Source organism: Kitasatospora sp. P5_F3, assembly GCF_054049135.1.
Genome location: NZ_JBFUMY010000028.1, coordinates 1 through 106,752, shown reverse-complemented (window position 1 = coordinate 106,752; position 106,752 = coordinate 1). Strand labels below are relative to the sequence as shown.

At 70.9% G+C, this 106,752-nt stretch carries 96 protein-coding genes, 1 tRNA gene and 1 pseudogene; 46 read left to right on the top strand and 52 right to left on the bottom strand.

The features are described from left to right. A partial coding sequence (locus ACXJMZ_RS18235; RefSeq protein WP_457031104.1) for a hypothetical protein occupies positions 1–270 on the bottom strand: 270 nt, incomplete at its 3' end. A 60-nt stretch (positions 271–330) separates the two neighbouring features. On the opposite strand from ACXJMZ_RS18235, the gene ACXJMZ_RS18230 reads away from it, so the two are divergent. The 4 genes from ACXJMZ_RS18230 (at position 331) to ACXJMZ_RS18215 (ending at position 4,659) form a co-directional block, all read left to right on the top strand. Then, positions 331–1,113, top strand: a complete 783-nt coding sequence (locus ACXJMZ_RS18230; RefSeq protein ID WP_457031103.1) for an IclR family transcriptional regulator — start codon at positions 331–333, stop codon at positions 1,111–1,113. A gap of 205 nt (positions 1,114–1,318) precedes the next feature. After that, positions 1,319–2,629: a pectate lyase family protein gene (locus ACXJMZ_RS18225; protein WP_457031102.1), complete on the top strand. Its 1,311-nt coding sequence runs from the start codon at positions 1,319–1,321 to the stop codon at positions 2,627–2,629. 66 nt (positions 2,630–2,695) lie between these two features. Then, a complete protein-coding gene (locus ACXJMZ_RS18220; RefSeq protein ID WP_457031101.1) occupies positions 2,696–3,799 on the top strand; it encodes a pectinesterase family protein in 1,104 nt (367 codons plus the stop codon). Beyond that, complete coding sequence (locus ACXJMZ_RS18215; protein ID WP_457031100.1) at positions 3,796–4,659, top strand: rhamnogalacturonan acetylesterase; 864 nt, start codon at positions 3,796–3,798, stop codon at positions 4,657–4,659. The genes ACXJMZ_RS18220 and ACXJMZ_RS18215 overlap by 4 nt, the downstream gene beginning before the upstream one ends. Here ACXJMZ_RS18215 and ACXJMZ_RS18210 read toward each other — a convergent pair. Beyond that, positions 4,634–5,485, bottom strand: a complete 852-nt coding sequence (locus ACXJMZ_RS18210; protein WP_457031099.1) for an aldo/keto reductase — start codon at positions 5,483–5,485, stop codon at positions 4,634–4,636. The genes ACXJMZ_RS18215 and ACXJMZ_RS18210 overlap by 26 nt on opposite strands. Before the next feature lie 142 nt (positions 5,486–5,627). On the opposite strand from ACXJMZ_RS18210, the gene ACXJMZ_RS18205 reads away from it, so the two are divergent. Both ACXJMZ_RS18205 and ACXJMZ_RS18200 read left to right on the top strand, forming a co-directional pair. After that, positions 5,628–6,512, top strand: a complete 885-nt coding sequence (locus tag ACXJMZ_RS18205; protein WP_457031098.1) for a helix-turn-helix domain-containing protein — start codon at positions 5,628–5,630, stop codon at positions 6,510–6,512. A 60-nt stretch (positions 6,513–6,572) separates the two neighbouring features. Continuing rightward, positions 6,573–7,511, top strand: coding sequence for a threonine/serine dehydratase (locus ACXJMZ_RS18200; RefSeq protein ID WP_457031097.1), 939 nt, complete (start codon positions 6,573–6,575; stop codon positions 7,509–7,511). Here the strand turns inward: ACXJMZ_RS18200 and ACXJMZ_RS18195 are convergent. Together ACXJMZ_RS18195 and ACXJMZ_RS18190 are read right to left on the bottom strand one after the other, a co-directional pair. Next, the gene (locus tag ACXJMZ_RS18195; RefSeq protein ID WP_457031096.1) at positions 7,501–8,592 is read right to left on the bottom strand and encodes a hypothetical protein; all 1,092 of its coding nucleotides are present in this window, start codon (positions 8,590–8,592) and stop codon (positions 7,501–7,503) included. The two genes, ACXJMZ_RS18200 and ACXJMZ_RS18195, sit on opposite strands and share 11 nt — an antisense overlap. A gap of 59 nt (positions 8,593–8,651) precedes the next feature. Beyond that, complete coding sequence (locus ACXJMZ_RS18190) at positions 8,652–9,569, bottom strand: 5-dehydro-4-deoxyglucarate dehydratase (protein WP_457031095.1); 918 nt, start codon at positions 9,567–9,569, stop codon at positions 8,652–8,654. A 216-nt stretch (positions 9,570–9,785) separates the two neighbouring features. Between ACXJMZ_RS18190 and ACXJMZ_RS18185 the strand changes: the two genes are divergently transcribed. The 6 genes from ACXJMZ_RS18185 (at position 9,786) to ACXJMZ_RS18160 (ending at position 15,385) form a co-directional block, all read left to right on the top strand. Further along, on the top strand, positions 9,786–10,694 hold the full coding sequence (locus tag ACXJMZ_RS18185) for a carbohydrate ABC transporter permease (protein ID WP_457031094.1): 909 nt from the start codon (positions 9,786–9,788) through the stop codon (positions 10,692–10,694). Continuing rightward, positions 10,691–11,494, top strand: a complete 804-nt coding sequence (locus ACXJMZ_RS18180) for a carbohydrate ABC transporter permease (RefSeq protein ID WP_457031093.1) — start codon at positions 10,691–10,693, stop codon at positions 11,492–11,494. Before ACXJMZ_RS18185 ends, ACXJMZ_RS18180 begins: the two co-directional genes overlap by 4 nt. A gap of 35 nt (positions 11,495–11,529) precedes the next feature. Next, positions 11,530–12,831: an ABC transporter substrate-binding protein gene (locus ACXJMZ_RS18175; RefSeq protein WP_457031092.1), complete on the top strand. Its 1,302-nt coding sequence runs from the start codon at positions 11,530–11,532 to the stop codon at positions 12,829–12,831. Further along, the gene (locus ACXJMZ_RS18170) at positions 12,828–13,988 is read left to right on the top strand and encodes an enolase C-terminal domain-like protein (protein ID WP_457031091.1); all 1,161 of its coding nucleotides are present in this window, start codon (positions 12,828–12,830) and stop codon (positions 13,986–13,988) included. Before ACXJMZ_RS18175 ends, ACXJMZ_RS18170 begins: the two co-directional genes overlap by 4 nt. Before the next feature lie 2 nt (positions 13,989–13,990). Next, positions 13,991–14,740 carry an NAD-dependent epimerase/dehydratase family protein gene (locus ACXJMZ_RS18165; RefSeq protein ID WP_457031090.1) on the top strand — a complete coding sequence of 250 codons (750 nt, stop codon included), beginning with the start codon at positions 13,991–13,993 and terminating at the stop codon, positions 14,738–14,740. Positions 14,741–15,004: 264 nt separating this feature from the next. Further along, the gene (locus ACXJMZ_RS18160; RefSeq protein WP_457031089.1) at positions 15,005–15,385 is read left to right on the top strand and encodes an SUKH-3 domain-containing protein; all 381 of its coding nucleotides are present in this window, start codon (positions 15,005–15,007) and stop codon (positions 15,383–15,385) included. Between the two features lie 22 nt (positions 15,386–15,407). On the opposite strand, the gene ACXJMZ_RS18155 is transcribed toward ACXJMZ_RS18160, so the two are convergent. From ACXJMZ_RS18155 to ACXJMZ_RS18080, 16 genes and pseudogenes are all read right to left on the bottom strand, one after another. Next, complete coding sequence (locus tag ACXJMZ_RS18155) at positions 15,408–16,796, bottom strand: aspartate aminotransferase family protein (protein WP_457031088.1); 1,389 nt, start codon at positions 16,794–16,796, stop codon at positions 15,408–15,410. After that, complete coding sequence (gene dxs / locus ACXJMZ_RS18150; protein WP_457031087.1) at positions 16,786–18,696, bottom strand: 1-deoxy-D-xylulose-5-phosphate synthase; 1,911 nt, start codon at positions 18,694–18,696, stop codon at positions 16,786–16,788. The genes ACXJMZ_RS18155 and dxs overlap by 11 nt, the downstream gene beginning before the upstream one ends. Before the next feature lie 123 nt (positions 18,697–18,819). After that, the gene (hpnH, locus tag ACXJMZ_RS18145; protein ID WP_184921785.1) at positions 18,820–19,842 is read right to left on the bottom strand and encodes an adenosyl-hopene transferase HpnH; all 1,023 of its coding nucleotides are present in this window, start codon (positions 19,840–19,842) and stop codon (positions 18,820–18,822) included. 2 nt (positions 19,843–19,844) lie between these two features. Continuing rightward, positions 19,845–20,597: a phosphorylase family protein gene (locus tag ACXJMZ_RS18140; RefSeq protein ID WP_457031086.1), complete on the bottom strand. Its 753-nt coding sequence runs from the start codon at positions 20,595–20,597 to the stop codon at positions 19,845–19,847. Then, entirely contained in the window at positions 20,594–22,558 is a 1,965-nt protein-coding gene (gene shc, locus ACXJMZ_RS18135) for a squalene--hopene cyclase (RefSeq protein ID WP_457031108.1), read from the bottom strand. Before shc ends, ACXJMZ_RS18140 begins: the two co-directional genes overlap by 4 nt. 136 nt (positions 22,559–22,694) lie before the next feature. Then, positions 22,695–23,789 (bottom strand): polyprenyl synthetase family protein, encoded by a 1,095-nt coding sequence (locus tag ACXJMZ_RS18130; protein WP_457031085.1) that lies wholly within the window; start codon positions 23,787–23,789, stop codon positions 22,695–22,697. A 101-nt stretch (positions 23,790–23,890) separates the two neighbouring features. Beyond that, a complete protein-coding gene (gene hpnE, locus ACXJMZ_RS18125; RefSeq protein WP_457031084.1) occupies positions 23,891–25,300 on the bottom strand; it encodes a hydroxysqualene dehydroxylase HpnE in 1,410 nt (469 codons plus the stop codon). A 106-nt stretch (positions 25,301–25,406) separates the two neighbouring features. Beyond that, positions 25,407–26,264 carry a presqualene diphosphate synthase HpnD gene (gene hpnD, locus ACXJMZ_RS18120; RefSeq protein WP_457031107.1) on the bottom strand — a complete coding sequence of 286 codons (858 nt, stop codon included), beginning with the start codon at positions 26,262–26,264 and terminating at the stop codon, positions 25,407–25,409. 41 nt (positions 26,265–26,305) lie between these two features. Further along, complete coding sequence (gene hpnC, locus ACXJMZ_RS18115; protein ID WP_457031083.1) at positions 26,306–27,232, bottom strand: squalene synthase HpnC; 927 nt, start codon at positions 27,230–27,232, stop codon at positions 26,306–26,308. A gap of 115 nt (positions 27,233–27,347) precedes the next feature. Next, positions 27,348–28,121, bottom strand: coding sequence for an ABC transporter ATP-binding protein (locus tag ACXJMZ_RS18110; protein ID WP_457031106.1), 774 nt, complete (start codon positions 28,119–28,121; stop codon positions 27,348–27,350). 31 nt (positions 28,122–28,152) lie between these two features. After that, entirely contained in the window at positions 28,153–29,070 is a 918-nt protein-coding gene (locus ACXJMZ_RS18105) for an ABC transporter permease (protein WP_457031082.1), read from the bottom strand. 130 nt (positions 29,071–29,200) lie between these two features. Then, positions 29,201–30,085, bottom strand: a complete 885-nt coding sequence (locus ACXJMZ_RS18100; RefSeq protein WP_457031081.1) for a glycosyltransferase family 2 protein — start codon at positions 30,083–30,085, stop codon at positions 29,201–29,203. Then, complete coding sequence (locus ACXJMZ_RS18095; protein WP_200948435.1) at positions 30,082–30,819, bottom strand: CDP-alcohol phosphatidyltransferase family protein; 738 nt, start codon at positions 30,817–30,819, stop codon at positions 30,082–30,084. Before ACXJMZ_RS18095 ends, ACXJMZ_RS18100 begins: the two co-directional genes overlap by 4 nt. 70 nt (positions 30,820–30,889) lie before the next feature. After that, positions 30,890–31,951, bottom strand: a complete 1,062-nt coding sequence (locus tag ACXJMZ_RS18090) for an iron-containing alcohol dehydrogenase family protein (protein ID WP_457031080.1) — start codon at positions 31,949–31,951, stop codon at positions 30,890–30,892. Next, positions 31,939–32,694: a phosphocholine cytidylyltransferase family protein gene (locus ACXJMZ_RS18085; RefSeq protein WP_457031079.1), complete on the bottom strand. Its 756-nt coding sequence runs from the start codon at positions 32,692–32,694 to the stop codon at positions 31,939–31,941. The genes ACXJMZ_RS18090 and ACXJMZ_RS18085 overlap by 13 nt, the downstream gene beginning before the upstream one ends. A 52-nt stretch (positions 32,695–32,746) precedes the next feature. Continuing rightward, positions 32,747–32,887 (bottom strand): annotated as a pseudogene (locus ACXJMZ_RS18080) (DUF5941 domain-containing protein); the annotation flags it as partial. Between the two features lie 337 nt (positions 32,888–33,224). Between ACXJMZ_RS18080 and idi the strand changes: the two are divergent. Beyond that, the gene (gene idi / locus ACXJMZ_RS18075) at positions 33,225–33,827 is read left to right on the top strand and encodes an isopentenyl-diphosphate Delta-isomerase (protein ID WP_457031078.1); all 603 of its coding nucleotides are present in this window, start codon (positions 33,225–33,227) and stop codon (positions 33,825–33,827) included. Between the two features lie 31 nt (positions 33,828–33,858). Here the strand turns inward: idi and ACXJMZ_RS18070 are convergent, their stop codons facing one another. Next, positions 33,859–34,377, bottom strand: a complete 519-nt coding sequence (locus ACXJMZ_RS18070) for an ATP-binding protein (RefSeq protein WP_457031077.1) — start codon at positions 34,375–34,377, stop codon at positions 33,859–33,861. Between the two features lie 427 nt (positions 34,378–34,804). Here ACXJMZ_RS18070 and ACXJMZ_RS18065 point away from each other — a divergent pair. After that, positions 34,805–34,892, top strand: a tRNA-Leu gene (locus ACXJMZ_RS18065). Between the two features lie 344 nt (positions 34,893–35,236). On the opposite strand, the gene ACXJMZ_RS18060 is transcribed toward ACXJMZ_RS18065, so the two are convergent. Then, the gene (locus ACXJMZ_RS18060; RefSeq protein ID WP_457031076.1) at positions 35,237–35,437 is read right to left on the bottom strand and encodes a hypothetical protein; all 201 of its coding nucleotides are present in this window, start codon (positions 35,435–35,437) and stop codon (positions 35,237–35,239) included. A gap of 1,738 nt (positions 35,438–37,175) precedes the next feature. Between ACXJMZ_RS18060 and ACXJMZ_RS18055 the strand changes: the two genes are divergently transcribed. Continuing rightward, positions 37,176–37,484 carry a hypothetical protein gene (locus tag ACXJMZ_RS18055; protein ID WP_457031075.1) on the top strand — a complete coding sequence of 103 codons (309 nt, stop codon included), beginning with the start codon at positions 37,176–37,178 and terminating at the stop codon, positions 37,482–37,484. Positions 37,485–37,680: 196 nt separating this feature from the next. Here ACXJMZ_RS18055 and ACXJMZ_RS18050 read toward each other — a convergent pair whose 3' ends face one another. The 8 genes from ACXJMZ_RS18050 to ACXJMZ_RS18015 form a co-directional block, all read right to left on the bottom strand. Then, positions 37,681–38,070: a hypothetical protein gene (locus ACXJMZ_RS18050; protein ID WP_457031074.1), complete on the bottom strand. Its 390-nt coding sequence runs from the start codon at positions 38,068–38,070 to the stop codon at positions 37,681–37,683. Between the two features lie 29 nt (positions 38,071–38,099). After that, a complete protein-coding gene (locus ACXJMZ_RS18045) occupies positions 38,100–38,978 on the bottom strand; it encodes a GNAT family N-acetyltransferase (RefSeq protein WP_457031073.1) in 879 nt (292 codons plus the stop codon). Between the two features lie 67 nt (positions 38,979–39,045). Then, positions 39,046–39,180 (bottom strand): hypothetical protein, encoded by a 135-nt coding sequence (locus tag ACXJMZ_RS18040; protein WP_457031072.1) that lies wholly within the window; start codon positions 39,178–39,180, stop codon positions 39,046–39,048. Beyond that, positions 39,177–40,307 carry a radical SAM protein gene (locus ACXJMZ_RS18035; protein WP_457031071.1) on the bottom strand — a complete coding sequence of 377 codons (1,131 nt, stop codon included), beginning with the start codon at positions 40,305–40,307 and terminating at the stop codon, positions 39,177–39,179. The genes ACXJMZ_RS18040 and ACXJMZ_RS18035 overlap by 4 nt, the downstream gene beginning before the upstream one ends. 96 nt (positions 40,308–40,403) lie before the next feature. Continuing rightward, entirely contained in the window at positions 40,404–40,907 is a 504-nt protein-coding gene (locus ACXJMZ_RS18030) for an NUDIX domain-containing protein (protein WP_457031070.1), read from the bottom strand. 119 nt (positions 40,908–41,026) lie between these two features. Then, entirely contained in the window at positions 41,027–41,173 is a 147-nt protein-coding gene (locus tag ACXJMZ_RS18025; RefSeq protein ID WP_457031069.1) for a hypothetical protein, read from the bottom strand. Between the two features lie 382 nt (positions 41,174–41,555). Beyond that, positions 41,556–41,915, bottom strand: coding sequence for a hypothetical protein (locus tag ACXJMZ_RS18020; RefSeq protein WP_457031068.1), 360 nt, complete (start codon positions 41,913–41,915; stop codon positions 41,556–41,558). Positions 41,916–42,697: 782 nt separating this feature from the next. Next, a complete protein-coding gene (locus ACXJMZ_RS18015) occupies positions 42,698–42,904 on the bottom strand; it encodes a hypothetical protein (protein ID WP_457031067.1) in 207 nt (68 codons plus the stop codon). Between the two features lie 405 nt (positions 42,905–43,309). On the opposite strand from ACXJMZ_RS18015, the gene ACXJMZ_RS18010 reads away from it, so the two are divergent. Both ACXJMZ_RS18010 and ACXJMZ_RS18005 read left to right on the top strand, forming a co-directional pair. Beyond that, complete coding sequence (locus ACXJMZ_RS18010; protein ID WP_457031066.1) at positions 43,310–43,780, top strand: hypothetical protein; 471 nt, start codon at positions 43,310–43,312, stop codon at positions 43,778–43,780. Positions 43,781–43,935: 155 nt separating this feature from the next. Further along, positions 43,936–45,054 (top strand): IS630 family transposase, encoded by a 1,119-nt coding sequence (locus tag ACXJMZ_RS18005; RefSeq protein WP_457031065.1) that lies wholly within the window; start codon positions 43,936–43,938, stop codon positions 45,052–45,054. A gap of 537 nt (positions 45,055–45,591) precedes the next feature. Here ACXJMZ_RS18005 and ACXJMZ_RS18000 read toward each other — a convergent pair. Both ACXJMZ_RS18000 and ACXJMZ_RS17995 read right to left on the bottom strand, forming a co-directional pair. Then, a complete protein-coding gene (locus ACXJMZ_RS18000; RefSeq protein ID WP_457031064.1) occupies positions 45,592–47,124 on the bottom strand; it encodes an amidohydrolase in 1,533 nt (510 codons plus the stop codon). A gap of 54 nt (positions 47,125–47,178) precedes the next feature. Continuing rightward, positions 47,179–47,613: a RidA family protein gene (locus tag ACXJMZ_RS17995; protein WP_457031063.1), complete on the bottom strand. Its 435-nt coding sequence runs from the start codon at positions 47,611–47,613 to the stop codon at positions 47,179–47,181. 120 nt (positions 47,614–47,733) lie between these two features. Between ACXJMZ_RS17995 and ACXJMZ_RS17990 the strand changes: the two genes are divergently transcribed. The 8 genes from ACXJMZ_RS17990 to ACXJMZ_RS17955 all read left to right on the top strand — a co-directional run bounded on the left by ACXJMZ_RS17990 (position 47,734) and on the right by ACXJMZ_RS17955 (position 56,547). Further along, a complete protein-coding gene (locus ACXJMZ_RS17990; RefSeq protein ID WP_457031062.1) occupies positions 47,734–48,549 on the top strand; it encodes a fumarylacetoacetate hydrolase family protein in 816 nt (271 codons plus the stop codon). A 70-nt stretch (positions 48,550–48,619) separates the two neighbouring features. Continuing rightward, the gene (locus ACXJMZ_RS17985) at positions 48,620–49,105 is read left to right on the top strand and encodes a cupin domain-containing protein (protein WP_457031061.1); all 486 of its coding nucleotides are present in this window, start codon (positions 48,620–48,622) and stop codon (positions 49,103–49,105) included. Then, on the top strand, positions 49,105–50,031 hold the full coding sequence (locus ACXJMZ_RS17980; protein WP_457031060.1) for an acyl-CoA thioesterase: 927 nt from the start codon (positions 49,105–49,107) through the stop codon (positions 50,029–50,031). Before ACXJMZ_RS17985 ends, ACXJMZ_RS17980 begins: the two co-directional genes overlap by 1 nt. After that, positions 50,028–51,692, top strand: a complete 1,665-nt coding sequence (locus ACXJMZ_RS17975) for an AMP-binding protein (protein WP_457031059.1) — start codon at positions 50,028–50,030, stop codon at positions 51,690–51,692. The genes ACXJMZ_RS17980 and ACXJMZ_RS17975 overlap by 4 nt, the downstream gene beginning before the upstream one ends. Next, entirely contained in the window at positions 51,689–54,064 is a 2,376-nt protein-coding gene (locus ACXJMZ_RS17970; RefSeq protein WP_457031058.1) for a bifunctional salicylyl-CoA 5-hydroxylase/oxidoreductase, read from the top strand. The genes ACXJMZ_RS17975 and ACXJMZ_RS17970 overlap by 4 nt, the downstream gene beginning before the upstream one ends. After that, the gene (locus tag ACXJMZ_RS17965) at positions 54,031–54,519 is read left to right on the top strand and encodes an acyl-CoA thioesterase (RefSeq protein ID WP_457031057.1); all 489 of its coding nucleotides are present in this window, start codon (positions 54,031–54,033) and stop codon (positions 54,517–54,519) included. Before ACXJMZ_RS17970 ends, ACXJMZ_RS17965 begins: the two co-directional genes overlap by 34 nt. Positions 54,520–54,546: 27 nt before the next feature. Beyond that, entirely contained in the window at positions 54,547–55,437 is an 891-nt protein-coding gene (locus ACXJMZ_RS17960) for a PaaX family transcriptional regulator (RefSeq protein WP_457031056.1), read from the top strand. Positions 55,438–55,872: 435 nt separating this feature from the next. Next, on the top strand, positions 55,873–56,547 hold the full coding sequence (locus ACXJMZ_RS17955; RefSeq protein WP_457031105.1) for an SMI1/KNR4 family protein: 675 nt from the start codon (positions 55,873–55,875) through the stop codon (positions 56,545–56,547). Here ACXJMZ_RS17955 and ACXJMZ_RS17950 read toward each other — a convergent pair. The 7 genes from ACXJMZ_RS17950 to ACXJMZ_RS17920 all read right to left on the bottom strand — a co-directional run bounded on the left by ACXJMZ_RS17950 (position 56,516) and on the right by ACXJMZ_RS17920 (position 64,794). Further along, complete coding sequence (locus ACXJMZ_RS17950; protein WP_457031055.1) at positions 56,516–57,202, bottom strand: hypothetical protein; 687 nt, start codon at positions 57,200–57,202, stop codon at positions 56,516–56,518. The genes ACXJMZ_RS17955 and ACXJMZ_RS17950 overlap by 32 nt on opposite strands. 693 nt (positions 57,203–57,895) lie before the next feature. Continuing rightward, positions 57,896–58,555: a TetR/AcrR family transcriptional regulator gene (locus ACXJMZ_RS17945; protein WP_457031054.1), complete on the bottom strand. Its 660-nt coding sequence runs from the start codon at positions 58,553–58,555 to the stop codon at positions 57,896–57,898. Further along, the gene (locus ACXJMZ_RS17940) at positions 58,552–60,006 is read right to left on the bottom strand and encodes an MFS transporter (protein ID WP_457031053.1); all 1,455 of its coding nucleotides are present in this window, start codon (positions 60,004–60,006) and stop codon (positions 58,552–58,554) included. Before ACXJMZ_RS17940 ends, ACXJMZ_RS17945 begins: the two co-directional genes overlap by 4 nt. A 176-nt stretch (positions 60,007–60,182) precedes the next feature. Beyond that, positions 60,183–61,226 carry an agmatine deiminase family protein gene (locus tag ACXJMZ_RS17935; protein ID WP_457031052.1) on the bottom strand — a complete coding sequence of 348 codons (1,044 nt, stop codon included), beginning with the start codon at positions 61,224–61,226 and terminating at the stop codon, positions 60,183–60,185. A 44-nt stretch (positions 61,227–61,270) separates the two neighbouring features. Next, positions 61,271–62,983, bottom strand: coding sequence for an urease subunit alpha (locus ACXJMZ_RS17930; RefSeq protein WP_457031051.1), 1,713 nt, complete (start codon positions 62,981–62,983; stop codon positions 61,271–61,273). Next, positions 62,983–63,822 carry an urease subunit gamma gene (gene ureA, locus ACXJMZ_RS17925; protein ID WP_457031050.1) on the bottom strand — a complete coding sequence of 280 codons (840 nt, stop codon included), beginning with the start codon at positions 63,820–63,822 and terminating at the stop codon, positions 62,983–62,985. Before ureA ends, ACXJMZ_RS17930 begins: the two co-directional genes overlap by 1 nt. 225 nt (positions 63,823–64,047) lie before the next feature. Next, positions 64,048–64,794 carry a TetR/AcrR family transcriptional regulator gene (locus tag ACXJMZ_RS17920; protein ID WP_457031049.1) on the bottom strand — a complete coding sequence of 249 codons (747 nt, stop codon included), beginning with the start codon at positions 64,792–64,794 and terminating at the stop codon, positions 64,048–64,050. A gap of 269 nt (positions 64,795–65,063) precedes the next feature. Here ACXJMZ_RS17920 and ACXJMZ_RS17915 point away from each other — a divergent pair, with 269 nt between their 5' ends. The 3 genes from ACXJMZ_RS17915 (at position 65,064) to ACXJMZ_RS17905 (ending at position 68,259) form a co-directional block, all read left to right on the top strand. After that, positions 65,064–66,452, top strand: a complete 1,389-nt coding sequence (locus ACXJMZ_RS17915) for a purine-cytosine permease family protein (RefSeq protein WP_457031048.1) — start codon at positions 65,064–65,066, stop codon at positions 66,450–66,452. 89 nt (positions 66,453–66,541) lie between these two features. Then, positions 66,542–67,600 (top strand): agmatine deiminase family protein, encoded by a 1,059-nt coding sequence (locus tag ACXJMZ_RS17910; protein ID WP_457031047.1) that lies wholly within the window; start codon positions 66,542–66,544, stop codon positions 67,598–67,600. 479 nt (positions 67,601–68,079) lie between these two features. Further along, positions 68,080–68,259, top strand: coding sequence for a hypothetical protein (locus tag ACXJMZ_RS17905; protein ID WP_457031046.1), 180 nt, complete (start codon positions 68,080–68,082; stop codon positions 68,257–68,259). A 79-nt stretch (positions 68,260–68,338) separates the two neighbouring features. Here ACXJMZ_RS17905 and ACXJMZ_RS17900 read toward each other — a convergent pair whose 3' ends face one another. Further along, the gene (locus ACXJMZ_RS17900) at positions 68,339–68,701 is read right to left on the bottom strand and encodes a hypothetical protein (RefSeq protein WP_457031045.1); all 363 of its coding nucleotides are present in this window, start codon (positions 68,699–68,701) and stop codon (positions 68,339–68,341) included. Positions 68,702–69,100: 399 nt separating this feature from the next. Here ACXJMZ_RS17900 and ACXJMZ_RS17895 point away from each other — a divergent pair, with 399 nt between their 5' ends. The 10 genes from ACXJMZ_RS17895 to ACXJMZ_RS17850 all read left to right on the top strand — a co-directional run bounded on the left by ACXJMZ_RS17895 (position 69,101) and on the right by ACXJMZ_RS17850 (position 80,036). Further along, on the top strand, positions 69,101–69,592 hold the full coding sequence (locus ACXJMZ_RS17895) for a DUF5994 family protein (protein ID WP_457031044.1): 492 nt from the start codon (positions 69,101–69,103) through the stop codon (positions 69,590–69,592). 55 nt (positions 69,593–69,647) lie between these two features. Then, entirely contained in the window at positions 69,648–69,893 is a 246-nt protein-coding gene (locus ACXJMZ_RS17890; protein ID WP_457031043.1) for a hypothetical protein, read from the top strand. A 480-nt stretch (positions 69,894–70,373) separates the two neighbouring features. Continuing rightward, positions 70,374–71,294, top strand: a complete 921-nt coding sequence (locus tag ACXJMZ_RS17885; protein ID WP_457031042.1) for a universal stress protein — start codon at positions 70,374–70,376, stop codon at positions 71,292–71,294. 311 nt (positions 71,295–71,605) lie between these two features. Next, on the top strand, positions 71,606–72,625 hold the full coding sequence (locus ACXJMZ_RS17880) for a LacI family DNA-binding transcriptional regulator (protein WP_457031041.1): 1,020 nt from the start codon (positions 71,606–71,608) through the stop codon (positions 72,623–72,625). A gap of 212 nt (positions 72,626–72,837) precedes the next feature. Further along, positions 72,838–74,010 (top strand): sugar ABC transporter substrate-binding protein, encoded by a 1,173-nt coding sequence (locus ACXJMZ_RS17875; protein WP_457031040.1) that lies wholly within the window; start codon positions 72,838–72,840, stop codon positions 74,008–74,010. A 63-nt stretch (positions 74,011–74,073) separates the two neighbouring features. Beyond that, positions 74,074–75,036, top strand: coding sequence for a carbohydrate ABC transporter permease (locus tag ACXJMZ_RS17870; RefSeq protein ID WP_457031039.1), 963 nt, complete (start codon positions 74,074–74,076; stop codon positions 75,034–75,036). 21 nt (positions 75,037–75,057) lie between these two features. Next, positions 75,058–75,957: a carbohydrate ABC transporter permease gene (locus ACXJMZ_RS17865; RefSeq protein ID WP_457031038.1), complete on the top strand. Its 900-nt coding sequence runs from the start codon at positions 75,058–75,060 to the stop codon at positions 75,955–75,957. A gap of 72 nt (positions 75,958–76,029) precedes the next feature. Beyond that, positions 76,030–77,031 carry a glycosyl hydrolase family 32 gene (locus ACXJMZ_RS17860; RefSeq protein ID WP_457031037.1) on the top strand — a complete coding sequence of 334 codons (1,002 nt, stop codon included), beginning with the start codon at positions 76,030–76,032 and terminating at the stop codon, positions 77,029–77,031. Positions 77,032–77,077: 46 nt separating this feature from the next. After that, a complete protein-coding gene (locus ACXJMZ_RS17855; protein WP_457031036.1) occupies positions 77,078–79,069 on the top strand; it encodes a glycoside hydrolase family 32 protein in 1,992 nt (663 codons plus the stop codon). A gap of 61 nt (positions 79,070–79,130) precedes the next feature. Then, entirely contained in the window at positions 79,131–80,036 is a 906-nt protein-coding gene (locus tag ACXJMZ_RS17850; RefSeq protein WP_457031035.1) for a carbohydrate kinase family protein, read from the top strand. A 64-nt stretch (positions 80,037–80,100) separates the two neighbouring features. Here the strand turns inward: ACXJMZ_RS17850 and ACXJMZ_RS17845 are convergent, their stop codons facing one another. The 11 genes from ACXJMZ_RS17845 to ACXJMZ_RS17795 form a co-directional block, all read right to left on the bottom strand. After that, positions 80,101–82,761: a TIM-barrel domain-containing protein gene (locus tag ACXJMZ_RS17845; protein WP_457031034.1), complete on the bottom strand. Its 2,661-nt coding sequence runs from the start codon at positions 82,759–82,761 to the stop codon at positions 80,101–80,103. 159 nt (positions 82,762–82,920) lie between these two features. Next, entirely contained in the window at positions 82,921–83,691 is a 771-nt protein-coding gene (locus ACXJMZ_RS17840) for an ABC transporter permease (protein WP_457031033.1), read from the bottom strand. Next, the gene (locus ACXJMZ_RS17835; protein WP_457031032.1) at positions 83,688–84,608 is read right to left on the bottom strand and encodes an ABC transporter ATP-binding protein; all 921 of its coding nucleotides are present in this window, start codon (positions 84,606–84,608) and stop codon (positions 83,688–83,690) included. Before ACXJMZ_RS17835 ends, ACXJMZ_RS17840 begins: the two co-directional genes overlap by 4 nt. 11 nt (positions 84,609–84,619) lie before the next feature. After that, a complete protein-coding gene (locus ACXJMZ_RS17830; protein WP_457031031.1) occupies positions 84,620–85,570 on the bottom strand; it encodes a thiopeptide-type bacteriocin biosynthesis protein in 951 nt (316 codons plus the stop codon). Beyond that, complete coding sequence (locus tag ACXJMZ_RS17825; RefSeq protein ID WP_457031030.1) at positions 85,567–87,093, bottom strand: hypothetical protein; 1,527 nt, start codon at positions 87,091–87,093, stop codon at positions 85,567–85,569. Before ACXJMZ_RS17825 ends, ACXJMZ_RS17830 begins: the two co-directional genes overlap by 4 nt. Before the next feature lie 14 nt (positions 87,094–87,107). Next, positions 87,108–89,057 carry a YcaO-like family protein gene (locus tag ACXJMZ_RS17820; protein ID WP_457031029.1) on the bottom strand — a complete coding sequence of 650 codons (1,950 nt, stop codon included), beginning with the start codon at positions 89,055–89,057 and terminating at the stop codon, positions 87,108–87,110. Positions 89,058–89,071: 14 nt separating this feature from the next. After that, a complete protein-coding gene (locus ACXJMZ_RS17815; protein ID WP_457031028.1) occupies positions 89,072–90,763 on the bottom strand; it encodes a hypothetical protein in 1,692 nt (563 codons plus the stop codon). Continuing rightward, entirely contained in the window at positions 90,760–93,351 is a 2,592-nt protein-coding gene (locus ACXJMZ_RS17810; RefSeq protein WP_457031027.1) for a hypothetical protein, read from the bottom strand. Before ACXJMZ_RS17810 ends, ACXJMZ_RS17815 begins: the two co-directional genes overlap by 4 nt. After that, on the bottom strand, positions 93,348–94,280 hold the full coding sequence (locus ACXJMZ_RS17805; protein WP_457031026.1) for a hypothetical protein: 933 nt from the start codon (positions 94,278–94,280) through the stop codon (positions 93,348–93,350). Before ACXJMZ_RS17805 ends, ACXJMZ_RS17810 begins: the two co-directional genes overlap by 4 nt. A gap of 256 nt (positions 94,281–94,536) precedes the next feature. After that, a complete protein-coding gene (locus ACXJMZ_RS17800; RefSeq protein ID WP_457031025.1) occupies positions 94,537–94,740 on the bottom strand; it encodes a hypothetical protein in 204 nt (67 codons plus the stop codon). A 32-nt stretch (positions 94,741–94,772) separates the two neighbouring features. Next, entirely contained in the window at positions 94,773–94,976 is a 204-nt protein-coding gene (locus ACXJMZ_RS17795; protein WP_457031024.1) for a hypothetical protein, read from the bottom strand. A gap of 386 nt (positions 94,977–95,362) precedes the next feature. Between ACXJMZ_RS17795 and ACXJMZ_RS17790 the strand changes: the two genes are divergently transcribed. The 8 genes from ACXJMZ_RS17790 to ACXJMZ_RS17755 are packed head-to-tail and all read left to right on the top strand — an operon-like array spanning position 95,363 to position 106,454. Then, positions 95,363–96,406 (top strand): ATP-binding cassette domain-containing protein, encoded by a 1,044-nt coding sequence (locus ACXJMZ_RS17790; protein ID WP_457031023.1) that lies wholly within the window; start codon positions 95,363–95,365, stop codon positions 96,404–96,406. Then, positions 96,403–97,161: an ABC transporter permease gene (locus ACXJMZ_RS17785; RefSeq protein WP_457031022.1), complete on the top strand. Its 759-nt coding sequence runs from the start codon at positions 96,403–96,405 to the stop codon at positions 97,159–97,161. The genes ACXJMZ_RS17790 and ACXJMZ_RS17785 overlap by 4 nt, the downstream gene beginning before the upstream one ends. Continuing rightward, positions 97,158–98,459, top strand: coding sequence for a M16 family metallopeptidase (locus tag ACXJMZ_RS17780; RefSeq protein ID WP_457031021.1), 1,302 nt, complete (start codon positions 97,158–97,160; stop codon positions 98,457–98,459). Before ACXJMZ_RS17785 ends, ACXJMZ_RS17780 begins: the two co-directional genes overlap by 4 nt. Next, entirely contained in the window at positions 98,456–99,769 is a 1,314-nt protein-coding gene (locus tag ACXJMZ_RS17775; RefSeq protein ID WP_457031020.1) for a M16 family metallopeptidase, read from the top strand. Before ACXJMZ_RS17780 ends, ACXJMZ_RS17775 begins: the two co-directional genes overlap by 4 nt. 22 nt (positions 99,770–99,791) lie before the next feature. After that, positions 99,792–100,889, top strand: a complete 1,098-nt coding sequence (locus ACXJMZ_RS17770; protein ID WP_457031019.1) for an LLM class flavin-dependent oxidoreductase — start codon at positions 99,792–99,794, stop codon at positions 100,887–100,889. Further along, positions 100,886–103,246 (top strand): hypothetical protein, encoded by a 2,361-nt coding sequence (locus tag ACXJMZ_RS17765; RefSeq protein ID WP_457031018.1) that lies wholly within the window; start codon positions 100,886–100,888, stop codon positions 103,244–103,246. The genes ACXJMZ_RS17770 and ACXJMZ_RS17765 overlap by 4 nt, the downstream gene beginning before the upstream one ends. A gap of 2 nt (positions 103,247–103,248) precedes the next feature. Next, positions 103,249–104,943: a hypothetical protein gene (locus ACXJMZ_RS17760; RefSeq protein ID WP_457031017.1), complete on the top strand. Its 1,695-nt coding sequence runs from the start codon at positions 103,249–103,251 to the stop codon at positions 104,941–104,943. Continuing rightward, positions 104,940–106,454, top strand: a complete 1,515-nt coding sequence (locus tag ACXJMZ_RS17755) for a hypothetical protein (protein ID WP_457031016.1) — start codon at positions 104,940–104,942, stop codon at positions 106,452–106,454. Before ACXJMZ_RS17760 ends, ACXJMZ_RS17755 begins: the two co-directional genes overlap by 4 nt. Positions 106,455–106,464: 10 nt before the next feature. Here ACXJMZ_RS17755 and ACXJMZ_RS17750 read toward each other — a convergent pair. Further along, a partial coding sequence (locus tag ACXJMZ_RS17750) for a response regulator transcription factor (RefSeq protein WP_457031015.1) occupies positions 106,465–106,752 on the bottom strand: 288 nt, incomplete at its 5' end.

The following is a 106,752-nucleotide window of genomic DNA, read 5'->3' as shown; positions in this document are numbered from 1 at the left end:
GCGCAGCAGGGCGGCCCGGACGGCGCGGTCGGCCAGCGCGGGGGCGGCAGCAGCGGCAGCGCGTACCGCCCGGTCGACCTGCTCGGGGCCCGACTCGACGGCCACCGCTGCTCCGGGCTCGCCGGTCCTGGGGTCGGAGGTGTGGACGGGGCGACGGGTATCTGACAGCACTGCGCGGGCCTCCTCGGCCGGGCCACCGGTCGGGCGGCGTCCGCCGGAACTGCGGCGCCCGGCCTCCCACAGCCCGGGTCTGTTCAGTATGCTGAACACCGTACGAATGGTTGAACCTCGCGGAACGCTACGCCGCGCGACAGAAGGGGTCAAGCACGCATGGATTCGACGGCCAACTCCGGCCCCGGCGGCGGCGCACAGGTCAAGTCGGCGGTCCGCACCGTCGAGCTGCTGGAGTACTTCGCCGGCCGCCCCGGCATGCACAGCCTGGCCGAGGTGCAGGAGCAGACCGGCTACCCGAAGAGCAGCCTGTACATGCTGCTGCGGACCCTGGTCGAGCTCGGCTGGGTGGAGACCGACGGCACCGGCACCCGGTACGGGATCGGGGTGCGGGCCCTGCTGGTGGGCAGCTCCTACATCGACGGCGACGAGGTGGTGGCGCTGGCCAGGCCGGCCCTGGACCGACTGGCCGAGGACACCGGGGAGACCATCCACCTGGCCCGCCTGGACGGCGCCAGCGTGGTCTACCTGGCGACCCGTCAGTCCCAGCACAGCCTGCGGCCGTTCACCCGGATCGGGCGGCGGCTGCCCGCCTACTGCACCTCGCACGGCAAGGCGCTGCTGGCCACCCACCCGGACGAGCGGATCAGGCAGCTGCTGCCCGCCGAGCTGGAGCCGATCACCGAGCACACCCACACCGACCGGGAGCAGCTGATCGCCGAGCTGCACGAGATCCGCGAGCGCGGCTACGCGGTGGACCGCGAGGAGAACACCCTCGGGCTGCGCTGCTTCGGCGTCGCGGTGCCGTACCGGACCCCGGCCCGGGACGCGGTGAGCGTGTCGGTGCCGGTGGCACGGCTGACGCCGGGCCGGGAGGAGCAGATCCGGGAGGCCCTGTTCGACGCCCGGGACCGGCTGACGCTGGCCACCCGGCACCTCTGACTCGCCGTCAATTTCCGTCCGGGCCCCGCACTTCGGTGCGGGGCTCTGCCGTTTCCGGCCCCGCCCGGCCTCTTGACCGCGGGCGTCCGGGCTGCCTATCGTCCCGGCCATGGATGCGACCGTGGTTCATGTCCTTGAACCCAGTCGGAGCGTATCGCCCTCGCATTCTCCTCCCCACCCGACGTCACGTCCGAGGAGTTTCGCCATGCGCGTTCCCCGCCGCACCGCCCTGCTCGCCTGCACCGCCGCCCTGCTCGGCGCCACCTGTGCCACCGTCACTCCGGCCGCCGCAGCCGATGTCGCGCACACCGTCCTGACCGCGAAGGACGGTTGGGGCTCGGCCACCACCGGGACCACCGGCGGCAGCAAGGCCGACGCCGCCCACACCGTCACGGTCACCACCCGGGCCCAGCTGGTCGCCGCGCTCGGCGGCAGCAACTCGAGCAACGGCTCCAACGCCACCGCGAAGATCATCCAGATCTCCGGCACCATCGACCTGAACGTGAACGACTCCAACTCCCACCTGGCCTGCTCCGCCTACCAGACCGGCGGCTACACCCTGGCCAAGTACCTGGCCGCGTACGACCCGGCGGTCTGGGGCACCTCCAAGGTGCCGTCCGGCACCCAGGAGGACGCCCGGGTCGCCTCGCAGAAGGCCCAGGCCGCCAGGGTGCAGATCAACGTCGGCGCCAACACCACCGTCGTCGGGATCAACGGCGGCAAGCTGCTCGGTGGCGGGCTGGTGGTGAAGAACGTGGACAACGTGATCATCCGGAACGTCACCTTCGAGGACGCCGCCGACTGCTTCCCGCAGTGGGACCCGACCGACGGCTCCACCGGCAACTGGAACTCGATGTACGACAGCCTGGTCGCCTACAACGCCACCCACGTCTGGGTCGACCACAACACCTTCACCGACGGTGCCAACGTCGACGCCAACCAGCCGAAGTACTTCGGCCGGTCCTACCAGGTGCACGACGGCCAGCTCGACGTGGTGAAGGGCGCCGACTACGTCACCGCCTCCTGGAACATCTTCAAGGACCACGACAAGACCATCCTGGTGGGCAACAGCGACAGCTCCACGGTGGACACCGGCAAGCTCCGGGTCACCTTCCACCACAACCTCTGGCAGAACACCGTGGAGCGCGCGCCCCGGGTGCGGTTCGGCCAGGTCGACGTCTACAACAACTACTTCGTGCCCACCGCGGGCAACTACGGGTACAGCCTCGGCGTCGGCAAGAGCTCGGCCGTCGTGGCCCAGTACAACTACTTCAAGCTGCCCTCCGGCGTCGCGGCCTCCTCGGTGCTGAGCAAGCTCAGCGGCACCGCACTGACCGCGAACAACAACTCGGTGAACGGCACCACCACCGACCTGATCGCCGCCTACAACGCCGCCCACTCCAGCAGCACGCTGGGCACCTCGGCGGGCTGGACGCCGTCGCTGCGGCTCACCGTGCACACCGCCTCGGCCGTGCCCGCCGCCGTGACCGCCGCCGCCGGCGTCGGCAGGATCTGACCCTCCCTCCCGCACGGCCCCGGCGCGCGCCCCCACCGCGCCGGCGCCCTCTTCCAGGAGAGCCGCATGCCCACCCGTCGTTCCTTCCTGCTCACTTCGGCCGCCCTGCTGGTCGGCAGCAGCGCCGGCCCGGCCCGTGCCGCCGGGAAGTGGGGCAGCTACGGCAGCCCCACCGCCCGGCTCAACTCCCGTACCCTGTACGTCGATCCGGCCGGCACCGGCGACCATCGCACGGTCCAGGCCGCCGTCTCCGCCACTCCCACCGGCACCGCCTCCGCCACCGGCTGGACCGTCGTGCTGGCCGCCGGGACGTACCGGGAGACCGTGCTGGTCACCGCCGACCGCCGGTACCTCACCCTGCTCGGCGGCACCGCCAGGGCCACCGACGTGGTGATCGTCTACAACAACGCCGCCGGCACCGCCAAACCCGGCGGCGGCACCTACGGCACTTCCGGCAGTGCCACCGTCACCCTGCTCGCGGACGGGTTCACCGCCCGGGACGTCACCTTCGCCAACGACTGGCTGCGCGCCGACCACCCGGAGTTCACCGGCACCCAGGCCGTCGCGGTCAAGGCGGTCGGCGACCGGTCGGCGTTCCACCGCTGCCGCTTCCTCGGCCACCAGGACACCCTGTACGCGGACTCCGCCGGCCTTGGCGTCTTCGCCCGGCAGTACTACCGGCAGTGCTATGTCGAGGGAGACGTCGACTTCGTCTTCGGCCGGGCCACCGCCGTCCTCGACGGCTGCGAACTGCGCACCCTGGCCCGGGCGGTGGCCTTCACCCCGCAGGGCTTCGTGTTCGCCCCCAGCACCGCCGTGGCCAACCCGCGCGGCTTCCTGGCCACCGGGTGCACCTTCACCAGCACCGCCCCCACGGCCGCCTACTGCGTGGCCCGTCCATGGGTGCCGAGCAGTGACACCACCGCCCGACCGATGCTGACGGTCCGCCGGAGCACCATCGGCGCGGGCATCAACGCCGGTGCCCCGTACGCCAACATGTCCGCCTCCTACCCGTGGCAGAACCAGCGCTTCGCCGAGTACGCCAACACCGGCCCGGGCGCGGTCGTCACCGTCCCCGCCAACCGCCCGCAGCTGACCGCCACCCAGGCCGCCGCGCACACCCGCGAGACGTACCTGACCGGTTCCGACGCCTGGCAGCCCTGGAAATGACGATGCCCCGACTCACCCGCCGCGCGGCCCTGGCCGCCCCGCTGGTCGCCGCCCTCGGCGCGCCCTCGGCCTCCGCCGCCACTCGGACCACGCTGTACGTGGCCGGGGACTCCACCGCCTCGGTGTACCGCACCACCGAGGCGCCCCGGGCCGGTTGGGGCCAGGCCCTGCCGGTCTTCGCCAACTCCCGGCTCCGGGTGGACGACCGGGCGCTGTCCGGGGCCAGCTCGAAGAGCTTCGCCGATCTCGGCCTGCTGGACGGCATCCTGACGGACCTTCGGCCCGGCGACCGGCTGCTGGTCTCCTTCGGCCACAACGACCAGAAGATCACCGACCCGGCCCGCGGAACGGACCCGTTCACCACCTACCAGGAGTACCTGCTGCGCTACCTGGACGGCGCCCGCCGACGCGGCGCCCTGCCGATCCTGGTCACCTCGGTCGAACGGCGCCGCTTCGACGCCGACGGCCACGCGTACGCCTCGCTCGGCCAGTACCCGCAGGCGATGCGGGAGTTGGCCGCCCGTGAGCACGTACCGCTGATCGACCTGACCGCCCTCAGCCTGGCGCGCTGGGAGCAGCTCGGCGCAGAGGCCACCAAGCAGCACTTCCTCTGGCTCCCGCCCGGTACCCACCCCAACTACCCGGCCGGAGTCAGCGACAACACCCACTTCCAGGCGCACGGCGCCATCGAGGTGGCCCGCCTGGTCGCCACCGAACTGCACCGCCGACGGCTGCTCCCGCCCGGCAGCCTCCGCCGCCCGGACGATCCGGTGGCCGACGACCGGCTCGACTGGCCCGCCGTCCGGCGCGAGGCTGGTGTTCCCTTGTCCGTGCTCAGTTGTCCAGGCGGCGCTTGCTGAGCCAGGCGACCATCTCGGGGTCGCGGTGGTCGAAGAAGAGGGTCGCACCGGTGTCGAGGGCGGCGATGTCGGACATCTGGTCGGGGTCGAGCTCGAAGTCGAAGACGTCGATGTTCTGCGCCATCCGGTCGGGGCTGACCGACTTGGGGATGGTGACGATGTCGCGCTGGATCAGCCAGCGGAGCACGACCTGGGCCACGGACTTGCCATGGGCGTCACCGATCTTGCTGAGGACGGGGTGGGTGAACAGGTTGTTCTTGCCTTCGGCGAAGCCGCCCCAGGCCTGGTGCTGGACGCCGTGCTCGCGCATCAGGGTGTGGTCGGGGACGCGCTGGAAGAAGGGGTGGGTCTCGATCTGGTTGACCGCCGGGGTGATCTCGTTGTTGATGATCAGGTCGAGAAGGCGGTCGGGATAGAAGTTGGCGACGCCGATCGCCTTGGCCAGGCCCTCGCGGTTGGCGGTCTCCACGGCGCGCCACTGGCCGTAGACGTCGCCGTAGGGCTGGTGCATCAGGTACAGGTCGACGTGGTCCAGGCCGAGCTTGGTCAGGGACGTCTCGAGGGCGCGGCGGGTGTTGTCCTGGGCGGGGGCGTCCTGGACCCACAGCTTGGTGGTGACGAACAGGTCCGCACGGGGGATGCCGCTGTTCTTGACGGCCCGGCCGACGGCTTCCTCGTTGCCGTACGCGGCGGCGGTGTCGAGGAGGCGGTAGCCGGCGGCCAGGGCGTCGGTCACGGCCCGCTCGGTGTCGTCGGCGGGGATCTGGTAGACGCCGAAGCCGAGGACGGGCATCCGGACGCCGTTGTCGAGGGTGATGTGCTGCACGGGGGGCTCCTACGAGAGAACGGGCTGGTGTGGCATGTCCTCCAGCCAACACCGCCCAGCGTGTCACCGGGACCGTCAAGCAGACCCTGACGAGGTCCCCCACGCCGGTGTTCCACGAGGTGACCGGCCGTAGGGTCGGAGCATGGACCGACGCAGCGAGATCCGCGACTTCCTCACCACCCGCCGCACCCGCGTCACCCCCGAGCAGGCCGGCCTCACCCTCTCCCCGCTCTCCGGCGCGCGCCGCGTGCCCGGCCTGCGCCGCGAGGAGGTCGCCCAGCTCGCCGGCGTCAGCGTCCCCTACTACACCCGCCTGGAGCGCGGTGACGCCCGCGGCGCCACCGACGCGGTTCTCGACGCCATCGCCCGCGCCCTGCTGCTCGACGACGCCGAACGTGCCCACCTCTTCGACCTCGTGCGCGCCGCCAACGCCGCCGGCACCGTGCTCCGCCCCACCCGGCAGCCTGTCCGCCCCGGCCTGCGGAACCTGGTGGAGACCATCGGCGGTGTTCCCGCCTACATCCGCAATGCCCGTCTGGACCTGCTGACCGGCAACACCCTCGCCCGCGCCCTGTTCGCCCCGGTCTTCGACAGCCCCGCCCGCCCGGCCAACGCCGCCCGCTTCACCTTCCTCGATCCCGCCGCCCCCGCGTTCTACCCCGACTGGGACGCCGTCGCCGACCAGAACGTCGCCACCCTGCGCGCCGAAGTCGGCCGCAACCCCTACGACAAGGCCCTGTCCGACCTGATCGGCGAACTCTCCACCCGCGGCGACACCTTCCGCCAACGCTGGGCCCGCCACGACGTGAGGCAGCACCGCGCCGGCGCGAAACGCATCAACCACCCTCTCGTCGGCGAACTCACCTTCACCTACGAGACCACCCAGCTCACCGCCGACGACGGTCTCTACCTCATCCTGTGCAGCGTCCCGCCCGGCAGCCGCGACGCCGACGCCCTCAACCTCCTCGCCAGCTGGAGCACCCCGCACAGCCGACCCTCGACGCCTGACGCCGACATCCCCCGCTGATCCAGGCGCAGCTGTGCTGCCGCCGAACCCGTTCGTGCCCCAGTTCAGTAGGCTCGCCGAGTGGATCTCCTCAGCTACGACGACGTCAAGGCCGCCGCCCACCGGATCGAAGGCCGGGTCCGCCCTGTCCCGGTCGCTCCCGCCGGGGACCGGCTCTGGTTCGCCCTCGAGCAGCTCCAGCACACCGGCTCCTTCAAGGCCCGAGGCGCGCAGAACTTCCTCGCCGCCCACCGCGAGGCCGGCACCCTCCCGCCCGCCGGCGTCACCATCGCCTCCGGCGGCAACGCGGGCCTCGCCTGCGCCTGGGCCGCCCGGCAGCAGGGTGTGCCCGCCACCGTCTTCCTCCCCGAGACCGCTCCGCCGGTCAAGGTCGCCAAGCTCCGCTCGTACGACGCGGACGTCCGCCTGGTCGGCACCGAGTACGCCGAAGCCCTGGCCGCCTGCGCCTCCTTCGCCGCCGATTCCGGCGCCCTCGCCTCACACGCCTACGACCACCCCCTGATCGCGGCCGGCGCGGGCACCCTGCTCGACGAGATCCACCGTCAGATCCCAGCCCTCGACACCGTCGTCCTCTCGGTCGGCGGCGGCGGCCTGTTCGCGGGTGTGGCCACCGCCGCCCGCCACCACGGCCTCCGCGTGGTCGCCGTCGAACCCGAGAACTGCCGCGCCCTCAACGCCGCCCTCGCCGCAGGCCACCCGGTGGACGTCCCGGTCGACTCCGTCGCCGCCGACTCCCTCGGCGCCCGCCGCGTCTCCCGCACCGCCCTGGCCGCCGCCCAGCACCCGGACGTCCACTCCGTCCTGGTCCCCGACCTCGCCATCACCACCGCCCGCCAGACCCTCTGGGCCGACCACCGCCTCGCGACCGAACACGCGGCAGCCACCGCCCTGGCGGCCCTCACCACCTCGGCCTACGTCCCGGACCCGGACGAGACGGTCGCCGTCATCCTCTGCGGCGCCAACACGGACCCCCGCGACCTCGGGCCGGTCAGGGGTTGAGCAGCCGCCCCAGCGCGGCCAGGTCCGCATCCGAGGCCAACCCGGCGTGGTAGAGGCGGAGTTCGTCTGCTTCGGGCACAGCGACTGGTGAGGCGCCGCCCATGCCCGCCACGATGCCGAGGTTGGCGGCGAGGACGGTGCCAGGACGGCGGTGCGGGGTGGCGGCGGCGGGTAGCAGCGGGGCGGGGATCACCAGACCGTCGGCGTGACCGAGCAGCCAGTCCACGTCGACGCCCGGGTTGGGGCCGTAGTGGTGCGGGGTGGGGTCGGCGTGCAGGAGGATACGGAAGCCAGGTGGGGCAGCGGCGCGGACGGCGGTGATCGCGGCGAGCTGGAACTGCCGGGCGGCGGTGGAGCGGTGGGTCAGGGTGACAGCCGCCAGGTCGGGGCCGAGAGCCGCTGAGAGCGAGGCCGGGTCCGGTGCGCCCCGCCAGAGCGGAGCCAGGGCGGCCAGCACTGCTGGGCGGAGCTCGGGCGGGCAGACAGCCGAGCAGGACGGGCAGAAGCAGAGCGACATCAGCAACTGCCCGACCGGGCCCAGCAGTACGCCGCCGATCTTGTCGTGGGCGTGCAGGTGCGCCAATCCGTACCAGCCGCAGGACTCCAGCTCGACGCCGCTCGCCCCGGGCCGGACGGCGGCTTCGGCAGCGAGCGCCGCGCCGTACTCGACCACCTCGGGCTGCGCGATGCAGAGCGCCCAGGCGTAGCGCTCGCCGTAGGCGTTCAGCACGGAGCACCGCGGATTCTCCTCCCCCAGCCGGGAGTTGTGGGCGAGCACCACCCAGGAGTGCACGTCCAGGCCGGCGGCGAGCAGCGCGACGCAGGCCTCGCCGAACGGGTCCGGTGAGTCGAGCCAGCTCTGCGGGTACGGGCTGAGCCCGTGCCAATGGCCGGGCGGGTAGTAGACGGCGGAGTGCCGGGCGGTGACGATCCGCCGGCTGGGGTGACGCGGGGTCAGCGCCCGGGTGGAGTGATAGGCCGAGGCCAGCGTGATCTGGTCCAGGCCCAGATCGGCGAGACGGGGCGCGGCGTCCGGGTCGCCGACGACATCCCAGGGGTAGAGGAAGGCGGAGGTCCGCACGGCAGTGCTCCAGGGTGAGGGGGCGCCCSGCGGGCGGGCCGGCGCCGACGGGGAGTCGGTCAGAGCAGCGAGCGGCCGTGCTTGATCAGTTCGGCCAGCTGGGAGACGTGCTCGGCGGCGGGCTCGGTGAGCGGGGAGCGGACCTGGCCGACGTCCAGGCCGTCCAGTCGGACCCCGGCCTTGACCAGCGAGACCGCGTAGCCGGAGCCCAGGTTGCGGAGCTCGACCAGCGGACCGAAGAAGCCGTCCAGCAGGCGGTTGGCGGTCTCGTCGTCGCCGCTGTTCAGCGCGGCGTGGAAGGCGAGCGCGAGGTCGGGCGCGAAGCAGAACACGGCGGAGGAGTACAGGGTGACGCCGATGCCCCGGTACGCGAGGCCGGTGAGCTCGGCGGTGGGCAGGCCGTTGAAGTAGCGGAACGGCATGTCCGGGTGCGCGGTGCGAACGGCGCTGACGATCCGTTGCATCCGGTCCAGGTCGCCGATGCCGTCCTTGTAGCCCACCACGTTGGGGAGTTCGGCGAGCCGGACCACGGTCTCCGGGTCGAGCACGGCGTTGTCCCGGGCATAGACGATGAGCTCCAGCCGGGTCGCCTCGGCCAGTTCGGTGTAGTGCCGCAGCAGTCCCGCCTGCGAGGGCTTGACCAGGTACGGCGGCAGCGCCAGCAGGCCGTCCGCGCCGGCCCGCTCGGCCCGCCGGACGAACTCCAGGGCCAGCGCGGTGCCGTGGCCGATACCGGCCACCACGGGCACGGCTCCGGCGGTTTCCTCGACGGCTGCGGCGATGACAGCCTCGTACTCGTCGAGGCCGAGCGCGTGGTACTCGCCGGTGCCGCAGGCGGCGAAGACGGCGGCGGCCCCGTCGTCGATCCGGGCCCTGACGTGCGCGCGGAAGGTGGTCAGGTCCAGAGCACCGTCGGGGGCGAAGGCGGTGACGGGGAAGAACAGCAGACCGTCGAGGCGGTCGACGAGAGCAGGCATGGCGGATCGCTCCTAGCGAGGCGCGGGGGTGGATGTTCCAGCGTTATACAGCATTCTGACCGCAGTCCACATCTGTGAACGCTGTATGGCCACACAGAGGGTTGACGACCCGTCAACGTCTCCCTAGGGTGTCCACGAATGTGAACAGCGTCCATGTGCGTGTCGCCGTGAGTCGCCATCGCTCCCCCACGTTTCCGAGAGGAGGCGAGCTAACCGATGGCTCTCGCCGCCCCACCCCCTGCCCGCGGCCACCGGCTGCGCCGGGCGCTGACGCCGTACGCGCTGATCTCCCCGACGCTGCTGCTGCTCTCCACCTTCCTGGTCTTCCCGGTCGGCAGCGTCCTCTACTACGCGCTCCAGCACCACGTGGTGAACGAGCCCTACGACGACGCCTTCGTCGGCCTGGCCAACTTCCAACGGATGTTCGGCGACGAGCAGTTCTGGAGCAGCCTGGCCTTCTCCGCCAAGTGGGTCTTCGCCGAGGTGCTGCTCCAACTCCTGCTCGGCCTGGCCCTCGCGCTGATCGTGAACGAGACCTTCGTCGGCCGGGCGGTCGCCCGCGCGCTGGTCTTCTCCCCCTGGGCCGTCTCCGGCGTGCTGACCACCAGCATCTGGATGCTGCTCTACAACCCGGCCACCGGCGTCTTCCACTACCTCGCCGAACTCGGCGTCGGCAGCGCGGGCACCTCGGTACTGGGCAACCCCGACACTGTCTTCGGCGCCGCCGTGGTGGCCGAACTCTGGCGCGGCGTACCGTTCTTCGCCATCCTCATCCTGGCCGATCTCCAGTCGGTGCCCAAGGAGCTGTACGAGGCGGCCTCGATGGACGGCGCCGGGCGGGTCCGCACCTTCTTCCACGTCACCCTGCCGCACCTGCGGGACGCGATCGTGCTGGCCACCCTGCTGCGCTCGGTCTGGGAGTTCAACAACGTCGACCTGCTGTACACCCTGACCAACGGCGGCCCGGCCGGCGCGACCACCAGCCTCCCGCTGTACGTGGCCCAACTAGCCCGCAAGTCCTACGACTTCGGCTACGGGTCGGCGCTCACCACGGCGGCCTTCGTGATCCTGCTGTTCTGCTCGATCCTCTATCTGCGGCTCAGCAAGTTCGGACGTGCGACGTGAACCGGGTGCTCCGACTCTTCCTGCCGCTCGCGCTGTACCTGGTCTTCACCGTGGTGCCGTTCTACTGGATGCTGCTCTTCGCGCTCCGCCCGGCCGGCTCCACCTCGCTGCTGCCCTGGCCGCTGACCTTCGAGCACTTCGAGACGGTCTGGAACGGCATGGGCTTCCGGGTCTACTTCCAGAACAGCGTCTGGATCGCCCTGCTCACCCTGGTGTTCGTCACCTTCTTCGCCCTGATGGGCGGCTACGCGCTGGCCCGGTTCAGGTTCCGGGGGCAGCGGGCCTTCCTGCTCGCGCTGCTCTGCACCCAGTTCGTACCGGGCGCGATGATGCTGATCCCGCTCTTCAACATCTTCCAGACCTTCGACCTGATCAACTCCCGCTGGAGTCTGATCATCGCCGAGACCACCTTCCAACTCCCGCTCGCGATGATCCTGATGAGCGGCTTCGTGCGGAACGTCCCGGTCGAGCTCGAGGAGTCCGCGATGGTGGACGGCTGCGGACGCATCCGCGCCTTCCTGGCCGTCGTCCTCCCGCTGCTGCGGCCCGGGATCGTCGCCGTCGGCTCGTTCGCCTTCATCGGCAGCTGGAACAACTTCCTCTTCGCACTGATGTTCCTCAACGACCCCGAGCTGCAGACCGTCCCGGTCGGCCTGCAGACCACCATCGGGGAGAACACCGTCGACTTCGGCGCCCTGGCCGCCGGTGGCGTGGTCGCCGCCGTGCCCGTCGTCCTGGTCTTCGCCTTCGTCCAGAAGTACCTGGTGCAGGGCATGAGCGCCGGCGCCGTAAAGGGCTGAACTGCCCTCCCCCACACGAGAACAGGACCCCACCCATGTCCCGCTCCCTGCGCACCACCGCCGCTGCGCTCGCCGCGCTCGGCCTGCTCACCGCCTGTGGCTCCTCCGGCAGTTCCTCCGACGCGGGTGGCAGGACCACCGTCACGTTCTGGGACAACAACGCCGGACCGGCCAGGACACCCCTGTACCAGAAGCTGATCGCCGACTTCGAGAAGGCCAACCCCACCATCACGGTCAAGTACGTCGGCGTCACCAGCGCCGAGGTGGCGGAGAAGTACAACACCGCGATCGCCTCCAACTCCACCCCGGACGTCGGCGGCGTCACCACCGCACTGCTCGCCTCGCTCACCGCGCAGAAGGCGCTCGCCCCGCTGGACGAGCTGTACGCCAAGAGCGCGCTGAACGGGAAGGTCTCGGCGAACTTCCTGGAGATATCCAAGAGCGCGAGCGGCGGCAAGGGGCTGTTCCAACTGCCCTCCTCCGGCAACCAGGACGTGATCTGGTACCGCGCGGACAAGTTCAAGGAGGCGGGCCTCGCCACGCCCACGACCTGGGACGAACTCTTCGCGACAGCAGCCAAGTTGACCGACAAGAGCAAGAACCAGTACGGCTTCACCATCCGCGGCGGCTCCGGCTCGGGCTTCCAGGTGCTGTCCGAGGCGTACGCCTACTCCGGGCTGACCACGATGTTCGACGCCGCCGGCAGGTCCACCGTCGACGACCCGAAGAACATCGCGCTGATCGAGAAGATCGCCGCCCAGTACAAGGCCACCACCCCCGAAGCGGACGTCTCCAACGCCTACCCGCAGATGCTCGCCCAGTTCCAGGCCAACCAGGTGATGATGGTCCATCACAACCTGGGCTCCACCCGGGATGTGAAGACCGCGCTGGGCGACAAGGTGGCCGGCTTCCTGCTCCCGGCCGGGCCGGACGGCACCTCGGTGCTGGCCAACCCCGTCGACGGGTTCTCGTTGTTCAAGAACAGCAAGAACAAGGACGCCGCCTGGAAGCTCATCGAGTTCCTCGACTCCCACGAGGCCAACAGCTACTGGAACCAGAACGTCGGCCAGATCCCCGCCAACACCGAGGCGTACGCCGACGAGTGGTACACCGGCTCCGGCATCACCAAGCAGGCCGGCGACTCGCTCAACTCGGCCGCCACCAAGCTGGTCCAGCCCCCGGTCTACCTGCCGCAGTACTCGAAGATCACCAAGACCGACGCCGAGCCGAACTTCCAGGAGGTCCTGCTCGGCAAGACCTCCGCCGCCGACTTCGCCAAGTCCGTCGCCGACGCCTTCACCAAGGCCCAGGCCGACTACCAGGCGAAGAACAAGTGACCGCCGTGATCGAGCGCGTCGAGGTCTCGGTCTTCACCACCGTCGCCAAGACCTCCGTCGACTCGCACGGACACCGCCATCCCTCGGAACCGCACGAGGTCCAGGAGGCGATGCTCACCGTCACCGACACCGACGGGGCGTCAGGCCGCGTGTTGGTCCAGCCGGACCACCTGCGTCCGCACATGCTGGACAAGTACGTCCGCCCCGCCCTGCTCGGCCAGGATCCGCTGGAGCGCGAACGGCTCTGGACCTCGCTCGCCCGCAAGCAGCGCGGCGCGCACGGCGGGCTGACCGACCGTGCGCTCGGCTTCGTGGACCTGGCGCTCTGGGACCTGGCCGGGCAGCGGCTCGGCCTACCGGTCTGGAAGCTGCTCGGCGGCGCCCGCCGGGAGATCCCCGCGTACGCCTCCACCATGTGCGGGGACCAGATCCCCGGTGGCCTGGCCACCCCGGCCGACTTCGCGGCGTTCGCCGTGCAGTTGGTCGACCGGGGCTACCGGGCGATCAAGCTGCACACCTGGATGCCGCCGGTCGCGGGCGCCCCCTCGGTGGAGCTGGACATCGCGGCCTGCACCGCCGTCCGGGACGCCGTCGGCCCGCACGTCGAACTGATGCTGGACGCCAACCACTGGTACTCCCGCACCGAAGCGCTCAAACTCGGCCGGGCGCTCCAGGAGTTGGACTACTACTGGTTCGAGGAGCCGATGGAGGAGGCTTCCGTCTCCTCCTACCGCTGGCTCGCCGACCAGCTGGACATCGCGGTGATCGGCCCCGAGACCGCCTGGGGCAAGAACTTCACCCGGGCCGAATGGATCACCTCCGGCGCCTGCGACATCCTGCGCACCGGCGCCACCGACGTCGGCGGCATCACCCCGGCCGTGCGCACCCTGCACCTGGCCGAGGCGTTCAATCTGGACTGCGAGGTGCACGGCAACGGCTCCGGCAACCTCGCCCTGCTCGGCGCCACCACCAACGGCCGCTGGTACGAACGCGGCCTGCTGCACCCGCACTTCGACTTCGACGAGGTGCCGCCGCACCTGCACTCGATCGTCGACGCCATCGACCACCAGGGCATCGTCACGTTCCCCGACCGCCCCGGCCTCGGCGACGACTTCGACCTCGACTACATCAAGGCCCACACCGTACAGAGGAGTTGACCATGCACGTCCTGCTCACCGGTGCGGCCGGCGGCGTCGGCACGCTGCTACGCGAGCTGCTGCCGCCGCACGGCCACGCCCTCCGTCTCGCCGACCTCCGCCCGGTCGAGGGCGGCCTGACCTTCGACCTCCAGAACACCGCCGCCGTCCGCGAGGCCGTCCGGGGCGTCGACGCTGTGGTCCACCTCGGCGGCATCTCGCTGGAGGACAGCTTCGCCAACATCCTCGGCGCCAACATCCAGGGCACGTACGAACTCTACGAAGCCGCCCGCCAGGAGGGCGTCAAGCGGATCGTCTTCGCCAGCAGCAACCACGCCGTCGGCTACACCCCCCTCACCGGCGAACCGATCGGCTCCGACACCCCCACCCGCCCCGACACCTACTACGGCCTCTCCAAGGTCTTCGGCGAGGGCCTGGCCTCCCTCTACGCCGACAAGCACGGCATCGAGACCGTCTCCATCCGCATCGGCTCCTGCTTCCCCAAGCCCCACTCCGCCCGCATGCTCGCCACCTGGCTCAGCCCCGCCGACTGCGCCCGCCTCGTCCACGCCGCCCTCACCGCCCCCGACGTCGGCCACACCATCGTCAACGGCATCAGCGCCAACACCCGCGCCTGGTGGGACCTTTCCACCGCCCGCGCCCTCGGCTACCAGCCGCAGGACAACGCCGAGGCGTACGCCGCCGAGGTCGGCGAACTCGACCCTGACAGCCCCGACGCCAGACTCCTCGGAGGCTTCTTCACCACCCTGTGACCAGGCGCTCCGCCCGCTGAGTGACCGTCAGTCCGCCTCACCCGCAGGGCCTGCCACCCGTACGGCGACTCCGCGTGCCGCCGTGGTGCAACCGTCCAGGAGAGGTGCACGTCCTTACTCTCGATCTGTACCGATCACGGGGGGCGAGATGGGCGTTGTTCTGCCCGACGAATTGGCGTAGGGATGAGCGAGGCGTCCGAACGACCGGAGGTCGAGCGGCTCCGGAGGGTTCTGCCGGAAGGCGTCCGTCTCGAGGTCGGCCAGGTGGATCTCGAGGATCTCTGCCGGCAGTACACCGAGGACGGTTACGAAATCACCTCCCGGCTCCGGGAGTTCCTCGCCGCCTACGGCGAGCTCTCCGTGGCGTGGCCGTTCCGGGATTCCGGCGTGGAGATCACCACGTCGACCGAACGGACCCTCGAGGGTACGCACGCCACCCCGAGGAACATCCGGATCTACGCACAGCGCCTCGGCCAGGGCGTGGCGCTGGTCGGGGTCGCGTTCTCCACCGAGGACTGCGTGTTGCTGGCCGAGAACGGCGACATCCTGCTCGCCGGGGACGCCGGACTCCAGCGGGTGGGCAACAGCTTCGAGTCGGCGGTGCAGGCTCTGGTGACGGGTAACTGGGACAAGACCTCCTTCTGACCATGACCAGGACCGTGATCGGTCAGCGACTGCCGACCGCCTGCTTGACCAGGGTGCGGCCGAAGTCCCACATCAGGCCGCTGCCCCGGTGGGCGTCGTCCATCACGTCGGTGAAGGCGTCGACGAAGCGGTCGACCTCGCGTTCGGTGATGATCAGCGGCGGAATCAGCTTGATCACCTCCAGGTGGTCGCCCGAGACCTGGGTCAGGATGCGGTGGCGCTGGAGCAGTGGCACCACCACCATCTGGGCGAACAGGCCCTTGCGTGCTGCCTGGAGGGCGGTCCAACCGGTGCGCAGTTTCAGAGACTTCGGCCGGCCGAACTCGATGCCGATCATCAGGCCCCGGCCCCGCACCTCGGCCAGCAGCTCGTACTTCTCCACCAGCCCGGCCAGCCGGGAGCGGAACAACTCCCCCACCCGGTGGGCGTTCTCGACCACCTTCTCCTCGCGCATCACGTGCAACGTGGCCAGCCCGGCCGCCATCGCCTGGGCGTTGGAGCCGAAGCTCGCGGAATGCACCAGCACCCGGTCCATCGAGGAGTACACCTTCTCGAAGATCCAGCCCTTGCCCAGGGTCGCCCCGATCGGGACGTACCCGCCGGAGAGGGCCTTGGCCGCGCAGACCAGGTCGGGCAGCACCCCCTCCTCCTGCTGGTAGGCGAAGAACGATCCGGTCCGGCCGATGCCGGTCTGCACCTCGTCGCAGATCAGCAACGCCTTGTGCTCGTGCAGCAGTTGCTGGGCCGCGAGCAGCCAGCCGGGCGGCGGGGCGAGCACACCCTTGCCCTGGATCGGCTCCACGATCAGCGCCGCCACGTCGCCCTTCCGCAGCTCCCTGGCCAGCGCGCCGAGGTCGCCGAGCGGGATGGCGGTGTCCGGCAGCAGCGGGTCGAAGCCCTTCCGGAACCCGCCCTCACCGTTGACCGAGAGCGAACCGGCCGTCAGGCCGTGGAAGGCGTGGTCGCAGTACAGGATCCGCTTCCGACCGGTGGCGTACCGGGCGAACTTCAGTGCCGTCTCGACCGCCTCGGTACCGCTGTTGCCGAAGAACACCCGGTCCAACCCCGGGGTGTACGACAGCAGTTGCTCGGCCAGCAGGCCGGGCAGCGGGGCGCAGTCGAACCGGGTCAGGTCCGGCAGGTCGAGGTCCATCACCTGCCGGACGGCGTCCCGGACCACCGGGTGGTGCCGGCCGAGCGCGAAGATCCCGAAGCCCGCGAGCATGTCGAGGTAGTCGTTGCCCTCGGCGTCGTAGAAGTAGGCCCCCTCCGCGCGCTCGTAGAACTTGTCGAACCCGATGGTGTGCAGCATCCGGGCCAGCTGTGGATTGAGGTACTTGGCCTGCAACTCGTAGCGCTCGGCGCCGCGTTCGGCGAGCAGTGCGGAGAGGTCGAGACGGTCAGCCGGCATGGCGCTGGTTCGCTCCTCGGTTCGGTAGCAGGTGCTTGGCGAAGACGGCGGTCTGGGCGGCCACGCCGGTGCCGGTGAGGCCGATCTCCTCCATCAGCTCTCCCCGCCCGGCGTGGTTGAGGAACTCCTGCGGGATGCCGAGATCGCGCAGCGGGACGTCCACCCCGGCGTCCCGCATCGCCTGGGCGATCGCCGAACCGACGCCGCCGGCCCGGCCGTTGTCCTCGACGGTGACCACCAGGCCGTGGGCGGCGGCGAGTTCGGGCAGCGCGGGGTCGACCGGCTTGACCCAGCGCGGGTCGACCACGGTGCAGGTGAAGCCCTCGGCGAGCAGCAGCGCCGCGGCGTCCAGGCAGGCGGGGGCCATCGCGCCGACGGCGACCAGCAGGATCTCGGGGGCGGGGCCGGTCCGTTGCAGCACGTCCACGCCGCCGATCCGCTCCAGCGCGGGGACGGCGGGGCCGAGGTCGCCCTTGGGGAAGCGCACCACGGTCGGCGCGTCGGCGACGTCCACCGCCTCCCGGAGCTGGGCCCGCAGCTGGTCGGCGTCGCGCGGGGCGGCCAGCCGCAGGCCGGGGACCACCTGGAGCAGCGACATGTCCCACATGCCGTTGTGCGACGCGCCGTCGTTGCCGGTGACGCCCGCGCGGTCGAGCACGAAGGTGACGCCGAGCCGGTGCAGCGCGACGTCCATCAGGACCTGGTCGAAGGCCCGGTTCAGGAAGGTCGCGTAGACCGCGACCACCGGGTGCAGCCCACCGGTGGCCAGACCCGCCGCGCTGGCCACCGCGTGCTGCTCGGCGATGCCGACGTCGAAGGTCCGCTCCGGGTACGCGGCGGCGAACTTGGCCAACCCGACCGGCTGGAGCATCGCGGCGGTGATCGCCACCACGTCGGGCCGCTCGGCGCCCAGCGCGAGCAGCTCGCTGCCGAAGGCCGAGGTCCAGGACACCCCGGCGGAGGGCGAGACCGGCAGGCACGTGTACGGGTCCATCGCGCCGACCGCGTGGAAGCGGTCCGCCTCGTCCTGCTCGGCCGGGCGGTAGCCGCGGCCCTTGACCGTCAGGCAGTGCACGATCACCGGGCCGCCGAAGCCCCGGGCCTGCCGGAGCGCCTGCTCCACCGCGCCGAGGTCGTGGCCGTCGATCGGGCCCAGGTACTTGAGGCCGAGGTCCTCGAACATCCCCTGCGGGGTGAACGCGTCCTTGAAGCCCTTCTTCGCCCCGTGCAGCGCGCCGAACAGCGGCTGGCCGACCAGCGGGGTGCGCTGCAGCGCCTCCTTGCCGAGCGCCAGGAAGCGTTCGTAGCCCTGGGTGGTGCGCAGCGTGGCCAGGTGGTGGGCCAGGCCGCCGATGGTCTTCGCGTACGAGCGCTCGTTGTCGTTCACCACGATCACCAGCGGGCGGTCGCTCGCCTCGGCGATGTTGTTCAGCGCCTCCCAGGCCATCCCGCCGGTGAGCGCCCCGTCGCCGATCACCGCGACGGTGTGCCGGCCGGGGGTGCCGAGCAGCTGGTGCGCCTTGGCCAGGCCGTCGGCGTAGCCGAGGGCGGTGGAGGCGTGCGAGTTCTCGATCACGTCGTGTTCGGACTCGGCGCGGGACGGGTAGCCGGACAGGCCGCCCTGCATCCGCAGCCGGGAGAAGTCCTGACGGCCCGTGAGCAGCTTGTGGACGTACGCCTGGTGCCCGGTGTCCCAGAGGATCCGGTCGTACGGGGAGTCGAAGACCCGGTGCAGCGCGATGGTCAGCTCGACCACCCCCAGGTTGGGGCCGAGGTGGCCACCGGTCCGGGTCACCGCATCCACCAGGAAGTCGCGGATCTCGTCGGCCAACTGCCCGAGCTCGGCCGGGGAGAGGCTGCGGAGATCGGCGGGCCCCTGGACGGTGGACAGAAGTGACATGGTTTCACCTCGCGGCTCGGGTCTGGCTGATGACGGTCCGGATGATGACTGTCTGTACTCAGCCTGCGGTCATCACCGGTGGCGCGCCTGTTGGGGGGCCCGCCGGCGGGGGCCCCACAGGGCTCAGGCCTTGCTGGTGAGGGTCTCCTTGACGGCCCGGATGGACTCCTTGAGCGAGCCCATGGTGGCCAGTACGGCGGTTGGTTCGTACCCGCAGTGCGCCATGCAGTTCTCGCAGCGCGGGTCCTTGCCGCGGCCGTACTTGGCCCAGTCGGTCTTCTCGATCAGCTCCTGGTAGGTCGGCACATAGCCGTCCGACATCAGGTAGCAGGGGCGCTGCCAGCCGAACAGCGAGTAGTTCGGGATGCCCCAGGCGGTGCACTCGAAGTCCACCTTGCCCTCCAGGAAGTCCAGGAAGAGCGGGCTGTGGTTGAGGCGCCAGCGGCGCCGGTTGCCGCCCGCGAAGGTCTTCCGGAACAGCTCCCTGGTCTGCTCGACACCGAGGAAGTGCTCCTGGTCGGGGGCCTTCTCGTAGGCGAACGCCGGGGAGATCATCATCTCGTCGACGTGCAGCTCGTCGTTCAGGTAGTCGAGCACCTCGATGATGGTCTGCGGGGTGTCGGTGTTGAAGAAGGTCGAGTTGGTGGTGACCCGGAAGCCCTGCCGCTTGGCCTCCTTGATCGCCTCCACCGCCTCGTCGAAGGTGCCCTCCTTGGCCACCGAGGCGTCGTGCCGCTCGCGCAGGCCGTCGATGTGCACGGTGAAGGTGAGGTACGGCGAGGGGGTGAACTTCTCCAGCTTCTTGCGCAGCAGCAGCGCGTTGGTGCAGAGGAAGACGTACTTGCGGCGGGCCACCAGCTGGCGGACGATCTCGTCGATCTGCGGGTGCATCAGCGGTTCGCCGCCTGCGATCGACACCATCGGGGCGCCTGACTCCAGGACCGCGCCGACCGCCTGGGCGACCGGCATCCGCTGCTTGAGCACCCCGGCCGGGTGCTGGATCTTCCCGCAGCCCTCGCAGGCGAGGTTGCAGGCGAACAGCGGTTCCAGCTCCACGATCAGCGGGAACTTGTCCCGCCGCTTGATCAATTTCTGCTGCATGAGGTAGGTGCTGACCCGCATGGTCTGGCGCAGCGGCATTGCCATGACTAGCTCGCCTCCTGAGGGAGCGTCGAGGACTGTGGAGCATGGATCGGGTCGGTGACGGCCTGTCGGTACCAGGCGGTGAGCGCCGGGACGGCGATCCGCAGGGTGCGCCAGGCGTGCAGTCCGGCCGGCAGGGTGCCGGGGCGGAGCAGTTCGCGGCTGGGGGTGTCGACCACCACCCGCAGTACGGCGGTGGGCAGGGCGGGCCGCAGCTCGGCCCGGGCCGCTAGGACGGCGGCCGCCTCCATGTCCACCGCCCGGGCTCCGGTGGCGTACAGGGCGCGGCGCTCCGCACCCCGCACCACGCGGTCGGCGGTGTGGTGCGGGCCGATGTGGGCGGTCAGGCCGCGGGCGGTGAGTTCGGCGGCCATCGCCTTGGCGGACTCCAGCGGCCACTCCTCGCCCTCGCCGTTGCGGACGGCGTCGGCCACGATGATGTCGCCGGGCTCGACGCCCGGCCCCACCGCCGCACCGAAGCCGGCCACCACCAGCGCCCCGTAGCCGTCCAGGGAGAGCAGGTTCCCGACGCAGCGCCGGGCCCTGACCCGCCCGACCCCGGTCCGGACCAGCACCGGCGGCTCGGCCCAGTCGCCACCGCGCAGCGCCCAGACCTCGGGGGCGAGCGCACAGACCACCAGCAGCGGAGCGTTGACGCCTGCAGCGGGCTCGGGGGCACGGAAGGAGAGTTCGCCTGCGGCGGGCTTCGGTGAGTGGCGAGGGGTGTCGCCTGCGGCGGGCTTCGGAGCGGCGCTCATGTCCGGCCTCCCGTCAGCGGGCTGCCGTGCAGGTAGCGGCCGAGGGCGGTGACCGGGAAGACCAGCCGGTACAGGTGGTAGTTGATCGAGAAGTCCCACGGGAAGCCCGTCCCGGTGAACTGCGGCTCGTCCCAGCTGCCGCTGGGCAGCTGGGTGCGGCAGAGCCACTGCACCCCGCGCTCGACCGACTCGCTGCGCGCCCCGTCCGGGCCCTCGCCGGCCGACAGCAGGGCCATCAGGGCCCAGGCGGTCTGCGAGGCGGTGGAGTCGCCACGTCCGGACCAGTGCTCCGGGTCCTCGTACGAACGCATGTCCTCGCCCCAGCCGCCGTCCGGGTTCTGCCGGTCCTCCAGCCAGCTGACGGCGCGTCGGATCGCCGGGTGCCCGATCGGCAGCCCGGCCGCGACCAGGGCGGGCAGCACCGAGCCGGTGCCGTAGATGTAGTTGGTGCCCCAGCGGCCGAACCAGGAGCCGTCCGCCTCCTGGTTCTTCAGCAGCCAGTCGACGCCGCGCCTGGTCCGCCGGTCGTCGGCCAGGCCGGTCTCGGCGAGCATCTCCACCACGTGCGCGGTGACGTCGGCGGAGGGCGGGTCGACCACCTCGCCGAAGTCGCAGAACGGCAGCTTGTTCGGCAGGGTGCTGGTGTTGTCGACGTCGAAGGCGCCCCAGGCACCGTTCTTGGACTGCATGCCGAGGTTCCACTCGACTCCGCGTTTCACCGCGCCCGAGAGCTTCTCCCGGTCGGGGTGGGCGACCCGCTGGAGGGCGAGCACCACCTCGGCGGTGTCGTCGATGTCGGGGTAGTTGTCGTTCTCGAACTCGAACGCCCAGCCGCCGGGCGCCAGCCGGGGCCGCTGGACGGCCCAGTCGCCGGGCCTGGTGATCTCCTCGGCGAGCATCCAGTCCACCGCCGAGACCAGCGCGGGGTGGTCGGCGGGCAGGCCCGCGTCCCGCAGCGCGATGGTGGCCAGGCAGGTGTCCCAGACCGGGGACTGACAGGCCTCCAGCCAGCGGGCGCCGTCCTCGGTGTGCACGGTGAACCGGTCGAAGGCGGCCAGACCGGCCCGCATCACCGGGTGTTCGAGGTCGTAGCCGAGCAGGTGCAGCGCGATCAGCGAGTAGACCGCGGGGGGCTGGATGCCGCCCCAGCAGCCGTCCGCCTCCTGGCGTTCGACGATCCACCGGCCGGCCTGGGCGAGCGCCACCCGGCGGAGTGGTTTGACGGCGTGCCGGTGGTAGACGTGCAGGGCCAGGTCGAGCCGCTCGAAAATGCCGTCCCAGCCGTTCAGCGGCGGGAGCGGCCTGGCCGGGTACGGGTCCGCCGGGTCGGCGTGCAGCTCGTCCAGGTCGAACGGCGCCGGGCGGACCGGGCGGTGGGCCGAGACCACGGTGAGCGGGACGATGGTCTGCCGGGCCCAGCAGCCGAACGCGTAGATGTTCAGCGGCACCCAACGGGGCAGGAAGATGATCTCCGGCGGCATCTCCGGCAGCCGGTCCCACGGCCACCAGCCGAACAGCGCCAGCCAGATCCGGGTGAACACCCGGCTGGCCGCGATGCCGCCGGCCGCCCGGACGTGCCGCGCGGCGGCCTGCATGTGCGGCGCGTTCGGGTCGTCGCCCGCGAGTTTGAGCGCGACGTATGCCTCGACAGTGGTGGAGAGCTCGGCGGGGCCGCCGTAGAAGGTGGACCAGGTGCCGTCCTCCCGCTGCTGGGAGCGGATCCAGGTGGCAGTGGCCTCGGTGTGCTCGGCGGTCCTGATGCCGAGGAACTGACGCAGTAACAGGTCCTCGGCGTCCATGGTGACGTTGGTCTCCAGGTCGCCCTTCCACCAGCCGTCGGGGCTCTGGCGTGACAACAGCTCGGCGGTGGCGCGGGTGAGCGCCTCGGCCGGAGTGGGATCGTCGGACGGTACTACCGCAGTCGGTCCGTCGGGTTCCCACCGTCTCGACCCGAGCGGCACCGCTGCTGCCGCCTGGGCCACCGTCACCTGACGGCCGTTCAACCGTTCTGGTACCGGCGGGCGTTCGCCCACCGCGGCCGGCTCGGGATCGTACTCAGGGTCGAGCCGGCCGTCCGCGGTTGCTGTCACCTCAACGTCACCTCTCTCGTACCACCACGAATTCGGCGAGTGCGACGAAGCGCTGGCGCACCTCGTCGGCCATCGGCACCTCGTCCAGAGCGGCGAGGGCGGTCCTGTGCTGGCGGCGGGCCTCGTCCTGGGTCCAGGACCGGCCGCCGGCCTGCTCGATCAGCGCGGCGCGGGCGGCGAGCTGCTGCTCGCTCTCCTCGCCCCGGCCGGCCGGGTCGGCCAGCTCGGCGGCCAGCCGACGGGAGGCGGCGCCGCCCTCGGCCAGCGCGGCGGCCACCGGCAGCGACTTCTTGCGCTGGCGCAGGTCGCCCCAGTGCGGCTTTCCGGTCACCTCGGTGGCGCCCCAGATGCCGAGCAGGTCGTCCACCGCCTGGAAGGCCAGGCCGAGGTGGTGACCGTAGCGCTGGAGCGCGTCGGAGGTGCGGTCGTCCGCGCCGGCCAGCACCGCGCCGATCGCGGAGGCGGCGGCCAGCAGCGCGCCGGTCTTGCCGCCCTCCATCTCCAGGCACTCCTCGACCGTCACCAGGTCGCGGTGCTCGAACGAGAGGTCCTGGGCCTGACCGTCGATCAGCTTGCGGGTCGCGGTGGTGATCAGCCGGACGGCCCGGGCCGCGTCGGCGGCGGAGGCGCCGCCGGTGACGGCGGCGTCCAGCAGGACCTCGGTGCCCAGGGCGGCCAGGCCGTCGCCGACCAGGATCGCCTGGGCCGGGCCGAAGACCGTCCAGGCCGTCGCCCGGTGCCGCCGCGTCTCGTCACCGTCCATCAGATCATCGTGCAACAGCGAGAAGTTGTGCACCAGTTCAACGGAGACCCCGCCGGGCACACCAACCGCGGCGGGCGCGCCGACCGCCTCGGCCGACAGCAGGGCCAGCGCCGGGCGGACGGCCTTGCCGCCGTCCCCCGCCACCGGGGTGCCGTCCCGGTCGATCCAGCCGAAGTGGTACGCGGCCACCGTGTCCATCGGCGCGGCCAGCCGGGCCACCGCCGAACGCAGCGGCGGGGTGCAGAGCTCGCGGCCACGGGCCAGCAGCTCCGGCACCGAGAGCGCGTCCGGCACAGGTGCCTCCTGGACGGAGGCGGCGGTTCCGGTGCGAGACTCCACGTACGTTCCCTCTCCCTGCTGGGGTGATGAGGCCGCGGCGAGCGGCCCGTCTGATGCGGCGTCGGTTCGAGTAGGTGCAGTGGTTCTGGCGGGGGCCGAGGTCATCGGGGCCACCTTCCGTCGCCCCGGTCCACCGGGCGGTGGCCGGTGGTGAGGGCCGCGTCGGCGGCCGCGTGGCCGCTGCGCACGGCGCTCTCCATGGTCGCGGGCCAGCCGGTGGCGGTCCACGACCCTGCCAGCAGCAGGCCTGGCACGTTCGTCCGGGCGGACGGCCGGAGCGGGGCGGTGCCCGGGGCGGGCGCGAAGGTCGCGGTCCGCTCCCGGGTGACGAAGAAGTCCAGCACTTCGGCGCCCTTGGCGGCCGGCAGCAGTCGCTCCAGCTCGGGCAGGTAACGCGCCCTCAGCTCGGCCACCGGCAGCTCGATCTCGTCCTGCACGGCGGACTGCGACAGCGCCAGGTACTGCGCGCCGGCCAACCCCGGACCAGAACGCGCCAGGCCGGAGTGCTGGGTACGGTCGAAGACCCACTGCACCGGCGAGCCGAGCGCGGCGAAGAACGGCCGGCGCAGCAGCTTGCGGTCGTAGACCACGTGCACGTTCAGGATCGGCGCGTGGCCGAGCTCGGCCAACCGTTCCTGCCGGTCGATCGCCCCGGCCGGGAGCAACGCGGCGGCGGACTCCTGAGCCCCCGCCAGCACCACGGTGTCGGCGGTCAGCAGCTCGTCGCCGTCGAGGCGGACCGCGTGCTGCTCGGCGCTCTTCAGCTCCACCGCGCGGGCCCGCAGCAGCACCCGCACCCCGGCCCGCTCCAACTCCGCGCGGGCCGCGTCGTGGTGGATCGCGCCGAGCGGGACGTTGGCCATCCCGATATCGGAGGCGCCGGGGTCGGAGAGCAGGCCGGTCTTGAAGACCATCGCAGCCAGCGCCAGCGAGGTCTGGTCGGCGGTGGCGTTCAGGGTGGCCACCCCGACCAGGTCCCACATCGCGGCCAGGGTGGCCGCGTTCTGGCCCTGGCGGCGCAGCCAGTCGCCGAACGAGATCTCGTCCAGCGCCGGGTCGTCCAGGTCGAGCAGCTTGAGCGCGAGCGCGGCCCGCACCACCCGCAGCCGGTCAGCGGCGGACAGGTGCGGGTAGGTGGCCAGGCTGCCGGCCAGGTGCAGCGGGACGGGCAGCCCGGCCCGGCGCAGCCGGCCCAGGGTGCGCCGGCCGTCGGCCGAGACGCCCAGCACCGGCACGTCGAGCCGGGGCTGAAGATCCACCAGACGGCCCGCACCCAGCCGGTCGATCAGGCCCCGGTAGGCGGTGCAGCAGCGCAGGAAGACGTGCTGGCCGTTGTCGACCGTCAGCTCCCCGCGCCGGAACGAGAAGGCCAGCCCGCCGAGCCGGGGCCGGGACTCCACCAGGGTGACCCGGTGGTCCGCCTCGGCCAGCCGCAGTGCAGCCGTGATCCCGGCCAGGCCGCCGCCGACCACCACCGCGGTGGGGCGCTTCGAGTCGTGCCGTACCGTCATCTGCCCCTCCCCCTGATGTGATCGTCCGTGCGGTCACCGCAGGCCGGTGCCGAACCGGGTCCAGGTGATTCCGCGCTGACACAGCGTGACATAAACGCCGAGAGAATCAAGAACGCCCTCCGGCGAGCCCGGAGAGAGCCACGTACGCCTTCTCCCAGCCCGGCAGCGAGACCCGGCCCTGCAGCACCGACTCCGGGTCGGCCGCGATCCGGCCGAGCAGCCGGTGGTAGATCCCCGCCATCGCGGCCGTACAGGCCCGGCTGCGGCGGTCCAGCAGCGGCAGCAGCCGCAGGCCGTCCGCGAAGGCCTCCTGGGCCCGCTCGGCCTGGAAGGCGACCAGCCCGGTGAAGTCCGCGCCGACCGGTGGCCGGTTCAGGGCGAACCCTTGTTCGCAGCCGAATCGCACCAGGTCCTCGGTCGGGAGGTAGATCCGGCCGTTCAGCGCGTCCTCGCGCAGGTCACGCAGGATGTTGGTGAGTTGGAGGGCCAGGCCGAGGGTGTCCGCGTACTCGGCGCCGAGCTTCGGGTTCTCGCAGCCGTACACCCCGAGCGAGAGCCGGCCGATCGATCCGGCCACGCAGCGGCAGTAGACCTTGAGGTCCTCGAAGGTCTTGTACTCGACGCCCTTGAGGTCCATCTCGACGCCGTCGATCAGCTCGTCGAAACCGCCCAGGTCGATCGGGAAACGCCGGGCGGTGTCCGCCAGCGCGACCTTGATCGGGTCGGTGTCCTCCTCACTGACGGTGCCGAGCCGGATCTCGTCCAGCAGCCCGCGGGTCTGCCCGAGCAGCTCGGCCTTGCGCTCGGCCGACAGCTCGCCGTCGCCGATGTCGTCCACCCGGCGGGCCAGGGCGTAGAGCGCGGACATGCCGAGCCGCTTGGGCTCGGGCAGCAGCCGGATGCCGTAGCTGAAGTTCCGGGCCTGCAGGGCGGTGACCGCCTCGCAGTACCGGTAGGCCGCCATGACCGGGGCCGAGGCCAGTGGTGATGCCGCCACGCGGGCGTTCACCTTCCCTTCGCGAAGATTGCCGCCGCCTTCACCGCGAGGCGGCGCTTGTCCGGCTTCGCCTGCACGGCGAGCACGTCGTACCCGGCGGCCTCGATGGCCGACAGGGCCGCGTACCCGCCCGCGGTGAATCCCGCGAGCAGCAGACGGAGCCTTCCCCGAACCGTACCCACCAACGGAGCGCCGCGGTCGAGCAGGGTGCGCGCCCGGTCCGCCTCGAAGGCGATCAGCTCCCGGACCCGGGCGTCGGCGCTGGGCGCGGCCAGGTCGGCCTCGGTCACGCCGAACCGGTCCAGGTCCTCGGTGGGGAGGTAGATCCGGCCCCTGGCGAGGTCCTCGGCCACGTCCTGGAGGTGCTCGGCGATCTGCAGGGCGGTGCAGATCGCGTCCGACAGGACGATCTGTTCGGGGGTGCCGTGACCGGCCACGGCCAGCACCAGCCGGCCGACCGGGTCGGCGGAGAGCGTGCAGTAGCCGAGCAGGTCCTGGTAGGTCGGGTAGCGGGTGGCGGTCTGGTCCACCCGGTTGGCCTCGATCAGCCGGCGGAACGGCTCCGGGGTGACCGGGTGACGGTCGATCAGCGGGACCAGGGCACGCATCAGCGGGTGCCGGGGGCCGGTCGACTTCGGGTCCAGCGCGGCGCCGAAGGCCCGGTCCAGGTCCGCTTCGAGACCGTTCAGCAGGGCGAGCCGGAAGCCCTGGTCCGCCGGGGTCCCCGCGACCCCCAGCAGCTCTGCCACCCGCTCGGGCTCGGCCAGGTCGCCGTCCCCGGCGTCGTCCACCAGCCGGGCGAACCCGTAGATCGCCATCAGGTCGGCCCGCCAGGCCGCGGGCAGGAACCCGGGGGCGACCGGGAAGTTCTCCAGGTCCGCCTTGCCGAGCGTGCCACCGTCCGTCGGACTGTCAGATTGCCTTGAAGTCACCACTGCCGTCACTCCCCCGTTCTACACCGCTGTCGGGCAGCCAGCCCACCCGGACACGGCCAAGGGGCCGGTTCCGGGTTCACCCCGGGCACCGGCCCCCCACCGTTCGGCCCACCACTCAGTGGTTGGCGTTCTCGTACTCCTTCATGACGTCCTCGGTCGAGCCGTCCATCACCAGCTCGCCCTTTTCAATCCAGATGGTCCGCTCGCAGGTATCCCGGATCGAGTTGTTGTTGTGGCTGACCAGGAAGACCGTGCCGGCCTCCTTGCGCAGCTCACGGATCCGGTCCTCGGAGCGGCGCTGGAACTTCTGGTCGCCGGTGGCCAGCGCCTCGTCGATCAGCAGCACGTCGTGGGTCTTGGCCGCCGCGATCGAGAACCGCAGACGGGCCGCCATGCCCGAGGAGTACGTGCGCATCGGGAGCGAGATGAAGTCGCCCTTCTCGTTGATGCCCGAGAAGTCCACGATGTCCTGGTAGCGGGCCTTCACCTCGGCCGGGGACATGCCCATCGCCAGGCAGCCCAGGATGACGTTGCGGTCACCGGTCAGGTCGTTCATCAGCGCGGCGTTCACGCCCAGCAGCGAGGGCTGGCCGTTGGTGTAGATGGCACCGCGCTCGGTCGGCAGCAGGCCGGCGATGGCCGCCAGCATGGTCGACTTGCCGGAGCCGTTCGAGCCGATCAGGCCGACCGCCTCGCCCCGGTACGAGGTGAAGCTGATCCCCCGGACGGCGTGCACCTCGCGGATCGCGGGCGAGCGCTTCCTGGAGATGATCCGGCTGAGCGCCGAGGTGGCGCTGCCCTTGCCCGAGCCGGCGCCGTGCACCTTGTAGACGATGTGCACGTCGTCCACCACCACGGTGGGGACGCGGGCGTCCTGGGTGTTCGTCATGCCGACCCCTCGGGTCTCGGTGATAGCGGTGTCAGCCACGGCCGTACTCCTCCTCTGCCTTCCAGAAGAAGACGAAGCCGGCCACGCCGGCGACGACCGCCCAGCCGAGCGCGATCAGCCAGACGTGCTGGGGCAGCGCGTGCTTGTTGTAATCGTTCGGCATGAACGCGTAGCGGATCAGGTCCATGTACACCGAGGCCGGGTTCATCCGGAACAGCACCTGGAAGAACGTGGGGAACTTGTCGACCGCGTTCTGCACGCTGTACATCACACCGGAGGTGTACATCCAGGTGCGCAGCAGGAACGGCATCAACTGGGCCATGTCACTGGTCTTGGCACCGATCCGGGCCATCGCCAGCGCCAGGCCGGTGTTGAAGACGCACTGCAGCAGCAGGGCCGGGATCACCAGCAGCCAGGTGATCGTGGGCAGCTGGAAGAACAGCACGATGAAGACCAGCACGACCATCGAGATCAGCAGCTGCTGGAGCTGGATGATCGTGAAGGCGATCGGCAGCGCGGCCCGGGGGAAGTGCAGGGCCCGGATCAGCCCGAGGTTGTCGGAGATCGACCGGGTGCCGGCGAGCACCGCGCTCTGGCTGAACTGGAAGACGAACACACCGATGCAGAGCCAGGCAATGTAGTCGGTGACGCCCTGATTGCCCTTCATCATCACGCCGAAGACCAGGTAGAACACCGCGCAGTTGAGCAGCGGCGTCAGTACCTGCCACACCTGGCCGAGTTTGGCCGTGGTGTACTGCGCGACCAGTCGCGCGGTGGCGAACGCGACGATGAAATGGCGCCGGGCCCACAGCTCTCGCACGTACTGGGAGAAACCGGGCCGCTTGCCGCTCACCGACAGGCCGTACTTGGCCGCGAGCTGCTTCGGGGTCAGACCCGCGTCAACGCCGCCGGGTGCGGAGAAGTTGACGGAGTCACTCACTGTCGACACATTCGTCCTTCACGGGATCGGATAACCAGGCTTCCGCCGAGGGGGAGCGGCGGAGGTCCGGGCAGACCCACCGAAATCACGGGTGGATGTTCCGGTCCGGCGGCGGGGGGCCACCGGAAGCTTTCTGCGATCAGATGATTGGTGGTCGGCCCATCCTGGTCAACCGCCATACCGTATGCCATCGCATCGGCTTGCGCGGACCGCACTGTTCGCGCCAGCCGGCCCGGAATCCGCCCAGCCAGGCCTTGATCGCCGCACCGGATGGGCGGCGGGCCAGGGTGAGCAGCATCCAGACTCCCAGGTAGAGAGGCACCAGAGGGGCCGGAAGGTTCCGTCGCGCCAACCACACCCGGTTCCGGGCCACGTTGTGGAAGTACGTGGCGTGCCGGGCCGGGGAGGTGGTGGGGTGGAACAGCACCACGTCCGCGCGGTAGTCGATCAGCCAGCCGGCGTCCTGTGCGCGCCAGGCGAGGTCGGTCTCCTCGTGCGCGTAGAAGAACTCACCGGGCAGCTGGCCGGCCTGCGTGAAGACCTTGCTCCGGACGGCGCTGGCGCCGCCCAGGAAGGTGGTCACCCGGGACGAGCGCAGCGGGTCGCTGGCCCGCAGCCGGGGGACGTGCCGACGGGCCGTCGCCCCGGTCACCGGGTCGGCGATCCGGAACGAGACGATGCCCAGCTGCGGGTCGTCCTCGAACGCCCGGCGGAGCAGCTCGGCCGAGTCGGTGTTCGGCAGCAGGCCGTCGTCGTCCAGGAAGAGCACCGCGTCGACGTCGCAGCCGTCCTGGCCGAACAGCTGGATGCCGACGTTGCGCCCGCCGGGGATGCCGAGGTTCTCCGGCAGCTCGACGGAGCGGACGTCCGCCGGGAGCGCGGGCAGCGGCGCGCCGTTGCCCACCACGGCCAGCTCGACGGCCGGGCCCTGCTGGTTGCGGACCGAGTCGATCAGCGCGTTCAGCTCGTCCGGGCGGTTGCCCATCGTGATGATGACGGCGCCGAGCCGGAAGCCGTCGCTCATCGCAGCCTGCTGGAGAGCACGATGCTGAGCAGGTGCAGCACGGTCTGCAGCATCGCGATCGCGGCCAGCACGACCACCGCGAGCCGGGTGAAGAACAGGTCTCCGGCAACCGCGTCGGCGATCCCGGCGGCCAGGATCAGCAGCGAGGCCTCGACCGCACCCACCAGGCGGTGGAACTTCAGGAAGGCGGCGGCCTTGCGGGCCTTGGCCACCCCGGCGGAGCGCGGCACGGCGGCGGCGTCCTCCACGGCGGTCAGCCCGCTGCGGGCCCGGGCCACGTCCACCAGGTCGGTCTCCGACTTGATCAGGATGGCGCCGAGCGCGGCGAGCGTGCCGAGGAAGGCCCACTCCCAGTGCGAGGCGCTGCCCTGACGGTGGAACAGGTCGGTGGCCCGCAGACCGAGGCCGGTGAGCAGCGCCGCCTCGGACATGTAGTGGCCGACCCGGTCCAGGTAGACCCCGGTCAGCGAGGTCTGCCGGCGCCAGCGGGCCACCTCGCCGTCGACACAGTCGAGCAGCAGGTACACCTGGATCAGCACGGCGCCGAGGACCGCACCGGCGAGGCCGGGGATCACCAGCGCGGCACCGGCCAGAATGCCGGTGAACATCATCAGGTAGGTCAGGCCGTTGGGCGTGATCGCCGTGACGGTGGAGAGCACCCGGGTGATCCGCAGCGAGATCCTGCGCATGTAGAGGCGCCCGGCCCAGTGCTCCGCGCTACGGCGCTGGAGCATGCCCTCGGGGTGGATGACGGCGCGCAGCTCCTCGATCGAGGGGCGGCGGGTCAGATCGACCTCGGGGCGGTCAGCTGTTGACGGCTTGGACATAGTCGGCGTACGAATCCCTGATGTCAGAGGGGGAGAGGTCCAGGTGTTCCAGGATGGTGAACCGTCCCGGACGGGTGTTCGGAGCGTAGTGCACCGCCTTGGTGAACTCCTCCTCGGTGAAGCCGATCTGATCCGCGGTCACCGGCAGTCCGTGGAACCGGAGTCGGTCCACGATCAGGCCGGTGAGCTCGCGCTCGCCCCGCAGGAAACTGGCGAAGGCCGCGCCGAGGCCGACCTGTTCGCCATGCTGGGCCGATCGCTTGGGGAAGAGCACGTCCAGGGCGTGCGAGATCTCGTGACAGGCACCCGAGGATGGACGGGTGCTGCCAGCGATGTTCATCGCGATGCCGGACAGTACCAGGGCCTCCGCGAGCGTGGTGAGGAGGTCCCGGTCCTCCAGCGAACCGGGGTGCCGGAGCAGGTTCTCCCCCGCCGACCTGGCCATCGCCACGGCCAGCCCGTCCACCGGCTCGCCGGTGACGGAGTGCGAGAGCTCCCAGTCCGCGCAGGCCGAGAGATTGGAGACCACGTCGCCGATCCCGGCCGCCACGAAGCGCGGCGGCGCCTGCCTGATCACGTCCAGGTCGACCACGATGCCGATCGGGCTGGGCACCCCGTAGGAGCCCCGCCCGGCGTCGTTGTCGAGGGTGGAGACCGGGGAGCAGATGCCGTCGTGCGCCAGGTTGGTGGCCACCGCAACCAGCGGCAGGCCGACCCGGGCGGCGGCGTACTTCGCGGCGTCGATGATCTTGCCACCGCCGAGCCCGACCATGGCGTCGTAGTGCCCGGCCCGCATCTGCTCGGCCAGCCGCACGGCGCTGTCCAGGCTGCCGTCGCCCACCTCGTACCAGTCCGCGCCCGGCAGCGCGGGCTCCAGCCGTTCCCGCAGCCGGGCGCCGGAGCCGTTGCTGATCGCGATCGCTATCCGCCCGGAGGCGGACAGCCGCTGGTCCGCCAGGATGCCGCCGAGCGCGTCCAGCGCGCCCGGGCGGATCTCGACGAAGACCGGCGAGGGCACCAGTCGGGTCAGTACTGGCACGCGATCTCCCGCGCCCTGGCCAGGTCGGCGTGGTTGTCGACCTCGACCCAGGAGACCTCGCCGATCGGCTGCACGTCGATCCGCAGGCCGCGGTTGACCATCTCCTGGTAGCCGTCCTCGTAGTAGAGCTGCGGGTCACGCTCGAAGGTGGCCTTCAGGGCGTCGCTCAGGTCGGCGGCGGCCGAGGGGTTGATCACCGTGACGCCGATGTACTCGCCGGTGGCCTCCTCGGGCTCCATCAGCTTGGTGATCCGGCGCATCCCGGTGACCGGGTCGACGATCACCTTCATCTCCTCGTCGGCGAGCTTCTTCACCGTGTCGAGGGCGAGCAGGATGCCGGGGGCGTGGCCCTCGGTCAGCAGCCGGTCGTTGCCGTCCAGCATGGTGCGCTGCACCGAGGCCGGGTGCACGGTGTCACCGTTGACGAGCAGCAGGCCCTCGCCGAACAGGTCCCGGGCGCACCAGAGCGAGTAGGCGTTGTTCCACTCCTCGGCCTTGTCGTTCTCGACCAGGGTGAGCTTGACGCCGTACTTCTGCTCCAGGGCGTCCTTGCGGTCGTACACCGCGTCCTTGCGGTAGCCCACCACGATGGCGGCCTCCCGCAGGCCGACCTCGGCGAAGTTGCCGAGGGTCAGGTCCAGGACGGTCCGCTCCCCGTCCACCGGCACCAGAGCCTTCGGCAGGGTGTCGGTGTACGGGCGCAGCCGGCGGCCGGCGCCGGCTGCCAGAACGAGGCCGATCATGCGGTGTCTCCTGACTCGTCGTGCAGGGTGACGGGCAGCACCCGGCTCTCTGCCCGCCGGTCGCCCATACCAGCCAGCCGGCCGGTGCTCCGGTGCCGCCACGCAGGCGGTACACCGTGTCGTAGTGATGGTAGGCGACTGCGGCGACCAGCCCGAAAGCGGTGGGCGGCGCCCCGGTGTCCGGTCGGGGGGCGGCGACCGCGGGCGCGGCGTGGACAGCGGAACTCACCCCAGAACCGGTCGCGCCGATCGAGGCTACCGGACGAGGTTTCCCGGCCTGGCCGAACCGATCATCACTCCGGCCCGTCGACCCCGACCCGGCAATGCTCAGAAAACGGCGCGATCGGACCGCAGTCGATCACTGATCGAACAGGCTCTCTGATCATCCGGCCCTTCCATGTCCTCGTGTGCGTCGCGCCCATTCGGGTAGCAAGCCATACGGCAGACTGGCTCCGGGCGCCCGCGCGGCGTTCCGGTTGGGCCGGCCCAGCCCTCGCCTTCCCCTGGTCCCCGTTTCCGAAAGAGGCCCCATGCCCGAGACCCGACCGACCGGTCAGACCCTGCTCGCCGAAGAGAGTGGCGTCGCCCCGACTCCTGCGGAGATCCTGCTGGAGCTCGTCGACGACGAGGGTGTGACCATCGGCACCGCCGAGAAGCTCTCGGCCCATCAGCAGCCGGGCCGGCTGCACCGGGCGTTCTCGGTCTTCCTGTTCGACCGCCAGGGCCGGATGCTGCTCCAGCGCCGCGCCCTGACCAAGTACCACTCCCCCGGCGTCTGGTCGAACACCTGCTGCGGCCACCCGTACCCCGACGAGCAGCCCTTCGTCGCCGCCGCCCGTCGCACCGCCGAAGAGCTGGGAGTCGCTCCCGCCCTGCTCTGCGAGGCCGGCACCGTCCGCTACGACCTGCCCGACGAGGCCACCGGCCTGATCGAGCGCGAGTGGAACCACCTCTTCGTCGGCCTGGTCACCGCCGACCCGAAACCGGCTCCGGACGAGGTCGACGACACGATGTTCGTCACGGCGGAGGAGCTCAAGGCCCTGGAGGCGGAGAAGCCCACCTCGGTCTGGTTCCGGACGGTCTTCGAGGCCGCCCTCCCCGGCATCCGCGAGATCGCCGGACGGGACTGGTAGGCGAGCCTTCGCCCTGGGGTCTTCCCGGGGTCTAACGCCGGGGGTGCCAGTCGCCCCCGGCGTTCCCGTCCCGGCGCTGCCGGGGCACGGGCAGCGGGAGCGAGGCCCAGATCACCTTGCCGCCCTCGCCGGTCCGCTCCACGTCGCACACTCCGCCGGCCTGCAGCGTCACGCTCTTCACCAGCAGCAGCCCCCGCCCGCCGAGCTGCCCGAGGTCGCTCTCCAGCGCCTTCGGCCGGTACGGGTGCCCGTCCTCCACGGAGACCCTGACCCAGCCGTCGTCGATCACCAGCTCGGTGGTCAGCTGCGGGGACAGCACCGCGGCGTGCGTGACCGCGTTGCTGACCAGCTCGGAGACGATCAGCAGCAGGTCGTCGATCAGCTCCTGGTAGTCCTGCCCCGCCATCCCCTGCGCCAGCAGCCGGTCCCGCACCGCATGCCGGGTCTGCGGGACGGAGGCCTCGTGCGTCACCGCCGAGAACCGCCAGATCCCCTGCACCGGACCTGCACTCGGCCCCCTGGTCGGCACCGCCGTCAGCCGTCTCGTCACTGGCTCGGCCGGTCCTCTGGTCTGCTCCACGTCAAGCCGCCCTTCGCACTGGACCACCGAGGCTAGGAGAACGAAAGTCAGCAGCGGCTCAGCGACTGCAACTTGACGCGGCGTGGCGTGTCCCGACCGTTCCACGACCGATCCTGACTGATCCCATGCACCTTCAGGTCGGCCACCGACGGAACATTCACGACCCCGACGGCTCCTCCACACCTGCCGGAGGCACCGCCTCCACCTCCCCCTGCCTCCAGTGCCCCTCACCCGCCCCTCCGTCCGTTCTGCACCGATCCGTCCCCCTCCCCCGCTCGACACCCCCACAGCCACCCCGGAGCCGGAAGAAACGCAGGTGAGAAGCACTCCCACAGCCTGGTAGTGTTCTCTCTGTCGCCAAGGGGAACAGCACGAAACACCCCAAGGCACACACCCTGTCCGGGTGGCGGAATGGCAGACGCGCTAGCTTGAGGTGCTAGTGCCCTTTATCGGGCGTGGGGGTTCAAGTCCCCCCTCGGACACCAGCTAAGACCCCACTTCACGTGGGGTTTTTGCTTTTCCGGGCTCCGTGCAGTGGTTGTGTGACCCACCGCGTGACCCACAGGAATGATCTTGCTCTAGATCAGCGCAGCGAGACCCATGCGCCTTGCACTGCCAGCGGCCAACTTCACAGCCCCGGCCTTACTGCGATGCCCGTACTTGGTCACCGTGCACCGGGCGAGTGGTGCCGGGCGTTGGCCGACACCTCCACCGGGTTCTCTCCCGCTTCCAGATCGTTGCTGATCCGGCTGTGCCGCAGGTCGTGGATGCGAAACCCTCCGGCAGGTCGAGCCTGGCCCGCACGGTCCGCCAACGGGCCGAGACCTTCTCAGGTCCTGCGGACCTCCTGCCCTGCCTTCCTTGCGCAGCATGAAGCCGTCACGTCCATGACGCCCCGGCCCACGTAGATCAGGGCGTTGTCGTCACCATCCTTAGTGAGCCTGCGCAACCGGAACGCGTTGCCCGCCTCCACCACCACCCATTCCAGTTCGATGGCACCCCTATCCCAGTCGATCAGGGACCACTTCATGCCCAGGCCTCACTTCGCCACAGGCCGGTCGCGGCGCAGACGGCCCACAGGGGAACGCCACGCAGTCAGCGGTAGAACGGGCCGCACTTGCTGTTGCCGCACGGCTCCCAGACCGAGGCGAGGAAACGTGCCGTGTCGGAGTCGTCCACGCTCTCGAACCGCTTCTCCGGGGCCCGGATCTGACGCTTGGTCGGCGGATTGCCGTGGCCGGCGGGTTCACCGGGTTCACCGGGTTCAGCTTGGGCCCCGCCGCACCCAGGGCGGCCGGCAGGATGTTGCGGACGTGCCTCACGAACTTGGCCCCAAGCGGCTTGCCCTTGTTGGTCGGACACGGGGCCGTCTCCAGCATCCGGCAATGGTCGTCCAACATGTCGTCAGTCACCTCCCCGGACTTCACGTCACCTATATGGGGCTTGATGGGCAGCCGGGTCTTCGTCTCGTACCCGACCATCGTCGTCTCTCCTTCCGGCAGTTGGCCCGCCACCGATCAAGGTGGTCAGCAACACCCCAGGCTCTTTGGACTCCGGCCCGTCGGCGACGCGGTGGATCACGCCCACCTCTTAGTCAGCCCCCGACATGACGCACTGTCAGGCGATCGGGCTGGTGCTGACCATGTCAGGCGCCCTATCCCACCTGACCCCTGACGCTCCGTCAATCGGTACATATGAGTGAATTAATTCATTCGTCTATCCGTCTGTGATACGCCCCAGCACACACGGGGATAATGTCTAAATACATACAGGGAGGACCCACCGGGGGCGGCTTCCTCGGACCGTGTACGGGTATGAATTTTTCACAAGGGCACAAGCTCACAGGCGCCCACGTGCCGCCCCTGCGACCCTGGCGGCGACGAACGGGGCCCATGGGCCCAACTAGGCTCCTCTGGAGGGCATTTGGGGCTTCCTGTGGCTCCCGACGTGCCTTCAGTGGCCCGTGAATGAATGAATTTGAAGCCCGGAGTGCTCCGCGGCACCCCTCAGTGTGACCTCGACCGCACTTTCGGAGAAGATGGCCGGTTAGAGAGCCTCAGGACACATACATCTTTAGTGAGGGGGTTATATATGCCCCCTCACTTTCTCTCAGAACAGCAGAAAGCCCCCTCCTTGAGAGAGAGGGCTCCTGTGAGAGTCCGAGACTAGGCATTGGGTCGCCTAGCGATGAATTAGGCAGTATCTGATGATCCTGCATCCATGCTGAGCGGGCCCCGGACCCTTTCGGGCACTCTACGCGTGGCCTCACGGCTGTTTCAAGATCGCTGAGGATGCCGGGGGTCGGTGAGCGTCGGCGTGTCCGGGGCTGAAGCAGGACGGAGCTCCGGTAGAACGAGGGTTCTGATGGTAAGCAGCAGTCGATGCCGCCTCATGAAGACACGAGCCGTGCGCTGTGCGGGTGAAGTAATGCGGCGGGTCGAAACCAGCCGCCGTCGGCGACGTTCGATCGGGCCCACGATGGGAGCATGACACGCCCCATGACTCCAGCCCGCCCGACGGCCACTCAGCTCACGAAGCGCATCCTCAAGGCGGTGATCGCTGCCCCGCTCAGCATCGTGCTGCTGAGCGCGACCATGGCGGTCGCAGGGTGCGGGAGCAGTGGCGGGAAGAGCACCCCGTCCGAACAGCCAAGTAGTAGCAGCTCAGCGACCGGGAAGAGCACCCCGTCCGGACAGCCAAGTAGTAGCAGCTCAGCGACCGGGAAGAGCACTCCATCCGGACAGCCAAGTAGTAGCAACTCACCGTCGGTGAGCGGTGAACGCGCCGACCTCGTTTCAGCCAAACTCGATGACCGTTCCCAGGCGGGTCTCACGATCGTCTGGGCTGTCGCCAAGGTCCAGAACCACAGTTCCAAGACCTCGAACTACAGCATCGGCTACGAGGTGGTGAGGAACTCCAACAATGAGCAGGTCTGGAGCAGCAGCTGGTTCTTCTCCAACGTGTCGGCGGGGCAGCTCGCCACGCAGGAATCGCCGGTCAACATCCCTACAGGGGAAAAGGCGACATCCTTCCACATCAACATCACTACCTTCGACCGCACTGCCGCGACGGGATGAATCATAGGTAGGTGGAGCTTGTCACAATCGTAGTCGCCTTGAACTGCAGGGCTTGAGAAGCATTGAGCGGTCATTGGGCCTGATGCTCCTCAAGCCCTGTCCTGCTCTCACCCCTGACGTGCGAGCTGCTCCAGTAGCTGCGCCGCACGGCCGTGCCGTGACGCGTGGCCTTGAGTCCTGGGGCCCGAAGGTCGACCTACACCAGCACTCCAACCTTCGTCTCTTCCACGACCCAGTTCAGGGCCTCGGTGATCCTCTGCTTGGTGACCACCAGATGCCTCCTCCTACCCCGCAGGCCGGCCCCACTGGGGCCTGCGGTGAGAGTCACCAGTCCTTCAGTGCTGACCGGCCCCGCGTAGGGCCTGAAAGCCTCTGATGGGGCCCCTAGCAGGCCAATCTGACGCTGAGGCGACTCGGTCAACTGAAGCAGCTCCCCGCGGGCTATGGCCACCCTCAGGTACACGCGCACGGTCTCATCTGTGACCCCCATCGAAGCAGCCATGGAGGCTACGGCCCAGGTCCTGGAGAGCAGGCAAGAGGGCTCGTCTCCTTCGAGGTCGCGCACCATTTTGACCAGCATTTCCATGCTGAAAACTCTAGTGCGCCCCAGACTTCTCAAGTCAGGTTGGTGACGCGAACGAATCCCAGACTGCGCAGCCCTTCGGTCTGGCAGAGGGTGTCGGAGGCGCCGCCGACTTCGGTCTGAAGCAGCTGGTAGGCAGCGCCATGCGTAGCCCCCCAGCGCATGGCGGCCCGCCAGAGGTCTCGGCCGAGGCCCCTCCCCCGATAGTTGGGCAGTACGGCGAAGTACTGCGGCAGGAGTCGGGAGCGGGCCTGATTGTCGAGCATGGTTTCCATGGGGCCAATGGCCCCGCAGACGCGGCCGTCGGCAACCGCCATCAGTACCGGCCCAACGGCGCGGGCCTGCATCTGCTCACGCAGGAACGTGAATCCCTCGGAAGCCATCTCCTTGGCGAAGGCGGCGAACGTCACCTGCACCTCAGGGAGTTGATTGCCGAGGTCCGTGATACTGGGAACGGGGATCGTCGGGTGGTCGGCTGTGAACTCCCGAAGCTGTATCCGCGTGCACGTGCCTTCGGCCGCCGGCCCTTCCGGAGGCAGGAAGCTGATGACCCTGGCCTTCGCGGCGCCGTGCATCGCGGCGAGCTTCGCCGCCAACTCGGCGCCCTGGTCGATGCCGTCGGGGCCGTCGCCGTAGACGTGGACCTTGAGCAGACCGGTTCCGCGGTGGGTCAGCGTGGGAATCAGCACCAGGCCCGGCCGCTGGACCAGGTCAAGCGGGAGGACCTGCTCCACCTTGGTCGCCGACCAGCGTTTGTCCTTGTCGTACGGCAGGAAGGCCCCTCGGGAGCCCGCCACGCCGATCACGTCCGCGAACAGCTGCGGGGTGAGGCTGCGCGGGTGGACAGGTCCGAGGGTCGGCACGTACGGCACGGTCATCGCCGTGGTCAGCCAGTCCCATTCAAATCGCATGTGGGGAACGCTACTTACTGGTGACCGGCAGGCCCCGTTGGCGGGGCCTGCCGGGTTGCACCTATCGCTAGAAGGGGTTGTCGTCGCCTGCGTTGCAGGCGCACTTCGTGGACTCGGCGAGCACGTCCAGGTCGTCAACCAACTCGATCTCGACAACGCTGGTGCGGGTCGTGCCGAGCTGGATCAGGGTTTCGGGCTTCATGCGGACACCTCCTCTCGGGGTCGGCCGTGCTGGCAGTAACTTGCCAGTGGTGCCTTCGCCTCCTGGTAGAGCTTGGCCATCGGCCGGCAGACCCCGCAGGAGCCGGACAGCTGACAGCCGGAGCACCCACCGGTGCGAAGCATGAGGGAATCGGCGATGGCGCCGAGCTTGCGCAGCCCGGTGACGCCTTCGGCGATCAGGTCCACGTTCGGGTCGCGGCCAACCTTGCAGATCGACGCAATGCCGTACGGGTCGGAGTGGAAGAAGGTGTGGCCCGCGTTGCAGCCGGAGAACACCTTGCGCTGGCGAAGGTGCTTGGCCGACTGGGCGGGAAGAGTCTCCCCACCTCCGTAGATCGTCGGAGCCATGTTGACGTAACTGTTGTGCTCCAGGCCCCAGTTCTCCGCCATGGTGACCATCGCGGCCTCTTCGTCGGCACTGTGCTCGGTGACCACCAGGTTCAGGCGCATCGGGATACCGGCTTCCAGGGCCGCGGCCATCCCCTTCTGGAAGGTGGCGAAAGAGCCCTTACGCCGGGTCAGGCCGTCATAGCTGGCGGCGCTTGCCCCATAGACGCTGACCACAACGCGATAGGAAGGCATCCGGGTCAGGGCGTCCAGGATCTTCGGCTGCCACAAGCGGGAACCGTTGGTGGAGACCGTCACCATCATTCCCAGCTCGTTGGCCAAGGTGTAGGAGTCCACGAAGTCCCGGTCCACGGTGGGCTCGCCACCGGTGATCTGCAACCACAGCACCCCAGCCTCCTGCATGGTGTGCAGGAGCCTGGCCTTGCCGTCCATGGGCAGGCCCTCGAACTTCTTCTCGCCGAGGTAACAGTGCTCGCAGTCGTAGTTACAGCCGAGGTTGATCTCCCACGACGCGCGGCTGTACTGCGGGTCCGCCTTCGAACGAACAAGCAAGTAGTCACGGGTGGGACGGCCGGGAGCGAGGTCCATGGCCCACCGCTGGCGGGCGGCCTTGATGAGCCATACCGGAGCCGGTTCACCGGCCTCCGTACTCCGCTCCAGCTCGGCGAACTCCCAGGGCGGAACCTTGACTCCCGCCGTGCTGCCGGGATTGACGATCAGGTACTCGTCCAGGAACCTGCTGCCGATCAACGTGTGCATGTTGCCTTCCTCTCCTGAGGTGGCCATCGGAGCCCGCAGGGGGCTGCCCGGCTGACGACACCTCGTGGGGTCGTGTCAGCCGGAAATTGAAGGGAGCTACCCGACGCGCTGACCGTCGGCGAGAGGGTGAGTCACAGACCCTTCGTGAAGCAGCTCCAGGGCGGCCGTGATCCGGGCACGTTGCTTGGGCGCGGTGAACCGGTGCATGTCGGTCGGACGCACCCAGTGCCCGCCCCGAAGCCGGGACTCCTCCGGCGGGGGGACATGCATCCGCGCCATCTGTCCCGGAGTCAGCACACCGCCGTCAAAGATGAAGTTGAACCCCTCCGGCCACCGGTTCGCCGGGACGTGATCGAACGTAATGAGCCGGTACACGTCCAAGACGAGCCCGGTCTTCGCCGCCAGGTGGCGGGCCGCCGCCTCGTTTGGGGACTCGTCGGGCAGGGCGCTACCGCCCGGCAGGATCATGCCGTCCCTGTACGTGGGGTCGAGGAGGTAGATGCACCCGCCAGCCTCACGAAGCAGCACCAGCCCGGAAACCCGTCGGGGTGACGGCTCGCTCAGGATGAGCGTCGGGTCGGGGTCAACAACAGTCGCCAACTTCCTTCTCCTTGCTTGGTGATGGCCCGCTCCGGCCATAGGCGGGGGAACCCCTGTCGATGAGTGACAGCGGCCAGAGCGGGCGGTCTGTGGGGTGGCACAGTTGAGCGGTGTCCGTGCTACCCGCGAGCGGTCAGCAGCCAGGCGAGCACGGCGAACACCAAGACCGCCGCGATGGCGTAGGACCAGGTCTCGGCGCGGCTGGTGCTGCGGCGCCTGCTCCGTTCCTGACCCTCCTGGTACTCCTGCATCATCTGGTCCGCCATGGCCTCCCCGAGGGAGGCAGGATCGTCCACGCGAGATTCACGCCCCGTCCGATTTGGGCGTCCAGCAAGGGGCACCGGCCGGGAACTGCCGGGCTCTCACACATATAGCGCCCGCACTCGCCGCAGTGCCGTGATTGGCGAGTGGCACCCAGCGACCGATCCGAGGGGGCTGCTGTCTTCGAGCCTGGCGCACTCCGTTGAAGAAGCCCCCGAGCCCGTAGGCCGACGTGGCATAACTGTCCATCAGCCAGCCCGCAGTTCAGCCGGCCTCCGGCTTTCCGGACCTTCACGGTGCTGCGGACACTGACAGTCGGGCCACAGGCCCGAAGTGGGGAAGCCCGAACCGTCCGACTCTGCCCGGGACACCTCCGTCCGGGTGCCGTCAGGCTGCACGCGGTAGACCACCATCGTGAGCCTGGTCCTGCCACCGCCGTACGTCGTCAACCGAGCCTCCCAAGGTCTGCGCCGGGTAGCCGAACAGCTCCCTGTCGTTGTGGTGATACGGCTCCACCTCGCCGTGCGCCCGTGTGAGCGGCCGGTACTCGGACCTCGACCACAGCTCCAAGTTGCAGCTGTAGAGGCCCACTTCGACCACTAGGAGCGGCGCCCGAAGGGGCGTGAGGCCCCGGGCATCCGACACCAGGTCGCCCACCTCCGGCCGCCACTCCACAGGGGCGGCTTCGGGGATGAAGGCGATCGACGCCGCAAGCGCTATACGCCGGGGCGGGGTGGTGCTGGTCATTGGAGCCTCCAAATGATCGGGATTGCCGCTCAGCGGGCCATCTGCACCGGTTAACTGACAGACAGTCAACTGCCGACTACCCGTGTGAGAACATCACCTAGGCGGTATGCGCATGCGGATATGCGCCTGCTGCATACGGATGCCGGGTGTTGAGGGTGGGGCTGGTGGACTTCCAGGGCGCGCTTCGAGAAGCCTCACGTGTAGGTGACTACGGCAAGGTCATTGAATTGGGTCGCAGGCAGCGACGGCTAACGCAGCTCCAGTTCGGTCAGGCGGTGGCGCTCACGCAGTCAGCGGTGTCTAGGCTGGAGAAGCGGGGCGCGGCTGGCGCCTACGACGTGGCACTTCTCAGTCGAGCAGCTGCATACCTCAACATCCCCGCCGGGCTGCTAGGTCTGGCGGACAGCTCATCGGGAACAGACCCAGTGGAACGACGCGGATTCGTAAAGGGCGTGGCCTCTGTCGCAGCCGCGCCGATGCTGGCTGCGCTCCCGGGCATCCGGGAGGACGTCGGGCAGGCAGCTGCTTTACGACTCAGCACATCGGCATACCGCAGGTTGGATGGGTCAACCCCCTCTCGCGACCTCGCTGACGCGGTTCGTGGTCACATCCAGCTCATTCAACGACTAAGCCAGAGCAGCTCCAGCCGCTCAAAGTTGGCAACCGTGGGCAGCGAGGCATCATCGTTCGCGGGCTGGCTCGCATGGGACATGGGCGATCACGGGTCTGCCCGTTCCTGGTACGGCCAGGCCATCAAGGCAGCGCAGGCCGCCAGTAGCCCCCTACTGACTGCCTACCAGGTTGGCTCCCTGGCGCAGTTCGAGGCCCAGGCCGGGAATGCCGTCCAGGCCCTCAACCTTGCAGCGCGGGCGCGCAAAGTTCTTGGTACCGAATGCCCTGCGGTTGCAGATGCGTGGCTTGCCAGCGTCGAGGCCCTCGCTCATGCGGCCGGTGGTGACCAGCACCGAGCTGATCGCGCCCTCGTACACAGCCGAGCGGTGGCCGCCAAGCTCGGCTCAGAGGAGTCACCTCCTTGGCCTTGGGTCTTCGTCTTCAACGAAGCGAAGGTGGCCGCTGCTCGGGTCACCTGTGGGGCGCAACTTGGCCTTCCTGAGTGGGTACTGAGTCAGGATGGTGCGGCCCTTGCCACAGGGCACTCCAAGCAGCGGGCACTGTTGATCTTGGATATTGCTGCGGGAAACCTGGCTGCTGGTCGAGCTGAGGCGGGCTTCGCGCTGGCCTCAACCGCACTTGACGTAGGACTGGAGTACCGTTCTGGCCGAATCGTAGAGAGGGCTCGGGCCTTCCGAAGGTCCTTCAACAGCTCGTCTCTGCCGAGGGTCGTGCGTGACTTCGATGAACGCCTTCACGACGTCTACCTGTAGGAGGGGCTTATGCGAATCGGAATCACTGGGCATCGAGGACTCAGCAGCGAGGTAGAGAGCCAGGTTCGGGCCCTACTGGAGGCTGAGGTCGAAGATCATGACCCGGAACTGGTCGGCGTGTCGTGCATCGCTGACGGTCCGGATTCCTGGTTCGCCGAGATCGTGCTTGCACACGGCGGCCGCCTAGAAGTCGTCATCCCGGCTGAGCAGTACCGTGAATCGCTTCCAACGGACCACTATGAGACGTACGACAGCCTGATGCGGAGTGCTTCCGAGGTTCACCGCACCGGGATGGTCGAGTCAGATTCCGCTGCTCACATGGCTGGCAGCGAGGTCTTGGTTGGCCTGGTTGACGAGGTGCTTGCTGTCTGGGACGGGCTCCCAGCCAAGGGATTCGGCGGGACTGCGGACGTGGTTGCCTATGCGGAGCGCTGCGGCGTTCCGGTTCGGGTCCTGTGGCCCGACGGCGCTTCCCGATAGGTCGTGACCGCCGGCGCGTGGGCAGCGTTCGCCACATGGACAGCCACCTTCGAGGCCTGGCTAGTGCTGTGACCGCATTGGTTTGCCGGGTTGGTGGTGGTGAGGGCCAGTCCGGTTGGATGTGGGCGGACATCCGATGTGGTGCGGGAGGCGTGGTGGCGGAGCCGGTCAGGGTTCGGAGGCTGACCGATCAGGAGGGTCAGCAGTTACAGCGGATCGTGCGTCGGGGCAGTACGAGTTCGGTGCGCTACCGGCGGGCGATGATGGTGCTGGCCTCGGCCGGCGGGAACCGGGTTCCGGTGATCGCACAGCTGGTGCAGGCCGACGAGGACACCGTGCGGGACCTCATTCACCGGTTCAACGAGATCGGGCTGGCCTGCCTGGACCCTCGCTGGGCGGGAGGCCGTCCCCGCCAACTCAGTCCTGACGACGAGAACTTCGTCGTCCAGACGGCCACCACCCGCCCGGCCAAGCTCGGGCAGCCCTTCACCCGCTGGTCCGTCCGCAAGCTCGCCGCCTACCTGCGCCGGGTCCACGGCCGGGTGATCCGCATCGGGCGCGAGGCCCTGCGCTGCCTGCTCGCCCGACGGGGCGTCACCTTCCAGCGGACCAGGACGTGGAAGGAGTCCACCGACCCCGACCGGGACACCAAGCTCGACCGGATCGAGCACGTCCTGGAGCGCTTCCCCGAGCGGACGTTCGCGTTCGACGAGTTCGGGCCGCTCGGCATCCGCCCCACCGCGGGCACCTGCTGGGCCGAACAGAGCAAGCCCGACCGCCTGCCGGCCACCTACAAGCGCACCCACGGCGTCACCTACTTCCACGGCTGCTACTCGATCGGCGACGACACGCTCTGGGGCGTCAACCGCCGCCGCAAAGGCGCCGCGAACAGCCTGGCCGCCCTCAAGTCGATCCGTGCTGCCCGCCCTGATGGCGCCCCGATCTACGTGATCATGGACAACCTCTCCGCGCACAAGGGCGCCAAGATCCGGCAGTGGGCCAGGCGCAACAACGTCGAGCTGTGCTTCACACCGACCAACGCGTCCTGGGCGAACCCGATTGAGGCCCACTTCGGGCCGCTGCGGCAGTTCACCCTCGCCAACTCCCACCATCCCAACCACACCGTCCAGACCCGGGCACTGCACCGCTACCTGCGCTGGCGCAACAGGAACGCGCGTCACCCCGACATCCTGGCCGCCAAACGCCGAGAACGCGCCCGCATCCGCAGCGAAAAGGGCATCCGCTGGGGCGGACGACCCGCTCTCGTCGCGTGACCAAGCAACCCGGCGAACCTATGCGGTCACAGCACTAGCCCCGCTCACATTCTCGTGCCACGGCTGCTACGCCGGCCGTGGTCCCGCCCTGGCCAGCCCACCGATTGGCCGCTGGGTCACGTGACCCACGCGTGACCCACAGCGGCCTGGAACGGCCAGAAATGGACAGGACTCACGGGTAAGACGGACCGTCAACCCGATGGCACAGCAAAGCCATTGCAGCAGGTCAGAGGCCTAGGAGCCTGGTGCCCGAGTGGAGAGTTCAAGTCCCCCCTCGGACACCAGCTAAGACCCCACTTCACGTGGGGTTTTTTGCTTTCCCGGCGGTGGGGTGACCAACAGCCGCGCGATTCCCTTGTATGCCCGTACTTCGTCATCGTGTGGCCGGGCGAGTGGTGCCGGGTGCGTCGGGGGCGGAGGAGCTGCTGATCCAGCGGTCGAGAACGGGCAGGACGACGCTCTCGCGCGGGTGGACGGTGGGCGGGTGGGGGCCTGGACCGGGCTGCCGCGAGCCCGGTTGAGGCGTTCGGCTCGGTTTCAGTGGCGGTCAGGTCCGGCGGGCGGGGCGGCGGGGCGGGCAGCTGCGAGGCCGTGGACGAGGGAGCCGCCGAGCAGGGTGTGGCTGGGCCGAAGGCTGTCGAGGGTGTTCTCGGGGACGGTCGTGGGGTCGTCGGGCCAGATCGTGAGGTCGGCGAGGCGGCCAGGGGTGAGCTGCCCGCCCCCCCCCCCCACGGGGTAGTCCGATCCGGCCGAGACGTCCGCGCCCGCGTCCAGCCACTCGCGTGCGGGGAACAGCGCGGCCACCCGCTCCTTGCCCCAGTACTCGGACTGAATGGCGGCGACGTCGTGGAGCAGTGGCTGTTGGATGGTCACCGGGATACCCAAGTGCACTGCCCGGCGCCGCTGTTCCCGGTCCGCGAGTCCGCCGTGCTCCATGACCAGCGTGCCGTGGGGCAGGCCCGGGATGCGGTTCTGCACGCGCTCGAACAGGTCGAGGAGCGCACGCACGCCGCGGTCCCCGTAGGCGTGGATGCCGACCCGCCAGCCGCGCCGCACCACCCGCTCCACAGCAGCCTCCAACTCTGTTGGATCCCAGGCGAATTGACCGGTATATCCGGGAGTCGGACAGTGCGCCGGGCAGTACGGGGCGTCCAGTGCGCCGGATTCGATCCCGCCGTCCAGCCAGAACTTCACCCCCCACACGCGCAACCAGGGATCGTCGACGTGGCGCCATGCCTCCATGCCGTCGAGGAGCTCCTCGACCTGCCGCACCGTGGTGAAGCCGATGGTGCTGAGCAGCACCCGGACCCGGCAGCCGAGTTCGCCGCTCTCGCGGAGCTGCTGGAGCGCGGCCAGGTCGGCCGGGGAGGAGTTGGTGTCGCGTACGGTGCCGATGCCGGTCGCCGCGTAGGCGTGCGAGGCCAGGCGCAAGCCGTCCAGTTTGGTCGCCGGATCGGGCTTGGGCAGCTGCGGCCGGACAAGCGCCAGACCGCCGCGCAGGTGGCCGTCGGGTCGGCCGTCGGCCGTGCGGCTGATGCTGCCGCCCACCGGGTCGGGGGTGTTGGCGTCGATCCCGCACAGGCGCAGCGCGTAGCCGTTGAGGACCTGGTTGTGCACCCCGCGCAGCACGAGCACCGGATGCCGGTCGGTCGCCCGGTCGAGCTCGGCCGCCGTCGGGAAGCGGCGTTCGGCGAGGTTGAGCTCCTGCCAGTGCCCGGCGGTGCGGATCCACTCACCCGGCGGCGTCCGGTCGGCCCGGGTGCGGATCAGCTCGAGGAGCTCCTGGATGGAACGGGCACCGTCCACCGCCACGTCATGGGCGCTGTCGGCGGCCGCGATCAGGTGCGTGTGCGTGTCGTCGAAGGCCGGCAGCACGGTCGAGTCGGGCAGGTCCAGCACCGTCGTGGTCGGACCGACGAGGCTGTCGAGCCCGTCCACCGCCTCCGACACCGCGAACACCCGCTCGCCGCGCACCGCGAGCGCCCGCTGCGGTTCCTGGCCGGGGACAAGCGTGTGTATGCGGCCGGCGCGCAGCAACACGTCCGCGAACGGCGGGATGGACGACGGCACAGGGGCCTCCAACGGCTTCGACCCGAACATGGTGCTCCGCAGCGGCGAATGGTTTCAAGCGGTCGCGGGCCGGACCAGGCGCTCGTCCGGAATGACCGCGACGCCGAGGATCTCGATCATGGCCTCGGGCTGCCACAGCCCCGTGGTGCCGATGCCGGCCATCGCGGGGTAGACCGGGCCGGCCAGCTCGCGCCACACCTGCCCGATCTCCTTGCCGTGCGCCTGGTAGTCGGCGATGTCGGTCAGGAAGAGCGTCACGCTCACCAGGTCCTGCGGGATGCCGCCCGCCTCGGCCAGTGTCGCGAGGACGTTGCCGAATGCCTGCCGGAACTGCTCGACGATGCCGCCCGGAACGATCCTCATGCTCTGGTCGAGGGCCGTCTGGCCGCCCAGGTGGAGCGTGTTGCCGCTGAGCGTCCCGTGCGAGTAGCCGCTGGGCGCGGGCAGGGACGCGGGGTTGACCGGAACCGGTGTCAGGTCGGTCGCCATGGAGGGCTCCTGCAGGACGGGAACTGGGTGGCGTCACCGTAACATCTATTGACAGTCTCGTGACGGTCGTAGAAATAATGAAATACAAGATGCCGGGCAGTACGAAGGAGAGGAACGGTCATGCGCCTCGCGACCGTCGCCCATGCGGCCGGTACGAACGCCGCGGTGCTCGACGGGGACACCTGGCGAGCGCTGCCGGCCACCGACCTGTCGGAGTTCCTGGCGGCGAACTCGCAGGTGCCGGCGGCCGCCCTGGCAGGTGAGGCGATCGACGGCGCTGTGCCGGTGCTTCCGCTGCCCGCGCCCCGCAAGGTGATCTGCTGCGGTCTGAACTATGCCGATCACATTCGGGAGACCGGACGCGAACTGCCGGCCCACCCCACGCTCTTCACCAAGTACGCCGACAGTCTCACCGGCCCCGACGCCGACCTCGTCCTGCCGCCGGGCCTGCAGGTCGACTGGGAGGCCGAGCTCGCCGTCGTGGTGGGCACGACCCTGCGCCGCGCCGACCGGTCGACCGCTCTCGCCGGGATCGCCGGCTACACCGTGGCGAACGACATCTCGGTGCGCGACTGGCAGTACCGCACGTTGGAGTGGTTCCAGGGGAAGGCCTGGGACGCCTCCACTCCGGTCGGTCCCGTAGTCGTGACGCCGGACGAGATCGACCCCGCCGAGGGTGTGGAGGTGATCTGCCGGGTCAACGGCGAGCAGGTCCAGCGCGACAACACCCGGACGCTGGTGTTCGACCCGGCCGACCTGCTCGCGTACATCTCGACCTTCACCGTGCTGCGCCCGGGCGACCTCGTGCTGACCGGCACGCCCGGCGGCGTCGGGGTGGCCCGGGAGCCCCAGCGCTTCCTCGCCGACGGCGACGTCGTCGAGACCGAGATCCCCGGCATCGGCAGGCTGCGCAACACCGTGCGGTTCATGAGCTGACACCGCACGAACTGACACTGCGCCAACTGACGCTTCTCCTCACCCACTTCCCCACTGGCAAGGAGCTTCGATGGACCCCCAGCCAAGTGACTACGTCCTTGAGGGCGACAACTCGATGTACGCCACGGCGAGCGGCCTGGTGGTGCCGGTCGTGACCCGGGCCGGTACGGAGCCCGGGGACACCGGGCAGTCCGCCGGCGCCACCCGGATCTCGGGGGTCAGCATCCAGCACACCCCGGCCACCAGGATCTGGTTCGGCAAGGTCCACAACGAGGGCGGCTACCGCTCGGTGCCGCATCACCACGGCGAGGCCGAGACCGGCGGCTACGTGCTCTCCGGCCGGGGCCGGATCTACTTCGGCCGGAACTTCGAGGACTACATCGACATGGCGGAGGGAGACTGGGTCTTCGTCCCGCCGTTCATGCCCCATGTCGAGTGCAACCTCGACCGCGACAAGCCGCTGACGTGGATGACGACCCGCACCCCCGAGAACATCGTGGTCAACCTCCCCCAGGTCCCGGACGCGGACCTGCGCGACTGGCTGGAGCGGCCCTGATGACCGACACCACCTCCGAGGCCTTCACCGCCGCGGTCACCCTGAGCCCCGTACAGGCAGAACACCTCGACCTCGCCTTCACTGCGGTCACCCAGCCCTGCCCGTGGCCGAAGGCCTACGGCGGCGACCTCGTCGCCCAGGCCGCGGCGGCCGCCATGAGGTCCGTCGACGACGGCAAGACGCTGCACTCCATGCACTCCTACTTCATGCGCCCCGCCGAGATCGGCAGGGAAGTGCGCTACGAAGTGGAGCTGCTGCGCGACGGCCGGGGCTACGCGACCCGGCAGGTGCGCGGCTACCAGAACGGCAAGCCGCTCTACGTCTGCCTGGCCAACTTCGCGGCCGGCGAGCCCGGCGCGAGCTACAACTGCGACACCCCCGTCGGTCCGGACCTGCCCGGCCCCGACGAACTTCCCAGCTCCGCCGAGTACCTCGCGGACCGGACCGGCGGGACGATGACGCCGGCCTCGAAGGCCTACTGGTCCACCGGACGAAGCTTCGACATGCGACACGTGCCGGGCCCGGTCTACCTGACCGTCGAGGGCGCGCAGGTGCCCCACCAGGCGGTCTGGGTCAAGCCGTTCGACGCCCTCCGGCCGGTCGAAGGGCTCACCGACGCGCAGCGGGACACGGCGGCTCTCGCCTACGTCTGCGACTACACGATCCTGGAGCCGGTGCTGCGGGTCCTGGGCCTGCACTGGGCGCAGGAGGGTCTGGTCACCGCCAGCCTCGACCACGCGATGTGGTTCCACCGCGCCCCGCGACCGGGTGCGGCGGACGGCTGGCTGCTCTACGCCCAGCAGGCCGGCGCGGCCGAGGCCGGGCGCGGCCTCGCCTCCGGCCGCTTCTTCGACGCCGACGGCACCCACCTGGCCACCGTCGTCCAGGAGGGCATGATCCGTACGTCCGAGGCAGGCCGGGGATGAGCCTGCCGCCCTCGGGCCACGCCGACACCTTCGCCCGCGACCACCTGCCCCCGGCCGGGCAGTGGCCGGTGCTGGAGTTCACCACCGAACTGCTCCAGTACCCGGAACGCCTCAACGCCGCCGTCGAGCTGATCGACCGTCCGGTGGCGGCCTTCGGCCCGGACCGGCCTGCGCTGCGCACGCCGGACGGCGAGGTCTGGACCTATGGCGAGCTTCAGCGGCGGGCCAACCAGGTCGCCCAGGTGCTCACCGAGGACCTCGGCCTGGTACCCGGCAACCGAGTGCTGCTGCGCTCCCCCAACAATCCCTGGACCGTCGCCGCGTGGCTTGGCGTACTGAAGGCCGGCGGAATCGCCGTCGCCACCATGGCCGCCCTGCGAGCACGCGAGCTGGCACCGATCGTGGAGAAGACCCGGCCGACCGTGGCGCTGGTCGACCACCGCTTCCTCGAGGAGGTGTTCACCGTACGGAACACGGTCGCGCCGGATCTGGCCGTCGTGGCCCACGGCGGCGACGCGGCCGACGACCTGCGCAACCGGGTCGAGAAGAAGTCGGGGCGGTTCCCTGCGGCCGACACCGCAGCGGTCGACGTCGCACTGTTCGGGCCGACCTCGGGCACCACCGGCGCCCCGAAGATCACCGTGCACTTCCACCGCGACATCCTGTCGATCGACAACACCTTCGGAAAGAGCATGCTGCGGCTGCGCCCCGACGACCTGGTCGCGTGCACCGCACCGTTCGCCTTCACCTTCGGCCTGGGCATGCTGGTCGTTTTCACACTCCGGGCAGGCGCCTGCGCCCTCCTCACCGAGGCCGCCGCCCCGGTGGAGCTCGCCCGGCTGGTCGCCGATCACGGCGTGACCGTGCTGGCCACCGCACCGACCGCGTACCAGCAGATCGTCAAGTCCGGCGAGGTACGGCAGCTCTCGGGCCTGCGATCCGCGGTCAGCGCGGGGGAACACATCCCCCGGGGCCTGTGGGAGAAGCTGCGCGACGAGCTCGGCATCAAGGTCATCGACGGGATCGGCGCCACCGAGATGCTGCACATCTTCATCTCGGCCACCGGCGAGGACATCCGCCCGGGAGCGACCGGCCGGCCGGTCCCCGGCTACCGCGCCACCATCCTCGGGCCGGACGGCGAGGAGGCCGCCCCCGGCGTCGCGGGACGGCTCGGCGTGATCGGCCCGGTCGGTTGCCGCTACCTCGACGACGATCGGCAGGCGAACTACGTCGTGAACGGGTGGAACGTCACCGGCGACACCTTCCTGCGCGACGAGGACGACTACTTCTGGTTCCAGGCGCGCAACGACGACATGATCGTGTCCTCCGGCTACAACATCGCCGGCCCCGAGGTGGAGGCCGCGGTCGTCACCCACCCGGACGTGGCCGAGACGGCGGTCGTCGCCGCACCCGATTCCGAGCGCGGCTCGGTCGTCTGCGCGTTCGTCGTGCTCCGCGCCGGCGTGGTCGGCGACGCGGCGAAGGCCAGGGAGATCCAGGACCACGTCAAGCAGCAGATCGCCCCGTACAAGTATCCGCGCGAGGTGCGCTTCACCGACGCACTGCCGCGCAATCCCAGCGGCAAGCTCCAGCACTTCAAGCTCCGCCAGATCGTGGCGGGTCGCAGCGTGGAGGACCGCAGTATGGAGGACCAGGCATGAGGATCGCCATCGCCGGCGGCGGCCCGGGAGGCCTGTACTTCGCCTCCCTGATGAAGCAACTGGACCCTGCGCACGAGGTCACCGTCTGGGAGCGCAACGCGCCGGACGACACCTTCGGTTTCGGCGTCGTCTTCTCCGACGAGACCCTCAGCGGAATCGACAACGCCGACGAGGTCGTCCACGCCGCGATGGAGAGCCGGTTCGCCCGCTGGACCGATATCGACATCGAGTTCAACGGCCACCGGTTCACCGTCGGCGGTCAAGGCTTCGCGGCGATGAGCCGCCAGGAGCTGCTCGGGATCCTGCAGCGGCGGGCCGCCGATCTCGGCGTCACCGTCCACTACCGGACGCAGGTGCCCGACGTGGACGAGCTGCGGGTGTCCCACGACCTGGTGCTCGCCGCCGACGGACTCAACTCCACGATCCGGACGAAGTACGCCGACGTCTTCGGGCCGTCGCTGGACCGGCGGTGCAACAAGTACATCTGGCTCGGCACCGACCTGGTCTTCGAGGCGTTCCAGTTCTTCGTCAAGCAGACGGAGTGGGGCACCATGCAGATCCATGGCTACCCCTTCTCCGGCACCGGTTCGACCTTCATCGTCGAGATGCACGAGGACGTCTGGCGGCGGGCCGGCTTCGACCGGACCGAGGGCCAGGACCTCCCGCCGGGCGTCTCGGACGAGTACGCCGTCGCGAGGATCCGGGAGGTCTTCGCCGATGAGTTGAAGGGCCATCAGGTCCTCACCAACAACTCGAAGTGGCTCAACTTCACGACGGTCCGAAACGAGCGGTGGCACGACGGCAACGTGGTGCTGCTCGGCGACGCGGCGCACACCGCCCACTTCTCGATCGGCTCGGGCACCAAGCTCGCCATGGAGGACGCGCTCGCGCTGGCGGCGTGTCTGCACGAACACCCGACGGTGGCCGAGGCGCTGGAGGCCTACCAGCTCGAGCGCAAGCCGGTCGTCGAGTCGACCCAGCGGGCCGCGCAGGCCTCGCTGGAGTGGTTCGAGAACATCGGCATGTACGCGGGCCAGGCCCCGGCCCAGTTCGCGTTCAACCTGCTGACCCGGTCCCGTCGCATCACGTTCGACAACCTCAGGGAGCGGGACGCCGAGTTCGCCGCCCTGATGGAGAGCGAGTTCGCCCGACACGAGCAGGCCGCCGAGGTGGCCCCGGCGATGTTCCAGCCGGTACGGATCGGTCCGCTCCGGCTGAAGAACCGCGTCATCGTCTCCCCGATGGACATGTACTCCTCGGAGAACGGAGTCCCCGGTGACTTCCACCTGGTGCACCTCGGCTCCAAGGCGCTCGGCGGAGCGGGCTTGGTGATGAGCGAGATGGTCTGCGTCTCGCCCGAGGGCCGGATCACCCCGGGCTGCCCCGGACTGTGGACCGACGAGCAGCGCGACGCCTGGCGCCGGGTCACCGACTTCGTGCACGACCACACGACCGGCAGGATCGGCCTGCAACTCGGCCACTCCGGTCGCAAGGGTTCGACCAGACTCATGTGGGAGGGCATCGACCAGCCGCTCGACGACGGCAACTGGGAGGTGATCGGTCCGTCCGCGATCCCCTACGGCACCGACTGCCACGTGCCGCGGGAGGCCACCCGGGAGGACCTGGACAAGGTGGTCGCCGACTTCGCCGCGGCCGCCGAGCGCGGAGTGCGGGCCGGCTTCGACCTCGTCGAGGTGCACGCCGCCCACGGCTACCTCCTGTCGTCCTTCCTCTCCCCCGTCGCCAACCGGCGCACCGACGAGTACGGCGGGACCCTGGAGAACCGGCTGCGGTTCCCGCTGGAGGTCTTCGACGCTGTGCGCCGGGCCGTCCCGTCCGGGGTCCCGGTGACCGTCCGCATCTCGGCGACCGACTGGGTACCCGACGGCAACACCGAGGACGACGCCGTGGAGATCGCCCGTGCGTTCATCGAGCACGGCGCCGCCGCGATCGACGTCTCCTCGGGGCAGGTCACCCAGGACGAGAAACCGGCCTACGGCCGCTCCTACCAGACCCCGTTCGCCGACAAGATCCGCCACCGGGTGGCCGGGCCCGCCGGCGTCAAGGTGATCGCGGTCGGTGCCATCTCGTCGTACGACGACGTGAACTCCGTCCTGCTCGCCGGACGGGCGGACCTGTGTGCCCTCGGCCGCACCCATCTCTACAACCCGCAGTGGACCCTGCAGGCCGCCGCCGAACAGGAGTACCGGGGCGCGGGCGCCCGGTGGCCGATCCAGTGGGAGGCGGGCCGCCGCAAGCCGCCGACCTCCCGCACCGACCGGATCCCGCCGCGACTGGAGCTGCTGCGCGAGGGAGCCGCCGGCCAGGTGCACCTGCGGTGGACGCCGGGACCGGACACGGTGTCCGGGTGACCGGCCCCGGCGTCCAGGGCCCACTCCATGACCCGAGCCCGGTCGGCGTCCACCGGACCCGGATCGAGTGGATCGACACCGACGCGGCGGGCATCTACCACAACAGCGCGATCGTGCGATTCGTGGAGGCCGCCGAGGCCTCGCTCATGGCCGAGCGGGGCCTGCCCGGATACTTCCCGGTGGCGCCCCGGGTCCACTACGAGGTGGACTTCGAGTCACCGCTCTTCTTCGGCCAGGACGTCAGCGCGGTCGTGGAGCTGGTCTGCATCGGCACGGCCTCGATGACCTTCGCCTTCGAGGTCTGGGGCGAGCGGTTCGAGGGACGGCAGCGGCGCCGGGCCGCGCACGGCCGCTACGTGACCGCGCACATCGACCGCGACCACCGCAGCGGTGCCGCGAGCATGCCGTGGCCCCGGGAGTGGATCGCCGCACTGAGCGGGCCGATGCGATCATGAATGACCACCTCGGCGATACTGAACGGGATGAGCGAGACGAAGAGCGCCCGGCCCCCGGCAACCGCCCGCCGTTCCCGGCCCCTGCTCGTGAGCTTCCTCGGCGCGGTCGTCCGCCCCATGGGCAACTGGATGCCGATCGCGGGCACGGTGGAACTCCTGGCCCAGTCGGGCCTCGACGCCTCCAGCGTCCGGACGGCGGTCTTCCGGCTCAAGAAGCGCGGATGGCTGGAGTCGCAGACCCGCTCCGGCCTGCGCGGCTACGCCCTGACGCCCGCTGCGCTGGAGGCACTCGCGGCCGGTGACGAGGTGATCTGGCACGCGCGGCAGCCGGCCGATCTCGGCGACGGCTGGTGCCTGGTGAACTTCTCCGTGCCGGAGTCCGCCCGCGCGGTGCGCCACCAGCTGACCGCGCACCTGACCTCGCTCGGCTTCGGCAACATCGGCTCGGCGGTGTGGATAGCCCCCGCACGGATGCTCCCGGCCGCTCAACGCGCCATCGACGAGCTGGATCTCACCGAGCAGTGCGCCGTCTTCGTCGGCGACTATCTCGGGGGGCAGCAGCTCACGACCATGGTCCGCAACGGCTGGGACCTCGCCGAGATCGACCGGCGCTACCGCGAGTTCATCGAGGACTACGAGGGAGAGAGCGACCGCCTCGCGGCCGACTCCTTCATCGACGGCAAGCACGCCTTCGTCACCTATCTCTCGGTGATCGACCACTGGCGCAAGCTGCCGTTCCGCGACCCCGGGCTCCCGCCCGAGGTCCTGACCGAGGACTGGAGCGGCCCCGCCGCCGTCCGCCTCTTCGAGCGGTTGGTCGCGGAGCTGGACGGCCCGGCACTCGCCCACGCCGCCCACTACTGGTCCGCGCAGCCGAAGCCGACCGTCACCGAAGGCGGCGACGCAGCGCCGAAGTGACGTGGTATCAGGTTCTCCTGAGAGCGGGGTCTGTGACGTGATCAGCCAGCCGTTTTCCCGAGAGGCGGACTGGCGTCAACGCGGTCGCCGCAGATCAGGACCCACCCAGGTCCAGCACCGCAGAAGCCCATTCCACGATGGCCGGTGGTTCAAGTCCGGCCTCGGACACCAGGCAAGACCCCACTTCACGTGGGGTTTTTTGCTTTCCCGGATCCGCGCAGCGGCTGTGTGACCCACCGCGTGGCCCACAGGAATGATTTTGCTCTGGACCAGCGCAGCAAGACCCATGCGGCTGGACGTGATGGCCGCCGGCTTCTTGACCCCGTCCCTCCTGCTGTGCCCGTACCGAGCCATCGTGTAGCCGGGCGAATGGTGGCGAACGTTCGCCGAGACCTCCACCGGAGAACTGTCAGGCACGCCTCGTACGCTCCCCGCATGAATGATCAAACTTGGGCTGGTGTGAGGGAACGTGTGCACTCGCTGGGGGTCAGCCCGGCGAGTTCGGGTGTGTTCGGTTCCCTGGGGCATCGGTTTGCCTTGGACGAGCCGTTGACGCCGGCCGACGTGGCTGACCTCGAAGGCCAGGTAGGTGCTGTTCTGCCTGAGGAGTACCGAGAGTTTCTCCTCCAGGTCGGAGCCGGCGGAGCCGGCCCGGCGTACGGCGTCTTCCCGGTACGTCGCGTCCAGGGCCGCTGGCGCTGGGAGGGAGACGGCGCGGACCTTGCCGATCTGTCCAGGCTCGCTGAGCCGTTTCCCCGACTGGGACCTGACCCGGACCTGGTCGGGACACTGCGGGAACAGCGCCCGGAGGAGCAGGACTTCGAGGAGATCGAGGACTTCGACGACGCCATCGAGGCCTGGGACGAACGCTGGGAGCCGGTGATGTTCTCCCCGGACCGCACGGTGGGCGCCATCGTGATCTCGCATCTCGGCTGTGCCGCCCGCCAGTGGCTGATCGTCAGCGGCCCCGAGGCAGGCCGGATCTGGTCCGACAACCGAGCGGACGACGAGGACCTCACCCCGCTGCTTGACGAGCACGGCGCACCGAAGACTTTCGGGCGCTGGTACCTGGACTGGCTCAATGAGAGCGAGCAGCGGGGCCGTTCGTAGTTCTCGCTCGCCCGACAGGTACGGCGTCGTCGGCCGTCGGCGTTTGGCTTTCGCCCCGGGGCTGCCATTCGAAGAGCTCCTCCAGGTACCCCCATGGATCGCCGCCCGAGCCTTTGATCCGCTTCTCGTCACCTTCGTTCAGAAATCGGGAGTTCGGCGCTCCGAAAAGTCTGGGGCTACCGAGCGGGCGCTCTCCGGAGGGGCCGAGCATCCTCACGACGAACTCGGCCATGCCGAAGTCGAAGCGCGCGAAGTCCCCTTCACGATTGCGAACCACCACAGGCCACTGGTCGGGGTCGGCGGTGTCCCAGTAGAGGACGGCGGCGTCGACCGTCATCCCCCAGCAGATCAATCCTCCCTCGTCCGGCCGTACCAGGTAAGGCCATTCACCGTCCTCCTGTTGCAACGACCTCGCGACAGAGGTGAGTTCACTGACCGCACACTCCTTGAGATCCGAAGCAGGATCGAGAACTGTCGCGACTACCAGGTAGTCGTCGATCGTCCCGGCACCGTAGACGGCCAGGAAGTCACGATGGTCACCGGGGAAAGTCACACCCCACCGTGTGGCCACCTGGCCCCAGTCCGCCGGACTTCCGGCAGGCTTGGACGGCGGCTGCAGAAGGGTGGCCAGCAGTTCTACCGACGGATGCAGCATGGATTGCCTCCACTCCGATCACTTGACGCCCGGCCTAGGCAACGCACTACCTCATGCCGGAACAGGGCAGGATCAGCGATTGCACCCGCCGCACCCTAACGGTCAGGGCTGACGGCCCGGACTTCGCGGAGTAACGTGCCGGGGTTCTCCCGTCGTCGAGGTCGACCGCATCGATGCGCCCGTGAAACCGGCTCCCGATGGTCGACCTGAGCTGGGATGATCCCGCCGTGGCACAGCTTGATCGTCCACAATCTCGAACCGCTTCCTCTGGACTCGGATCTGACGCCCGGTCGGCGGGTTGGCCATAGCGGCCAGGTTCACCCGGATTGGCTTGGGCACCGCCGCACCCGAGGCGGCCGACAGGATGTTGTGGACGTGCCGTGTTCGGGGCTCCCGCTGCCGTAACGGCCGGGAGCCTCCTGCTGGCAAACCCTCCAGCACGGCTGGCCCGTCACGTGACCAACGGGTGACCAACGGCGCGTCAGGTGCGTCTGTGCAGGTCGGGACGGAGTGAAGCTGATGCCTGAGTGGAGCGTCCGAGTCTCCCTCGGACACCGAGCGAGCTCACTCCCAGCCCGCCGTCTCAGGCACCGCCCCGGTCGGATCGGTCGGCGATGCCTACGGCTACGGACTCGTGGACTCCACGATCGACCTTTACAGGACCGACGTCATCAAGGCGTGAAAGCCGGTGGGTCACGCGCGTGGCGGCCGTGCGGGAGTGCCCGCATGGATCAGGGAGTCGTCGGCGGGCCGGTACGCCAGCGGCTGCTCGGCGGGGCTGAAGCCGGCCAGCGCGAACGAGAGGAAGCGCCGCCAGCTCTCGGGGGCCAGGCGCTGCGTGTCGTCGACCAGGCTGCGCATGGCAAGCACGCAAAGGTACACGTCGGTCAGTGTGAGGTCGTCGCGCACCTCGCCAGAGGTCCGCGCCTCCTCCAGCAACTGCCCGAGCAGCGCCCAGAGTTCGTCCCTGCGCCCGTCGGCGCCGGGCGGCGAGACCTGCCACAGCCGGGACAGGCCGCCGTGGTGGGAGGCCATCACCGACCCGATGTACCAGAGGGCGTCTTCCAGGCCGTGTCCCGGCGTCTGCGCGCTCGCCACCCGCCGGGTGTTGTCCAGGACGGCGTCGAGGATCTCGTCGCTCAGGGCCTCGACCAGCGCGTCCTTTGTGGGGAACCGCCGGTAGAGCGTCCCCATACCGACCCCGGCTCGCCGGGCGATCTCCTCGACGCCGGCGTCCGGGCCGACCTCGGCGAAGACCTCCCAGGCGGCCCGCAACAACCGCTTCCGGTTCTCGGCCGCGTCGCGGCGCAGAGCCTTGGTCGGGGGTGCGGGTTGTGCCGGGGGGTTGGTCATGCGACGGTCGATCCGCTCTTCTCCGGGACCTCGATCCGGCGGTCCATGACGGTGCGGCTCCCGCTGGCGCGGTGGGCCGGAATGAGGAGTGCCGCAGCCGCCGCGAGCACCGCGGCCCCGGCCAGGAACCAGAAGGTGCTGGTGTAGCCGGAGTCCTGCGGGAACGGGTGGGCGGCCGTGACCCCGGAGGCCAGGATACTGGCGGCCACCGCGCTGCCGATCGCTCCGCCGACGGTCCGGATGTTCGCGTTCGTGCCGCTGGCCGCGCCGGTCTGGGCAGGCGGGACGGCCTCGACGATGATCGCGGACATCGCGGACGAGCAACTGCCGAGGCCGACGCCCAGCAGGGCGGAGGCGAGGTAGATCTGCCAGCTGTGGTCGTGGGCGAGCGCCAGCAGCACCATCGGCGCGATCGTGACCAGGCCGCCGCCGACCAGCACCCGCTTGGAGCCGAAACGCGCGGCCAGCGGCCCGGCCAGCACACCGAACACGAACATGGCGGCGCTCATCGGCAACATGTACATCCCGGACCGGGTGACGCCGGCGCTGAACCCGTAGCCCGCGACCTCGCTCGGCGTCTGCACCAGCTGCGGCAGGAAGGTCATCGTGGCGTACATTCCGACGCCGACGAGCAGGGCGACCAGGTTCGTGGTCCAGACGGCGGGGACGCGCAGCATCCGCATGTCGATCAGTGGGGCGTCCGACCGTAGCTCGGCCAGGACCCACAGGACGGCGAGGATCACGGCTGCGGCGAACAGGCCCACGATCCGCGCCGAGTCCCAGCCCCAGGACTGCCCCTTGCTGACGGCCAGCAGCAGGGCGACCAGCCAGGCGGCGAGCAGCGCGGCCGCGCCCCAGCTGATCCGGCCCGGGGTGCGCACCGGCGACTCGGGTACGAACCGGTGGGTGGCGATGACGGCGATGACGGTCATCATCATCGGAATCCAGAACAACCAGTGGTAGTCCAGGTGCTCGACGATCGGTCCGGCCAGGATCAGCCCGAGGCCGGCCCCTGCGGCGGTGAGCGCGGAGGCGACGCCGACCGCGCCGCGCACCCTGGTCGCGGGAAACTCGTCGCGGATGATCCCGAAGGCAAGCGGCAGCACGCCGCCGCCCAGGCCCTGGATGACCCGCGCGATGATCATCGGAGTGATCGAGTCGGCCGCTCCGGCCAGGGCCGAACCGCCGGCAAGCGCGACGAGCGTGACGATCAGCATCCGCTCCTTGCCGACCTTGTCGCCGACCCGGCCCAGGATCGGGGTGGCGACGGCGGCGGACAGCAGGTAGCCGGTCATCAGCCAGGTCGCGGTGGACTGACTGGTGTGCAGCTCCCGGGTCAGGGTGGGCAGCACGGGGACGATCAGCGACTGCAGCAGGGAGAAGGCGGCGATGCCGAGCAACAACACGGCGAAGGTCAGGTTGTAGTGCGGGCGGCCTGGCGTTGGGGGCATGGGTGGGGACTCCAGAGCAAAGAGCTAAGCGGAGATTCGACTCCGCATCTGGATGCTAGCAGAGGAACCGGAGATTGAACTCCGCATACTGAAGCCCTGCCGAACGACAGCGGACACGCTCGCGATGGAGCTTCCCGCAGGAGATGGCGGGAAGCTCCACACCGGCCCTCGGGACGTCAGACGCGCGGCTGCTGCTGCGTGATGCAGTGGATCCCGCCGCCGTTCGCGAAGATCTCGCGGGCGTCGACGAGTTCGATCGTGCGGCCGGGGAAGAGCTTCGCGAAGGTCGCGGCGTTCTCCTCGTCGCGCGGGTCGTCGAAGGCGCACAGCACGACCACGCCGTTGGCGACGTAGTGGTTGATGTAGCTGTAGTCGACCCAGCCGTGGCCGTCGTCCTCCAGCACGGTCGGCGCCGGGATCTCGACGACCTCGAGGGCACGCCCGCGCGCGTCCGTGGCGGCCCGCAGCAGCTTGAGGTTCTCCTTGCCGACCTCGTGGTCCGGGTGCGCGGGGTCGGGCTGGGTGTGGCACAGGACCACGCCGGGGCGGGCGAAGGAGGCGACGATGTCGACGTGGCCGCGGGTCCCGTTGACGTCGTAGTCGCGAGTGAGGCCGCGCGGCAGCCAGATGACCTTCTCGATCCCGAGGTACGCGCGCAGTTCGGCCTCTACGTCGTCCTTGGTCCAGCCGGGGTTGCGCCCCTTGTCGAGCTGCACGGTCTCGGTGATCATGACGGTGCCCTCGCCGTCGACGTGGATGCCGCCGCCCTCGTTGACCATGCGCGACGCGTAGCGCTTGGCGCCGGACACCTCGATGACCTGCTCGGCGGTGTGCTGGTCGCGTTCCCAGGTGGCCCAGTCCTGGGCGCCCCAGCCGTTGAAGATCCAGTCCGCGGCGGCCAGGCTGCCCGCGCCGTCGGTGAGGAAGGTCGGGCCGCTGTCGCGGATCCAGGCGTCGTCGAGGGGGCGTTCGACTACGGTGAGCGGCATGTCGACGTACGGCGCGATGGTGTCGGCCTCTCCGACGTTGGCGACCATGGTGACCGGTTCGTAGCGGGCTATGGTCTCGGCGACCTTGCCCCAGGCGACGCGGGCGTGGTGCAGGTCGTGGTCGCCGCCGTCGAAGGTCGCGTTGGAGGTGGGCCACGCCATCCAGGTCCGCTCGTGCTGGACCCACTCGGCGGGCATCGAGAAGCCGTCTGCGGCCGGGGTGTTCGTCATGTCGGGAGTTCCTTGTCCGGTGCTCGGTAAGGGCGGAGGGTGAGTCAGAGGAAGTACACGCGGTTGAGGGAGACCGAGTCGGCCGGCTCCGACATGACCGGGTCGCCGTCGAGGGTGACCATTCCGGTGTCGGCTGCGACCCGGACCTCGGCGGTGCGGTTGTTGAAGTGCATCGCCGCGGGCCCGATCCCACGCGTGCTGCGCACTCCGACGCGGCGCCGCCTGGTGGGCATCAGGTCGCCGCCGGTCTGGGCGGCGGCCTGGCTGGTGAACGCGACCGACAGTTCCGCCGGGGCCGCGCCGTGCGCGCCGAACTGCGGTCCGAGCACCAGGGGTTCGCACGTGTCGGTGGATGCGTTGGGGTCGCCGACGACGCCGTACGCGGGGAACCCGGCCTTGAGCACGAGCTGCGGCTTGGCCCCGAAGTGGTCCGGCCGCCACAGCACGATGTCGGCCATCTTGCCCGGCTCGATCGACCCGACCTCGTGCGAAAGTCCGTGCGCGATCGCCGGGTTGATGGTGAGTTTGGCGATGTAGCGCAGTACCCGGGCGTTGTCGTGCCGTCCGTCGGCGGGGTCGCCTGCCAGCGGCCCGAGTTCGGCCTTCATCTTGCCTGCCATGGCGAACGTACGGCGGACGGTCTCGCCCGCCCGGCCCATGCCCTGGGCGTCGGACGACGTGATGGGGATGACGCCCAGGTCGTGCAGCACGTCCTCGGCGCCCATCGTCCCGGCCCGGATGCGGTCCCGCGCCATCGCGGCGTCGCCGGGCAGGTCCGGCTTGAGGTCGTGCGCGGACACGATCATGCCGAAGTGCTCGGCGACCGCGTCGCGTCCGAACGGCAGCGTCGGGTTCGTCGACGAGCCGATGACGTTCGCGACCCCGGCCATCCGCATCACGTTGGGGACGTGCCCGCCGCCGCAGCCCTCGATGTGGTACGCGTGGATGGTGCGGCCCTCGAGCACCGCGAGGGTGTCCTCGACCGACAGGCACTCATTCAACCCGTCGGTGTGCAGGGCCACTTGCACATCGTGGTCCTCGGCGACGCGCAGCGCGGTGTCCAGTGCCCTGGCGTGTGCGCCCATGTCCTCGTGGACCTTGAAGCCGGACGCGCCGCCCTCGACGAGCGCCTCGTCGAGCGGTCCGCGGCCGGAGGACGAACCACGGGCCAGGAACGCGATGTTGACCGGCCACGCGTCGAACGCGGAGAAGGCGTGCCGCAGCGCCCACGGCGAGTTGACGCCGACGCCCCACACCGGCCCGAACTCCTGCCCGACGATCGTCGTCACGCCCGCGGCGAGCGACGCCTCCATGATCCGCGGGCTCAGCAGGTGGACGTGGGTGTCGATGGTGCCCGCAGTGGCGATCAGGCCCTCGCCGGAGACGATCGTCGTGCCGGTGCCGACCACCACGTCCACGCCGTCGAGTGTGTCGGGGTTTCCGGCCCGGCCGATCGAGGCGATCCGGCCCTCGCGGATGCCGATGGACACCTTGCGGATGCCCTGCACGGCGTCGATGACGACGACGTTGCTGATCACGACGTCGCAGGTCTCGCGGACCGTCTCCGCCTTCAGGTGCAGCCCGTCGCGCGCGGTCTTGCCGAACCCGGCCAGGAACTCCTCGCCGTGCTGTTGCGCGTCCGACTCGATCTCGATGATCAGCCCGGAGTCGCCGAGCCGGATCCGGTCGCCGGCCCGCGGGCCGTACGTCGAGGCGTAGTCGCGGGGATCGAGGACTCCCCCGGTTGCGGCGGCCATCAGACCTCACCTTCCTTGTAGATCCGGGGCTCAGCCGTCACGTTGGCGCCGGTGTCGAGATAGCCGCAGGCGTGCGCGCGGCGCAGTGCTTCGTCCTTCGCGCCGGGCGCGTCCAGCGGCCCGTCGACCAGTCCGGCGAAGCCGATCGCTATGCGCGCGCCGCCGATCGGGACCAGGCCGACCGAGACCTTGGCACCCACGTCGAAGCGCACCGTTGCGCCCGCCGGGATCGCGGCGCGACGCCCGTAGGCGGCCGAACGGTCGAACAGCAACCGGGGGTTGGCCTCGAAGAAGTGGAAGTGCGAGGTGACGCTGACCGGTACCTCGGCGGTGTTGCGCACCTCGACGGTCAGCACGTCGGCGTCCGCGAACGGGTCGGTCGGGGCGTTCCCGAACAGCACCGCGCCGGGCGCCTCGTCGCCCAGCGAGCCGGGCCCGGCCTCGTCGAGCTGCGGTGCAGCGGGGCCACCGGTACACGAACCACCGGTGTGGCAGGCCCGGTTGACAAAGGTGGGCGGCGCGCCGGCGTTTTCGGCGGACCGGAACGGGTCGGTGACCACGGCCAGCCTGGTGGCGTCGTCGAAGACCGCCTCGACCTGGATGTCGCCGACGATGTCGACGACTCCGGGCAGCACGTCGTCGGGGGCGAGCACGCTGCGCGCGAGGTCGATGGCCTCGGCCAGGCGCTTGCCGTCGCGGGCCGCCTCGCAGACGGTGTCGGCGATCAGCGCGTGCGCTTCGGGGACGTTGAGCTGCAGGCCGCGGGCGCGGCGGGCGCGCGCGAGCTCGGCCGCTGTGAAGATCAGCAGCCGGTCGCGCTCCGTCGGGGTGAGTCGCATGAAACCTCCGGATAGTGCGCCGTTCAATGCGGGATCGAACGGCGGTCCAAAGAACTGTCGACGCCGTGTACACAGGCCGGAGTACCCCGCCTGACCCGTCGGTGGCCCGACTCGAGGCAGGCCGCTAGGCCCCGTCGGCCATGAGGGTGCGACCGGTCTGGTCGTGGATCAGAGCGATGCCGTCGGCACGCAGCCGGGCGAGTGCCCCGCCGGGTCCGGCACCGTTCAGGGGCGGGCCGCGGCGCGTGGGGCGCGGCGGCGGCGGGGGGTGGCGCGCTGGGGTGCCAGGTCGGCGGGTGGGGTGCCGGGGTCGGGCAGGGGCTGGAAGGGCAGGTCGCCGTCGTAGTGGACGGCGAGGGTGAGCTGACCGGCGGCCAGGCGGCGGGCTGTGGCGAGGCCGAGTGTGGACGTGGACGTCTCGGTGATCAGCCGGGTGGTGAGGCCGTCGAGCAGCGCGAGGGCGATGGTGGCCACGTCGGCGGGGTCGCAGTCGCGGAAGTCGCCCGAGCGCAGCCCGTCCTCGACCACCGCGGCGAGCGGGCGCAGCATGCGTGCGCGGAACTCGGTGAGCGTGGAGGCGAGTTCGGGTGATCCGGAGGAGCGGATCTCCAGCTCGGCCCACAGGCGGCATTCGAGGACGTCGTCGTGGGTGAGCGGGAGGCCGAAGTCGATGAGGTCGGCCAGCCGTTGGGGCGGGGTGTCGCGTTCGGCGTGCCGGGTGTGGCCCGAGAGGCGGGCTTCGGCGCGGGTGAGGGAGTGCGCGAGCGCGCCGGTCAACAGCCGGTCACGGCCGGTGAAGTGGTAGTGCACCAGCGCGCTCGAGACACCGGCGCGGGCGGCGACGTCGGCGATCCGGACGCCGTCGAAGCCGTCCCGGGCGATCAGCTCGACGGCGGCCTGCAGGATGCCCTCCCGCGCGCCGCCGGCGGTGTCCGCTGTCACGTCGTCGGTCCTGGTCTCCTGCTCGGTCACGGCATCGATCCTGTCACAGCTCTTGTCCTCGGTCTGCGGCTGACCTTAAAGTCAGCCACCTGCCGCTGACTTTAACATCAGGGAACCCGGAAAGAGCAACACCCATGAGGGTGTGAAGCTCGGCCCCGACATCGCCACCGGCACCGCGAAGCCCTCTTGGACCGCACCACTCGGTCCGTTCGACCCCGCATGAACCGGAGGACCCCGTGACCCCCACTGGACCTGCCAGAACCGCGACCGACCATGCGCCGCCGGCCTCTACCGACGCGGTGCACATCGAGACCCGCGGCATCGACCACATCCCCGACGACGAGCGCCACGGCCGCCCCCGCGACCTGCTCTTCGTCTGGGCCGCAGCCAACGTGAACTACCTGTCCGTCGTCCTGGGCGGCAGCCTGGTCCTGCTCGGGCTCAACACCTGGCAGGCGCTGCTCGTCATCGTCCTGGGCAACCTGTTCTGGGCGTTCAACGGCATCCTCGCCATCAGCGGCCCCGTCGCCGGCACCCCCTCCAGCGTGCAGACCCGCGCCATCTACGGCATCCGCGGCAACCGTGTGTCGACCGTGATCACGAACTGGTCGGTCTGTGTGGCGTACGAGGCCATCAACCTCGCCATGGGCGCGCTCGCCGGCTTCGCGCTGCTCGACCAGTTCGGCGTCACCGTCGGCACCACGACGCGCTGGGTGGTCGTGCTGCTGCTGGCGGTCGTCACCATCGTGGTCAGCGTCTACGGCCACGCCCTGATCGTGCGTCTGAGCCCGGCGTTCACCTGGATGCTGACCATCACTCTGACCGTGCTCGCCGGATTCGTCCTCGCCCACGCCGAGCCCGGGCGGCAGCCCGACGCCGCCCCGCACGGCGGCGAGCTGGTCGCGGTGGCGCTGCTCGGCTTCGCCATCATCGCCTCCGGCCCGCTGTCCTGGGGAACCGGAGCCGACTACGCCCGCTACCTGCCGGCCGACTCCTCACCCCGCGCGGTGGCCGGCTGGACCGCGCTCGGCGGCTTCGTCCCCTCGGTCCTGCTCGGCGCGGTCGGCGTCCTCGCCGGCACCGCGGTCGACATGACCGACCCTCAGGTCTCCCTGGCGGAGATCGTGCCGGGCTGGTTCTACCCGCTGTTCCTGCTGGCCATCGTGATCGGCTCGGTCGCCGGCAACGTCCTCACCATGTACAGCTCCGGCCTGGCCCTGCAGGCCGTCGGCCTGCCGATCAGGCAGTGGGCCGCCGTCCTGCTCGACGGTGTCGCCGGCGTCGCCATCACCGCGTACGCCCTGTTCGTCAGCAACTTCATCGACGCCCTCAGCCAGGTCCTCGAACTCACCGTCGCCGTCCTCGGCCCGGGTCTGGCGATCAGCGTCACCGACCTCATCCTGCGCCGCAACCGTTACCGCGGCCCGGGCCTGCACAACGAAACGCCCACCAGCGCCTACTGGTACCACGGCGGCGTCAACTGGGCCGGCGTCACCGCACAGGTCCTCGGCACCACCGCCGCGCTGCTGTGCATCAACTCCACGGACTTCCAGGGCCCTTTCGCCGATGCACTGGGGGGAGCGGACCTGTCCGCACTGGTCGGTCCCGCCGTCGGCGCGCTGCTGTACGCGGTGCTGTTCAAGCGGCTGTACCGGACCCAACTCGCCACGGCCCGAGCCGACGCATAACCCCGCGCCGGGACCGAGCCGCGCCCGGCTTCGGTCCGCGCATCATGCCCACACTTCGGAAGAGGATTGATCAGATGCATCCGTCAGCGATGACCAGACGCGGCTTCGGTGCCGCCGCCCTTCTGACCGCATCGGCCGCCGTGCTCGGCACCTGGACGGCCGCCGATGCCGGTGCCGCGTCCGCCGCGCAACGCTTCGTGGTACCCGGCGAGTTCGAACCGCACGCGGGCACCCTGATGGCCTGGCCGCACGAGACCGGCGGCGCCGGCTGGAACGGGCACATGCTCGAGGCCCAGGCCGAGATCGCCGGACTCGCCAGGGCCATCGCCAGGTTCGAACGCGTCGTCATGGTCGCCCACCCGGGCACGGCCGCCGACGCCCGAGCACAGTGCGGACCGACCGTCGAGGTCACCGAGTACGACGTCTGGGACTGCTGGACCCGGGACAACGGCCCGGTCTTCACCGTCAACACCTCCCGCACCGCGATGATCGGGCTCGACTTCGTCTTCAACGGGTGGGGCAACAAGTACTCGTACGGCAACGACGACAACCTGCCCATCGGGGCCTGCAACTACCTGGGCGTGCCCCGCAAGCCGATCAACATGGTGCTGGAAGGCGGCTCGGTCATCCAGGACGGGCAGGGCACCGTCATCGCCACCGAGGAGTGCCTGCTCAACCCCAACCGCAACCCCACCATGAGCAAGGCCCAGATCGAGGCCGCCGTGCTCGACGCGTACGGGGCGCAGAAAATGATCTGGCTCCCCTACGGCCTCGACGGGGACTACGACACCGACGGACACGTCGACCTGTGCGCCTCGTACGTCGGACCGGCCAAGCTGCTGATCCTCACCCAGCCCGGCACCGGCAGCCCGAACGAGCAACGCATGGCTGCCAACAAGGCGGTGCTCCAGGCAAGTACGGACGCCCTCGGCCGCAGCTTCGAACTCGTGGAGATCCACGCCCAGCCCCGCTGGTTCGAGGCGAGCCGCAACGTCCTCATCTTCAGCTACACCAACCACTACCCCGTCAACGGCGGGGTGATCGTCCCGCTGGCCGGGGTACCCGAGGACAGCACTGCCCTGAGCATCATCGGCAGCGCCCGGCCAGCGCCGACGGCGCGTGCCGGTCGGGCCGGGGCTGCCACCTGACGTACGCGAGACGTTGGCTGCGAACGCTCCGTCGGCTTCAAGGAGTTGGCCGTACTGGTTGCTGCCCCGGCTCCACACTGCAGTTCCTGTGCTTCACGGACGGCCTGGTCGAGTGGCGCTGAGACACCGGCACCTCGCGGCGGCTCTCGCGATACCGGCCGGACAGGCCCTGTGTGAGCGCAATGACATGGGGATATCGGGGGCGGACCGAGCCCCCGTTCCCAGGGGTCGGCCCTCGGCGGGCCTGTGCCCGTCGAGGCCTGGGCGTCGGCGGAGCCGTCGAAGGACCGGCATCAGCTGGACGGCGTCACCTTCGAGTACGACTCGCGGATCCTCCCGGTCGCCGTTGGCCCGTCCGCCTCATACGGTCGTGTTCGGGGGCGGGATCGTTGTCACAGGAGGCCACGATGGGGCATTACCGGTGGGTTCTGGAGACCCAGGACGACGATGGCCACTGGTCCCGGCGGGACGGTGCTCCCATGCAGAATCCGCTGGAGTACGACGGGCCGCCCCAACGGGCGGCCAACCACCTGCGGGACGTGTTCGTACGCACACTCTCCCGGCCCGCTCCCTGCCCCCGGGCGGTCAGGATCCGCCTCTGGGAGGGAGCCGATGCTCTTGGCGAGCCCCAGGCCGAGACCGAGTGGTCACGCGAGTGACGCACGGCAACCAGGTGCCGCAGCTGGCACGGCAGGTCATGCCACCACCACGCGAATGAGTGAACCGTTCGAGTGGCGGTCAGATGCCGGCGGCGGTACGGATGGCCCGGACGATGCCGTCGGGGTCCGGGTCGGTGACGGCCAAGCGGGCGTACGGCGAGGAGCTCCACAGGTCGACGCATACGACGGGCCGGTGGGCTCGGACTCGGACAGCCGAGAAGTCCTTCCCCTGGGGATGCGGACGGATGCCGTAGGACAGGACGCCGGGAATCCAGGTACCTCGTCCGCGCACGCCGCGCAGAGCACGCCACCAGTCGGGCTCGACGCTCACCTGATGGATCGCGGACACGGGTGCGCGGACGTCACGGCGACGCGCCGCGGCCTTCTCCCACCACGACAGGTCGACGATGAGGTCATCGCCCTTCACCACGAACCGCGCCATCGCTCCTCAGTACCGCCTTCCGGCGTTACGCCGATTGTTGCCCTCGGGTCGTCACTCGGCTGCGGATGGCGCCGACGCCATCCCCACCATCGCGATCCAGTACGGTCCTCGCCCGCACCAACTATCTCCTTCCCGACCTGGACACCACCATGCTCGCCAGCTGCGCCCACCGTCGGGTCGACCTGGTGGGCCGACAGGACCGGCCGGCCGGTGCGAACCTGTGCGGATCGCGGCGGGAACCAGGACGGCCGACCCCTGCACGGTCGGACCGGAGACCACGACGACCGGTCGGAGTACGGTGGGGAGACCGGGGGCGGTTCGGATCGGATGCCGGCTGTCCGGGGCGTCGTCCTCGGTGGTGAGCGGGCTCTTCCAGGGCCTGCGGATGGGTGGCGGGCCATGGCGGATGACTCCGACACGCCGTTCTCGGCGCTCCTGCCGGACCGGTTCCGCGAGGCGGCGAAACCGGGTTCGGTTCTGCTGAGGCTGGAGACGACGCGGTCGCGCGAGGGGACGCTCGATGGTGCGTGGTGGCCTCGGTCCCGTGACGTCGGTGCCGAACTGCCCGGTCTGGTCACTGCGCTGACCGAGCACCTGGGCCCTGTCACGAGCATCGGCCTGGATGCGGACGCGTGGGACGACGTCCCGGCCCGTCTGGTCGTCGACGGCCGGTCCGTGCACATCAACTGGTACCCGGTCGGTGATGACACGGTGATCATCACGCGGGGTGACCGCGATCATTTCGCGCTGCTCGTTGTCCCTCCGCGAGCAAGCCTCGACGCGGCCCATGCCGCGATGGCGCGGGCGGTCGAGGCCGGCGGCACCGACTCGGCGCGGCGGATCCTCATCGTCACCGGCATCAGCTCCGAGCTTTCCGGCGAATCGTTCTGACCGATGCGCCACCCGTACGAGCTCTTCGGGTGGCCAGGAAAGACATGGTGGAGACATGTCCGTCTACGTGAAACTCTCGGTCGACGCCCGGACCCCGTCCGAGCCGTCCAAGGGGCCGTTGGACATGCAGTACCAGGACGTCCCCGGCGGCCTCACGTACGAGTACGACCTGCACCCCAGCGGAGCGCTGCGGATCCTGCGCGTCTTCGAGGACACTCCGCACGCGGTCGAGGCTTGCTTCAGCCCCGGGGCATGGCTCGAGGTCGCGGGCACCTATCTGCGAAGCGGTTCCGCGTACTGATCCGCAGGTCCTGCCGTCCCCCGGCCGACCAGCAGTAATTGGCTGACGCGACGGCATTCGCGCACCTGACTTGCCCGAATTCGCGCTTTACCGGAGTACCCTGGAGAGTGCCGGAGAACCTACCGGCAGGACGATCACGAGGAGGTACATATGCAGATCAGAGAAGCAGGAGCCCTGATTCTGCGGCTCGTGATCGCGAAGTCCCAACCAGTCCTTTCGGTCGGGAGATAACCGGACCACTTAGCTGCCCGGGGGGGGCAGATACAAATCCTGTTGTTCAGATCAGCGTTTATGCAGGGCATGGGCCGTTTCCGCAGAAATGCGGGGGCGGCCTTTTTGTTGGTTCCGCCAAGTGACAGTCGCAGTGCGATCCCGTCACGCTGCCACAAGCGCTCGGGTCGTTTCCAGCCCCCGCAATCTGACAGGTGACCGAGCGACTCGGGGAATACCGCTCCCTGCCACCGGAGGAGACGTGACGTGATGAGTCCCGACGGACAGCGTTCCGTCGTGGTCGGCGTCGATCCCGAACGCCCCAGCCGCATGGTGCTCGCCTGGGCCGCCGATGAGGCGAATCGGCGCCACCTGCCGGTGCGTGTAGTGCAGGCGTGGAAACCCGTGACCCGCGAGGGCATCTGGCCCCGGCTCTGGCCCGAACTCCACGAACGTGCCCAACTGCTTCGTACGGCGGGTGAGCACGCGCTCGACGAGGCGGCCCGCTTCGTCAGGGAACGCCACCCCGCCCTGCAGGTGTCAGCCCGGCTCGTCGACGGGGACCCGGCCGAGGTACTGAACAGGCAGGCCGAGCGGGCCGTGGTGCTGGTCCTCGGCTCACGACCGCTCTCCGGCGTCCGGGAGCTGTTCCACTCCGGGGCGGTGACTCTGCCGCTCATCGCGCACGCGAGCTGCCCGGTGGTGGTCGTCCGGGACCCGGAGCACATCACCCAGCAGCCGGCGTACGTCGTCGTCGGTGTGGACGGCAGCCGGACGGCACAGGAGGCCGTGGACTACGCCTTCGAAGCGGCAGCACTGCGGGGCGCCGAGCTGCGCGCTCTGTACGCCTGGAACCCTTCGCACCTCTCGGTGGCCGATGAGTACCGCGTGGAGCAGGAGTCCCGCCGGGTGCTCGCGGAGACAGCGGCCGGGCGGCGGGAGCCCTACCCGGAGGTGGAGCTCAGGCACGAGGTGGTGCGCGGACATCCGGTGGCCGTCCTGGCCGAGGCCTCCAAGCATGCCCTGGCCCTGGTCGTCGGCACGCGGGGTGCCGGGGGTTTCACCGGGCAGTTGCTCGGGTCCGTCGGCCAGGGCGTCCTGCATCATGCTCGGTGTCCTGTCGTCACAGTGCCGGGGCCGACCGGGCCACGTGACCTGGACGGTGACGCCCACAGCTGGACCGCGAAGTGATCGAACAGCAGGGTCGTCGACGCGAACTGACCGCCGTAGAAGGCACGTTCACCAGGGCCGACGATCGGCGCGTCGAACCCCGCCCCGGAACGACTCCGGCAGCGCTCACCCACCCACCCACGCTGTCAGGGCACTTGGCTCACGGCGGCCGCCGTTCCGTCGCCACGCTCGGGTCACACCCGCGTTGCGTAGGGGTTACGGGGATGCCCGTTGTCTTGACGGTGCAACGGGGGAACTGCATACTCACGTCCCGAAGGTTAAACGATTAAACGCAGATGAAACGAGGTCGGATCGCCATGGCCCGGGTGCGTATGTCCGATGTTGCGGCCGCCGCCGGCGTCTCGACCGCCACCGTCTCGATGGTGCTGAGCGGTGCGGGCAACGACCGCATCTCGCCGCAGACGCAGGCCCGGGTCCGCGAGGCGGCCGAGGCGGCCGGGTACGCGCCGAACTCGGTGGCGCGCAGCCTGCGGACCCAGCGGAGCCGGACGATCGGGCTGATCTCCGACACCATCGCCACCACCCCCTTCGCGGGCCGGATGTTGGCGGGCGCCAACGACGTCGCCCGGGACCACGGCCACCTGGTCATCCTGGTGAACACCGACGACGACGCGGAGCAGGAGCGGAAGGCGATCCTCGCCCTGGTCGGCCAGCAGGTCGACGCGATGCTCTATGCCCGGATGTGGCACCGCGCGGTGGACGCGCCGGCCGGCCTCCCGGCGGACGCCGTCTTCCTGGACTGCCGTCCGACGGATGGCGGTTGGCCGGCGGTGGTGCCGGACGACCGGCAGGGCGGGGCCGCGGCGACGCGTGAGCTGGTGGCGGCGGGTCACCGGCGGATCGCCTACGTCGACGCGCCCAACCCCGAGGAGGTCGTCGCCTCGAAGCTGCGCCACCAGGGCTATCTGCAGGTGCTCGCCGAGTCGGGGATCACCCCCGATCCGGCCCTGCACGTGCGCGCGACAACCGATGCCGCGGGCGGGCGGACGGCTGTCGAGGGACTGCTGGACCTGCCGGCGGAGCGACGTCCGACCGCGATCTTCTGCTTCAACGACCGTATGGCGATGGGTGCTTACACCGCCGCTCACCGTCGCGGCCTGGTGATCCCCGACGACCTGTCGATCGTCGGCTACGACGACCAGCAGCTGATCGCCTCGGAGCTGGATCCGCCGCTCACCACGGTCGCACTGCCCCACTACGAGATGGGCCGCTGGGCGATGGAGGTTGCCCTGGGGCTGCGGGAGTCCGATCGGAACGACCCGCTTCTCATGAACTGCCCGATCATCCGTCGGGACTCCGTGGGGCCGCCGCCGATCCCGGCCGGAAACTGAGAACGGCGGCGGACTCACCGAAATCACATGGCAGTTGACGCTGCCATCACACCGGGGACGACCTGCAAGTCGGCCCCTTGAAGGGATCACCTGTGCGCAAACCCCTCGCAATCGTAGCAGCGGCGGTCCTCCTGGGAACGGTCGCGCTGAGCGGCTGCGCCAAGGCGAGCCACGACGGCACGCCGTCCGGAAACGGTCCGACGCAGATCAGCATGTGGACGCACTCCGCGGGAAACCCCGGAGAGCTGGCTGTCTACAAGAAGATCATCGACGATTTCAACGCCTCGCAGACCAAGTACCGGGTCGTCCAGCAGAACTTCCCGCAGGGCTCGTACAACGACGCCATCACCGCGGCGGCCGCCGCCCGCAACCTGCCGTGCCTGCTGGACATGGACGGCCCGATCATGCCCAACTGGGCCTGGGCCGGCTACCTGCAGCCGCTGGAGCTCCCGACCGCGCTGACCGATTCGCTGCTGCCCACCGCGGTCGGCCGTTACAAGGGCAAGGTCTACTCGGCGGGTTACTGGGACGCGGCGTTGTCGATCTTCGCCCGCAAGTCGGTGCTGGAGAAGAACAACATCCGCATCCCGACCGTGGACCAGCCCTGGACGCTGGAGGAGTTCGACGCCGCCGCCGCCGAGCTCAAGAGCTCCGGCTACGCGACCCCGCTCGACCTCGGCACGGCCGACAAGGGCGAGTGGTGGCCGTACGCGTACTCGCCGATGCTGCAGAGCTCCGGCGGTGACCTGGTCGACCGCACCGCCATGAAGTCCGCCGACGGTGTGCTCAACGGCCCCGACTCCGCCAGGTTCTTCACCTGGTTCCAGAAGGTGTTCAAGAACGGCTGGGCGAACAACAGCGGCCCGGTGGGGAACCAGAAGTTCATCGACGACAAGGTGGCGCTGAGCTACACCGGCGTGTGGAACGCCCAGGACGCGCTGCAGAAGGTCGGCTCCGACCTGCTGATCCTGCCTCCCGTCGACTTCGGCAAGGGTCCCCGGATCGGCGGCGGCTCCTGGCAGTGGGGCATCTCCGCCGGCTGCGGCAGCGCGCCGAGCGAGGGCGCCCGCGAGTACCTGAAGTTCAGCTTCCAGGACAAGTACCTCACCGACTTCGCCGACAGCCAGGTCGTCATCCCGGCCACCACGGGCGCCGCCGCCGCGTCGAAGTACTTCGGCCCGGACGGCTCGCTGCACCAGTTCGCCGTCCTGTCGCAGAAGTTCGCCCTGGTCCGCCCCGCCACGCCCGGCTACCCGGTGATCTCCACCACCTTCGAGAAGGCCGCCAAGGACATCATGAACGGCGCCGACGTCAGGTCCACCCTCGACAGTGCCGTGCAGTCGATCGACAGCGACCTCAAGTCGAACAACAGCTACGGCAACTGACGAGGCGTCAAGCGATGGCGGGGCGGCTGCCGTGCCGCCCCGCCTGTGGAAAGGCGTGACCCCATGACGGCGACCTTCCGTCTTGAATCCCCGGCCGACGCGGCCACCCCCGAGGCCACCCGGGCACCGATCAGGCGCGGACAGCGCGCCGCCCGCCGCGGCGAAGCCCGCGCGGGCCTGGCGATGGCCTCACCCGCGATCGTCCTGCTGCTGACGTTCCTGATCGTGCCGGTGCTGCTCGGCTTCGCACTCTCCTTCACCAACGCGCGGCTGATCTCCCCCGAGCCGCTGCGCTTCGTCGGCCTCGACAACTTCGTCCGGGCTTTCACCATCGACCCGACGTTCTTCCGCTCGGCCCTGAACACCTTCGCCTTCGCGGCCGTGGTCGTCCCCGTCCAGGCCGGCTTCGGGCTGTTCCTCGCCCTGATGGTCAATCAGAAGATCCGCGGCGTGACCGCGTTCCGGGTGATCTTCTTCATCCCGGTCGTGACCTCGATCGTCGTGGTCTCGATCCTGTGGAAGTTCATGTACCAGCCGGACGGGCTGGTCAACTCCTTCATCGACTCGGTCACCTTCGGCGCCTGGCAGGGCACCGCCTGGCTCAACAACCCCAGCACCGCCCTGTTCGCGATCATCGTGCTGTCCGTCTGGCAGGCCGTCGGATTCCACATGCTGATCTGGCTGTCGGGGCTGCAGACCATTCCCGAGGAGCTCTACGAGGCGGCCCGGATCGACGGCGCCGGGACCTGGCGCCAGTTCAGGGACGTCACCTGGCCGTGCCTGCGCCCGACCAGGATCTTCGTCCTGATCACCATCACGATCGCCGCGCTCGGCCTGTTCGTGCAGATCGACGTGATGACCCAGGGTGGCCCGATCGACTCGACCTCCACGCTGGTCTACCACGCGGTGCTCACCGGCTACCGCCAGCAGCAGATCGGCTACGGCTCCGCGCTGTCCCTGGTCTTCTTCGTGATCGTGCTCGTCATCGCGCTGATCCAGCGCCACCTCACCCGCGACAAGGACTGACCCATGGCCGCAACTCCGCGCGTGCGAGACACGCGTTCCGAGGCGAGCGAACAGCGCCGGCGCCGCCGGGTCTGGTCGTACCTGGTCCTGGTCGGCCTCGCCGTGTTCTTCCTCTTCCCGCTGGTCTTCATGTTCGTCTCCAGCCTGAAGCCGGACGGCCAGATCCTCTCCGACATCAGCGGTTGGCGCGCGTTCCTGCCGGTCGGCGACGTCGGTCTGGACAACTACGGCGCGGTCTTCGACCGGGTACCGGTCGGACGCTTCCTGCTCAACTCGCTGCTGGTCACCGTCGCGATCGTCGGCCTCGGACTGGTCGTCAACTCCATGGCGGGCTTCGCCCTCTCCCGCCTGCGCTGGCGCGGCCGCGGCCTGGTCCTCGGCGTCGTCATCGCCACCCTCATCGTCCCCTTCGAGACGATCGCCGTGCCGCTGGTCTACTGGGTCGCCCACCTGCCGACCCTGCTCTTCCAGGACGGCGCGCTGGTCTACGACATCGGCTGGCTCAACAGCTACCAGGTGCAGATCATCCCGTTCGTCGCGAACGCCTTCTCCATCTTCCTGTTCAGCCAGTACTTCTCCACCATCCCCACCTCGCTGGACGAGGCCGCCCGCATCGACGGCGCCGGCTGGTTCACCATCTACCGCCGCATCGTGGTCCCACTGTCAGGACCGGCCTTCGCGACCGTGGCGATCCTCACCTTCCTGCCCGCGTGGAACCAGTACCTCTGGCCGACGATGGTCGTGCAGGACGAGAAGCTGCGCCCCGTCATGGTCGGTATGCAGTACTTCTTCCAGGACAACCCGGCCTGGGGCGAGATCATGGCCTACACCTCCATGATCACGCTGCCCGTGCTGGTGGTCTTCCTCGCCTTCCAGCGCGCCTTCGTCAGCAGCGTCGCCGCCAGCGGCGTCAAGGGCTGACCACCGCCGCCACCGCGCGCCCCCGTACACCAAGCCCCGCCGGGCTCCTCACGCCTGCCCTGAAAGGCCCTCATGTTCACGCTGCCCGACTCCTGGGTCTGGGACTTCTGGTTCGCCGACGACGGCGAGCAGCACCACCTGTTCTTCCTGTACGCGTCCCGAGCCCTGCACGACCCCGAGGCCCGCCACTACCGCGCCGCCATCGGCCACGCCGTCTCCACCGACCTGCGCACCTGGACCCGCGTCCCCGACGCCCTGGTCCGCGCGGACGCCCCCGCCTTCGACGACCTCGCCACCTGGACCGGCTCGGTCGCCCGCCACCCCGACGGCACCTGGTTCCTGTTCTACACCGGCGCCACCCGGGCCCCCGAGGGCCGGAACATCCAGCGCATCGGCTACGCCACCTCGACCGACCTGACCGCCTGGCACAAGGCCGGCGCCAACCCCGTCCTCGGCGCGGACCCCGCCTGGTACGAGACCCTCGACTCCGGCCGGTGGCACGACGAGGCGTTCCGCGACCCCTGGGTCTTCGCCGACCCCGGCGGCGACGGCTGGCACATGCTGATCACCGCCCGGGCCGCCGAAGGGCCGGCCTTCGAACGCGGAGTCGTCGGCCACGCCGTCTCCCCCGACCTGCGCGAGTGGCACCTGCGGCCGCCGCTGACCGCACCCGCCGTACGCGGCTTCGGGCAGCTCGAGGTCGTCCAGACCGAGATCGTCGACGGCCGGCCGGTACTGCTCTTCTCCTGCCTCGCCGAGCACGCCTCCGACCTGCGCCGGGCGGGCGGCACCCGGGGCGGCATCTGGGCCGCCCCCGCCGAGAGCCTGCTCGGACCGTTCGACATCGACGCGGCCGAGCAGGTGACCGACGACCGTTACTACAGCGGCAAGCTCGTCCGCCGCCGGGACGGCCGCTGGGTGCTCATGGGCTTCCACCACACCGGCCCCGACGGGACCTTCACGGGTGGAGTCAGCGACCCCATGCCGGTCCGCTGGGACGGTCACCGGATGACGTTCGAGGCGGAGCCGGCCGGGGCCGGCGCCCTGTCCGCGCAGGTCCCCCTGCCTCGCTGACGGTACGACAGCTCCTCCCCCACCCACAGAAGTCCAGGAGCCGACCATGACCTCCCGACTGCGGTTCTCCCTCACCGCCCTGCTCGCTCTCGCCCTGACCGCGCTCGGCGTCGCCGCCCCCGGCCCGGCCGCCCCTCAGGCCGCCCGGGCGGCCGACAGCTACCGCGACGTGTACCACTTCACCGTGCCCGACCACTGGAAGAACGACCCGCAGCGGCCGGTCTACGTCGACGGCGCCTTCCACTACTACTACCTCTACAACGCCGACTACGACCAGGCCGTCGGAACCGCCTGGCGCCTCGCCACCACCACCGACAACGTCGCCTTCCACGACCAGGGCGTCGCCGCCCCGAAGAAGACCAACGCCAACTACGACCTGTGGTCCGGCTCGGCGGTCGTCGACACGGACAACACCGCCGGGTTCGGCGCCGGCGCGATCGTCGTCCTGACCACCCAGATGGACCACCCCACGCCCGCCCAGATCGTCGACGCGTCCGGCCCGCAGGCCCAGTTCCTCTGGTACTCCACCGACGGCGGCCGCAACTTCCGCCCCTACGGCGACACCCCGGTGCTGGCCAACGGCGGCCGCAAGGACTTCCGCGACCCCAAGGTGGTCCGGGACGCCCCCCGCAACCGCTGGGTCGCGCTCCTCGCCGAGGGCGACCGGATCGGGTTCTACACCTCCCCCGACCTCAAGAGCTGGACCTGGGCCTCCAGTTACGTCGACAACACGCTGGGCACCCTCGAATGCCCCGACCTGTTCCAGCTCACGGCCGACGACGGCACCACCCACTGGGTCATGGGCGCCAGCGCCAACGGTTACCTCACCGGCGCCCCCAACACCTACGCCTACTGGACCGGCACCTTCGACGGCACCGCCTTCACCCCCGACACCGCCACCCCGCAGTGGCTCGACCACGGTCTCGACTGGTACGGCGGCGTCACCTGGGAGGACCCCACCGCCCCGCTCGACCGCCGCTACGCGATGGCCTGGATGAACAACTGGTCCTACCCGTACAACACTCCCACCTGGGCCTCCGACGGCTTCAACGGCACCGACTCCATCACCCGCCAGATCACCCTCAAGCACTACGGCGACGGCTACGCCCTGGCCTCCCGGCCCGTACCCGCGCTCGACAACCACGCCACCAGAGTCACCTCGCTCGGCACGATCCAGGTCAACGGCCAGACCCCGCTCGACTACCACGGCACCGCCTACCAACTGGACGCCGACGTCAGCTGGAGCACCCTCGACAACCTCGGCGTCCAACTGCGCGTCTCCGCCGACGGCGCCCGCCACGTCGACGCCGGAATCAACCACGACTACAGCTACCTGAACCGGCGTCAGACCGGAAACCCCGACCCGTCCGGCCGGCGCGAGGAGACCCACGCACCGTACGACCCGGCGAAGACCCAGGCGCACCTGCGGATCCTGGTCGACCGCACCACCGTCGAGTACTTCCTCGACGACGGCCGCTACGTCCACTCGAGCCTGGCGTTCCCCGACCCCGCCGACAACGGCGTCAACCTGTTCACCAGCGGCGGCGGCGCCACCTTCGCCAACGTCACCGTCACCGAGTTCGCCAACCTCGCCCAGCGCCCGGCCAGGATCCTCGCCGACTTCGAGGGCAGCACGTACGGAACCGGCTGGACCACCACCGGCGGCCTCACCGGCACCGGACCGACCCCTGCGAGCCTCCCGGGCCAGGTCGGCGCCGCCGTCCTCGACACCTACGCCGGCACCGACTCCGCCACCGGCACCATCACCTCGCCCGCCTTCACCATCGACCGCAACACCCTGCACCTCCTGGTCGCCGGCGGCCACCATCCGCTCGGGCAGCCCGGCGCCGCCGCCGTCAGCCTCCTCGTCGACGGGCAGCCCGTACGCACCGCCACCGGCGACGACACCGGCACCCTGAAACCCGTCACCTGGGACCTCGGCCAGTGGCAGGGCCGCAGCGCGCAGCTGCGGATCCTCGACGACGCGACCGGCAGCTGGGGACACCTGATGCTCGATCAGGTGACCCTGAGCGACTGACAACCCGGCGAACACGCCTGACGAACACACGAGTTCACGACGCAAGGAGCAGCCCCGCACCATGGCAGAGCCCGACACCAGAGGCGTCGAATTCCTCGTCATCGGCGAGTGCGTCGCGGACGTGGTCCGCGCCCCTGGCCGACCCGACCGCGCCCACCCGGGCGGCAGCCCCGCCAACGTCGCCTACGGCCTGGCCAGGCTGGGGCACCGGACCACGCTCCTCACCCAGCTCGGGCAGGATCCGATGGGCGACCTGATCCGGGCGCACCTCGGTTCGGCGGGGGTGTCGGTCCTGACGGACGATCAGGAACCACCCACTCCGACCGCGATCGTCACCATCGACGAACGAGGCAGCGCCGCCTACGAGTTCGCCGTCGAATGGAGCCTGCAACAGACTGCCGTTCCGTCGGCGCGGTACGTCCATCTGGGCTCGCTCGCCTCGGTACTGGAGCCGGGCGCCGACACTGCCCGCCGCCTGCTGCGCGAACTGCGCCGCTCGGGAGCGACGGTCTCCTACGACCCCAACATCCGTCCGGCGCTGTTCGGCGAACGGGCAGGCGGCATCGCCGCGGTGGAGGAGTGCGTGGCGCTCAGCCACGTCGTCAAGGCCAGCGACGAGGACCTGGCGTGGCTGTATCCCGGGGTTCCGGTCCGCGAGAGCGCCGCCCGCTGGCTGACCCTCGGCCCGCACGTGGTCGTCGTCACCTGCGGCGGCGAGGGCGCGTTTGCGCTCACCCCCGAAGGCGAGTTCCGCACCGAGGCCGCACCGGCCGAGGTCGTCGACACGGTGGGCGCCGGGGACTCGTTCATGTCGGCTCTGCTGGCCACCCTCACGGGACGTGAGTCGGACGCCCAGGCGGTACCCGCCGCCCTGCGGGCCGCGGCTGCCGCAGCCGCCATCACCGTCTCCCGCGCCGGCGCCAACCCGCCGACGGCCGCCGAACTGACCGCCGTCCTCCGCTCCTGAAGCCTGGGCCTCAATACAACACAGGGCCCGGTCCACCCGTCAGGTGGGCCGGGCCCTGCTTGTTTCAGTGCCCGCCGTGGATCAACTCGACCGTGAAGCCGTGGTCGGTGGCGACGGACGGCGTTCTGACCGTGGTCACTCCGGTCGCGGCGTCGAAGTACCAGCCGGACGCGGCCGAGTCGAGCGCGGCGGCCGAGCCCAGCTGCGGCAGCGGACCGCCCTCGGTAACCACCCGGCGCGGGGCCCGCTCGCCGTGCACGGTGAACCGGTAGGCCCGGCTGCTCGGCCTGTCGGCGTAACTCCCCACGCTGGCACCGACCTTGACGACGGTCACGGCACCGTTCGCGTGCACGTCCACCCGCTGGGTGGCCGAGGCGCCCTGGGTGAACTGCCGGGTGACGCCGTCGTCCTCGTACAGGGTGTAGGTGGAGTCCCCCTGCGGGTAGAGGTCGTAGTCGAGTTCGGTCCGGTCCCGGTTCTCCCAGGAGAGCGTGCCCTTGGGCCACATCGGGACGATCGAGCCACTCTTGACGAACAGCGGCAGGGTGTCCAGCGGGGCCGAGTAGCCGTTGATCGTGGTCGGGCCCTGGTAGGTGCGCCCGGTCCAGTAGTCGGTCCAGGTGCCCTTGGGCAGGTAGATGCCGTCGCGCACCGCGGTGTCCGAGTAGACCGGCGCGACCAGGAAGTCCGGCCCGGCCAGGAACTCGTATTTGGCGTTCGGCCCGAGGGCCGCCGGGTCGTCCGGGTACTCCAGCGCGAGCGGCCGCACGGCACCGACGCCGGTCGTGGTGGCCTCGGCCGACAGGGTGTACATGTACGGCAGCAGCCGCTCCTTCAGCTGCAGGTACTTGCGGTTGATCGAGGTGTACGGCTCGCCGTCCAGCCAGGGCTGCTGGTCGCGCGGCTGCTTGGTGGCGACGTCCTTCGCCCAGCCGTCCATCGTCATGATGGCCGGCAGGAAGGCCTTCCACTGCAGGTCGCGGGCGTACATCTTCGGGTCGTGCCGGTAGATGCTGCCGACGTCACCGGTGTTGTACGCGATGCCGGACATGGTCGCGCCCGCGTAGGTGGGGATCTGCCAGCGGATGTAGTCCCACGACAGGCTCTGGTCACCGCTCCAGAGCACACCGCAGCGCTGCGCGCCGGCCCAGGAGACCGGCAGCCAGACGAAACCCCGGGCGTCGCTGTTGTCCTCGATGCCCGCCTTGGCCTGGTCGCAGGCGTTCAGCGCGAAGTCGTAGCCGTTGCCGACCCAGGCCACGTCGAGCTTGCGCACCCGGACCCCGGCCTTGACCTCCTCGGCCTGGTTGGGCAGGCCGTTCTGGGTCCACAGCCCGAGTTGGGCATGGTCCTTCCGCAGGCCCTCTCCGGTCGTCGCCAAGTCCTCGTAGCCGCAGCCGTAGCCGTCGTTGACCAGCATCCAGCCGAGCGGCATCTGGTTCTGGACATAGCCGTCGGCGATCTTCACTGCGTCCGTGGTGTGCCGCTCGCCGCGGTTGGCGTTGTGCAGGTAGCAGTCGGAGTCGCCCGGTTCCAGGCCGTAGACGGGCGGCATGAACGGCTTGCCGACCAGCGCGGTGTACTTGCCGATCACCGACTTCACGTCACCGGTGAAGTAGTAGGCGTCGAGCCGCCGTTCCTGCTGCCCCGTGCGCACCGGCGAACCGAAGTCGTAGCTGCCCGGCGCGAAGGTGTTGCGGAAGACGCCGTAGCCGGCGCTGGAGACGTAGAACGGCTGGGAGTTGTTGTAGCCACCCTCGTTCCAGTCGAAGCTGTTGGCGACGTGGATGGTCCGGTCGCGGTGCGAGAAGCTGCCGTTCTGCTCGCCGCCGCCGAAGAACTGCTCGTCGGCGCCGCGCAGCAGGCTCTGCCGCATCCCGCTGGTGCTCCAGCGCAGCGGGGCGTCCTCCTGCCAGACCGCAGTGCGGTCGTCCGCCCGGTACAGGCCGAACCGCAACGGGTGCTTGTAGACCCGCAGGACCAGATCCTTGGAGCGGATGCCGTAGTACTCCCCCGCGTCGAACGAGCTGGTGTCGACCTGGAGTTCGGGCTGCTTGCGGATGATGGTGCTGCCGGCCGGGTCGGTGAGGACGCCGTCCGGGGCCGCCCGCAGGCGCAGCTGGTCGTCGGCGAGGAAGTCGACCTTGGCCGTCAGGGTGCCCGCCGTGATGTCGTAGCTGCCCCTCGAACCGCTGAAGGCGGTCAGGTCGCCCGCGTCAGCCGTCTGCGGCAGATAGGCCCGGCCGGTATAGGAGTTGTCGTGCACGTCGTAGGGGACGACCACGACGTGGTACGTGCCCGAGGCCTTGGGGATCACGGTCGACTCGGGGTCGGCGGTGCCCGCGCTCTGGGCGACCTCCTTGCCGTTCGCGTCGTAGATGTAGAGGTCGAAGTCGTCGGTGGGGGTCTGCCACTGGATGGAGAGCGGGACGCCGCCCTCCGGGTTGTCGTCCCAGTACCCGGTCGGCACGTCGACGGTCAGGTCGAAGCGGTCGCAGACCGCGTTTCCCGGGTCCTGTGCGGCCGGTGGGCAGTCGGCGGCGCCGCCGAAGGTGCCCTTGGAGTAGCGGGGACTCTGCCAGGTCGCGTCCTGGTGGCCCAGGTCGAGGACGGCGGAGCCGGGGGTCGCCGCCCGGGCCGGAACGGTCGGCCCGGCCAGGGTGGCGAGGAAGGTCGCGACCGCGGCGAGTGCGGTCCAGCGGAGGTGATGTCGAAGTAAGCGCACGGCGCGTTTCTCCCGTCGACTGAGCAACAGTTGTCTGCTGCTGCGCAAAACTGCTCGAAACGGCGGAGTTGCGAAGCAAGATTCACAGCGACGGGGGTACATGTCAATGGCAGTCACGCTACTGACGGAATGTCAGAATTGAGCGGATCGAGGCACCGGCTACCGGGCCGGGTCGCGGCGGTACAGCCAGGCGGCTCCCGTGAGGAAGACAGTCGCCCAGGCCGCGAGGTTGGCCAGCGCCCCGCCGGCCGGCCCGCCGGTGAGCGGGAGGCGGGCGAGCTGGCCGACCCCGTAGCCGGGGGTGAACTCGGCGAACGAGCGCACCGACTCCGGCAGGTAGGGCAGCGGCACGAACAGGCCGCCGCACAGGGCCAGCAGCGCCAGCGCGGGGCCGATGAACTGCATGACGTTCTCCGAGGGCAGCACGAATCCCGCGAAGAGACCGAGGGAGGCGAAGACCGAGGAGCCGAGCCAGGCGATCAGACCGGAGAGCAGCCAGACCCGCAGCGGGGCCCGCACCCCGGAAGCCGCGCCGAGGGTGAACTCCACGACCACCGACAGCAGTCCGAGCAGCATCGCGGTCAGTACCTTGATCGCGAGGTGGGCGAGCGGGAGCAGCGGCGTGATGCGCAGTTGCCTGGTCCAGCCGAGGCTGCGCTCGACCGCGACGGCGGCGCCGCAGGAGGTGGCGGCGAGCATCGAGCCGTAGACCGCCATGTTGACCATGGTGAGCGGGCGCACCCCAGTCCCGGCGGCGTCCTGGCCGGCCTGCGGCAGGCCGACGGAGAGGAAGAACAGCGCGGGCATCGCCAGGGCGAAGACCAGGGTGCGCCGGTTGCGCAGTACCCGCCGCACCTCCAGCCGCAGGGCCACGGTGTTGAATCCGCCGTACGGCGGGCGGGCGGGGGCCGTGGCGGTGGCGGTGGTCATCCGCGCTCCTCGGGGTCGGGCTCGGTGGCACCGTCGGGCGGCCGGGAGGAGTCGCGGCCGGTCAGCGCCACGAAGGCCGACTCCAGGGTGGCGTTGATCTCCAGGTCGCGGGCGGCGGTGTGGTTCAGCAGATGGCGGGCGACCCGGTCGGAGTCGCGGGTGCGCAGCAGTACCGAATCGCCGTACGCCTCCGCGGAGTCCACGCCGGGCAGGGCGCGGACGGCCGCCGGCGAGGCTCCGGGCCAGTGCGCCCGGATCTGGCGGCCGGTCGCCATGTTCTTGATCTTCGCCGCCGGCCCGTCGGCCACCACGACGCCTTCCCGTACGACGACGATCCGGTCGGCGTGCGCGTCGGCCTCGTCGAGGTAGTGGGTGGCGAACAGTACGGCTCGGCCGTGCTCCGCATCGCGGCGGACCGCCTGCCAGAAGTCCTGCCGGGCCTCGACGTCCATGCCGGTGGTCGGCTCGTCGAGGACCAGCAGTTGCGGCTCAGGGAGCAGGGCCAGGGCGAAGCGGAGCCGCTGCTGCTCGCCGCCGGAGCACTTGCCAACCCGTCGTCCGGCGATCGGCGTCAGCCCGGCCACCTCCATCACCTGGCCGACCGGTCTGGCCGCCGGGTACACGGAGGCGACGTAGCGGACGGTCTCGGCGACCGTGAAGTCGCGCAGCAGGCCGCCGCTCTGCAGGACGGCGGCCACCAGGCCGTGCCGGACCGCGTCCACGGGTGGGCGGCCGCAGACCCGTACGGTGCCCGAGTCGGGGCCGGCCAGGCCCAGCAGCAGGTCGATGGTGGTGGACTTGCCCGCGCCGTTCGGTCCGAGGAAGGCGACCACCTCGCCGGTTTCCACCCGCAGGTTCAGGCCGTTGACCGCCGTGACCTCGCCGAAGTGCTTGTGTACGTCGACGAGTTCGATCACCTGACGTTGTGTCAAGACGCACCGCCGTGCTGCTGGAAGAGGTCCAGCAGGATCGCGGCCATCATGCCTTCGCGGCCCGCGCCGACGCCCAGCCGGTTCTGGGTCATGTGGAGCTGGGAGCCGAGGATCCGGCCGGCGCCGGGAACGCCGTGGGACTCGGTCCACAGCTCGGCGGCCGGCCGGAGCCTGGTCGTCCAGGCACTCCAGCGGGACGGGGCTCCGTCGGCCAGGGCGGCCAGCGCCCCCGCGCTCGCTCGCAGCCGGTCGGCCTGCTCGGCGACGCCACGGGCGAAGCGTTCGGCGGCCTCCCCCTGGCCCTGCCGGCCGGACCACTCCGTCCAGCCGTCCCGTACCGCGCTCAGCAGCACCAGCCGGCGGCCGGGCCAGGCCGACAGGGTCGCGGCCATCGCCTCCAACCCGTCCGCGACGCTGCGGCCGTGTCCCGGACGTGCCCGGCAGGCGCGCAGTGCCACCACGCTGGAAGCGTGGAACAGCTCCTCGCTCAGCGCCATCTGTTCGGGCCCGCCGTAGCGCCGGAACTCTGGCTCGTAGAGCGCCGGGTGGACACCGGGCGGCAGCAACTCGCCGAGGTCGAGTGCGCGGCCGCCCTCGCCGAGGTCGGCGAGCGGCTGTGCGGCCTGCCGGTACGAGTCGGCGGTGATCCGGTCCTCCGGCGGCAGCGCGGCGTTGACGGCGTCCGTCCGGGCGGTCAGCTCTGCGGTGATCCGGGTGGCCGTCGGATCGTCCAGGTCGGCGATCCGCAGGCGCAGGTGCGGACCGCCCTGCCAGTAGCGGAGGAAGAACCAGGGCCGGGGCGGATCGCCCTCGCCCTGACCGGTCGCGTGCTCCTCGATCACCGGAACCACGGCCCGGAGCAGCAGGGTCTCCAGTGCGGCGGGCTGCAGGGAGTCCGCGTGCAGGTGCCAACTGCGCCAGCGGCCAAGGGCGTTGGGTGTACTCATGTGCGCAGATCCAGCATCGGTTCGGTGAAGCGGGAGGTCCCGCAGACGGTCATGAACACCGGGGTCTCCTCGCGGGGTAGGCCGAGCAGGGGCTGCACGTGGTACTCGACGAAGGAGCGCGCCGGGCGGGCGACCAGTCCGTTCGCGGCCGCCGCCAGGCAGAGGCCGTGCACGCTCCAGCCCAGGCAGAGCTGGAGCAGGCCGAGGGCCGAGGGGCCGAAGTCGTCGAGCAGCGCGTCGACGTCGACGGAGTGGACCCAGACCATCGCCGCGTGGCGCATCCCGGAGTCGGTGTTCGGCGAGGGTTGCTGGGCGAATCCGGGCTGGAGCGCGGCCATGATCTTGGGCCGGACCGGACCGGGCGTCAGTTCCCTGCCCTCGACCCGGTGGACGCCGGTCGGCAGCCCGCCGACCCGTTGCAGGGCCACGGTCAGCCGGACCCGGCCGGCGACCTCGGCTAGCAGGCGGTCCGGCGGGGGCCGGTCGGCCCAGGCCAGCAGATCGGCGAGGCAGTCGGCGGAGACCTCGGCGGGCCGCAGGGCGAAGCCGTACAACCGGTCCGGCATCCGGCCGGCGGTGCGGTTCCACAGCACCTCCGCCCAGTCGGTGCCGCCGGCCGGGCCGCCCTCGGGCAGCCCACGGGCCGGGGGCGGCGGATCGGCCGGCAGGCCGTGGCGCTGGGCACTGACGGCGGCCATGTCCCCGACTGACGGATCGTCACTCTCCAGCAAGGGGTCGCGGCTGTCCGGCGCGCTCCCGGCCGGGCTGGGCAGCGTCGTGCTCGGGCCGAGCGGGCCGACGCCGCCGAGCCGGACGGCCAGTGGGGCGGACCAGGTGCCAGGCCCGGCCGACCGGACCACGGCCTCGGCCTCCGCGCTGCTCGCGCCGTCCAGGGCGAGCCGGGCCTCCACCCCGAACAGGTCCGCCGCCACGCACAACGACCTCAGGTTGACCCCGAGTTCGACCTCGGTGACGGCGTACCGCATCCGGCCGTAGGCGGCGGGCAGGTCGCTGTAGCGGGCGGCCAGCAGCACCGTCGTCCCGTCCCCCGGCACTGCGGTCACTCCCCCGGGCGGCGTCACGTCCACCAGCGCGTGCCGGTACACGTCGAGATAGCGGACCGCCGATCCCTGGGCGAGGAAGGCGTGCACCGGGAACTTCGCCCGCCCGGAGGCGACCGAACGGTGGTCGGCATAGCGGTGCGAGGGCTCGCGGCGCTGCAGGCCGAAGGCAGTGGTCAGCAGGTGCCCGAGTCGGTCGCGCGGAGCCGGCACCCCCACGGTCCCGGGCCCGCAGGGTCCGGGGTACGGGGTGGCGGCCAGCAGCTCGTGGGTGCCGAGCCGAAGCGGCACGCCGGTGGCCGAGCGGGCCCACCTGGGCGGCAGGGCGCTGGTGGTCGGGGACCTGTCGTCCACCAGGTGCTGCTCGCCGAGGTGGGCCTTGCCTGGACCCTGCCGGAAGGCGAAGCGGCGGACGTCGTCCGAGGTCGGAGCACCGGGACGGGTGACTGCGGATGCGTTCACGGGAAGGGCCGCGTTCACGGGAAGGGGTGAGGGTCGAGGGGCAGGTCGGCCGGATCCACGTCGAGCCGCGAGAGCAGCCGGTCGAGGCCGGACAGGCGTTGGTGTGCCTGGCCGAAGCACATCGGCAGGATGCCGGGCACCACGCACTTGACCACCGACATGCCGAGCGCGGAATGGTCGGGGGTGGACTGGTCGACGGCCAGCACGGTGCCTAGCCCGGCCGCCCGGTAGAGGTCGAGGACGTACTCCAGCGCGCCGGTCACGTCACCGCCGGCCGCGCGGATCAGCGGCTGCGGCCAGTCGCCGAAGGCGTCCGCCAGCGGGAGCACCGGTCCGCCGAGTACCCGCTCGACCCGGGGAAGCAGTTCGGGGAAGGCGTAGCGGCGCCAGTGGTGCGCCAACTCCTCGACCTGCCAAGGGTCGTCGATCAACGGCTCCAGCGGCTTCGGGTCCCAGTTGAGCCCGCCCGTCACCAGCTGGGCCAGCTCCCACAGCGCCGAGCGCACCGCCTGCTCGGGGTCGGGGTGGCAGCCCGCCGTACTGAAGCTGGCCGGCAGACCACCGTCGCGCCGCACCGCGAGCGCCCAGACCGCGGGCACCGGGATGTCGGCGGTGGCGACGAGCAGGTGGACGTCGTAGCCGCGCTTCTCGACCAGCCTGAGCAGCAGCCGCGACTGGCGGTCCCGGACGGTGGCCGGATCGACGGCGGGCAGCGGGCGGGCGAGGTGCCAGGCCTGCAGGAAGGCGTCCCGTTCGGCGAGTTCGAGCAGCGAGTGCAGAGCTGCCTCCTCGAAACCGCCGCCGAGGGCGCAGCCGCTGGAGGATTCCAGGAAGGAGCCGCGCCGGCTCTCCCCCTCCGCCGCCCTGATCCGGTAGCCGTATCGGTAGAAGCCGATCTCGGCCGGGACCAGGCGGGGTTCGCCGCCGGTCAGCGACCGGGCCCACACCCAGTCCAGCGGGACGTCCTCGGTGTACCGCCGCACCTTGCTCGACGGGGAGGCGAGTTGGCGGTCGGTGTAGCCGCCGAGGGTCGCCGGGTCGAGCGCGAGACCGCCGAGCTCACGGTGGGTCACGTCGGGGACGATGGTCGCCGCGTGCGGGTAGCCCGCCTGCCGCTCCATCGCCTCGAACATGCCGATCGCCTCGGCCTCGCGGAACCGCACCCCCCGGCCGAGACCGGACGGCGTCCCGGCCAGCACGTCGACCTCGCTCATCGGGAAACTGCCCGACGAGAAGCGGCTGATCCGCACCACCGGGCCGAAGCGGGGATCCGCGAACGCGGCCCGCATCCGGCCCGGGTCCATGTCGAAGGGCGCCGAACTCTGCCGGGTCGGCACCTCGGCCGTGGTCGAACGCGGCACCGGCCGTGGCAACGCCGGCGGCCCGTCAGCGGCCGTCGCCAGCAGCGGCGGGCCGCCACCGCACAGGCGACACCGGAAGGTACGCATCACCCGGTGCCGGGTGACCCGCCCGGTCCGCGAGACGATCACCAGCTCACCCGGGGCGGGCGCGGCCTCCGCGGTGAGCACCGCACCGACCACCGTCTCCAGCCACGGCGACACGGGGACCGCCCGACCGGGGGCGGGGGTGCGCGCGTCGGGTTCGCTCCGGTGGGCGGCCAGTCGCTCGCGTTCGCGCCGGTCGCTCTCGGGGCGCTGCTCGGAGTCCCAGCGGCGGTAGGTGTCGGCGGCGGCGGCACAGCCTGGGCAGGCCTGGTGGCCGTCCGGGGTCCAGCGTGGTCCGATCTGAATCTCGGCGGCGCCGATCCGGACGGACAGCAGGTCCTGGCCTGCCGTACGGGCGGCGGCCATCGCACGGCGTTCCCAGTCCAGGTCCAGCTCGCCGTGGGCGGTCAGCAGGCAACCGTCCAGTTCCTCGGCCCAGGTCCGCCAGTCCCAGGAGCTCGGCGCGCCGGGGCCGATCCGGCGCCTGGCCGCCGACGGCTGTTCGGGGGCGTCTGTCACAGTGGTGTCCTCGGTCATGAGAGCCGCACCGGCCCGCAGTGGAGCGGGAGTTGTCCGGTGACCGGGTCGTGGGTCAGCCGCCGTGCGAGGACGGTACGGCCCTGGACGGCCGGTTCGGTGGCGAGGCGGCTCAGGGCCAGGCGCACCGCGGTCACCGAACAGGTCTCCAACACGCTCGTGCCGACCGGCTGTTCGGCGAGCAGTGCGCGCACCTCGGGGTCGGCCTGGGCGCGGGCGACTGCGGCGGCGAGGGCCGCACGAGCAGCGGTGGCCGCGGTCTCACCCCATTCGACCGCGGCCACCTTCCCCTCCTGCTCCGTGATGGTCACCAACGACCAGCCGAGAGCAGGGACCTGACGGTGAGTCAGACTGACGGTGCAACCGAACCAGGACTCCAGGAGGCCGAACAGCGTCCGGCCCTCGGTGCTGCCGAGTTCGTCCCAGCCGAGCGGGTCTCCCGGGTGGCCGGGCAGCAGCTCGGCGCTGAGCTGCCGAAGCACACCGTCGAGCAGCCAGCGGCCCTCGGTCGTCCCGGCGGCGCCGTCGGCTCCGGCCATCCGGCGCGCCCCGGCCAGCAGTGCGCCGATCCCGGCGGCCGAACGATCCGGCCCCCACCCGGCGGCCCGGGCCCCGGTGGGCCCGGCGAGCAGCTCGACGGTCTCCAACGAGAAGGGCAGCTGGTCCAGATCCAGATCGTGCCCACGCCGCAACGGCCCGACCCAACGGGTCGTCAGCGGAACCCAGGCCGTCAGCAACTCCTCGGCCCCCAAGGGCTCGACGTCCTCCGTCGGCAGCACCAGGGCCTCGAGTCCCTCGTCGTCCCCGGACGTCCCGGCCGACTGCCCACCGGGCCCGTCCGGGAGGGGGACGCGAGCGGTCCGGAGCTGACGGCCGTGGACCACGGTGGCCGAGTGCGGGGACCGGTCGAGGTCGGTGAGGGCGGCGAGGACGGCGCGGGCCGCCAACGCTCCGGCCAGGACCGCGCTGAGCGGACGCGGCGCACAGGCCTCGGGGTCTCCGGCCGCCCAGGCGGCGGCGCGGTGGACGGCAGCTTCGAAGGCGGCCGTCCCGGTCGCGTCGTCCAGCTCGGCCACCAGGGCCACGTGCTCCCCGGCGTGCACGGCGACCACCCGGGTGCCGGACGGCAGCGCGGCGCGCTGGGCAGCTGGGTACTCCTGATCCTCGATCAGCACCACCCAGCCGGGCTCCACCGGTCCGGCGACATCGGAGTCGACCAACCCGCCAGGCTCGACGTCGACCACCCCCACCCCGTGGCGCCGCAGCGACCGGGCCGCCGTCTCCGCGGCGGGCCCGTCCCCCACCACGCGCACCCGCGCGCCCCGTAGCCGCGCGAAGTCCCCGTAGGGGTCCGAGCTGTGGGCTTCCAGGTAGGCGAGGGTCTCGGCGTAGCGTTCCGCGGTGGCCGGGTCGGGTGCCGGGGTGGTCAGCGCGTCCAGGTCGAGCAGGACGTCCCGGTCCACGAGGGTACGCAGGACCCGGTCGAGGACCGGGCGGGCGGACTCGTTCCCGAAGGCCGCGACGAGGGCGTCGACGTCCGTACCGTGGGTGAGTTCCTCCAGCCGGCTGTCGAGGACGGTGTACAGCGCCGTCGGTCCCGTGAGGACGAAGGACTCGCCGCCGCGGGCGACGTGCACGCCCTGCCGGACGGGCGCGAAGTGCGTACCGGGACGCAGTTTGACCCTCACGCGCCCTCCCCGGCGGACTCGGCCTGCGCCCGGTCGGACCCCGGCTCGGACCCCGGGTCGTGCTCCAGGTCGTACTCCAGCAGCCACTCGGCGGCCGAAACCCCGCCGCGCACCCCTGGGAGAGCCTCCTCGAAGAACCCGGGGCCCCGGCGCTCCAGGAACTTCGGCAGCACCCGCACCATCAGCGCGCTGCCCAGGTCCAGGTACTGGGGCTTCTCCCGGCTACGGGCCCTGAGGTAGCGGGTGAGCGCCGCGGCGGCGCCGTCGCCGGACATCACCTCGCCGGCCGGCATGCCGAGCGGGGTCTTCATGACGATCTCCTCGGGTATGTCGTGGGTGGCCCGCCAGCGCGTCATCGCGATCAGGTGGGCGGCCTCGTCCTCCGGCTCACCGCCCGGCACGGACGGCAGGTCGTCCCCGGGATACCAGCGGCGGCGCTGCAGGACCACGTCGCCGGCGACCAGCCGGGGATAGCGGACGGTGGTCCCGTCGAGGTCGCGGCGCTGGGAGTGCAACTGGCCGATCGGGTCGAAGGCGACCCGGCCGGTGTCGTAGAGCCAGACGGCCAGGTTGAGCGGCGCGGGCTGGAGTTCGATCCACTTCATGCCCAGGGACATCACCCGCATCGGCTGCCCCTCCCGGTCGAGGAGGTCGAGCCGGTCGCCGACCGGGTCGTGGGCCAGCGTGACGCCGACCCAGTCCTGCGGGGTGACGGTCTCGTCCAGCAGCCGGATCCGGTGGTTGATGTTGGCCCGGTGCAGCCCGTGGTCCTCGACGAGCCGGACACCGTCGGAGCCGAACCGGCGGTGGATCCGGCGGGTGATCCGGGCGGCGACGTCACTGCCGAACTCGGCCTGGCTGCCGAGGAAGCGGGTGGCCAGCTGACCGTGCCCGGTGTAGCAGGCGTTCAGCACCAACCTGCCGTCGACCGGCTGGACGAGTAGCCCGTACGACGCGGCGCCGAGCCGGAACCGGTCGGGCAGGCCGTCGGCGAGCGAGCCGAGCAGGCCCGGGTCCACGGAGACCTCGCCGGCGGCGCCGGCGTCGCGGAGCCGGGCGGCGAGGGTCGCGGTGGCGGCCGCGCGGTGGCGGAGCAGCTCGGCCAGGGAACCGTCGGCGGGTCCCCACTGCTCGGCGTCGGCCCGGGTGAGCGCGAGTTCCCGGCTGCGGACCAGGGTGACCAGTTCCTCGGCGTGGTCGAGCAGGTCGACCCGCGCGCCGACGCCGAAGCGGTCGGTGAAGGCCCGGGTGAGCAGGGCGCGGATCTCGTGGTGCCGGTCGAAGAGACTCTGGAAGGCGGTCACCCGGCCGAGGTCGGCCAGGGCCCGGCGGTAGCCCTCGGGCGAGACCGCGCCGGGTTCCAGCAGGTAGTCCTCGTTGACCTGGAGCTTCGCGGGGCAGCTGCTGAGTTCGTTGAGCGCGGTCTCGGCGGCGCGGATCCTGGTGAGTGCGGCCCGGCGGCCGCCGACCGAGTCACGGGCCATCAGGTCGAGGTCGGCGGCGATCGCGGCGACGGTGGCGGCTGCCTCGGGGTGGTGCTCGGCGAGCAGCTTCTCGGCTGCCGGCAGCGGGTCGTCGGCCTGCTCGTCGAGGACCGGGGCGGCCACCAGGACCTGCGCGTCGACGACGGCGGTGACCAGTCGCCCGGCGTCCGGCTCGGACACCGCGAAGCGCCGGGCGAGTTCGGCGATCAGCACCTCGACCGGCAGCGGGCCGAGCGCGGTGAGCTTCAGCACGGCGGTCAGCTGATCGTTCAGTTCGACCGCCAGGGTGCGCCGTCGACCGTCCACGACATGCTGGAAGCGGATGTGGGTGCCCTCCCGCTTGAGCATCGCGTTGCGCTGAACGACGGCGGGGAGTTCACCGAGGCGGGGCGGCGCCACGATGCCGTTGACGAGGCTGGAGAAGAGCGCCCGGTCGGGGGTGAGTACGGAGTGGGCGCGGCGCCGGTCGAAGGCGGCCTCGTCGAGGCGGCGGCCGTCCTCGGACCAGTCGGCGAAGCCGACGGCGGTGAGCCGGGACAGCGGGCTGACGCGCAGCAGGGCCCGGGCGAGGTGCTGGACCAGCCCGCGCTCGGACTTGCGCTGACGGGCGGTCGGCTGCCCCGGCGAGGTGCGGTAGCGCTGGGCCGCGTCGAGCACCTGGGGGGAGTTGAGGGCCAGGGAGAGCTGGAAGGGCTCGGATCCGACCGCCTGGGCGAGCCGTTCGCGCTCCTCGCCGAGGAAGCCCGGCAGGCCCGCCTCCAGTGCGGTACGGGCGAGTTGGCCACGTTCGCTGGCGGCCAGCCAGGCGGTGACGGCCGGTGGAAGTGGCGTCTGCCAGGTGTCCCGCAGGTCTGCGGCGTCCGGGGCGCGGTCATTGAAGACGGCGCGCTTGAGCCGCAGCAGGCGGTGGCGTTCGCGGCCGGTGGCGTCGCCGGCGAGTCGGTAGAGCTCCTCGCAGACTTCGTCGGCCAGCGCCCGGCACTCTCGGTGCGCGGTGAACAGGGCCCGCAGGACGGTGCCGAGCCGGTCGCCGCCGAGGCGCAGGCCGGGCATGGGATTCACCCGGTACATGGGTGTGTCGGCCAGGTTCCAGGGCTTGGTCACGCCAGCTCCCTGCTGAAGGCTCGTACGCGCTCGATGGACGACTCACCGGTCAACTCGTCGGTTCCCTCGCCGAGTCCGTAGCAGAGGTAGTACCGCTGCATCGGGGTGATGCCGAAACAGGTCAGGCTGGTGTAGAGGATGTTCAGCACGATCCGGTGCGCGATGTGGCGGTAGGAGGGCTTGCGCAGCATGCCGCCGTCCAGGAGCTCTCCGATGAAGTCGCTGCGGACCGGGGCGCCGAGCGGGTGCTCCCACTCCCCGCCGCCGGCCGCGCCCTGCAGGACGTGCTCGTCGACGGCCTGGCCGGCGGTGTGGGCCTCGGCCACGCCCCAGGCGTACTGCATGGCCCGTTCCCAGGCCCGCAGGGTGTCGGTCAGCACGGGTGCCTGGAGGGCGTCGAGGAAGACCTGACGGTCACTCAGGTAGCGCTTGGCGAAGGCGGATCTGAGGTCGGTGTGCCTGCCGGTCGCCGAGGCGACGCCCTCGGCGTGCGAGCGGTACGGCAGCGCGCCGGCGCTGATGCCGCGCGGGTGGGTGCGGGCGAGCACTGCGAGGACCTGGGCGAGGTGTGGCAGCAGCTCGGCCTCGGGGACGGCCAGCGAGCCGAGCACCGGTTCGAGGAAGCGGCCCATGATCTGGTCGACGGCCTGCGAGAGCGCCGGGGAGTCGGCGCGCGGCCGGTGCGGTTCGGCGGTCACCCGGCCCTGCGGGTGGCAGGGCAGCAGCTCGTCCTGGACGTTCTCCCAGCGGGCGAGTTCCTGCGCGCGGCGCAGGTAGGTCTCCTGGTCCGGGGCGCTCGCACTGCGGGCGGCGGCCAGTCCGGTCGCGGTGGCGATGAACTCGCTCGCGTCGACGGCCCGTTCACCGTAGGGCCGGAGGGTCAGGAGGAGGTGTGAGCCGTGCAGCCAGCCTCGGCGCACATGGACCACGGGAAGCTGCTGCGAGCTTTTCAGGTGCAACAGAGGCTCGCTGATATCTCGCAGCAGCTCCCGCGGATTGTCCGAGTAGTCGAAAACCCGTATGGCCAGGCCCGGATCGATAGTTCGCATGACGACTCCAGGAAATACACGAATCGGTCGGTCGGCGTGAAACCGGCGGCACGATCGCTGACGGCCGTTCGGCACGGTGTCACCGGCTCTGCCGGCACCCGACTATGAGAAGTCGGGAATGGTCAGCTGCGGGAGATCAGCAGCAGGAGGAGGAGGTGCTGGCCGAGGCGCTCGGGGTGTTGTTGAGCGCGTCCTCGGTCAGGATCTCCTCGCCGTCCTCGGTGTAGAGCCAGACGAAGACGATGGAGGCGCCCATGTCGGGCAGCGCGACGGCGTCGTTGGCGTCCAGGACGGCCAGCTCGTTGACATCGAACGCGGCAAAGTCCACAGCAGTGCTCATGATGGTTTCCTTCGGGTTGGTTTGACGGAGGGTCAGCAGCAGGAGGAGGAGGTGCTGGCCGAGGCGCTCGGGGTGTTGTTGAGCGCGTCCTCGGTCAGGATCTCCTCGCCGTCCTCGGTGAAGCTCCACACGAAGACGATCGAGGCGCCCATGTCGGGCAGCGCGACGGCGTCGTTGGCGTCCAGGACGGCCAGCTCGTTGACATCGAACGCGGCGAAATCCACAGCGGTGCTCATTGTGGTTTCCCTTTCGGATCGACCGGCGGTCTGCCGGTGACTGGGCATGAGCTAACTGCCTGCCGGGAGATCCCGGCAAGGGAATCGGGCGGCAGCAAAATGCCGCCGCCGAAAGCTCTTGTCGGGGACATGAAAAGCATGGCGTGCCAATCCGCTGCCAATTTCGGACAATCCGGCGGATCCGCCGCGCCACCCCTGGCACGTTGCTGTCAGACGGCACCTCCGACCTGGTCCGGAGCTGGACTCGGCGGCGCGGAATTGGCGAGAGTGACGCAGTGCCCGGCCGCCGCCGGTGTGGCGATGTCGACGGAGCGGCGAATTCTTGACCGCCATCCGTCAACCCGCCCCGCGCGGCGCCCTGTCTTATTCAGGACCGGAGGAACTCTGTGATCAGCGCGCAAGGCCTCAGCTACTCGTACCGGACCCGCTTCGGGACGGCCGAAGCCGTCCGGAACGGGACCGTGGACGCCGTCCGGGGGGTGGACCTGGAGGTGGCCGCAGGTGAGATGGTGGGCTTTCTCGGCCCCAACGGCGCCGGCAAGACCACCACGGTGCGCATGCTCACCACCCTCCAGACGCCGACCGGCGGCACCGCCTCGGTGGCCGGCCATGACGTGGTCCGCGAGCGGGCCGCGGTACGACGGGCGATCGGCTACGTCGCCCAGTCCTCCGGCGGCTCCGAGCACCGGGTCGCGGACGAGCTGCACACCCAGGGTCGGCTGCAGGGCATGACGGCTGCTCAGGCCGAGGTCCGTACCGCCGAGTTGATCGAACAGTTCGAGCTCGGCGGCTTCAGCGGACGGCCGGTCGCCAAGCTCTCCGGCGGCCAGCGCCGCCGGGTGGACGTCGCGCTCGGGCTGGTGCACCGCCCCGCCGTGCTGTTCCTGGACGAGCCGAGCACCGGCCTCGATCCGCAGAGTCGGGCCAACCTCTGGGACCACCTGCGCAGACTTCGCACCGAGCACGGCACCACGGTCTTCCTCACCACGCACTACCTGGACGAGGCCGACCTGCTCTGTGACCGGATCATCGTGATCGACGGCGGCCGGGTGATCGCCTCCGACACCGCCGAGGCGCTGAAGGGCCGGATCGGCGGTGACGTGGTCACCCTGGAGACCAGCCGGATCAGCGACGCCGCGACCGTGGTCGCCCGGGTGGTCCCCGGCTGCGACCTGGACACCACGTCGGACGGCGTGCAGTTCCACGTCGCGCACGCCCAGCGGCTGCTGCCCGAGCTGCTGCGGGCACTCGACCACGCCGACGTCGCCCTGGAGTCGGTCTCCGTCAAGCGCCCCACCCTGGACGACGTCTTCCTTCGACTGACCGGCCGTTCCCTGCGCGAGGAGGGCCTGCCGGCCCGGACCGCGCCCTCCGACGGGGACCAGACCCCGTCGACCACCGAGCCGCTGACCACCGAGGTGACCACGTGACCACCGCCGCGACCAGCTGGATCATCTTCCAGCGCTCGATGCGCTTCACCCTCCGCAAGCCCTCCTGGGTGATCTTCGGCCTGATGCAGCCGCTGCTCTACCTGGCCCTGTTCGGCCCGCTGCTGAACCGGATCGGCCAGGCGCCGGGCTTCGACGGGGGCAACACCTGGCGGGTCTTCGTCCCCGGCCTGCTCGTCCAACAGGGCCTCTTCTCCGCCGTGTTCGTCGGTTTCGGCATCATCTCGGAGGTCCGGTCCGGCGCGCTGGACCGGATGAAGATCTCCTCGGCGGGCGAGCTCGGTCTGCTGCTGGGCCGGATGCTCCGGGACGCCGTGGTGCTCACCGTGCAGGCCGGGCTGCTCACCCTGGGCGCGCTGGTCGCCGGGCTGCGGGCGCCGGCCGGCGGGGTGCTGGCGGCGTTCGGCCTGGTCACCGTGGTCGGCCTGGCGATGTCGGGCTTCGCGTACGGGCTCGCGCTGCTGCTGAAGAACGAGGAGGCGTACGGCCAGGTGCTCAACACCCTGATGCTGCCGATCATGCTGCTCTCCGGGGTACTGCTGCCGCTGGCCCTGGCGCCCGGCTGGCTCGCCGGGCTGGCCAAGGCCAACCCGCTGTCGCACATCGTGACGGCCGAACGCGCCCTGTTCAGAGGCGAGTTCGGCGGCAGCGACACCCTGGTCGGGGTGACCGTCGCGGCCGGCCTGGCGGCACTCACCACCTGGTTCGCCACCCGCGCGATCCGCAGCGGCTCATGACGGCGCCCAGCGCGGCGGCCGCACCCGCCGTCGCCGAGGTGCACCGGCACCGGTTGGCCAACGGTCTGCGGCTGGTGGTGCTCCCGGACCCGGGCAGCCCGGCCGTCGGCCTGGCTGTCGCCTACGGGGTCGGCTACCGCTCCGAGTCCCGGTCCGGCTTCGCGCACCTCTTCGAGCACCTGATGTTCCAGGGCAGCGCCAACCTCACGGCCCAGGAGCACGCCCGGCACATCCAGGCCAACGGCGGCGTCTTCAACGGCACCACCCACCGCGACCACACCAGCTACTTCCAGGCGATGCCGGCCGAGGCCCTGGAGCTCGGCCTCTTCCTGGAGGCCGACCGGATGCGGGCGCCCCGGATCACCCCGGAGGCGATCGCCACCCAGGCCTCGGTGGTCGCCGAGGAGGTCCGCCGCTCGATCACCAACCGGCCGTACGGCGGCTTCCCGACCTTCCAGCTGCCGCAGGTGCTCTTCGACTCCTTCGCCAACACCCATGACGGGTACGGCGATCACGCGGCGCTCGGCGCGGCGACGGTCGAGGAGTGCATGGACTTCTTCGACCGCCACTACGCCCCGGAGAACGCGGTGCTCGCCGTCTGCGGCGGCGTCGACCCCGACGAGGTGGTGAAGCTGACCGAGCGGCACTTCTGGTCGATCCCGCCCCGATCGGCTGCTCCGCCGCCCGAGCTCGCCGAACCGCCGCTCGCCGGGCCCCGCACGGTCGAGCGCACCGACCTCCTGGCCCCCCTCCCGGCGGTCGCCGTGGGCCGACGGATGCCGCCGCCGGACTCGCCCGACTACCTGGCGACCGTGGTCGCCGCCGCCGTCCTCGGCGACGGGGAGTCGAGCCGGCTGCGCCGCTCGCTCATCCGCGAACGTCGGCTGGCCACCCAGGTGATGGCGATGGCCGGCCTCTCCGGCCCCTTCGACTCCCGGGACCCGGACGCCTTCCTGGTGAACGCCGTCTGCCCGCCCGGCGTCTCCGCCCGGCAGACGGCGGAGGCCATCGACGAGGTACTCGCCGAGCTGGCCACCGAGGGCCCCGCCGAGGACGAACTCCTGCGGGCGGTAAGGAGGTTGCAGACCGCCTGGTTCGCCGACACCGACCCGGTCGGGGTCCGCGCCCGCCGGCTGGCCGGCTACGAACTGCTGTACGGCGACGGCGAACTGGTCCTCGACGCGCCGCGGCGCTTCGCCGCCGTCACCGCCGAGGACGTGCGCCGGGCGACGGCCGACCTGGCCGGCCGGCACCCGGCCGTGCTCCAGCTGGTACCCGAGCGGAAGGCCGACCGATGAACCCCGGCAGCACCGGGGCCACGCTGCCCCCGCTCGCCCCACCACGGCCCGCACCGCCGCTCGAGGTCGTGGACACCGTCCTACCGACCGGACTGCGCGTGGTGGCGGCCCGCCGGGCCACCGCCCCGGTCGTCCAACTCCGGCTCGGCGTACCCTTCGGCGGCTCCACCCCCCGGCACTCGGCCGCCGCCGAACTGCTCGCCTGCACCCTGCTGACCGGCGGCGCCGGACCCGGCCGGGCCGCCGTCGACGACGAACTCGCCGCCGTGGGCGGCAGCTTGAAGGCCGTGGTCGGTCCCGAGGACCTCCGGATCACCGGCCAGGTGCTCACCGAGGGACTGCCCCGGCTGCTGGCCCTGCTCGCGGACTGCCTCACCGGCGCCGGGTACGACAGGACCGCACTGGAGGCCGAGCGCGAGCGGCTGCTGCACCGGATCCGGCTCACCGGGTCGATGCCGGCCAGGGCCGCCAGGGCGGCACTGCTCCGCCGCTGCTTCGGCGATCATCCGGCCACCAGGGAGACCCCCGCGGCGGACCAGGTCGCAGCCGTCGACCGGGACGAGGTGGCCGAGCTGCACCGGACCCGGCTGGTGCCGCGCGGCTCCGCGCTGGTCCTGGTCGGGGACATCCACCCCGCCCGTGTCGTCGAGGAGTTGGCGGTCACACTGGGCGGCTGGTCGGCCGGACTCCAGGCGGTGCGGATGGCACCGCTGCCCGCCCCGGCGCACCCGGGGGAGGCGCCACAGGCCGTCCCGACCGCCGGGGCCCGGCAGTACGAGGCCCGGCTGGCCGCGCCCTCGCTGGTCCGTACGGACCCGGGCTACCCCGCGCTGGTGCTCGCGGACCGGGTCTTCGGCGGCTACTTCTCGTCGCGCCTGGTGCAACGGCTGCGCGAACGGGAGGGCCGGATCTACTCCGGGCAGTCCGCGATCGAGCAGCGGACCGGCTCGGCGCTCGGCACCGTCCAGTTCGCCAGCGCGCCGCAGCACGCGGCCGCCGCCCTCGACGGAACCCTCGCCGAACTCGCCGCGATCTCCGGCGAACTCCCGCCGACCGCCGAGGAGATCGCCGCCGCCCGAGGCCACGCACTCGGGCTCCAGGCGCTCGCCCTCTCCACCCAGAAGGGCCTGGCCGACAGCCTGTACGGACCGGTCCTGGCCGGCCTGCCCGCCGACTGGACCGACCACCTCGCGGCCCGGCTGCGCGCCGTACCCGACGACGAGGTCCGCGCGGCCGCCGCCGACCACCTGCGCCCCGACGCGTACACCGCGGTGCTGCTCGGCCCGCCCGCCGACCCCGCCACCGACTGACGCCCCGTTAGGAGCAACACCCATGCGCTTCGGCGTCTCCTTCCTCCCCGACTCCTCACCCGAGACCAAGTCCCCGGTCGACTACTACCGGGAGGTCTTCGACCTCTGCCGGCTGGCGGACGAGTCCGGGCTGGACTACGTCAAGATGACCGAGCACTACCTGCACGCCTACGGCGGCTACTGCCCGAGCCCGCTGACCTTTCTGGCCGCGGTGGCCGCGCAGACCCGGCAGATCCGGCTGATCACGGGCTGCACCCTGCCGGTCTTCCACCACCCGGTGAAGCTCGCCTCCTACATCGCCATGGTCGACGCGATCAGCAACGGGCGCCTGGAGGTCGGCTTCGCCCGCGCCTACCTGCCGCACGAGTTCCAGACCTTCCAGGTGCCGATGGACGGCAGCCGGCAGCGCTTCGAGGCGACGATCAGCGCGGTGCACCGGCTGCTGACCGAGGAGCAGGTCACTGAGGACACCCCGTACTTCTCGTTCCAGAACGCCACCGTGCTCCCCCGGCCGACCCAGAGCCCGCGCCCGCCGTTCTGGATCGCCGCGGTGCAGACCCCGGACAGCTTCGAGCGGATCGGCCGGTTCGGCCACGGTCTGCTGATCACCCCGACCGGCCGCGAGTTCGACACCTCGCTGACCGCCCGCTACCGCGAGGCGTTCGCCGAGCACCACCCGGACGGCACCCCGCGGGTCATGGCGAGCATGCCGCTGGTGGTCGCCGAGACCGACCAGAAGGCCCGCGAGCTCGCCGACCCGCACCTGAACGAGTACCTGAAGGTCTGGGCCTCCGCCCTGGACACCTGGGACGAGACCGTCTCCACCGACTACGCGCAGTACACCGGCCTGGGCAGCGTCGTCCGCACCATGACCGCAAAGGACCTGCGGGCCACCGGGACGGCCTTCGTCGGCTCGCCCGAGCACGTCGCCGACCAGATCGGCCACTTCCAGGAGCGGGTCGGCGCGGACGGAATCCTCTGGCAGGTGGACTTCGGCGGCTTCGGCGGGGCCGACGCCATGCGCTCCATGGAGCTCTTCGCCGAGCAGGTCCGTCCCCAGTTCGCCGCCGAGACCACCGCGACCGCCGAGACCGCCGAACCTGCCGGAGCCACCGCATGACCGCCCCCGCGCCGACCTCCCCCGCCACCACCGGCCTGGCCGACACCCCGGTCGCCCTGCTCGGCCGCGTCCCCGGCCACCGCCTCGCCTCACCCGCCCTGCGGGCCGCCCTGACCGCGCTGGCCACCGCCCCGGACCGGGCCGCCGCCGAACGCGAGGTGGCGACCGCCCACGGCGAGGCCGTACGGCAGGAGCGCGCCGCGCTGCGCTCGGCGCTGCTCGGGAACGGCTTCCACTCGGCGCTCGCCACCGGACGCCCCGGCGACCCGGTGAGCCGCTACCTCGCCGCCGGCGAGCAGGAGTCCGCGGCGCACGTGGCCGCCGCGCAGGAGGCCGCCGCGCAGGAGGCCGCGACGTTGGAGCCCGCGGTCCTGGAGCAGCTCACCCGGGCGATGGTCCGGCTCGGGCCGCCGACGGCGCACACCGCCGTCGCCCTGGGCCGCTGGGACGAGGACGGCACGTCGCTGGACCACCCCGGCCTCGACCCGGCCCAGGGCCGGTCCGTCCTCTCGCTGGATCGTCCGCCGCTGGCCATGGCGGTCGACTCGCTGCTCGCCGGCCCGGACGCGGCGGCCACCGGCTCGCTTCCGCCGCTGCTGCGCGCCAACTGGACCCTGCGGCACCGGAACGCCCGGGTCCAGTTCTACCGCCGCGACGGCGAGCAGCTCCGGCTGGTCAGCACGGCGATGACCAGGAAGGTCCGGGTCCTGCTCGGCCTGGTCGAGCTCGGTCCGCTGCCCGCCGAGGTACTGCTCCGGGAGCTGGCCGCCGGGCTCGCACTGACACCCGAGGCCGCAGCCGAACTCGCCGCCGAGGCGGTTCGCCTCCAACTCCTGGTCGGTGGAACGGAGTTCGACGGTCGGGGCGAGCGGCCGGCGGCCGCCGCCGCCGACCTGCTGACCGACCGTCACCCCGGAGCAGCCGAGCTGCTCGTCGACGTACAGGAGCGACTGGACGCCGCCGGCGCGGGCCACGGACAGCGACGGGCCGACGCACTGGCCGGGCTGGCCGAGGACCAGCAGGCTCTCAACGCCCTGCTCTCGCACCCGGTCGGACTCCGGGTCACCGAGGAGTACGTGCTGCCGCCGGTCGGGATCGCCGCGTCGTCGCACCGGGCGGCCCTGGACGACCTCGCTCGGGTCCTGGAGTTCGCCGCGCTGTCCGACCGGGTGCACGACGCCCGGGCGCTGCTGGTCGCGGCCTTCACCGAGCGGTTCGGCCCCGGGGCCCGGGTCAGGCTGGCCGACTGTGCCGCCGACCTGGTCGCCGTGGTCGCCCGCCGGGCCCAGCTGTTGACTCCCGTCACCAGCGAGGACTTCGGCCCCGCCGACGGCTCCCTCACCGAGCTGCTGCGCCTCCGCGCCGCCGCCCGGGCGCTGCTCGGCGAGCGGATCGCGACCGAGCCCACCGAGCTCAGGCTCGACCCGGCGGAGCTGGCCGCCCTCGCCGACGGACTTCCCGACCGTTTCCGCCGTACCCACACCTCGTACGGGGTGCTGGTGCGGCCGCTCGGTGACCGGCTCGCGGTCCGGGGCTACCACCCCGGCGGCGGGAGTTTCGCGCTGCGGTACACCGGCACCGACCGCGCGCTCGGCGGCGAGGCCCACACCAGGCTCGCCGACCGGCTGAACCGCACCGCAGGCCCGGCCGTCCTGCTGGAGGACCGCGGGCTGCACGCTCTCGACGGCAGCCACCGCCCACCGCTCGTCCGGGACCGGATCGACCCGGTCGGCTGGCTTGGCCTCACCCTGGCCCACGACCCCGGCACCGACACCCTGGAGCTGCTCGACCCGGACGGTGCGCCGGTCGTCGTGCACTCGCCCGCACTGGCCAGGCCCGACCGGCTCGCGCCGCCGCTGCGGATCGCCCTCTGGCTGCACGGCACCGGCCGCCTCCTGCCCGACCCGCTCGGCGAGGCCGCTGCCGATCTGCACCGCACCACCGGTACCACCGGAACACTCGCCCTGCCCAGGCTGACGGCGGGCCGGGTAGTTCTCCAAGGCCGCCGCTGGTACCCGGGCGAGGACCTGCCGACCGCCACCGGGCCCGGACTGCTCTGTGCGCTCGCCGACTGGCGGGCCGCCCACGACGTCCCCGAGGAACTGCTGCTGGTCGAGCCACACCCGGCCGGCACCGACCCCGGCGGCGTCCTCGGCCTGCCGCCGACGGCACCCGACCGCAACCGCTACGTCGACCTCGGCAGCGCGCTGCTGGCCGAGACCGTCCGCGAGCTCCCCGGGGGCGGTTACCTGGAGGAGGTCGCCGTCGGCGTGCAGGACGGCGCGCACGCCCTGGAATGGGTCCTCGAGTACGACCGCGCGCCCGGCGGGCGCTTCCACGGCGGGGCCAGGCCGTGAGGGTGAAACTGCGGCCCGGCGCGCACTTCGTACCGGTGGCGCGCGGCCTCTACTGCGCGCGGGCCGGCCGCTCCTTCGTGCTGGCCGCCCCGCCGCCCCTCCAGCGGCTCCTCGACGACCGGCTCGGCGAACTCACCGACGGCGCCGACGCGGCGGACCTGCTCCGCTCGGTCGACGAGCCGGCCGAGCGGGTCGCCCTGCGGCAGGTCCTGGCCGCACTGCTCGCCCAGGACCTGCTGTTCGACCTCGACCGAGCCGGCGGGCCCGCCCCCGGCCCCGAGACCGCCGAGCGGTACGGGGGCGCCCTGGCGCACTACGAGGAGCACTGCGCCGAGCCGTACGCCGCCTTCGCCGCCCTGCGCGCGGCCGAGGTGGCCGTCCTGGGCGAAGGTCCCGCCGCCCGGAGCGCCACGCGTGGGCTGCTGAACCTGGGCGTCGGCACGGTCACCGACCGGCCGGGACCCCGCACCGCGGCCGCCGTCCTCGCCGTCGCCGCCCCCGTGGAGTTGTCCGAGCTCGCCGCGCTGCTCCCGGCCGACACCCCGTACATCCCGGTCCCGGCCGGGGACGGCCACCAGGTCGTCGGCCCGCTGCTGCGTGGCGTGGCGGAGGCCCGCGCCTTCAAGGCCGCAGCCGAACGCGCCGCCGCCTGGTCCCGCAGCCACCCCGCCGGGCGCGCCCCCGCCCTGCACGCCGCCACCCTCGCAGGCTCGCTCGCCGCCCGCAGCCTCCTCGACCACCTCGGTACGACCGCCCTCGACACCCCCGACCTCCACCTGATCCACGGCCGCACCCTCCAAACCACCTCTCATCCGTTCACCCTCCCCCMGGCCGGCCCCCGTTGGTCCCCCGCCACCCGCCCGACACTCACGGCCCGCCCGGCGAACGCCGACGCTCCTGACGACCCGGCGGACAGCGCTCCGCTCACCACGCAGTGGTCCGGGCTCGGGCGCTGGCGGGACGACCTCGACCTGCCGCAACTCCCCTTTCGCTTGGCTGCGTTGGAAGCGGTTGTGCTGCCGGGTCGGCCGGTGCTGGTCGGTTGGGGGACGGAGGCCGAGGACGCCCGGCGGGATGCGCTGCTCCGGCTGCTCCGGGCCACGGCCGAGGACGCGAGGCCGGATGCCGCCCACCCGGGTACGGCCGCCGCCGGGACCACGTCCCAGCGCTGGCGGCTCGACGGACTGCTCCGGGTCCTGGCCGCGGAGGAGGCCGACGACTGGTCGCAGGTGCCGTGGTCCGAACTGGCCACGCCGCTGGCCAGATCGCTCGGCCGGGCCCTCACCCACTACTTCGACCGCCCCGCCCTGCTCCACCGCCGCACACTCCCGGGCACCGACTGGACCCTGGTCGAGGCCACCGACGCGGACACCGGCGAACGCCTCGCCCGCCAGTGGGGACCGTCCGCCCAGGCCGCCGCACAGGCCGCGCTGGCCCGCGCCCTGGCCGGACTCCAGCAGGACAAGGCCGCGCTCCCGGCTGCCACCGTCGGCACCAGGGCCCTGGAGTGGGCCGGCCCGACGGAGCTCACCGCCCTCGGCGCCGCGCTCCGCTCCCCGGACGTCCTGCGCGGCCGCACGCTCCACGCCCGCCGGCTCGCCACCGACCCGGTCCTCGGCCCCCTGCCGTTCCCCTGCGGTCTGATCTGGCTGGCCGACCCACCCACGGCCCACACCCACCCTCCGGAGGAATCGTGACCGGCCCGGCCGACGTGCTCCGCTTCGCGCTGCGCCAAGGGCCGCTGCGCGGTCTGCTGCACGATCCGATCAACGTGGACGAGCGGGTGCCGACCACCGCCTGCCTGCCGCCGCAGTCGGCCCGTGGCGACCGGGGCCGCCCGTTGCCCCTCGGCGCGCACGAGCTGCTGGCCGTCACCTCGTACCCCGCCGGCCGGGTCGATGCCGACGGGGTGACCGGCTGGCAGCGGGTGGCCGCCGTGCTGGCCGCGGCGTTCGGACCGTTGCGCCGGGAGCCGTCGAATCCCGCGAACGACCACCGCGTGACGGCCTCCGTCCGCAGCAAGTTTCCGGTGCACGTGTTCACGGTGCCGCCCGAGGGCCCGGCCGGGTACCTCGACCCGTACCGGCACGCCGTGGTCGACCTCGACCCGCCCGGGGCCCCCGCKCCGCGTCCAACCCAAAACGACCTGAACATCGTGCTGGCCGGCCGGCACACCGACCTGCCGACGCCCTACGGGGTGCTGCGCTGCGCCCTGGCGGACCTCGAGGTCGGTATCAACCTGCGCAGCCTGCTGACGACGGCCGAGCTGTTCGGCCTGCGGGCCTCGGTCCGGGTGACGGGTCCTCAAGTGGCCGAGGCCGCCCGGCTGGTGGCCGCGACCGGCCCGGCGAGCTGGTCGGCGCCGGTGCTGGTCACGCTGCACGAGGTGGGCCCGCTGCCGCCCGCCGGCCGGCTGGAGCCGGTCGGCGGCGGGGCGCTCGACGCCGAGCTGGACGCCCTGCTCGAGGTGGAGACCCGCCATCCCAGCCTCGCCGAGACCGCCGCCGCCGTTGCCCCCCGGCTGGCCGGGCCTGCGACCTCCTCCGGCGCAGGTCGCGCGCTCCCGCAGTTGCCCGCACCCGGATCGGAGAAGGCGGACCAGGACTGGGCCCGGGTGTGGTGGAACAGGTCGGCGGGCCGGGTGCCGCGTCCGCTGAGCGGCTTCTCCGCCAGGCCGGTCACCCGCGGCGAGGACTGCCTGCGGGACCTGCTCGCCTGGGCGGCGGCCCCCGCCCCGGCCGCGCTGCGCGAGGTGGGTGCCCGGGTCAGGATCACCGTGCTGCCTCAGCGGCTGGCCGGTCTGACCACCGGCCGGTACGAATTCACCGACGGCGGGCTGCAGTTGGCGGAGGCCGACCCGGAACTGCCGCGCCGGTTGGAGGAGCTCTTCGGCTACCCGCTCACCCCGGCCAACGACTGCGGCGTCCGGCACGCCACCGCGCTGTGGATCTTCTCCACCGACCTCCGGGCGCTGGTCGAGGATCTCGGACCGGCCGCCTGGGGCCTGCTCCAGGTCTGGTGCGGCTGGGTCTCGCACGGGCTCACCCTGGGCGCGGCGGCGCACGGCCTGTTCGCCCGCCCGGCGCGGTCCTTCGACGAGCACCGGCTCGCCGACCTGCTGCGCCTGCCCGAGGCGGAGTCCCCGGTCTTCCTGACGGCCTGCGGCGCGACCCGGTACGCCGAGCCGATGCTCGACCTGCGGCCGTGAGCCGGAAGGACTACGACGGGCTGTCCAGGCCGAGCGCCTGCGGACCGCCCTCGGCGGCGAGCAGCGCGCCCAGCGCCGTCCGGGAGGTCACGCCGAGCTTGCGGTAGACCTTCGCCAAGTGGGTGTCGACGGTGCGCGGGCTGAGGAAGAGACGGTCGGCGATCTCCCGGGTACGGGTTCCCTCGACCGCGAGCGCGGTGATCTGCCGCTCCCGTCCGGTGAGCAGCGCCAGGCGGGAAGCGGTGTCCGGCGAGGCCTGGCCGGCCGTCCCGGACCGGTCGGCCAGGCCCTGCCGGAC

Excerpts from the sequence above, each read along its gene's own strand:
- ACXJMZ_RS18230 (WP_457031103.1), top strand. The coding sequence starts at position 331 with ATGGATTCGACGGCCAACTCCGGCCCCGGCGGCGGCGCACAGGTCAAG.
- ACXJMZ_RS18095 (WP_200948435.1), bottom strand. The coding sequence starts at position 30,819 with ATGCTCCAGCGCCGTAGCGCGGAGCACTGGGCCGGGCGCCTCTACATG.
- ACXJMZ_RS17850 (WP_457031035.1), top strand. The coding sequence starts at position 79,131 with ATGGCAGAGCCCGACACCAGAGGCGTCGAATTCCTCGTCATCGGCGAG.
- ACXJMZ_RS18020 (WP_457031068.1), bottom strand. The coding sequence starts at position 41,915 with ATGACCAGCACCACCCCGCCCCGGCGTATAGCGCTTGCGGCGTCGATC.
- ACXJMZ_RS17985 (WP_457031061.1), top strand. The coding sequence starts at position 48,620 with ATGGACCCCCAGCCAAGTGACTACGTCCTTGAGGGCGACAACTCGATG.
- ACXJMZ_RS17910 (WP_457031047.1), top strand. The coding sequence starts at position 66,542 with ATGACCAGACGCGGCTTCGGTGCCGCCGCCCTTCTGACCGCATCGGCC.
- hpnD (WP_457031107.1), bottom strand. The coding sequence starts at position 26,264 with ATGGCGGCCTACCGGTACTGCGAGGCGGTCACCGCCCTGCAGGCCCGG.
- ACXJMZ_RS17800 (WP_457031025.1), bottom strand. The coding sequence starts at position 94,740 with ATGAGCACTGCTGTGGACTTTGCCGCGTTCGATGTCAACGAGCTGGCC.
- ACXJMZ_RS17840 (WP_457031033.1), bottom strand. The coding sequence starts at position 83,691 with ATGACCACCGCCACCGCCACGGCCCCCGCCCGCCCGCCGTACGGCGGA.
- ACXJMZ_RS18010 (WP_457031066.1), top strand. The coding sequence starts at position 43,310 with ATGCGAATCGGAATCACTGGGCATCGAGGACTCAGCAGCGAGGTAGAG.
- hpnH (WP_184921785.1), bottom strand. The coding sequence starts at position 19,842 with ATGGCAATGCCGCTGCGCCAGACCATGCGGGTCAGCACCTACCTCATG.
- ACXJMZ_RS18175 (WP_457031092.1), top strand. The coding sequence starts at position 11,530 with ATGTCCCGCTCCCTGCGCACCACCGCCGCTGCGCTCGCCGCGCTCGGC.
- ACXJMZ_RS17990 (WP_457031062.1), top strand. The coding sequence starts at position 47,734 with ATGCGCCTCGCGACCGTCGCCCATGCGGCCGGTACGAACGCCGCGGTG.
- ACXJMZ_RS18060 (WP_457031076.1), bottom strand. The coding sequence starts at position 35,437 with ATGAAGTGGTCCCTGATCGACTGGGATAGGGGTGCCATCGAACTGGAA.
- ACXJMZ_RS17795 (WP_457031024.1), bottom strand. The coding sequence starts at position 94,976 with ATGAGCACCGCTGTGGATTTCGCCGCGTTCGATGTCAACGAGCTGGCC.
- ACXJMZ_RS17780 (WP_457031021.1), top strand. The coding sequence starts at position 97,158 with ATGACGGCGCCCAGCGCGGCGGCCGCACCCGCCGTCGCCGAGGTGCAC.
- ureA (WP_457031050.1), bottom strand. The coding sequence starts at position 63,822 with ATGCGACTCACCCCGACGGAGCGCGACCGGCTGCTGATCTTCACAGCG.
- ACXJMZ_RS18045 (WP_457031073.1), bottom strand. The coding sequence starts at position 38,978 with ATGCGATTTGAATGGGACTGGCTGACCACGGCGATGACCGTGCCGTAC.
- ACXJMZ_RS17905 (WP_457031046.1), top strand. The coding sequence starts at position 68,080 with ATGCAGAATCCGCTGGAGTACGACGGGCCGCCCCAACGGGCGGCCAAC.
- ACXJMZ_RS18220 (WP_457031101.1), top strand. The coding sequence starts at position 2,696 with ATGCCCACCCGTCGTTCCTTCCTGCTCACTTCGGCCGCCCTGCTGGTC.
- ACXJMZ_RS18035 (WP_457031071.1), bottom strand. The coding sequence starts at position 40,307 with ATGCACACGTTGATCGGCAGCAGGTTCCTGGACGAGTACCTGATCGTC.
- ACXJMZ_RS17895 (WP_457031044.1), top strand. The coding sequence starts at position 69,101 with ATGGCGGATGACTCCGACACGCCGTTCTCGGCGCTCCTGCCGGACCGG.
- ACXJMZ_RS18025 (WP_457031069.1), bottom strand. The coding sequence starts at position 41,173 with ATGGCGGACCAGATGATGCAGGAGTACCAGGAGGGTCAGGAACGGAGC.
- ACXJMZ_RS18190 (WP_457031095.1), bottom strand. The coding sequence starts at position 9,569 with ATGCCTGCTCTCGTCGACCGCCTCGACGGTCTGCTGTTCTTCCCCGTC.
- ACXJMZ_RS17900 (WP_457031045.1), bottom strand. The coding sequence starts at position 68,701 with ATGGCGCGGTTCGTGGTGAAGGGCGATGACCTCATCGTCGACCTGTCG.
- ACXJMZ_RS17980 (WP_457031060.1), top strand. The coding sequence starts at position 49,105 with ATGACCGACACCACCTCCGAGGCCTTCACCGCCGCGGTCACCCTGAGC.
- ACXJMZ_RS18040 (WP_457031072.1), bottom strand. The coding sequence starts at position 39,180 with ATGAAGCCCGAAACCCTGATCCAGCTCGGCACGACCCGCACCAGCGTT.
- ACXJMZ_RS17870 (WP_457031039.1), top strand. The coding sequence starts at position 74,074 with ATGACGGCGACCTTCCGTCTTGAATCCCCGGCCGACGCGGCCACCCCC.
- ACXJMZ_RS17860 (WP_457031037.1), top strand. The coding sequence starts at position 76,030 with ATGTTCACGCTGCCCGACTCCTGGGTCTGGGACTTCTGGTTCGCCGAC.
- dxs (WP_457031087.1), bottom strand. The coding sequence starts at position 18,696 with ATGTCACTTCTGTCCACCGTCCAGGGGCCCGCCGATCTCCGCAGCCTC.
- ACXJMZ_RS18185 (WP_457031094.1), top strand. The coding sequence starts at position 9,786 with ATGGCTCTCGCCGCCCCACCCCCTGCCCGCGGCCACCGGCTGCGCCGG.
- ACXJMZ_RS18215 (WP_457031100.1), top strand. The coding sequence starts at position 3,796 with ATGACGATGCCCCGACTCACCCGCCGCGCGGCCCTGGCCGCCCCGCTG.
- ACXJMZ_RS17940 (WP_457031053.1), bottom strand. The coding sequence starts at position 60,006 with ATGCCCCCAACGCCAGGCCGCCCGCACTACAACCTGACCTTCGCCGTG.
- ACXJMZ_RS17880 (WP_457031041.1), top strand. The coding sequence starts at position 71,606 with ATGTCCGATGTTGCGGCCGCCGCCGGCGTCTCGACCGCCACCGTCTCG.
- ACXJMZ_RS18165 (WP_457031090.1), top strand. The coding sequence starts at position 13,991 with ATGCACGTCCTGCTCACCGGTGCGGCCGGCGGCGTCGGCACGCTGCTA.
- idi (WP_457031078.1), top strand. The coding sequence starts at position 33,225 with ATGCCCGAGACCCGACCGACCGGTCAGACCCTGCTCGCCGAAGAGAGT.
- ACXJMZ_RS17830 (WP_457031031.1), bottom strand. The coding sequence starts at position 85,570 with ATGAGTACACCCAACGCCCTTGGCCGCTGGCGCAGTTGGCACCTGCAC.
- ACXJMZ_RS17770 (WP_457031019.1), top strand. The coding sequence starts at position 99,792 with ATGCGCTTCGGCGTCTCCTTCCTCCCCGACTCCTCACCCGAGACCAAG.
- ACXJMZ_RS17950 (WP_457031055.1), bottom strand. The coding sequence starts at position 57,202 with ATGCTGCATCCGTCGGTAGAACTGCTGGCCACCCTTCTGCAGCCGCCG.
- ACXJMZ_RS17930 (WP_457031051.1), bottom strand. The coding sequence starts at position 62,983 with ATGGCCGCCGCAACCGGGGGAGTCCTCGATCCCCGCGACTACGCCTCG.
- ACXJMZ_RS18225 (WP_457031102.1), top strand. The coding sequence starts at position 1,319 with ATGCGCGTTCCCCGCCGCACCGCCCTGCTCGCCTGCACCGCCGCCCTG.
- ACXJMZ_RS18085 (WP_457031079.1), bottom strand. The coding sequence starts at position 32,694 with ATGATCGGCCTCGTTCTGGCAGCCGGCGCCGGCCGCCGGCTGCGCCCG.
- ACXJMZ_RS17885 (WP_457031042.1), top strand. The coding sequence starts at position 70,374 with ATGAGTCCCGACGGACAGCGTTCCGTCGTGGTCGGCGTCGATCCCGAA.
- ACXJMZ_RS18110 (WP_457031106.1), bottom strand. The coding sequence starts at position 28,121 with ATGACGAACACCCAGGACGCCCGCGTCCCCACCGTGGTGGTGGACGAC.
- ACXJMZ_RS17875 (WP_457031040.1), top strand. The coding sequence starts at position 72,838 with ATGTGGACGCACTCCGCGGGAAACCCCGGAGAGCTGGCTGTCTACAAG.
- ACXJMZ_RS17890 (WP_457031043.1), top strand. The coding sequence starts at position 69,648 with ATGTCCGTCTACGTGAAACTCTCGGTCGACGCCCGGACCCCGTCCGAG.
- ACXJMZ_RS18205 (WP_457031098.1), top strand. The coding sequence starts at position 5,628 with ATGGACCGACGCAGCGAGATCCGCGACTTCCTCACCACCCGCCGCACC.
- ACXJMZ_RS17945 (WP_457031054.1), bottom strand. The coding sequence starts at position 58,555 with ATGACCAACCCCCCGGCACAACCCGCACCCCCGACCAAGGCTCTGCGC.
- ACXJMZ_RS17935 (WP_457031052.1), bottom strand. The coding sequence starts at position 61,226 with ATGACGAACACCCCGGCCGCAGACGGCTTCTCGATGCCCGCCGAGTGG.
- ACXJMZ_RS17855 (WP_457031036.1), top strand. The coding sequence starts at position 77,078 with ATGACCTCCCGACTGCGGTTCTCCCTCACCGCCCTGCTCGCTCTCGCC.
- ACXJMZ_RS17955 (WP_457031105.1), top strand. The coding sequence starts at position 55,873 with ATGAATGATCAAACTTGGGCTGGTGTGAGGGAACGTGTGCACTCGCTG.
- ACXJMZ_RS17765 (WP_457031018.1), top strand. The coding sequence starts at position 100,886 with ATGACCGCCCCCGCGCCGACCTCCCCCGCCACCACCGGCCTGGCCGAC.
- ACXJMZ_RS18140 (WP_457031086.1), bottom strand. The coding sequence starts at position 20,597 with ATGAGCGCCGCTCCGAAGCCCGCCGCAGGCGACACCCCTCGCCACTCA.
- ACXJMZ_RS17975 (WP_457031059.1), top strand. The coding sequence starts at position 50,028 with ATGAGCCTGCCGCCCTCGGGCCACGCCGACACCTTCGCCCGCGACCAC.
- ACXJMZ_RS18100 (WP_457031081.1), bottom strand. The coding sequence starts at position 30,085 with ATGAGCGACGGCTTCCGGCTCGGCGCCGTCATCATCACGATGGGCAAC.
- ACXJMZ_RS18155 (WP_457031088.1), bottom strand. The coding sequence starts at position 16,796 with ATGCCGGCTGACCGTCTCGACCTCTCCGCACTGCTCGCCGAACGCGGC.
- ACXJMZ_RS18050 (WP_457031074.1), bottom strand. The coding sequence starts at position 38,070 with ATGGAAATGCTGGTCAAAATGGTGCGCGACCTCGAAGGAGACGAGCCC.
- ACXJMZ_RS17970 (WP_457031058.1), top strand. The coding sequence starts at position 51,689 with ATGAGGATCGCCATCGCCGGCGGCGGCCCGGGAGGCCTGTACTTCGCC.
- ACXJMZ_RS17960 (WP_457031056.1), top strand. The coding sequence starts at position 54,547 with ATGAGCGAGACGAAGAGCGCCCGGCCCCCGGCAACCGCCCGCCGTTCC.
- ACXJMZ_RS17995 (WP_457031063.1), bottom strand. The coding sequence starts at position 47,613 with ATGGCGACCGACCTGACACCGGTTCCGGTCAACCCCGCGTCCCTGCCC.
- ACXJMZ_RS17775 (WP_457031020.1), top strand. The coding sequence starts at position 98,456 with ATGAACCCCGGCAGCACCGGGGCCACGCTGCCCCCGCTCGCCCCACCA.
- hpnE (WP_457031084.1), bottom strand. The coding sequence starts at position 25,300 with ATGACGGTACGGCACGACTCGAAGCGCCCCACCGCGGTGGTGGTCGGC.